Annotated in this window: 74 protein-coding genes and 1 riboswitch; of the genes, 38 read left to right on the forward strand and 36 right to left on the reverse strand. The window is 68.8% G+C overall.

What is annotated here, in order from left to right; translation table 11 throughout:
• The 13 genes from Q0654_RS05835 to Q0654_RS05895 form a co-directional block, all read left to right on the forward strand.
• The coding region (locus Q0654_RS05835) for a chemotaxis protein CheW (protein ID WP_298851475.1) at positions 1-866 on the forward strand (866 nt) is incomplete at its 5' end.
• 265 nt (positions 867-1,131) lie between these two features.
• Positions 1,132-1,407: an STAS domain-containing protein gene (locus Q0654_RS05840; protein WP_298851478.1), complete on the forward strand. Its 276-nt coding sequence runs from the start codon at positions 1,132-1,134 to the stop codon at positions 1,405-1,407.
• 22 nt (positions 1,408-1,429) lie between these two features.
• Positions 1,430-1,798, forward strand: a complete 369-nt coding sequence (locus tag Q0654_RS05845) for a response regulator (RefSeq protein ID WP_298851481.1) — start codon at positions 1,430-1,432, stop codon at positions 1,796-1,798.
• Positions 1,799-1,805: 7 nt separating this feature from the next.
• Positions 1,806-3,878: a chemotaxis protein CheA gene (locus Q0654_RS05850; protein ID WP_298851483.1), complete on the forward strand. Its 2,073-nt coding sequence runs from the start codon at positions 1,806-1,808 to the stop codon at positions 3,876-3,878.
• Positions 3,879-3,950: 72 nt separating this feature from the next.
• Positions 3,951-6,701: a methyl-accepting chemotaxis protein gene (locus Q0654_RS05855; RefSeq protein ID WP_298851485.1), complete on the forward strand. Its 2,751-nt coding sequence runs from the start codon at positions 3,951-3,953 to the stop codon at positions 6,699-6,701.
• Between the two features lie 31 nt (positions 6,702-6,732).
• Entirely contained in the window at positions 6,733-7,236 is a 504-nt protein-coding gene (locus Q0654_RS05860; RefSeq protein WP_298851487.1) for a chemotaxis protein CheW, read from the forward strand.
• A gap of 155 nt (positions 7,237-7,391) precedes the next feature.
• Positions 7,392-8,459 (forward strand): PAS domain-containing methyl-accepting chemotaxis protein, encoded by a 1,068-nt coding sequence (locus Q0654_RS05865; RefSeq protein WP_298851488.1) that lies wholly within the window; start codon positions 7,392-7,394, stop codon positions 8,457-8,459.
• A 38-nt stretch (positions 8,460-8,497) separates the two neighbouring features.
• Positions 8,498-9,598, forward strand: coding sequence for a methyl-accepting chemotaxis protein (locus Q0654_RS05870; protein ID WP_298851490.1), 1,101 nt, complete (start codon positions 8,498-8,500; stop codon positions 9,596-9,598).
• A 169-nt stretch (positions 9,599-9,767) separates the two neighbouring features.
• Entirely contained in the window at positions 9,768-9,893 is a 126-nt protein-coding gene (locus tag Q0654_RS05875) for a hypothetical protein (RefSeq protein WP_298851492.1), read from the forward strand.
• Entirely contained in the window at positions 9,894-10,865 is a 972-nt protein-coding gene (locus Q0654_RS05880) for a porin (protein WP_298851493.1), read from the forward strand. It abuts the gene before it with no gap.
• Between the two features lie 67 nt (positions 10,866-10,932).
• On the forward strand, positions 10,933-13,023 hold the full coding sequence (locus tag Q0654_RS05885) for a methyl-accepting chemotaxis protein (protein WP_298851494.1): 2,091 nt from the start codon (positions 10,933-10,935) through the stop codon (positions 13,021-13,023).
• Between the two features lie 237 nt (positions 13,024-13,260).
• Positions 13,261-13,770, forward strand: a complete 510-nt coding sequence (locus tag Q0654_RS05890; RefSeq protein ID WP_298851497.1) for a chemotaxis protein CheW — start codon at positions 13,261-13,263, stop codon at positions 13,768-13,770.
• A 38-nt stretch (positions 13,771-13,808) separates the two neighbouring features.
• Positions 13,809-16,292, forward strand: coding sequence for a methyl-accepting chemotaxis protein (locus tag Q0654_RS05895; RefSeq protein ID WP_298851500.1), 2,484 nt, complete (start codon positions 13,809-13,811; stop codon positions 16,290-16,292).
• 220 nt (positions 16,293-16,512) lie between these two features.
• On the opposite strand, the gene Q0654_RS05900 is transcribed toward Q0654_RS05895, so the two are convergent.
• Complete coding sequence (locus tag Q0654_RS05900; RefSeq protein WP_298851503.1) at positions 16,513-16,875, reverse strand: energy transducer TonB; 363 nt, start codon at positions 16,873-16,875, stop codon at positions 16,513-16,515.
• 236 nt (positions 16,876-17,111) lie between these two features.
• Here Q0654_RS05900 and Q0654_RS05905 point away from each other — a divergent pair, with 236 nt between their 5' ends.
• From Q0654_RS05905 to Q0654_RS05930, 6 genes are all read left to right on the forward strand, one after another.
• Positions 17,112-19,883 (forward strand): methyl-accepting chemotaxis protein, encoded by a 2,772-nt coding sequence (locus Q0654_RS05905; protein WP_298851506.1) that lies wholly within the window; start codon positions 17,112-17,114, stop codon positions 19,881-19,883.
• Positions 19,884-21,315: 1,432 nt separating this feature from the next.
• Positions 21,316-22,596, forward strand: coding sequence for a methyl-accepting chemotaxis protein (locus tag Q0654_RS05910; protein WP_298851620.1), 1,281 nt, complete (start codon positions 21,316-21,318; stop codon positions 22,594-22,596).
• Between the two features lie 136 nt (positions 22,597-22,732).
• Positions 22,733-23,590 carry a CheR family methyltransferase gene (locus tag Q0654_RS05915; protein WP_298851508.1) on the forward strand — a complete coding sequence of 286 codons (858 nt, stop codon included), beginning with the start codon at positions 22,733-22,735 and terminating at the stop codon, positions 23,588-23,590.
• 29 nt (positions 23,591-23,619) lie between these two features.
• On the forward strand, positions 23,620-24,186 hold the full coding sequence (gene cheD, locus Q0654_RS05920) for a chemoreceptor glutamine deamidase CheD (protein ID WP_298851622.1): 567 nt from the start codon (positions 23,620-23,622) through the stop codon (positions 24,184-24,186).
• 1 nt (position 24,187) lies between these two features.
• Positions 24,188-25,258 carry a chemotaxis response regulator protein-glutamate methylesterase gene (locus tag Q0654_RS05925; protein ID WP_298851510.1) on the forward strand — a complete coding sequence of 357 codons (1,071 nt, stop codon included), beginning with the start codon at positions 24,188-24,190 and terminating at the stop codon, positions 25,256-25,258.
• A 135-nt stretch (positions 25,259-25,393) separates the two neighbouring features.
• Positions 25,394-26,578: a methyl-accepting chemotaxis protein gene (locus Q0654_RS05930; RefSeq protein ID WP_298851514.1), complete on the forward strand. Its 1,185-nt coding sequence runs from the start codon at positions 25,394-25,396 to the stop codon at positions 26,576-26,578.
• A 119-nt stretch (positions 26,579-26,697) separates the two neighbouring features.
• Here the strand turns inward: Q0654_RS05930 and metB are convergent, their stop codons facing one another.
• Positions 26,698-27,867 carry a cystathionine gamma-synthase gene (gene metB, locus Q0654_RS05935; RefSeq protein WP_298851516.1) on the reverse strand — a complete coding sequence of 390 codons (1,170 nt, stop codon included), beginning with the start codon at positions 27,865-27,867 and terminating at the stop codon, positions 26,698-26,700.
• Positions 27,867-28,913, reverse strand: coding sequence for a homoserine O-succinyltransferase (locus Q0654_RS05940; RefSeq protein ID WP_298851517.1), 1,047 nt, complete (start codon positions 28,911-28,913; stop codon positions 27,867-27,869). Before Q0654_RS05940 ends, metB begins: the two co-directional genes overlap by 1 nt.
• Before the next feature lie 88 nt (positions 28,914-29,001).
• Positions 29,002-29,134: riboswitch (SAM riboswitch) on the reverse strand.
• 161 nt (positions 29,135-29,295) lie between these two features.
• Between Q0654_RS05940 and Q0654_RS05945 the strand changes: the two genes are divergently transcribed.
• From Q0654_RS05945 to fabB, 4 genes are all read left to right on the forward strand, one after another.
• The gene (locus Q0654_RS05945) at positions 29,296-32,097 is read left to right on the forward strand and encodes a TonB-dependent receptor (protein WP_298851518.1); all 2,802 of its coding nucleotides are present in this window, start codon (positions 29,296-29,298) and stop codon (positions 32,095-32,097) included.
• Between the two features lie 86 nt (positions 32,098-32,183).
• Positions 32,184-33,338, forward strand: coding sequence for a phytase (locus Q0654_RS05950; protein ID WP_298851519.1), 1,155 nt, complete (start codon positions 32,184-32,186; stop codon positions 33,336-33,338).
• 126 nt (positions 33,339-33,464) lie between these two features.
• Positions 33,465-33,974, forward strand: a complete 510-nt coding sequence (gene fabA / locus Q0654_RS05955; protein WP_298851520.1) for a bifunctional 3-hydroxydecanoyl-ACP dehydratase/trans-2-decenoyl-ACP isomerase — start codon at positions 33,465-33,467, stop codon at positions 33,972-33,974.
• A complete protein-coding gene (gene fabB, locus Q0654_RS05960; protein WP_298851521.1) occupies positions 33,974-35,191 on the forward strand; it encodes a beta-ketoacyl-ACP synthase I in 1,218 nt (405 codons plus the stop codon). The genes fabA and fabB overlap by 1 nt, the downstream gene beginning before the upstream one ends.
• Before the next feature lie 118 nt (positions 35,192-35,309).
• On the opposite strand, the gene Q0654_RS05965 is transcribed toward fabB, so the two are convergent.
• The 6 genes from Q0654_RS05965 to hppD all read right to left on the reverse strand — a co-directional run bounded on the left by Q0654_RS05965 (position 35,310) and on the right by hppD (position 43,541).
• The gene (locus tag Q0654_RS05965; protein ID WP_298851522.1) at positions 35,310-38,285 is read right to left on the reverse strand and encodes a TonB-dependent receptor; all 2,976 of its coding nucleotides are present in this window, start codon (positions 38,283-38,285) and stop codon (positions 35,310-35,312) included.
• 384 nt (positions 38,286-38,669) lie between these two features.
• A complete protein-coding gene (gene maiA / locus Q0654_RS05970; protein ID WP_298851523.1) occupies positions 38,670-39,332 on the reverse strand; it encodes a maleylacetoacetate isomerase in 663 nt (220 codons plus the stop codon).
• 138 nt (positions 39,333-39,470) lie between these two features.
• The gene (locus tag Q0654_RS05975; protein ID WP_298851525.1) at positions 39,471-40,463 is read right to left on the reverse strand and encodes a fumarylacetoacetate hydrolase family protein; all 993 of its coding nucleotides are present in this window, start codon (positions 40,461-40,463) and stop codon (positions 39,471-39,473) included.
• A 46-nt stretch (positions 40,464-40,509) separates the two neighbouring features.
• Entirely contained in the window at positions 40,510-41,808 is a 1,299-nt protein-coding gene (hmgA, locus tag Q0654_RS05980) for a homogentisate 1,2-dioxygenase (RefSeq protein ID WP_298851527.1), read from the reverse strand.
• Between the two features lie 31 nt (positions 41,809-41,839).
• Positions 41,840-42,256, reverse strand: a complete 417-nt coding sequence (locus Q0654_RS05985; protein ID WP_298851529.1) for a DUF559 domain-containing protein — start codon at positions 42,254-42,256, stop codon at positions 41,840-41,842.
• Positions 42,257-42,458: 202 nt separating this feature from the next.
• Positions 42,459-43,541, reverse strand: a complete 1,083-nt coding sequence (hppD, locus tag Q0654_RS05990; RefSeq protein ID WP_298851531.1) for a 4-hydroxyphenylpyruvate dioxygenase — start codon at positions 43,539-43,541, stop codon at positions 42,459-42,461.
• A gap of 160 nt (positions 43,542-43,701) precedes the next feature.
• Here hppD and Q0654_RS05995 point away from each other — a divergent pair, with 160 nt between their 5' ends.
• Positions 43,702-44,250 carry a MarR family transcriptional regulator gene (locus Q0654_RS05995; protein WP_298851533.1) on the forward strand — a complete coding sequence of 183 codons (549 nt, stop codon included), beginning with the start codon at positions 43,702-43,704 and terminating at the stop codon, positions 44,248-44,250.
• Positions 44,251-44,307: 57 nt separating this feature from the next.
• Here Q0654_RS05995 and Q0654_RS06000 read toward each other — a convergent pair whose 3' ends face one another.
• From Q0654_RS06000 to gpmI, 3 genes are read right to left on the reverse strand one after another with little or no spacing between them, the layout of a single operon-like run.
• A complete protein-coding gene (locus Q0654_RS06000; RefSeq protein WP_298851535.1) occupies positions 44,308-45,645 on the reverse strand; it encodes a S41 family peptidase in 1,338 nt (445 codons plus the stop codon).
• Between the two features lie 58 nt (positions 45,646-45,703).
• Positions 45,704-46,882, reverse strand: coding sequence for a peptidoglycan DD-metalloendopeptidase family protein (locus Q0654_RS06005; RefSeq protein ID WP_298851536.1), 1,179 nt, complete (start codon positions 46,880-46,882; stop codon positions 45,704-45,706).
• Entirely contained in the window at positions 46,879-48,381 is a 1,503-nt protein-coding gene (gene gpmI / locus Q0654_RS06010) for a 2,3-bisphosphoglycerate-independent phosphoglycerate mutase (RefSeq protein ID WP_343230123.1), read from the reverse strand. Before gpmI ends, Q0654_RS06005 begins: the two co-directional genes overlap by 4 nt.
• Before the next feature lie 168 nt (positions 48,382-48,549).
• Here gpmI and Q0654_RS06015 point away from each other — a divergent pair, with 168 nt between their 5' ends.
• Entirely contained in the window at positions 48,550-49,212 is a 663-nt protein-coding gene (locus tag Q0654_RS06015) for a hypothetical protein (RefSeq protein ID WP_298851539.1), read from the forward strand.
• Between the two features lie 36 nt (positions 49,213-49,248).
• Here the strand turns inward: Q0654_RS06015 and Q0654_RS06020 are convergent, their stop codons facing one another.
• The 5 genes from Q0654_RS06020 to folC form a co-directional block, all read right to left on the reverse strand.
• Positions 49,249-49,845, reverse strand: coding sequence for a DNA-3-methyladenine glycosylase I (locus tag Q0654_RS06020; RefSeq protein ID WP_298851541.1), 597 nt, complete (start codon positions 49,843-49,845; stop codon positions 49,249-49,251).
• Positions 49,842-50,345 carry a phosphatidylglycerophosphatase A gene (locus Q0654_RS06025; protein WP_298851544.1) on the reverse strand — a complete coding sequence of 168 codons (504 nt, stop codon included), beginning with the start codon at positions 50,343-50,345 and terminating at the stop codon, positions 49,842-49,844. Before Q0654_RS06025 ends, Q0654_RS06020 begins: the two co-directional genes overlap by 4 nt.
• 157 nt (positions 50,346-50,502) lie before the next feature.
• Positions 50,503-51,708: a methionine adenosyltransferase gene (gene metK / locus Q0654_RS06030; RefSeq protein ID WP_298851547.1), complete on the reverse strand. Its 1,206-nt coding sequence runs from the start codon at positions 51,706-51,708 to the stop codon at positions 50,503-50,505.
• Positions 51,709-51,820: 112 nt separating this feature from the next.
• Positions 51,821-52,786, reverse strand: a complete 966-nt coding sequence (gene corA, locus Q0654_RS06035; RefSeq protein ID WP_298851549.1) for a magnesium/cobalt transporter CorA — start codon at positions 52,784-52,786, stop codon at positions 51,821-51,823.
• Positions 52,783-54,039, reverse strand: a complete 1,257-nt coding sequence (gene folC / locus Q0654_RS06040) for a bifunctional tetrahydrofolate synthase/dihydrofolate synthase (RefSeq protein WP_298851551.1) — start codon at positions 54,037-54,039, stop codon at positions 52,783-52,785. Before folC ends, corA begins: the two co-directional genes overlap by 4 nt.
• Positions 54,040-54,160: 121 nt before the next feature.
• Between folC and tdh the strand changes: the two genes are divergently transcribed.
• Both tdh and Q0654_RS06050 read left to right on the forward strand, forming a co-directional pair.
• Positions 54,161-55,195: an L-threonine 3-dehydrogenase gene (tdh, locus tag Q0654_RS06045; RefSeq protein ID WP_298851553.1), complete on the forward strand. Its 1,035-nt coding sequence runs from the start codon at positions 54,161-54,163 to the stop codon at positions 55,193-55,195.
• The gene (locus tag Q0654_RS06050; protein WP_298851556.1) at positions 55,186-56,655 is read left to right on the forward strand and encodes a hypothetical protein; all 1,470 of its coding nucleotides are present in this window, start codon (positions 55,186-55,188) and stop codon (positions 56,653-56,655) included. Before tdh ends, Q0654_RS06050 begins: the two co-directional genes overlap by 10 nt.
• Here Q0654_RS06050 and Q0654_RS06055 read toward each other — a convergent pair.
• From Q0654_RS06055 to Q0654_RS06070, 4 genes are all read right to left on the reverse strand, one after another.
• Positions 56,601-57,275 carry a class GN sortase gene (locus tag Q0654_RS06055; protein WP_298851558.1) on the reverse strand — a complete coding sequence of 225 codons (675 nt, stop codon included), beginning with the start codon at positions 57,273-57,275 and terminating at the stop codon, positions 56,601-56,603. The genes Q0654_RS06050 and Q0654_RS06055 overlap by 55 nt on opposite strands.
• Positions 57,276-57,278: 3 nt before the next feature.
• On the reverse strand, positions 57,279-59,294 hold the full coding sequence (locus Q0654_RS06060) for a marine proteobacterial sortase target protein (RefSeq protein WP_298851561.1): 2,016 nt from the start codon (positions 59,292-59,294) through the stop codon (positions 57,279-57,281).
• Positions 59,295-59,399: 105 nt separating this feature from the next.
• Positions 59,400-60,173, reverse strand: a complete 774-nt coding sequence (locus tag Q0654_RS06065; protein WP_298851563.1) for an FHA domain-containing protein — start codon at positions 60,171-60,173, stop codon at positions 59,400-59,402.
• A 79-nt stretch (positions 60,174-60,252) separates the two neighbouring features.
• Positions 60,253-62,739 carry an SUMF1/EgtB/PvdO family nonheme iron enzyme gene (locus tag Q0654_RS06070; protein WP_298851565.1) on the reverse strand — a complete coding sequence of 829 codons (2,487 nt, stop codon included), beginning with the start codon at positions 62,737-62,739 and terminating at the stop codon, positions 60,253-60,255.
• Positions 62,740-62,910: 171 nt separating this feature from the next.
• On the opposite strand from Q0654_RS06070, the gene Q0654_RS06075 reads away from it, so the two are divergent.
• Positions 62,911-63,267, forward strand: coding sequence for a DUF3301 domain-containing protein (locus tag Q0654_RS06075; protein WP_298851567.1), 357 nt, complete (start codon positions 62,911-62,913; stop codon positions 63,265-63,267).
• 98 nt (positions 63,268-63,365) lie between these two features.
• On the opposite strand, the gene Q0654_RS06080 is transcribed toward Q0654_RS06075, so the two are convergent.
• From Q0654_RS06080 to petA, 5 genes are all read right to left on the reverse strand, one after another.
• Positions 63,366-63,788, reverse strand: a complete 423-nt coding sequence (locus Q0654_RS06080; RefSeq protein WP_298851569.1) for a ClpXP protease specificity-enhancing factor — start codon at positions 63,786-63,788, stop codon at positions 63,366-63,368.
• A gap of 29 nt (positions 63,789-63,817) precedes the next feature.
• Positions 63,818-64,453: a glutathione S-transferase N-terminal domain-containing protein gene (locus tag Q0654_RS06085; RefSeq protein WP_298851571.1), complete on the reverse strand. Its 636-nt coding sequence runs from the start codon at positions 64,451-64,453 to the stop codon at positions 63,818-63,820.
• 77 nt (positions 64,454-64,530) lie between these two features.
• Positions 64,531-65,262 carry a cytochrome c1 gene (locus Q0654_RS06090; protein WP_298851573.1) on the reverse strand — a complete coding sequence of 244 codons (732 nt, stop codon included), beginning with the start codon at positions 65,260-65,262 and terminating at the stop codon, positions 64,531-64,533.
• Positions 65,255-66,499 (reverse strand): cytochrome bc complex cytochrome b subunit, encoded by a 1,245-nt coding sequence (locus tag Q0654_RS06095; RefSeq protein ID WP_298851574.1) that lies wholly within the window; start codon positions 66,497-66,499, stop codon positions 65,255-65,257. The genes Q0654_RS06090 and Q0654_RS06095 overlap by 8 nt, the downstream gene beginning before the upstream one ends.
• Entirely contained in the window at positions 66,499-67,098 is a 600-nt protein-coding gene (gene petA / locus Q0654_RS06100; RefSeq protein ID WP_298851579.1) for a ubiquinol-cytochrome c reductase iron-sulfur subunit, read from the reverse strand. Before petA ends, Q0654_RS06095 begins: the two co-directional genes overlap by 1 nt.
• Before the next feature lie 169 nt (positions 67,099-67,267).
• Between petA and Q0654_RS06105 the strand changes: the two genes are divergently transcribed.
• A complete protein-coding gene (locus Q0654_RS06105; protein WP_298851582.1) occupies positions 67,268-68,392 on the forward strand; it encodes a trypsin-like peptidase domain-containing protein in 1,125 nt (374 codons plus the stop codon).
• A 67-nt stretch (positions 68,393-68,459) separates the two neighbouring features.
• Here the strand turns inward: Q0654_RS06105 and Q0654_RS06110 are convergent, their stop codons facing one another.
• A complete protein-coding gene (locus Q0654_RS06110; RefSeq protein WP_298851584.1) occupies positions 68,460-69,455 on the reverse strand; it encodes a lytic transglycosylase domain-containing protein in 996 nt (331 codons plus the stop codon).
• A gap of 125 nt (positions 69,456-69,580) precedes the next feature.
• On the opposite strand from Q0654_RS06110, the gene Q0654_RS06115 reads away from it, so the two are divergent.
• Both Q0654_RS06115 and Q0654_RS06120 read left to right on the forward strand, forming a co-directional pair.
• Positions 69,581-70,348, forward strand: a complete 768-nt coding sequence (locus Q0654_RS06115; RefSeq protein WP_298851585.1) for a sulfite exporter TauE/SafE family protein — start codon at positions 69,581-69,583, stop codon at positions 70,346-70,348.
• A gap of 23 nt (positions 70,349-70,371) precedes the next feature.
• Positions 70,372-71,250, forward strand: a complete 879-nt coding sequence (locus Q0654_RS06120) for an MBL fold metallo-hydrolase (protein ID WP_298851586.1) — start codon at positions 70,372-70,374, stop codon at positions 71,248-71,250.
• Between the two features lie 264 nt (positions 71,251-71,514).
• Here the strand turns inward: Q0654_RS06120 and Q0654_RS06125 are convergent, their stop codons facing one another.
• From Q0654_RS06125 to Q0654_RS06160, 8 genes are all read right to left on the reverse strand, one after another.
• The gene (locus Q0654_RS06125; RefSeq protein ID WP_298851587.1) at positions 71,515-72,651 is read right to left on the reverse strand and encodes a serine hydrolase domain-containing protein; all 1,137 of its coding nucleotides are present in this window, start codon (positions 72,649-72,651) and stop codon (positions 71,515-71,517) included.
• 485 nt (positions 72,652-73,136) lie between these two features.
• Complete coding sequence (locus Q0654_RS06130; protein WP_298851589.1) at positions 73,137-74,765, reverse strand: BamA/TamA family outer membrane protein; 1,629 nt, start codon at positions 74,763-74,765, stop codon at positions 73,137-73,139.
• Between the two features lie 87 nt (positions 74,766-74,852).
• Positions 74,853-75,332: an OsmC family protein gene (locus Q0654_RS06135; RefSeq protein WP_298851591.1), complete on the reverse strand. Its 480-nt coding sequence runs from the start codon at positions 75,330-75,332 to the stop codon at positions 74,853-74,855.
• A 1-nt stretch (position 75,333) separates the two neighbouring features.
• On the reverse strand, positions 75,334-75,792 hold the full coding sequence (gene trxC, locus Q0654_RS06140) for a thioredoxin TrxC (RefSeq protein WP_298851593.1): 459 nt from the start codon (positions 75,790-75,792) through the stop codon (positions 75,334-75,336).
• Positions 75,789-79,160 (reverse strand): efflux RND transporter permease subunit, encoded by a 3,372-nt coding sequence (locus tag Q0654_RS06145; RefSeq protein WP_298851595.1) that lies wholly within the window; start codon positions 79,158-79,160, stop codon positions 75,789-75,791. The genes trxC and Q0654_RS06145 overlap by 4 nt, the downstream gene beginning before the upstream one ends.
• Positions 79,153-80,229 carry an efflux RND transporter periplasmic adaptor subunit gene (locus Q0654_RS06150; protein ID WP_298851597.1) on the reverse strand — a complete coding sequence of 359 codons (1,077 nt, stop codon included), beginning with the start codon at positions 80,227-80,229 and terminating at the stop codon, positions 79,153-79,155. The genes Q0654_RS06145 and Q0654_RS06150 overlap by 8 nt, the downstream gene beginning before the upstream one ends.
• Positions 80,230-80,266: 37 nt before the next feature.
• The gene (locus Q0654_RS06155; RefSeq protein ID WP_298851599.1) at positions 80,267-80,482 is read right to left on the reverse strand and encodes a DUF2892 domain-containing protein; all 216 of its coding nucleotides are present in this window, start codon (positions 80,480-80,482) and stop codon (positions 80,267-80,269) included.
• A 90-nt stretch (positions 80,483-80,572) separates the two neighbouring features.
• Positions 80,573-81,844, reverse strand: a complete 1,272-nt coding sequence (locus Q0654_RS06160) for an FAD-dependent oxidoreductase (protein ID WP_298851601.1) — start codon at positions 81,842-81,844, stop codon at positions 80,573-80,575.
• A gap of 181 nt (positions 81,845-82,025) precedes the next feature.
• Here Q0654_RS06160 and Q0654_RS06165 point away from each other — a divergent pair, with 181 nt between their 5' ends.
• Together Q0654_RS06165 and Q0654_RS06170 are read left to right on the forward strand one after the other, a co-directional pair.
• Entirely contained in the window at positions 82,026-82,415 is a 390-nt protein-coding gene (locus tag Q0654_RS06165; protein ID WP_298851603.1) for a rhodanese-like domain-containing protein, read from the forward strand.
• Positions 82,416-82,649: 234 nt separating this feature from the next.
• A complete protein-coding gene (locus Q0654_RS06170) occupies positions 82,650-82,967 on the forward strand; it encodes a metalloregulator ArsR/SmtB family transcription factor (protein ID WP_298851605.1) in 318 nt (105 codons plus the stop codon).
• Positions 82,968-83,028: 61 nt separating this feature from the next.
• Here Q0654_RS06170 and Q0654_RS06175 read toward each other — a convergent pair whose 3' ends face one another.
• Entirely contained in the window at positions 83,029-83,427 is a 399-nt protein-coding gene (locus Q0654_RS06175; protein WP_298851607.1) for a hypothetical protein, read from the reverse strand.
• A gap of 298 nt (positions 83,428-83,725) precedes the next feature.
• On the opposite strand from Q0654_RS06175, the gene Q0654_RS06180 reads away from it, so the two are divergent.
• From Q0654_RS06180 to Q0654_RS06200, 5 genes are all read left to right on the forward strand, one after another.
• Positions 83,726-84,562: a hypothetical protein gene (locus Q0654_RS06180; protein ID WP_298851610.1), complete on the forward strand. Its 837-nt coding sequence runs from the start codon at positions 83,726-83,728 to the stop codon at positions 84,560-84,562.
• An 89-nt stretch (positions 84,563-84,651) separates the two neighbouring features.
• A complete protein-coding gene (locus Q0654_RS06185; protein WP_298851612.1) occupies positions 84,652-88,032 on the forward strand; it encodes a hypothetical protein in 3,381 nt (1,126 codons plus the stop codon).
• 186 nt (positions 88,033-88,218) lie between these two features.
• Positions 88,219-89,118 (forward strand): ABC transporter ATP-binding protein, encoded by a 900-nt coding sequence (locus Q0654_RS06190; protein WP_298851614.1) that lies wholly within the window; start codon positions 88,219-88,221, stop codon positions 89,116-89,118.
• Complete coding sequence (locus tag Q0654_RS06195) at positions 89,115-89,897, forward strand: ABC transporter permease (RefSeq protein WP_298851616.1); 783 nt, start codon at positions 89,115-89,117, stop codon at positions 89,895-89,897. The genes Q0654_RS06190 and Q0654_RS06195 overlap by 4 nt, the downstream gene beginning before the upstream one ends.
• 4 nt (positions 89,898-89,901) lie before the next feature.
• Positions 89,902-91,710, forward strand: coding sequence for an amidohydrolase family protein (locus tag Q0654_RS06200; RefSeq protein WP_298851618.1), 1,809 nt, complete (start codon positions 89,902-89,904; stop codon positions 91,708-91,710).
• Positions 91,711-92,038: the final 328 nt, after the last annotated feature.

Here is a 92,038-nt window from a genome sequence, read left to right on the forward strand (position 1 = left end):
CCGTGTTCGAGCAGGCCCATGCCGAGGCCAAGGCCGCCGGCGTGTTCGACCAGGCTGCCGCAGCGCCCACCCTCGCAGCACCGCTGGGCGATCCGCTCGACGAACTCGAAGCCGTGTTCGAGCAGGCCCATGCCGAAGCCAAGGCCGCCGGCGTATTCAAGCAGACCGATCCCGCTGCCAACGCGGGCGTCGGACCGGACAAGCGCGAGCTGGATGAACTCGAAGCCGCCTTCGACGCCGCCGCCGAGGCCGCGCGGATCGCCCGTCAGGCGGCCGTGGCGGCAGCGCCACCGCTGCCCAGCCATGTGCCCATGCCGGGCCCCGCTGAAGTGCCGCCGCAGCACGGTCTGCTCAAGCCGCAGCTGGCCCGGCGCAGCGAAGCGGTGCGCCGCCGGATCGCCGAACGACGCGCAGCGGACGCGCCCAGCCTGCCACCGGTTCCGGTCGAAAAATTCCACCGCTGGCTGCGCTTCCAGATGGGCGGCCAGAGCTATGCGGTGGAGCTGCTGAAGGTGCAGGAGGTGCAGCGCGTGCCCGACATCCTGCCGGTGCGCGGCGCGGCAGCGCACGTGATGGGCGTGATGAACCTGCGCGGTCAGATCATCGCGGTGATCGACCTTGGCGCCTGCATCGGCCTCAGCCGCGAACCGCTGACCGAAGCCTCGCGGGTGATCGTGCTGGAAACCGAAGAGGAAACCGTCGGCCTGCTGGTCAGCGCGGTGGCCGAAGTGATGTCGCTGTCCGAGCGCGCCGTCGAGAACCCCGTCAGCTCGATTCCCGCCCTGCCCAAGGAAGCCCTGATCGGCATCGCCCGCCAGGGTGGACACATGAGCGTGCTGCTGGATGCGACGGTTTTTTTGCGGTGAAGCTGGGATTGGGGATTCGGGATTCGGGATTCGCTAGAGCAAGCGCCCGCGAGGCTCAGGGCAGCCCGGAATCAACATCCCCGGCAGGCGGCAAGGCATCAGTTCGCGAGGCCTGCTTCAACGAATCCCGAATCCCGACTCCCGAATCCCGGATCAAACACGCGCCGCAATCCCGTCACACGCCGCCCGGCACGCCGCTTGCCTAAGCATCGCCACCGGCTTCCGCGGCTCGCGGCAGGCCACGTCACGAGGTTCCAGGCGCCCCATGAGCACCCTGCAGATTCCAGAAGACCTAGGCATCGAGGCCGCCGAGCCGCTGCTGGAGCAGCTGCGCGGCCAGCTCAAGGGCAAGAAGCCGCTGAAGCTGGACGGCAGCAAGGTGAGCCGGCTGCACGCAGCTTCGCTGCAGGTGCTGGCAGCGCTGGTGCTGCAGCGCCGCGGCGCAGGGCTGGAAACCCACATCGAAAACCCTTCGGACGAGTTCAAGGCGGCGGCCCGCATCTGCGGCCTCGGCGGCCTGTTCGGCTGGTCCTCCCCTTGAAGACGCAGACGGAGTACGCGCAATGAGTGGTGCACGCATATTGGCCGTGGACGATTCCGCCTCGATGCGGCAGATGGTGGCCTTCGCGCTGCGTTCCGCCGGCTGGGAGGTCGAAGAGGCCGAAGACGGCGTGGTGGCCCTGGAGAAGGCCAAGGGCGCGAAGTTCAACTGCGTGGTGGCCGACGTCAACATGCCGAACATGGACGGCATTACCCTGATCCGCCACCTGCGCCAGCTGCCCGACTACAAGTTCACCCCGCTGCTCATGCTGACCACCGAGGCCGGCATGGACAAGAAGCAGGAAGGCAAGGCCGCCGGCGCCACCGGCTGGATCGTCAAGCCCTTCGACCCCGACCAGCTGATTGCCACCATCCGCAAAGTGATGGGGTGAGGCCGCCATGCCCATCGACATGAAGCAGTTCCAGGGCGTCTTCTTCGCTGAAAGCCGCGAAGGCCTGGATGCCATGGAGTCCGGACTGCTCAGCCTGGAGTCGGCGGGCAACGATCCGGACACCATCAACACCATCTTCCGCGCCGCGCATTCGATCAAGGGCGGCGCCGCCACCTTCGGCTTCTCGGCGATCACCGGCACCACCCACCTGCTGGAAACGCTGCTGGACCAGGTCCGCGGCGGCAAGCGCAGCGTCACCCCGGAACTGTCCGATGCCCTGCTGGCATCGGTGGACATCCTGCGCGAGCTGCTGGTGGCCGCCGAGACCGGAGACCCCGACGACACCACACCCTGCGCCGAGCTCAACCAGCGCCTGTCGGCGCTGCTGGAGTCCGGCCAGGCCGCACCTGCCGCAGCCGCCGCCGCTGGCGGAGTGAAGACGGCAGCGCCCGCCAGCAGCGGCTGGCGCGTGCACTTCGCGCCGCACCCCAATCTGTTCATCACCGGCAACGATCCGCTGCGCATCCTGCGCGAGCTGGATCGCCTCGGCGACATGCAGGTCGAATGCGACACCTCGGCGCTGCCGGCTCTCGACGCGCTGGAGCCCGCGACCTCGCACCTGCGCTGGACGCTCACCCTGCCCGCCAGCGTGAAGCAGGCAGCGATCGCCGATGCCTTCGCCTGGGTTGAGGACGAGTGCGACCTCAGCATCGAAGCGATCACCGCGGCAGCCCCTGCCGTGGAAGCGCCGTCGCCAGCCGTCGCCGCGCAGCCTGCGGCCAGCGCGGACGTCCTGCCGGTGCCGGCGAAGAGCGCCGAGATCGTGCCGATGCCGGCCGCCGGCGAGCGCAAGGACATCGCCAAGCCGGGCGCGGGGGCCGCCAAGGCGGAGCGCGGCGCGGCCGAAGTCGACAGCTCGATCCGCGTCAACATCTCCAAGGTCGATGCGCTGATCAACCTGGTCGGCGAGCTGGTCATCACCCAGGCCATGCTTCGCCAGCAGTCGCACGGGCTGGATCCGACCCAGCACGAGAAGCTGCTGAACGGCCTCGCCCTGCTCGACCGCAACACCCGCGACCTGCAGGAAGCGGTGATGAGCGTGCGCATGCTGCCGGTCGAGTTCGTGTTCTCGCGCTTCCCGCGCATGGTCCGCGACCTGGCGGCGCGACTGAACAAGAAGGTCAACCTGCGCACCGCCGGCGAAGGCACCGAGCTCGACAAGGGCGTGATCGAACGCATCGTCGACCCGCTGGTGCATCTGGTGCGCAACTCCGTCGACCACGGCCTCGAAACGCCCGAGGAGCGCGAGGCCGCCGGCAAGGATCCGGTCGGCACGGTCGAGCTGGAGGCCTCCCACCAGGGTGGCCACATCGTCATCGAGATCACCGACGACGGCCGCGGCCTGAACCGCGAACGCATCCTGCGCAAGGCCATGGAGCGCGGGCTCAACGCCCACGAGGGCATGCCGGACTCCGAAGTCTGGCAGCTGATCTTCCATCCCGGCCTGTCCACCGCCGAGCAGATCACCGACGTCTCCGGCCGCGGCGTCGGCATGGACGTGGTCAAGTCCAACATCGCCGAGCTCGGCGGCGAGATTGACATCGAGAGCTATCCGGGCGAAGGCACGCGGGTCACCATCCGCCTGCCGCTGACCCTGGCCATCCTCGACGGCATGACCGTTGCGGTCGGCGGCGAAACCTTCGTGCTGCCGCTGGGCTATGTCATCGAGGCCATGCAGCCCGACCTGCAGGAGATCCGCAGCGTTCACGGCAGCGGCAAGGTGCTGAAGGTGCGCGGCGACTACCTGCCGCTGGTCAACCTCGCCGAGTTCTACCGCCTGGGCGATGCGCGCCTCGACGAGAACAGCCTGGTCGTGGTCGTCGAAGGCGGCGGCCGCAAGCTGGCCCTGGTCGTCGATGAGCTGCTCGGCCAGCAGCAGGTGGTGGTGAAGAACCTGGAGGCGAACTACCGCCGCATTCCCGCCGTATCCGGGGCGACCATCCTCGGCGACGGCAGGGTCGCACTCATTGTCGATGTCGGCGGCCTGGTACGGGCGCTGGCCAGCAGCGCCGCGGCCTGAGGCCCGGCGCATCCATCGAATCAGCGACACACGGCCCCCGCGTCGGCCGGCGTGATCGCGCCGGGAGGACTCATGCCGTCGACGGCCAAGCAACGCGCCACCGCCCTGTTGGAGACCCTGCAAAGCGCGGCGGGCAAAAGCCTGCATGCCCTGCGAGAGGGGCGTCTGGTGCAGCGTGCGTTGGAGCTCACGCGGACTTCGCTGGGCCTGCGCCTTGCGCTCGCCGTGGCGATCGGCGTGCTGCTGATCCTCGGATCCACGACCCTGATCGTCGGCTGGCGCGCAGCCAGTGCGCTCACCCAACGCTCGATCGATGAGCTCGACACCTCGCTGGATGTCGGCGAGCGCCTGCTCGCGACCTACGACAACACCCTGCGCGACAGCGCGCTCCGCATGTACGACACCTTCCTCGCCTTTCTGCCGGAAGACGACGTCACCCGCGTCAACGAAGAACTGCATGCGGCCGGCGAATCCGAGCTGCCCGCGCTCTACATGGGTGACACCCTGCTCAACGGCAACGATGACCCGGTCGACCGCTTCGAACTGGCCACCAACGGGATCGGCATGATCTTCCAGCGGCATGAGGACCGGTTCGTCCGCATCAGCACCAACCTGCGCGACGACTCCGCCTTCCGCGCGATCGGCAGCAGCATTCCGCTGGATCACCCCGCGCACGCCGCGCTCAGCGCGGGCGAGAACTGGAGCGGCCAGGTCGAACTGTTCGACAGCAATTACATCGCCTACTACAGCCCGATCAGCTACTTCGACCCCTCCACCGGCGCCAGCGACGAGATCGTGGCCGCGTTCGCGGTGGCGCTGGACTATGCGGCCACGCTGGATGCCCTGAAGGAATCGCTGCGCTCGACCCAGCTCGGCACCGACGGCTACTTCATGGCCATCAACATCCGCGAGGGCAGCAGCTTTGGCGACATCGAGCTGCATCCCGAGGTCGAAGGCCAGAACATCTCCGAGCTCGAGGATCCGGCACTGAAGGAGGCCCTCGAAACGCTGGCCAATGGCAGTCCGGACGAGGAGTACTCGCTGGAGCTCAAGTCGCGCAGCGGCGAAGTCGTGCAGATGATCGCCAAGGTCCGCGACTTCCCGGCCTTCGGATGGCGGCTGATCGCCCTTGAATCCCGCTCGGCCGCGCTCAGCGCCGCCATGGGCCTGCTCGGCCTGATGGCCGTGCTCGCCGTGTTCGCCCTCGCCTTCCTGATCTTCGGTCTGCGCTGGATCGCCCGCCACCTCGTCACCGAACCGCTGGGCGAAGCGGTGCAGGCGGTGGAAGCGGTGGCCGCCGGCAATCTCGACGTCTCCCTGCGCACCGATCGCGCCGACGAGGTCGGCCGCCTGTACGGCGCGATGACCCGCATGAGCGCGCAGATCAAGCAGCGCATGCAGGCCGAACGCGAGATCGCCGAAGCCAATCTGGGCATCCGCCTGGCGCTGGACCAGGCCAGCGTCGGCGCGCTGATCGCCGACACCGGCGGCAGCATCACCTACGCCAACCCGGTCGCGCTGCGCCTGCTGCGCCAGCGCGCCGATGCAATCCGCCTGCACTCGCCGGGCTTCGATCCCGACGCCCTGCTCGGCAGCCCGCTGGGCCAGTTCTCCGATGGCCGTGTCGACGTCGGCGCGCTTGCCCTCGACCTGCGCGAGCCGCAGCGCGTCGAGCTGGGCTTCGGCGAAGTCGTTCTGGACCTCAGCCTGTCACCGGTACGCGACGAGGCAGGGCGCGCCATCGGCCTGGTGGCCGAGTGGCAGGACCGCACCGTGGAGCGGCAGATCGAGCGCGAGGTCTCCAGCGTGGTGGCCGCCGCTGCCGCGGGAGACCTCGCGATCCGCATGGACCGCAGCGGCAAGACCGGCTTCTTCGCCCTGCTCGCCGACAACCTCAACGACCTGATCGAGCGCGTCAACCAGGGCATCCGCGAGATCCGCAGCGTGCTCGGCGCACTGGCCCAAGGTGACCTGTCGCGCACCATCGACGTGCGCATGGACGGCGTGTTCGGCGAGATGAAGTCCGACACCAATGCGACGATCCAGCGCCTGCGCGAGATCGTCGGCCAGATCCAGGCCGCCGCCGACAGCATCAACACCGCCGCGGGTGAAATCAGCGCCGGCAACCTTGACCTGTCCTCGCGCACCGAACAGCAGGCGGCTTCGCTGGAGCAGACCGCGTCCTCGATGACCGAGCTGACCGCCACCGTCCAGCAGAACGCCGAGAGCGCCCGCCAGGCCGACGTGCTCGCCGCCGGTGCGGCCGAGGTCGCGGTCAAGGGCGGCGAGGTGGTGGACGGCGTGGTGCGGGTGATGGGTGAGATCAGCACCGCCTCGAAGCAGATCGGCGACATCATCGGCACCGTCGACAGCATCGCCTTCCAGACCAATATCCTCGCACTGAACGCAGCGGTCGAGGCCGCGCGCGCGGGTGAGGCTGGCCGCGGCTTCGCCGTCGTCGCCAGCGAAGTGCGCGCACTCGCGCAGCGCTCGGCGGAGGCCGCCAAGGAGATCAAGCAGCTGGTCGGCAATTCGATGGACAAGGTCGGCGCGGGCTCGAAGCTGGTCAACGAGGCCGGCGCGACCATGCAGCAGATCGTGCACTCGGTGAAGCAGGTGACCGACCTGATCGCCGAGATCTCGGCCGCCTCGGGCGAGCAGTCCAGCGGCATCGAAAAGGTCAACCACACGGTCGGTCAGCTCGACGAGATGACCCAGCAGAATGCGGCCCTGGTCGAAGAAGCGATGGCCTCGGCGAACGCGCTGGAAGAACAGGCGCGCGACCTGGTCGACGCTGCCGCCGCGTTCCGCCTGCCCGGCTGAGACAACGCCAGAACCTACGGAGAACCCCAGCATGAGCAGCGAAATCGCCAAGGCCACCGCAGCCGCCACCGACGCCCATGCCGGCATCGGCGACGAGTACCTCACCTTCAGCCTCGGCGACGAGGAGTACGCCGTCGACATCCTCAAGGTGCAGGAGATCCGCGGCTACGAGAACGTCACCCGCCTGCCCGACTCGCCGGCCTTCATCAAGGGCGTGATCAACCTGCGCGGCGTGATCGTGCCGATCGTCGACCTGCGCCTGAAGTTCGAGCTGGGCCAGGCGAAGTACGACGAACTGACGGTGATGATCATCCTGAACCTCGGCTCGCGCGTGGTCGGCATCGTCGTCGACAGCGTGTCCGACGTGGTCCGCCTGCCGGCCGAGCGGATCAAGCCCTCGCCGGACCTCGGCGGCGCGGTCGACACCCGCTACCTGCGCGGCGTGGCCACCGTGGGCGAGCGCATGCTGCTGCTGCTCGACATCGAGCCGATGATGCTGGGGCGCGACATGTCGCTGACCGACGCGGCAGCCTGAGCGGTTGCTCCAGCGCGCACGCGCTGGGCTGCGGCTTGAAGGCCCCCGGTGATTCGCCGGGCGTGCCTCTTGCCTGTCGTGAGCAACGCGTCAAGAGTCCCGCGCAGGCGCTGACTCGCTGACGCCGGAAACGTTCACGTCAGGAGTCACACACGATGCGCACCAATCTTCCCGTCACCGGCCGCGAGGTCGAGCTCGCCGACGGCGAGATCATCGTTTCCCACACCGACACCAAGGGCAAGATCGTTTCGGTCAACCGCAGCTTCGTGCGCATCAGTGGCTTCACCGAGGCGGAGCTGATCGGCCAGCCGCACAGTATCGTCCGTCATCCGGACATGCCGGAAGCCGCTTTCGCTGACTTCTGGCGCACGCTCAAGGCCGGCCGCCCCTGGGTGGGCATGGTCAAGAACCGCTGCAAGAACGGCGACCACTACTGGGTTGAAGCCCACGCCACGCCGCTGTTCGAGGGTGACGCGGTCACTGGCTACATGTCAGTACGCAAGAAGGCCAGCCGCAGCCAGATCGCAGAGGCCGAGCGCGCGTATGCGGCGATCCGCGGCGGCGGCGCGGGCGCACCCCAGGTGGTGCACGGACAGCTGCAGCACCCGAGCCTGCTGCGCCAGCTCAACCCGCTGTGGCTGTTGAACCTGCGCGCCCGCTTCTTCCTGGCTGCAGCCGGCGTGATCGCGCTCGGCCTCGCGCTGATCCTGCTCGGCGAACACGCTGCACGCTGGTGGCTGCTCGGTGGTGCCAGCGCGTTCGCGCTGTACAGCGCCTGGTGGCTGAGCCAGGACATCAGCGGGCGCCTGCAGATCGCCGTGGCGGCCTTCCGCCACATCGCCGCCGGCGACTACGACAGCCCCCTGCCCGTCAACCGCGACGACAGCATCGGCAAGGTGCTGATGGGCCTGCAGTCGATGCAGGTGCGGCTAGGCTTCGAGACCCAGGAAGCGAAGATGAAGGCTGCCGAATCGGCGCGCATCCTCGCTGCACTCGACACAGCCGACACCAACATCATGCTGGCCAACGCCGACCACGACATCATCTACGCCAATGCCGCGCTGAAGCGGATGTTCGCCGAAGCCGAGGCCGATATCCGCAGCGCGCTGCCGCAGTTCCGGGCTGCCGAAGTGGTCGGCGCCAACATCGACATCTTCCATCGCGAGCCCGCGCACCAGCGACGCATGATCGAGGCGATGAGGCGCCCCACCGCACCCGCCTGAACATCGGCAGCCGCAAGCTCGACCTGGTGGCGACGCCGGTGTTCGCACCCGATGGCAGCCGCGCCGGCACCGTCACCGAATGGCGTGACCGCACCGCCGAGCTGCTGATCGAGGAGAACGTCGCGGAAGTCGTGGCGGCCGCGGCGCGCGGCGACTTCAGCCAGCGCATCGCGCTGGAGGGCAAGACCGGTTTCGTGCGCCGCCTTGCCGAGTCGATCGACAGCCTGATGGACGGCACCGCCGAAAGCCTCGACGCCGTGCGTCGCGTGCTGCAGGCCCTGGCCGCCGGCGACCTGAGCCAGCGCATCGAGGTCGAGCTGTCGGGCCTGTTCGACGAGATGAAGCAGGCCACCAACAGCACGGTGGATGCGCTGAGCGGCATCGTCCGCGAGATCCAGGGCTCGGTCGACACCATCCACACCGCCGCCGGCGAAATCTCATCCGGCAATGCCGACCTGTCGATTCGCACAGAGCAGCAGGCCGCCTCGCTGGAGGAGACCGCGGCGAGCATGGAGGAGCTCACCTCCACCGTGCGCGCCACCGCCGAGAACGCGCAGTCCGCGAACAAACTCGCGCAGACCGCCAGCACCACCGCCGACAGCGGCGGCCAGGTGGTGGGCCGGCTGGTCGCGACCATGGGCGAAATCGACCAGCAGTCGCGCAAGATCGAGGACATCATCGGCGTCATCGACGGCATCGCCTTCCAGACCAACATCCTCGCCCTGAATGCCGCGGTCGAGGCCGCCCGCGCCGGCGAGCAGGGCCGCGGCTTCGCCGTGGTCGCCGGCGAGGTGCGAACACTGGCGCAGCGCTCGGCCACCGCCGCGCGCGAGATCAAGGCGCTGATCGGCGACTCGGTGGCGAAGTCGCGCAACGGTGCGGCGCTGGCCGGCGAGGCCGGCGGCCGCATGCAGGAGGTGCTGGTCGCAGTGCGCCGGGTGACCGAGCTGATGGCCGAGATCTCCACGGCGGCGATCGAGCAGTCCAGCGGCATCGAGCAGGTCAACCAGACTGTCACCCAGCTGGACGAAGGCACGCAGCAGAACGCGGCACTGGTCGAAGAAGCCTCGGCGGCGGCACGTTCGATGGAAGAACAGGCGACGCAGCTGCGCGCCTCGGTGGCGCGCTTCCGGCTGTAGGGCCGGGATTCGGGATTCGGGAACAGCGTCGAGACACGGTGCGCGCGCTGCAAGCACGCACTGGGGCCGCGCTGGCCCTAGCATCAAGCGTCAGACCTTGGTCGTAGCGCGCGGCGCGGCTCTTGCACATGCCGTTGACACCCAATCCTTCCCGACGGGTATGCGCCACATGAAGACTCTCGCGCCCCTGATCACGCTCGCGCTGGCCGCGGGCGTTTTTGTTGGCAACGCCCACGCCCAGGCCCTGCCGGCCGACTGGAGCTTGAGCCCCACGCTGAGCGCCAACTACGACTGATTGCGGGTCAACGAGGACGCGCGCGCCTTTCCCGACGAGCGCGATTTCCGCCGCGCGCGCATCGGCATCACGCTGAAAGGCGGCGAGCGCTGGCAGCTGCGCGGCGAGCACGATGTCGAGGAGCGCACCGCGCCTGAATTGAGTTTCCAGTGGTTCCTCGGCGGCGGTCGCCACCTGCGCTTCGGCCAGTTCAAGCACCCTTTCCTGCTCGATGACGTCATCAACGAGCGGCAGACGCCGCTGATGGAGCAGTCCCTGGCCACCGCCTATGCAGTCAGCCGCCGGCTGGGCGTGGCCTACGGCCAGTCGAACGAGCGGCACAGCTTCGACATCTCGCTGTTCGACAAGCGCCTCGACGGCCGCTTCGAGGGCACGGGCCTGGCAACGCGCTACACGCGCGTGCTGCGCAGGACCAGCGAGGGCGTGTTCCATCTGGGCGGCTCGCTGGCGATTGACAGCCCGCGCAATGACAGCACGCGCTGGAGCACGCGCCCGGAATCCGGCATCGCCAGCCGCTCGCTGGTCGACACCGGCACGTTTGCCGGCGTCGACCAGAACCAGCGCCTGGCCGCCGAAGCGCTCTGGCTGCACGGTCCCTGGTCGGCGCAGGCCGAGCACGCCATCGGACGCAGTACGCGCTCGGGCGCCGCTGATTTCAGCTCGAACGCCAGCTATGCCCTGCTCAGCTGGTCGCCGACGGGACACGCGCGCAGCTACAAGTCGGGAGTGGTCGGCTCACCCAAGGCCGGCGAAGGCGAGATGCCGTGGGAGCTGTTCCTGCGCTTCAGCCGGATCGACCTCGACGACACGCCGGTGCTGGGCGGCGCGCAGCGCGACTGGACGCTCGGCGCAACCTGGTACGTGCACCCCAATGTGCGCCTGCTCGCCAACTACACCGCGGTCAGCAGCAAGCGCCGTGGCTTGGCCGACGACCCGGATCTGTTCCAGTTCCGCATCCAGCTGAGCTACTGAAACGCTCCGCTGCGCCACGTTCGACACAGCAAGCCCGTTGTTTCCGCACCTGCAGCGAGGAGCCCCAATGAACTGGTTCTACAATCTCACGATCGGTCGCAAGCTGGCGATCGCTTTCGCCGTGCTGACCGCGCTCGCCCTGCTGATCGGCGGTTTCGCCATCAAGGAGCTGAGGGATGAGAGCGCGCTGATCGGCGACCTGACCGAACGCTCGCTACCCGCGCGCACGGCCCTGCTCGAGCTGCGCGGCATCCTGGGTGAGTACCGCACCTTCGAAGTGGCCCAGCTCGGCTATCAGGGCCAGGCTGCGGAACTGGCCGACTACCGCAAGCGGACCGATGGCTTGCGCAACGACTTCGGCAGCACCCTGACGCGCTACGAGGGCCTCATCCGTAGCGAAGGCGAACGCGCCCTATTCGACAAGGTCAAGACCGCAGGCGCGGCCTATTTCGGCGCCGGCGCCAAGATCGCCGCTGCCATTGACGCCGACGACTTCGACACCGCCCGCGGCGTCTCCAGCGACGAGGCCCGCCCCCTGCGCCACGCGCTGATGGACGAGATCAAGGCCTTGATCGATGAAACCAGCCGCCTGCTGGACGAGCAGGTTGCTGCCGCCGATGCTGCCTCCGATCGGGCGATGCTCCAACTGAGCCTGGGCATGGTCGCGGCGGCACTCTTCGCTGCGCTGTTTGGCTGGAGCATTACCCGGTCGATCACTGTCCCCCTGAAGCTGGCCACGCGCGCCGCCGATGGCATCGCCCGCGGACGACTGGACCAGACCATCCGCGCCGAGTCCAAGGACGAGTCCGGCCAGCTGTTGGCCTCGATGGCGGAGATGCAGCAGCAGCTGAATGCCGTGCGCGAGGCCCAGCGTGTGCTGGCCGAGCAGCACGCTGCCGGCATGCTCGATCAACGCATCGACGCGAGCCGCTTCGCCGGTGACTTCGCACGCATGGCGGAGGAGGTCAACGCGGTGGTCGATGGGCACGTGCGCGCGCAGCGGCGCATGGCGGAGGTCATGGGCTTCTATGCCGAAGGCGACTTCAACCACGACATGGATCGACTGCCCGGCCAGCAGGCCGCCATTTCGCAGGCCATGGATACGGTCAAGACCCGGCTTGGCGAGATCAATGCGGCCATCACCGAACTCGCGGGGTCCGCAGCACGCGGAGAGTTCAAGACGCGCGGCGACGCCGCCCATTTCCAGCATGATTTCCGCCGCATGGTGGAAGGCCTGAACACTCTGATGTCCACCGCGGACACCCAACTCACCGGCATTTCGGTGCTGCTGCGCGCGCTGGCCGACGGCGACCTCACGCAGCGCATGCGCGGCGAGGCCCAGGGCGTGTTCGCGCAGATCCGGGACGATGCCAACCGCATGGTCGAGCAGCTGCGCAGCATCATCGGCGAGATCTCCGCCTCCTCGGAAACCGTTCGCTCCGCCGCCGGCGAAATCGCCGCCGGCAACGCCGACCTGTCCTCGCGCACCGAGCAGCAGGCGGCGGCGCTGGAAGAGACCGCGGCGAGCATGGAAGAGCTCACCTCCACCGTCCGCGGCAACGCCGAGAACGCGCGCAGCGCGAACCAGCTCGCGATCGGCGCCGGCGACGTCGCCGAGCGCGGCGGCCACGTCGTGCGTCAGGTGGTCGAGACCATGGGCCAGATCAACGCGCAGTCGCGCAAGATCGAGGACATCATCGGGGTCATCGACGGCATCGCCTTCCAGACCAATATCCTGGCGCTCAACGCCGCGGTCGAAGCCGCGCGCGCCGGGGAACAGGGCCGCGGCTTCGCGGTGGTCGCCGGCGAAGTACGCACCCTGGCGCAGCGCTCGGCCGCCGCCGCCCGCGAGATCAAGGGCCTGATCTCGGAGACCGTGCAGAAGGTCGGCTCGGGCAGCCAGCTGGTCGATTCCGCCGGCGCCACCATGGCGGAGATCCTGGCCTCGGTGAAGCGCGTCACCGACATCATGGGCGAGATCAGCGCCGCCTCGGCCGAGCAGACCTCGGGCATCGAACAGGTCAGCGCCACCGTCACCCACATGGACGAAGCCACCCAGCAGAACGCAGCGCTCGTCGAAGAAGCCACCGCCGCCGCGCGCGCGCTCGAAGACCAGGCCGGCCGGCTGGCGCAGAACGTGGCGCGGTTCAGGCTTTGACAGCCGGGATTCGGGATTGGGGATTGGGGATTCGTAACAGCGGCGCGCGGCGAAGTTCAGGCCGCCGCCCTGTTTCAACCTGTTCGACGCAGAGGATCGAGGCGCTCGCAGAGCACCCGCGACGACCTGCTCTCACGAATCCCGAATCCCCAATCCCGAATCCCCGCTACACAGGCACAAGCCTTGCCTCAGCACCGGGCAACCGCCGCCAATCCGTCACCGCCGCCCGGAGCCGCCATGTCCTTCGCCCTGTCCACCAAGCGCTCGTCTTCGGCGCGGGCCGCCGAGGCCGCCAACGAGGCGCGGCATGAATTCCTCACCTTCCGTCTGGGCTCGCAGGAGTTCGGAGTCGACATCCTCAAGGTGCAGGAGATCCGCGGCTACGAGAACGTCACCCGCATCCCCGACACCCCGGACTACCTGAAAGGCGTGATCAACTTGCGCGGCGCGGTGGTGCCGGTGGTCGACATGCGGCTCAAATTCCGGCTGCCCGCCGAGTACGACGCCTTCACCGTGATGATCGTGCTGAACATGGCCAGCGCCGTGGTCGGCATCGTGGTCGACAGCGTCTCCGACGTCAGCGCCTTCACCTCCGCCCAGCTGAAGCCCGCGCCCGAGCTCGGCAAGACCGTCGACGCCCGCTTCCTGACCGGCATCGGCATGGACGGCGAGCGCATGGTGCTGCTGCTCGACATCGACGAAATGCTGAAGGCCGAAGCCATGAGCCTGGTGGCCGCCGCCGGCTGATCGTTCCGGCCACCCTACTCCGAGGCGAGGTGCGTTCGATGAGCCGCAGTATCCAGGCCCGCTCCACCCTGATTCTCGGAGCGCTGGCCACGCTCAGCTTCGCGGTGGCCACGGTACTGATCCAGGACAAGGCCGGCGATGCCCAGGCGCTGGCCGCCAGCCGCGAACTGGCGGCGATCGCCGAGGCCCAGGCCGGCCGCGTGCAGCGGCTGGCCGAAGCCCCGCTGGCGATGAGCCGCGCACTGGCCGCATCGGCGCGCGCTGAGATGGCCACGGGCACACCCGAGCGGGCGCGCATCATCGAGGTCGTCCGCCAGTACACGCTGCAGGACACCGCATCGCTGGGCTACTGGATCGAGTTCGAGCCCAACGCCTTCGACGGTCGCGACGCCGAGTTCGCCACCGGCAGCGCGACCGCCAGTACGGACAGCGGGCGGGTGTCCATCTATTGGGTGCGCGGCGACGACGGCACGGTGTCGCTGGAAAGTACGGCCGGGCCCGAAGAAGACCCGGATCTGGCCGACGAGGATTATTACGCCGCAGCGCGCACGCGCGGCGCCGAAATGATGTTCGAACCCTATCCCTACGAAGTGTTCGGACGCGAAGTGCTGATGACCAGCCTGATGGTGCCGATCCTCGTCGATGGCCAGCACCGCGGCGTCGCCGGCGCCGATGTCACGCTCGACGGCATGCAGCGCGCACTGGGCGAAGTGCGGCCCTTCGGCAGCGGCGTGCTGCGCCTGTTCTCGCCAACGGGCAAAGTGATGGCAGCTCCCGAGACCGGGCTGCTCGGCACGGAATGGCCGCAGCCGGCGCTGCGCGACGGGCTCGCGCGGCTCGGTAGCGGCGAGCGCCTGCTGATCGAGGCGGATGACACCGCGATCGGCGGACCCGCCATGCAGGTCTTCCTGCCCTTTCGCGTGGGCGCCGGCAGCGACGTCTTCGTACTCCAGGTGTCGGCACCGGTCGAGGTGGTGATGGCCAGCGTCGGCGAGGTGCGCAACCGGATCCTGCTGATCGGCCTGTTGAGCGTGCTGGTCCTGGTAGCGGCAGTCGCCCTGATCATCCGGCGCCTCGTCGGCCTGCCGCTCGCGTCCGCGGTGCAATCGGTGGAGCGCATTGCCGCCGGCGATTTCGACGTCCACATCGAGGCGACCAAGGACGACGAGGTCGGTCGCCTCGGCAAGGCGCTGGTGCAGATGCGCGACCTCATGCGCGCCTTCATGCACGAGCAGACCGAACTCTCGCGCCGGCACGCCGAGGGCGAGCTCAGCCTGCGCGTCGACGCGAGCCGCTACCGCGGGGCCTTTGGTGGAATGGCTGCCGGCGTCAACCGCCTGGTGGACCAGCACATCGCGACCAGCAGCCAGATCATCGATGTCGTGCAGGCGTATGCACGTGGCGATCTGAGCCCCACCCTGCCCGAGCTCGCGGGCGAAATGCGCCGCTACAGCGAGGCTGTGGACGGTGTGCGCGGCAAGCTCGCTGCGATCCGCGACGAAATTCTGCGACTCTCCCGCGGCGCCGCCGCCGGCGAGTTCCACCTGCGCGGTGACGCGGCCCGCTTCGAGCACGCCTTCCGCGAGATGGTCGACGCGCTGAATGCGCTGATGGCGAACGCCGATGCGGGACTCAGCCGCACCTGCGATGCGCTGGGTGCGATTGCCCAGGGCGACCTGCGACGGAGGTTGGAGGGCGAAGCCTCGGGGCGTTTCGCCGAGCTGCAGGCATCGACCAATGCCACCGCCGAGGCCCTGCGCGGCATCCTTGGCGAAATCCACTCGGCGGTGGAGGCGATCAACCGTGCAGCCAGCGAGATCGCTGCCGGCAACGCCGACCTGTCCTCGCGCACCGAGCAGCAGGCAGCTGCCCTTGAGGAAACAGCGGCGAGCATGGAGGAGCTCACCTCCACCGTCCGCGGCAACGCCGAGAACGCGCGCTCCGCGAACCAGCTCGCCATCGGCGCCGGCGACGTCGCCGAGCGCGGCGGCAATGTCGTGCGCCAGGTCGTCGACACCATGGGCCAGATCAACGCGCAGTCGCGCAAGATCGAGGACATCATCGGGGTCATCGACGGCATCGCCTTCCAGACCAATATCCTCGCGCTGAACGCCGCGGTCGAAGCCGCCCGCGCCGGCGAGCAGGGCCGCGGCTTCGCGGTGGTCGCCGGCGAAGTGCGGACCCTGGCGCAGCGCTCGGCGGCCGCCGCCCGCGAGATCAAGGGCTTGATCTCGGAAACCGTGCAGAAGGTCGGCTCGGGCAGCCAGCTGGTCGACTCCGCCGGCGCCACCATGGCCGAGATCCTGGCCTCGGTGAAGCGTGTCACCGACATCATGGGCGAGATCTCGGCCGCATCGGCCGAGCAGACCGCTGGCATCGAACAGGTAACCGCCACCGTGACCCACATGGACGAGGCCACCCAGCAGAACGCAGCCCTCGTCGAGGAAGCCACCGCCGCCGCCCGCGCACTGGAAGACCAGGCCGGCCGGCTGGCGCAGAACGTGGCGAGATTCAGGCTTTGACAGCCGGGATTCGGGAGTCGGGATTCGGGATTCGAAAAAGCGGTGCGCGGCGATGTTCAGACCGCCGCCCCGCTTCAGCCTGTCCGGAGCAGAGGCTCGGAGCGCTCGCGGCACGCCCGCGAGGGCCTGCTCTTACGAATCCCGAATCCCGAATCCCAAATCCCGCTGAAACAGAAAGCCGCCCCGGGGGCGGCTCTCTGTTTCAGCACATGCCGGCTCCTCAGAGCTTGAACTCGATCTTGCGCTTGACCCGCGCTTCGACCGCGGTGCCGCCTTCGGTGGCGGGGTTGAAGGTCCAGCGCCGTACGGCAGCCACCGCCTCGCGCTCGAACACGCGGGCCGGCTCGGCCTTCAGCACGTTGACCGCGCTGACCTTGCCTTCGGCGTCAACGACGATCTCGACTTCGACATAGCCCTCGGTGCCGCGGCGGGCGGCGTCGGCTGGGTAGTTGGGCGGGTCGGTCTTGAGCGGCGTGGGCGGGCCAGCCACGGCAAGAGCGGGCAGGGCCACACTCGCCAGTGCAGCAAACGGCAGAGCCAGGAACAGAGTGCGTGCCAGTGGTGAGAAACCAGAGGGGCGCATGGGCGTCTCCAAAGCGATCGGTGGGGAAGGAATGCGCGGTTCGGGCGCGGCGCTCGCGAAACTGCGAACGCCGTGCTGGTTGCAATGCCCGTACCGGCGGATCACCGACGGAATCTCGACATCCGGGTGCATAGGCGCCGACCGACCGTCGCCGACATCGGCACATCGTTTGCACCGGGTGAAGGCGACGCCTGTCCGCCGTTCGCGCGGCCCCTTTGTCTGACCGAGCCATCCCCATGACGCCACTCGAACTGCTGCAAGTCGCCACTGCGCCCTCGGCCCGCTTTATGGATCGCCTGCGCCTGAACTCGAAGCTGATGTTGATTGCTGCGGTCTTTGTGGCCGTCTCGATCGTGCTGGCGATCCTTTTGGTCCAGAACATCAACCGCGATGTCAACCACCTGCAGCAGGTGCAGACAGGCGAAGCCCTGTTTCCGCGGGCGATTTCATTGATCCGTAACGTCTCCGGCCATGCCGCCGCTGCACGAAGGGGGCTGGGCGGTGATGCGCAGTCGCTGAGCGAGGCCTCGCGACTGCGTCAGGAGATCAGCGATCAGGTCGCCGCCCTGGTGCGCGACTCTGCGGCACTGCCGGAAGAGCCTCGGCTCACCGCCGCACTGGAAGCCATGCAACAGGCCGCTGCCGAAGCTACCCAGGAATCGGACGACATCAACACCATCGTTCAGCGCGACATGGCGCTGATCGAAAAGGTACGCGGCACGTTCGCCGCCCTAAGTATCGCCAGCGATTTGTTCCTCGACAACGACGAGGCGACGCTGCTGATGGGCGAAATCGTGACCGAGCACACCCCGGCGCTGCTGGATCGCTCACTGAGGATCCGCGCCTTGGGCAACCTGGTGATCGACGGCGGGGCCGTCTGGGTAGAGGACCGCATTGACCTGACCAGCTCGGATCGCGAAATCAAGACGGCGCTCGCCAATCTTGCCGGCGCCGTGAACAATCTCGGTGGGGACTTCGCTGCGGTCAAAACCAGCCTTGAGGGCCTCCAGTCCTCCTTTGAAGCGCTCAGCACCGCGATGAAGGAGGGGCTGCTTGATGCGGAAGAGATCGAGATGGAGACCACCGAGCTTCTCAGCCTGGGGCAGGCGGCCGACGCATCGGTTTACGCAATGCTGGATCTCGTCGAACCGCTGCTGAAGGCGCGCATCGAGTCGCGCCTGTCGGCGCTGACCACCGAACGCACCCTGGTCATCGGCGCCATCGTGATCGCCCTGCTGCTCGCTGGCTATCTGTTCCTGGGCTTCACCCAAAGCGTGGGCCGCGCGGTGCGCGAGATCGCGGCCTCGGCCAATGACCTCGCAAACGGCGTGTTCCGCGAGCGGGTGAACGTGCGATCGAACGATGAGATGCGACAGATCGCCAACGCGATGGAGTCGGTGAGCACCGCCGTGCGCCGCTTTGCCGGCGCCCAGACCGAGATGGCCGATCAGCATGCTGCCGGTCTGATCAGCCACCGCATCGATGCGGGTACCTTCCAGGGCGAGTACCGCACGTTGGCGGAAGGCACCAATGAACTTGTGGCGGGGCATATCCAGGTACAAATGCAGGCAGTCGACCTGATGGGCCGCTACGGCATCGGCGACCTCTCGACCGACATGCCCGAGCTGCCCGGCGAAAAGAAGCGCATCACCGACGCGATGCGCACCACCAAGACCAATCTCGCCGCGATCAGCGCCGAGATCCAGCGTCTGGTCGGTGCGGCCAATGCCGGCGACTTCAGCGCCCGCGGCGATGCGAACCAGTTCCAGCATGAGTTCCGCCGCATGATCGAAGGCTTGAACAGCCTGATGTCGGTCAGCGACGCCGGTCTGCGCGACGTCGGGCGGGTGCTGGAAGCCCTCGCCCGCGGCGACCTGACCGAAACCGTCAGCGCCGAGTACCGCGGCCAGTTCGACGCGCTGAAGCAGGCCGCCAACAGCACGGTCAAGTCGCTGGGCGAACTGATCGGCCAGGTCAAGCAGGCGACCGACAGCATCAACACCGCGGCGCGCGAGATCGCCGCCGGCAACAGCGACCTGTCGGCGCGCACCGAGCAGCAGGCGGCCTCGCTGGAGGAAACCGCCAGCAGCATGGAAGAGCTGACCTCGACCGTGCGCCAGAACGCCGAGAACGCGAGGTCCGCCAACCAGCTGGCGATCGGCGCCGGCGAAGTCGCCGAGAAGGGCGGCACGGTGGTCGGCGAAGTGGTTACGACCATGGGCGAGATCGACGCGGCCTCGCGGAAGATCGTCGACATCATCAGCGTGATCGACGGCATCGCCTTCCAGACCAACATCCTCGCGCTGAACGCGGCGGTCGAAGCCGCCCGCGCCGGCGAGCAGGGCCGCGGCTTCGCAGTGGTCGCGAGCGAAGTGCGCTCGCTGGCCCAGCGCTCGGCCGGTGCGGCCAAGGAGATCAAGACCCTGATCGGCGACACCGTGGACAAGATCGCTGCAGGCAGCAGCCTGGTCGACTCGGCCGGCAAGACCATGGCCGAAGTGGTGACCTCGGTGAAGCGCGTCACCGACATCATGGGCGAAATCTCGGCCGCTTCGGCCGAGCAGTCCAGCGGCATCGAGCAGGTCAATGCCACGGTCACCCAGATGGATGAAGTGACCCAGCAGAACGCAGCCCTGGTCGAGGAAGCCTCGGCCTCGGCGCGTGCGCTGGAAGACCAGGCGGCGGCGCTGGCCGAGTCGGTCTCGCGCTTCCGCCTCAGCGCTGCGCAGGCGGGCGCACGCGCCGCCGCGCCGCTGCGCGCGCCGGGCGCGTCGCCCAGCGCTGCCGCCAGTGAGCCGGCGGCAAAGGCCGATGGCCAGGCCGCGGGCAAGCCGGGCAACACGCCCTCGCCATCGGCGAACAAGCCCGCGACAAAGCCCGCAGCGAGTGCACCCAAGGCGGGCACGGCGCGCGCCGCCAGCACCCTGCGACCGGTGCCGAAGGCCGTGCCGCGCGGCGCACCGGCCGCCGCGCCCTCCGGCGATGACATGGAGTGGACCGAATTCTGAGCGGCGGCAGGCATCGCGAGATCACACCAGGACGGGCGCTTCGGCGTCCGTTCTGCGTTGGAACCGGCGTTTGCCCGGGGCGATTCCGGCGCAAGGTCGCGGCATGCAACTTGCTCTGCGCCTGCGCGCATCGCGCCGGGCGGCATTCAAAGCTTTTCGCACAGCGCGCAGCGCAGACGGCGTTCGACGGTCGCCAAGTCCGGTCGGGACGCTCACCCGGCGACTGCCTAACGGGCCAACCCCAGCGATGCAGGACGCGTCGCACCAGAGACCTGACTGCCGCTGCGCCGGGAGCGCGCGCGACACTCGCAACTGCCGAGAAGCTCACCGCGTGAAACCCCTCAACCCTATCGTCTACCACGCCGTACGCCCGGCAGCCCGCCTGATTGACCGGCTCGGATTCAGGCACAAGCTCATGCTGATTGGCAGCGTCTTCGTTGCCGTCGTGCTCGCGCTTTCAATGCTGCTGGTGCCCGCGCTGCGCGAGGACATCGCCTTCGTCGATTCGGAACTGCAGGGTGCAGCTGCGCAACCCATCGTGCTGCAGATGCTGCAGGCACTGGAGCGACATCAGCGCGGCGACTTCGCCGGCGCCTCGGAGCAGTGGCGTACGGCCTCGCTCGCGAACCAGACCTGGCTCAACGGCAGCGGGCAGCCGCTGGGGATGGACGCCAACTGGAGCACCGCCAAAGCAGCGCTGGACCCCCTGATGGCCGGCGCTTCCGCAGCGGAGGCCGAACAGTACCGCGCCGCTGCGCAGGAGATCGTGCGCTACTCGGAGGCCATTGCCGACCGCTCCAATCTGACGCTGGACCCAGTCCTCGACACCTACATGCTGATGTACGCCAGCGTCACCCTGCTTCCGCAGATCCGCTCCGAGCTGGTCCACCTCGCCACCGTCGAGGGTGCGGATGCCGATACCGAGCGCGCGGTTTCGGCTCGGCTGGTGCAGCTGTACTCGCTGCGTCTGGACGCAGGCATGCAGGCGGTGCTTGAGGGCGGCGCAGCCGAGCGCGCCGACCTCGGCGCAGCCTATCAAGGGCTCCGTGCAGCGCTCCGGACCACCGGGGCAAATCCACTCACGACACAGCGTGCGACTGCGGCGGTCGCCCCGCTTGACGCCAGCCATCGTGCCGCGCATGCCCTGCTCGAAGCGGAGCTCACTGCACGCCTCGCCGGATACCGTCGCAACCTCTGGATCACCGTGCTGTCGATCGCCGCAGGCGTCAGCCTGACGATGTACTTCTTCTTCGGGTTCACGCGCTCGCTCTCCGCCACGCTTCGCGGGCTGTCGCGGGCGTCCGGCGAGCTGGGGCGCGGGCAGTTTCCTGAGCGCATTGATCTGCAGTCCCGCGACGAGCTGCAGGGGATCGCCAACGAGCTGACCAAGGTCACGGGCGTCCTGAACCGGTTTGCTGTCGAACAGCAGCGCATGTTCGAACAGCACCAGCTCGGCAATGTGAGCCATCGCATCGACGATCTGCAGTTCGAAGGCGCGTATCGGACTATCGCGAAGGGCGTCAACGATCTTGTCGCTTCACACATCGCGGTCAAGCGTCGCATCGTCGAAGTGGCGAGCGCCTACGCCAGCGGAGACTTCCGCGAGTCGATGGACCGCCTGCCGGGTGAAGAAGAGGAAATCTCGATCACCATGGATTCGGTTCGCGACAGCCTCAAGCTGATCGAGCGCGAGATCACACGCCTCGGTGATGCCGCCGCGCGAGGCGAACTGGACGCACGCGGTAAGGAAGAACTGTTCCGCTTTGGCTTTCGCAGCATGGTCGAGGGCCTCAACCGTCTGATGTCGACCACGGCTGCGGGCGTCGAGGCCGTCACGCACCTGCTCGCCGGCGTCGCTGAAGGTGACCTGAGAGTCAGTATGGCGGGCAATTTCCAGGGGCGCTTCGCGGAGCTGCAGCGGGTCGGCAATGCCAGCGTCCAGCAGCTCCGTGACATCGTTGAGCAGATCCAGGCCGGTGCCGGCCGCGTGCGCGGCGGTGCCGACGAAATCGCCGCGGGCAACGCCGATCTCTCCGCGCGCACCGAGCAGCAGGCCGCGGCGCTGGAGGAGACCGCCGCGAGCATGGAGGAACTGACATCCACGGTACGCGGCAATGCGGAGAACGCCCGCTCTGCCAACCAGCTTGCGATCAACGCCGGCGACGTCGCCGAACGCGGCGGCCAGGTGGTACGTCAGGTCGTCGACACGATGGGCCAGATCAACCAGCAGTCGCGCAGGATCGAGGACATCATCGGCGTCATCGACGGCATCGCTTTCCAGACCAATATCCTGGCGCTCAACGCCGCCGTGGAGGCCGCGCGCGCCGGAGAGCAGGGCCGCGGCTTCGCCGTGGTTGCCGGCGAGGTGCGCACGCTGGCACAGCGCTCGGCTGCCGCCGCCCGCGAGATCAAGGGCCTGATCTCCGAAACTGTCGAGCGCGTCGGCACGGGCAGCCAATTGGTGGATTCCGCCGGCTCCACCATGGCCGAGATCGTCGCCTCGGTGAAGCGGGTGACGGACATCATGGCCGAGATCTCCGCGGCATCCGCCGAGCAGAGCGCCGGCATCGAGCAGGTCAGCGCCACGGTCACGCATATGGATGAAGCCACTCAGCAGAACGCAGCCCTGGTTGAAGAGGCCACCGCGGCGGCAGGCGTACTGCTGGAACAGGCGGATACCTTGAACCGGAGCGTGGCGCGCTTCCGTCTGTGAGTGGTCCTCCCTGGCGCGCTCCATCCGAGGGCGCTGGGAGCGGCGTAATCCCGCCGTTGCAGTTCGGCACGCGGCTTGCTGCACGGCTTCCGCGCCTCGCCATCCCGCGGCGGCGCGCAAGCCGATCCGAGGTCCGATGAGCAGCGAGCACACCCAGGGCCAGCGCGAGTTCGAGTTCGCCGAACGCGACTTCCGCCGCGTCTGCAGCCTGATCCATGCCCGCGCCGGCATCGCGCTGGCCGACAGCAAGCGCGACATGGTGTACAGCCGGCTCTCGCGGCGCCTGCGCGCGCTGGGCATGGAGAGCTTCGGCGACTACCTCGATTGGCTGGAACGCGAAGGCGGCGACGAGTGGCAGAGCTTCGTCAATGCGCTGACCACCAACCTCACCAGCTTCTTCCGCGAGGAGCACCACTTCGAGCACCTGCGCGAGCACCTGCCGCAGATGAAGCGCAGCGGCGGCAAGGTGCGGATCTGGTGCTCGGCGGCCTCGACCGGCGAGGAGCCCTACTCGATCGCCATCGCCGCCTGCGAAGCGTTCGGCACGCTGACGCCGCCGGTCGAGATCATCGCTACCGACATCGACACCCAGGTGCTGCTGACCGCCGAGCGCGGCGTGTATCCGCTGGAGCGCCTGGAGCGCATGGCCGAGATCCGCAAGAAGACCTTCTTCCAGCGCGGCGTCGGCGCCAACGCCGGCAAGGTCCGGGTGAATCCCGCGCTCAAGAAGCTGCTGAGCTTTTCCTCGCTCAACCTGCTGGACGCGCGCTATCCGCTGTCCGGCACCTTCGCGGCGATTTTCTGCCGCAACGTGATGATCTATTTCGACAAGCCGACGCAGCGGGCGATCCTCTCGCGGATGAAGCCGCTGCTGGAGCCGAGCGGCTTCTTCTATGCCGGCCACAGCGAGAGCTTCTTCCACGCTGCGGACCTCTTCAAGAATCTGGGCCGCACGATCTATGTGCCTGTAGCCGGCGCCGGAGCATCCGCATGAACGCGGGCACGCGCCAGGTCAAGGGCCCCATGCCCTACTACGACGTGCAGCTGCAGATGGACGCGCTGAAGCTGATGCCGGCCGACTACGTGGTGACCGCCAAGGACATCGCGCTGTCGACCGTGCTGGGCAGCTGCGTCGCCGCCTGCATGCGCGATCCGGTGCTGCGCATCGGCGGCATGAACCACTTCATGCTGCCCGACGGCGGCGACTCCGACGACACCTCGGCGCGCTACGGCAGCTATGCGATGGAGCTGCTGATCAACGAGCTGCTGAAGGCCGGCGCGCGCCGCGAGCGTCTGGAGGCCAAGGTGTTCGGCGGCGGCAACGTGCTGAAGAGCTTCACCGTGAATCCGGTCGGTACCCGCAACGCCGAGTTCGTCATCGCCTATCTGAAGGCCGAGCGCATCCCGGTGGTGGCCCAGGATCTGGGCAGCATCCACCCGCGCAAGGTCTGGTACATCCCTGCGACCGGCAAGGTGCTGGTGCGGCGCCTGCCGCATGCGCACGACACTGCGATCGCCTCCGAGGAAATCGCCTACCGCAACCAGCTGAAGCAGCAGCCGAGGGCTGGTGGCGTGGAGCTGTTCGACTGACATGGCCATTCGAGTACTGATCGTCGATGACTCCGCCCTGGTCCGCCAGGTGCTGACCCGTGTGCTGGGCGAAGACCCCGACATCGAAGTGGTCGGTGCGGCCCAGGATCCCTTCATCGCCCGCGAGATGATCAAGCAGCTCAATCCCGACGTGCTCACGCTCGACGTCGAGATGCCGCGGATGGATGGCTTGACCTTCCTCGAGAACCTGATGCGGCTGCGGCCGATGCCGGTGGTGATGGTGTCCTCGCTGACCGAGTCCGGCGCCGAAGTCACGCTGGATGCCTTGAGCCTTGGTGCTGTCGACTTCGTGACGAAACCGAAACTCGAAGTCGCCAAAGGTTTGACGGAATACGCCGGCGAGCTGGCCGCGAAAGTGAAGTCGGCCGCTCGCGCCAAGGTGCAGGCCCGCAGCGCCCCTGCGCGCGGCGCCGAGCGCCCGAAAGCGCGCGGTGCCGCCGGCTTCCGCACCACCGATCGACTGATCGCGATCGGTGCCTCCGCCGGCGGCACCGAAGCGATCCGCGTGGTGTTGGAGATGATGCCGCCGGACGCGCCGGGCATCGTCATCACCCAGCACATCCCGGCCGAGTTCAGCCGCGCCTTTGCGCAGCGCATGAACCGCTGCTCGCCGATGGCCGTCTGCGAGGCCGAGGACGGCCAGCAGGTCGTGCCCGGCTATGCCTACATCGCCCCCGGCGGCTACCACCTGCGCGTTGAGCGCAGCGGCGCGCGCTGGCTGTGCCGGATCGGCGACGACGCCCCGGTCAGCCGCCACAAGCCCAGCGTCGACGTACTGTTCCGCTCGGTTGCCCAGGCTGCCGGCCGCAACGCGGTCGCCGCCATCCTCACCGGCATGGGCAATGACGGTGCCGCCGGCATGCTGGAGATGCACCGGCTCGGCATCGCCACCGTGGCGCAGGACGAAGCCACTTCGGTGGTCTGGGGCATGCCCGGAGCAGCCGTGAAGCTGGGCGGCGTGGACGAGATCCTGCCGCTGAACCGGATCGCCGGCCGCCTGCTGGAGCTGGCCGCCGACGAAGCAAAGCGCGGCCCGCGCGACAGTGCCTGAGCGGCCGCTCGGGCGCGTCTGGAACGCGCATTGCAGCAGTGCTGGACATAGGCCTCCGCGAACGAGGTCCAGACGCATCGCTCAAGCCCGGCCGGACAGCGGCCGATAGAAGCACGAGTCCAAGGGAACACCGCAATGCAGACCGGCATCCTGATCCGAATCGCTCCCCCGCTGCTGCTCAGCATCGCGCACGTGGTCGCGCAGTTCATCGAATGGCCGCTGGCTTTCGAGCTGGCGCTGATGACGACGATGTTCCTGGCCTGGGGCGCGTTCGGCTGGTGGTTCTCGCGCAACGCCTTCGCGCTGTCGCCCGATGAGTCGCGCCTGCTGCGTGAGCAGGAGCAGCTGCTTGGCGAGCTGCGCGAGTTCGTCAGTCGCGAGGTCGGCGGCAGCCAGCAGGAAATCCAGCGCACCCGTGCCCTGCTGAGCCAGTCGATCGGCAAGCTGGCCGACAGCTTCCAGACCATGAACGCAACAGCACGCCACCAGACCCAGACGCTGGCCAAGATCGTCGACCGCAGCGGCGAGTCCAACGCCATCGACGTGCGCCGCTTCGCCCAGGAAGCCAGCCGCCACATGGGCGACCTGACCTCGGCGCTGGAGCAGGTCAGCGAGCAGAGCTCGGCCACGGTCAACCACATCGATGCGATGACCCAGCACCTCGAAGGCATCTTCTCGCTGCTGGAGGACGTCAAGTCGATCGCCGACCAGACCAACCTGCTGGCCCTGAATGCCGCGATTGAAGCCGCCCGCGCCGGCGAAGCTGGCCGCGGCTTCGCCGTGGTCGCCGACGAGGTGCGCAGCCTGTCCGAGCGCTCGACCAGCTTCAACGAGCAGATCCGCAAGCTGGCGAACAGCTCGAAGGACGCGGTGCACAAGGTGCGCGACACCGTCTCCAACATGGCGACCCGCGACCAGAGCCGCTCGGCCCAGGCCAAGAACGAGGCGGCCAAGCTGTTCTCGCAGGTCGAAGCGATCAACGACAGCCTCGCCGCCGGCATCAACGAAGTCGCCAGCAGCGCGCGGGTGATCGACCAGTCGGTCTCGGAAGCCGTGCGCTCGCTGCAGTTCGAGGACATCGTCACCCAGGCCCTGGGCGCAGCCGAGCGTCATCTGGAGCGGCTGGAGGCGATCAACCGCGATGCGACCGGCCTGCAGCAGCTGCTGTCTTCCAGCGCCGGCGCCAGCAGCCACCGCAAGCTCGAAGCGCTGAACGACCTGCACCGCCGCCTGCGCGAGCTGCGCGACAACTGGCAGCCGATGCCGCACAAGCCGGTCTCGCAGACCGACATGGGCACCGGCGGCGTCGATCTGTTTTAGGGTGGCCCTGGCCCACCATAGGCTCGACCCTCGCGTCACTGCGTCGCCCCATCGGGTGGGCCCTGGCCCACCGTGAGGACCGCGCCCGCCTCACCGCATCGACGCCCGCCCTGCTGGTCCTACGCCGCCTGCGCGCGCTCGGCACGCTTCAGGGCCGCAGCGATATCGGCGACCAGATCGGCCGCCGCCTCGATCCCCACCGACAGACGCAGCAGGCCATCGCCGATGCCGGCCACCGCGCGCGCGTCCGCGCTCATCGCCGCATGGGTCATGGTCGCCGGGTGCGCGATCAGGCTCTCCACGCCGCCCAGCGATTCGGCCAGGGTGAAGCACTGCAGCCCCTCCAGGAAGGCGCGCACCGCTGCTTCGCCTCCGTCCAACTCGAACGAGATCATCGCGCCGCCGTTCTTCTGCTGACGCAGGGCCAGCGCGTGACCGGGATGGCTGGCGAGACCCGGGTAGTGCACGGCCTTCACCGACGGATGCGAATCCAGCAGCTCGGCCAGCGCCTGCGCGTTCTCGACGTGGCAGCGCAGGCGCGGCTCCAGCGTGCGCAGGCCGCGCAGGGTGAGAAAACTGTCGAAGGGGCTGCCGGTCAGGCCCAGGCAGTTGGCCCACCAGGTCAGCTGCTGGTGCAGCTCGGGCGTGGCCGCAACGATCGCGCCGCCGACGACGTCGCTGTGGCCGTTGATGTACTTGGTGGTCGAGTGCAGCACCAGATCGGCGCCGAACTCGATCGGCCGCTGGATCGCCGGCGAGAGGAAGGTGTTGTCGACCAGGGCCAGTGCGCCGGCGCGGTGCGCGGCTTCGATGACGAAGCGCAGGTCGGTGATGCGCAGCAGCGGATTGCTGGGGGTTTCGATCCACACCAGCTTGGGCGGCGTCGACAGGGCCTCGGCCAGCTGGCGCGGACAGGTCAGATCAGCCACCACCAGCTCGAAGTGGCCCTTCCTGGCCAGCGCGTTGAACAGGCGCCAGCTGCCGCCGTAGCAGTCGTGCGGCACCACCAGCCGATCGCCCGGTTCCAGCAGGGCCAGGGCCAGCGTGATTGCGGCCATGCCGCTGGCGGTCACCACGCCGCCGGCGCCGCCTTCGAGTTCCGCCAGCGCTTCGCCCAGCAGGTCGCGGGTCGGATTGCCGCTGCGGGTGTAGTCGTACTCGCGCTTCTCGTTGAAGCCGGCGAAGCTGAAGTTGGTCGACAGCACCAGCGGCGGCACCACGGCGCCGAAAGCCGGGTCGCGATCGATGCCGGCGCGCGCGGCGACGGTGGCAGGGGCGTGGCGGCTCATCAGTACACCTCGTTGGCGTGTAGGGCGGACAGGGCGCGCGCGATCAGCGCACCCACGCGGTCGGTTTCTTTCAGGAAGGCGTCGTGGCCGTACAGCGAGTCGATGCACTCGAACTGCGCGGGCGCGCCGATGGCGGTAGCGAAGGCTTGCAGATCCTCGGGCGGCGCCAGCCAGTCGCCAGTGACGGCGAGCAGATGGGTGGGCACGCGGATCTGCGCGGCATCGATCGCATGCAGATCGATCGACTCGGACAAGCGCAGGAAGGCGGTCGCGCTCCAGCGTTCGGCATAGCGACTGCCGCAGCTGGCGAGATAGGCCTCGGAGGCGCTGCGCGCGCGTCCGTTGCTGAGTTCGGTCGGCGCATCGAAACGCTGGGCGAATTCAGCCGGACTGCGGTAGCTCAGCATCGCGAACTGGCGCGCCAGCGACAGACCGAGCTGGTCGGCGCACTGCAGCTGCCCCAGCGCCACCACCTGCCGCTGCAGGGCGCGGAAGGCAGCGGCGAACGGATGCGGGCGCGGCCCCGCCGACAGGCAGATTAGTCGCTCAAGCCGCTGCGGACAGCGCGCCGCGAAGGCCTGCCCCACCATGCCGCCATAGGAGGCGCCGACGAAGGCGTGCAGGCGGCGGACGCCCAGCAGATCAAGCGCCTGCGCGATCGCAGCCGCCTGATCCTCGCTGCTGATCGGCGCATCGATGTCGCCCTCGGCGCCCAGCCAGTCGCAGGCGATCAGGCAGTGGCGCTGCGGATCGAGCGCGGGATGCGCATCGATGAGCTCCTGCCACCAGCCGGGCTGGGCATCGATCTGGTTCGCGCAGACGTGCCGATGCGCGCTGATGCCGCCTGCCACCCATACGGCCGGCAGCTGCGGATCGCCGCTCCACTCCACATGCAGGCGCACGCGGCGCGGCCCGGCATGGCGCATCTCCAGATCGAGCTCGAAGCTGTGCTGTCCGCCCACGGGCAGACGTGAATTCAGTTCAAGCCCGCAACAGTCGGGCTCGCTGTGCGCAGGTGCGCAGGCTTCGGCAGAGGCAAGGGACATGGCGCGCTCCGGGTGGACGGTGATCCATCAAGACCGGAGGCAGGGTCGGAAGCGATTCATGGCGGCGGGTGCGAAACCCTGCACGACATGCCCATCTTCCGGCTGCGCGCGTCGGTGGGGACGCGCGCCTGCCGCAGGATTTGGCACCTGCTGGGCGCGTGGCGCGCCTGCAGGTTGCCCCGGCTTCAAAGGGCCTGTCCCTCTGCCGGTCTTGATGGCTGGCCAGCAGTCTGCCGTCGCCTCCGGGCACTGTCAATCCTTTCATCGCGATATAGCGATGAATATTCCGGTGCGGACTTTCGCCGCGTGCGGGCCGTCATACCCCTGCAATGCGGCGCCCCGAAAGTGCGCGGCTTGTTAAACAGCCGCTGAAGGCCTCGCCATGCGCACGCCCTGTCTGTCCCCTGCCCTGCTGGCCTGCGCGATCGCGCTGGGCTTGTCCGTGAACGCCAGCGTGCTGCATGCGCAGCCCGCCGAGGCGGTGCAGCTCGAAGCCAGCACCGCCAGCGGGCTGTCGGGCCGCGTGCGCGAAGCGGCACGCAACTACTTTCTCGAGGGCGTGCGCGTGCAGGTCGATGGGCGTGTGGTCTCGACGGACCGCGAGGGCCGTTTCCGTCTGGAGGGTCTCGCGCCCGGCAGCTACACGGTGCGCGTGGACTTCGTCGGCTACGCGCCGCAGAGCTTCGAGGTCGAGCTGGCCGAGGGCCGCGGCGTCGCTGCCGAAGTGCGTCTGAGCAGCACCACTGCCGAGACCAGCCTCAACCAGATCGAAGTGCGCGCCACCCGCGAAAGCCAGGCCCTGGCGCTGAACCTGCAGCGCAGTTCGGAGAACTACAAGAACGTGGTGTCAGCCGACCTGCTGGGCCGCTTCCCGGACGCCAACCTCGCGGAATCGACACAGCGCATTCCCGGCGTGTCGATCGAGCGCGACCAGGGCGAAGGCCGCTACGTCAACGTGCGCGGCGCCCCGCTGGAGTTCACCAGCGTCTCGGTGGACGGCGTGCCGCTGTCGGCGCCGAACGCCGCGCGGCGCACGGTCGAGCTCGACACGATTCCGGCCGACGTGATCTCGGCGCTGGAAGTCACCAAGGCGCTGACGCCGGATATGGACGGCGACGCGATCGCCGGCCAGATCAACATCGTCACCCAGAGCGCGCTCGACCGCGACGGCACCACCCTGCGGGCCTCCGCCGCCACCGGCCGCTACGAGCTGGGCGACGGCGACAACGACCGCGCCAATATCACGGTCGGCACGCGCTTCGGCGAGGCCGGCAACGTCGGCCTGCTGCTGGCGGCCTCGGGCAGCCGCGCCGGTCGCTTCACCGACAATGTGGAGACGGCCTTCTTCCGCGCGGACGACGGCCGCATCCTGCCGGAACTCACCGAGATCAAGGACTACGAGGGCCAGCGCACCCGCACCGGCCTGACCGCCCGCTTCGACGCGCGGATCAACGAGGACCACCTGCTGTACGCCATCGGCACCGCCTCGAAGTACCGGGACAAGGAGTACCGCAACACCTTCCTGATCGAGTACGAGCGCCACGATGCGGGCAGCAGCGACACCGGCGGCGTCGCCGGCCGCGCCACCTTCGACAAGGAGCTTCGCGAGCGCATCCAGGAACAGCGCATCCGCACGCTGAACCTCGGCGGCGAGCACTACCTCGGTGACAACCGCATCGACTGGCAGGCCAGCCGCAGCCAGGGCAAGTTCGACATCCCGGCGCGCCAGCAGTGGATCTTCCGTTCGACCCTGCGGCCGCCGCTGCGCTACGACTACAGCGACCCGGATTTCCCGGTGTGGACGATCCTCAACGCCGACGGAAGCACCCGTCAGCAGGGCATCAACCTCGCCGAGAACCTCTATGGCTTCCGTCGCTACAACCAGCGCTTCGAAGATGCCGAAGAGAACGAAACCGGCCTCAAGCTCGACCTGCAGCGCGAGCAGGGCTGGCTGGGCGAGAGCGGTGAGCTGAAGTTCGGCGCGCGCGCGCGACTGCGCGACAAGCAGAGCAACGACGACCGCAACCGCAACGCGGTCGCCGCCGGAACGCCGGCCTATGCCGACCTGCTGTGTCCGCGCGTGTCCAACAACTTCGGTCGCTTCGAATTCGGCCGCGTGCTCTGCAACGACATCTTCGAGCGCTTCGGCAGCACCGTGCAGAACGCCAACCTGCTGCCGCTGGTGGTGGACTCGACGGTCAACGACTACAGCGCGGATGAGGACATCTACGCCACCTATGCCCGCCTCGACGCGCGCTGGAATGCGCTGAGCCTGGTCGGCGGCCTGCGCTTCGAGCGCACCGAGACCTCCGGCCGGGCTTTCCTCTACGACCTCGACGCCGACGAAGCGGTGCTGCAGGAAGTGGGTCGCGACTACAACAAGCTGCTGCCCAGCCTGCACGTCCGCTACGAGCTGGACGCCGACTCGATCCTGCGCGCGTCCTACTCGACGGGCCTGAGCCGGCCGAACTACACCAACACCGTGCCGCGCTTCGTCATCAGCGACGACGACCGCGAGGCCGAGGCCGGCAATCCGGACCTGAAGGCCACCTACTCGCAGAACCTCGATGTCTCATTCGAGCGCTACCTGCGTCCGCTGGGTCTGCTGTCGGTGGCCGCCTTCCACAAACGTCTCGACGACCCGATCTTCGTGGTCAACTCGCTGCTCGGTAGTGGCGACGACGCGCTGCGCCTGACCCGCGCCGAGAACGGCACGTCCGGCAGCATCACCGGCCTGGAACTCGCTTGGCAGCAGACCTTCGACCGACTGCCATCGCCCTTCGACGGCCTCGGCGTGTACGCCAACTACACCTATGCCGATTCCGAGGCCGAACTGCCCTTTGGCATCGGCAAGACCGAGCTGCCGGGCACCTCGCGCGACAACGTCAACCTCGCGGTGTTCTACGAGAAGTACGGCTTCAACGCGCGGCTGGCCTACAACCTGCGCTCGAAGTTCATCCAGGAGTTCGACGTCTCCGACCGCGACTTCAACGTGTTCTGGGACGAGCGCGCCCTGCTCGACTTCTCGGCCAGCTACCAGGTGGGCAGCGGCTGGCAGGTGTTCGGCGAGGTCAACAACATCACCGATTCGAAACAGCGCCGCTTCCAGGGCCAGCGCAACCGCGTGCTTGAGCTGGAGCAGTTCGGACGCTTCTGGCTGGTCGGCCTGCGCTACGAGTATTGATCGCCACGCGATCCCTGTGGGCCCCGGTCTGTGCCGGGGCCCTTTCTTTCCGGCGGCCTTCGGGCTCGCCCGCTGCGAGGTGCCGCATGTCCGCCAAATCCACTGTCCCCGTTTGCCTGTTTGCGCTGTCCCTGCTCGCCTGCAGCCCATCGCCACCTGCGGAGGCCCCCGAGGCAGCCGCGCGCACCGCGGTGGCCAGCGAAAAAGAGCCGGATGAACAGGACGAACCGGATCCGCTGCTCGCTGAACAGTCTCTGCCCCACACCACTGTCGACGAAGCCTTCCTGACTCCGTTGACGCCCGAGGACAACGTCGACTCGCCGGCCAGCTGGACGGCCCCCGACGGCGTGGTCTGGCTGATCGCCACCGCCAAGAGCACGCATCGCCTGATGGTCTACCGCGGCGACAGCGGCGCGCTGCTGCGTACGGTTGGCGAGCAGGGCGCGGCGCTGGGCCAGTTCGATCGCCCGAACGGCGTGTTCGTCATCGACGACCTGGTGCTCGCCGTCGAGCGCGACAACCGCCGCATACAGGTGCTGCGCCTGCCGGGGTTCACCCCGCTCGGCAGCTTTGGCGAAGGCGAACTGCGCCAGCCCTATGGGCTGTGGCTGCGCCGCAGCGATGGCGGCTACGAGGTCCTGGTCAGCGATGCCTACATGGATGCCGCCGATGAGGACGCGGTGCCGCCGCTGGCCGAACTCGACCGCCGCTTCCAGCGCTACCAGCTCGCGTTGGCCGGCGATGCACTGCAGGCCCGACATCTCGGCAGCTTCGGTGCCACCGAAGCGGCCGGCGCCATCCGCATTCCCGAATCGCTATGGGGCGACGAAGCCCACGACCGCCTGCTGATCGCCGAAGAGGATCAGGCCGACGGCACGCGCATCAAGCCCTATCGACTGTCCGACCTTGGCTATGCCGGGAGCGACCTCGGCGCCGGCCTGTTCCGCGCCCAGGCCGAGGGCATCGCGCTGTACGCCTGCGACGACGGCAGCGGCTGGTGGATCGCCACCGACCAGTTCAAGGACCGCTCGCTGTTCCATGTGTTCGAGCGCGCCAGCCTGGCCCACCTGGGCAGCTTCGCCGGACGCACGGTGGCCAATACCGACGGCGTCTGGCTCGACCAGGGCGCGAGCACGCGCTTTCCGGAGGGCGTCTTCTATGCGGTGCATGACGACCAGGGCGTCGGCGCCTTCGACTGGCGCGACATCGCCACAGCACTGCAGCTGGGCCGCTGCCCCTGAGCGGCCGCCCCGCCTGCACCAGCCGCTCGCCGGCACGGACCGACGAAAGTCAGTGAACACTTGTTCCGGTTTCAAGGATAATGCCCGGCCTGCCGCACCCTGCGGCCTATCCGGGACCCGGAACACATGTTCGACTCTTTCGACCGCGACCAGCTGATCGCCTCGGGCGAAGGCCGCCTGTTCGAAGGCAGCCAGGCGCGCCTGCCGCTGCCGCCCATGCTGATGTTCGACCGCATCACCCGGATCACCGACGAAGGTGGCGCTCATGGCCAGGGCGAGATCGAGGCCGAGCTCGACATCCGTCCGGACCTCTGGTTCTTCGCCTGCCATTTCCGCGACGACCCTGTGATGCCGGGCTGCCTGGGCCTGGACGCGATGTGGCAGCTGGCCGGCTTCTACCTGACCTGGCAGGGTCTGCCCGGCCGCGGTCGCGCGCTGGGCGTAGGCGAGGTGCGCTTCTCCGGCCAGGTGCTGCCGACCGCCAGCCTGGTGCGCTACCAGATCGACGTGAAGCGGGTGATCCGCCGCAAGCTGAACATGATCGTGGCCGATGCCCGCATGTCGGTCGACGGCCGCGAGATCTACACGGCCAGCGACCTGCGCGTCGGCCTGTTCACCGACACCTCGGGCTTCTGATGTCTCCGCGCCGCGTAGTCATCACCGGGGCCGGCATCGTCAGCTGCCTGGGCAATGATCTGGCGACGGTCAGCGCGAACCTGCGCGCGGGCCGCTCGGGCATCCGCCGCTGCGAGGAGTTCGTCGACGCCGGCCTGCGCAGCCAGATCGCGGGCGTGCCGGAAATCGATCTCGATGCCCGCATCGACCGCCGCGACCGCCGCTTCATGGGCGATGCCGCGGCCTACGCCAGCGTCGCTCTCGACGACGCCATCGCCATGGCCGGGCTCGCGCCCAGCCAGATCAGCCACCCGCGCACCGGCCTGGTCATGGGCTCGGGCGGCGGTTCGCCGGCGCACCAGATCGAAGCCGCCGACACGCTGCGCAGCAAGGGCGTACGCCGGGTCGGGCCTTACCAGGTCACCCGCACCATGGCGTCCACCGTCTCAGCCTGTCTGGCGACGCGCTTCAAGGTGCGCGGCATCAACTACTCGATCAGCTCGGCCTGCGCGACCTCGGCGCACTGCATCGGCGCCGCCGCCCAGCAGATCGCCTGGGGCCTGCAGGACGTGATGTTCGCCGGTGGCGGCGAAGAGAACTCCTGGGGCATGGCCAGTCTGTTCGACGGCATGGGCGCGTTGTCCACCAAACGCAATGAGACGCCTGAAGCCGCCTCGCGCGCCTATGACGCCGACCGCGACGGCTTCGTCATCGCCGGCGGCGGCGGCGCGCTGGTGCTGGAAGCGCTTGAACACGCGCAGGCCCGCGGCGCGCGCATCCTCGCCGAGATCGTCGGCTATGGCGCGACCTCGGACGGCGCCGACATGGTGGCGCCCTCGGGTGAAGGCGCAGTCGCCTGCATGCGCCAGGCCATCGCCGGTCTGGAGCAGCCCATCGACTACATCAACACCCACGGCACCTCGACGCCGCTGGGAGACCTCACCGAGCTGCGGGCGCTTCGCGAAGTGTTCGGCGACTCCATGCCGCCGTTCTCGTCGACCAAGTCGCTGTCCGGCCATTCGCTGGGCGCCGCCGGCGTGCACGAGGCGATCTACTGCCTCGCCATGCTCGAAGGCGGCTTCATGGCCGGCTCGGCCAATGTGGACACGCCGGACGAAGGCGTGGGCAAGGCGCCGCTGCTGCGCGCGAGCCGCGAGGCCTCGCTGCGGACGGTGCTGTCGAACAGCTTCGGCTTTGGCGGCACCAATGCCTGCCTGGTGCTGCAGCGCATGCCCTGAGCTGCTGGGAATCAGCGAAGAGGCAAAAGAAAACCCCGGGCAAGCCCGGGGTTTTCCGTATGCAGCCAAGTCTGTTCGGAGAGCCCGCCCGGCTCATGGACCGGGCGGGCCGCCTTGATCAGAACTTGTAGGTGAAGCCGGCGTACATGTAGCGACCCACGTTGTCGTAGTACGCGGTGCCCAGATCCGAGCCGAAGTAGTTCAGCGGCGGATCCTTGTCGAACACGTTGTCTGCACCCACGTAGGCCGACAGGCCGGACTCGCCGAAGGCGTAGCTCAGCTGCAGGTTGTGGTAGACCCAGCTGCCATTCTTGATGGGGCTGGTCTGGCCCGGGTTGCTGTTGTAGCTGTCCGGACGCACGCGCAGGTTGCCGTCGACGTAGTTCATGTCCCACGACGCCGACCAGTTGCCATGGGCGTACTTGGTCTGGAAGTTGGCGCGCCAGCGCGGGTTGGTGACGAAGGTGACGTACTCGATGTACTCGGTCGGGAAGTCCTGGAAGGCCCACTCGCGCGACTGGATCATGCGGGTACCGACGAAGCGCAGGCTGGTGTCGCCACCCAGCAGGGCGAAGCGGTAGTCCATTTCCAGGTCGACGCCGGTGCGGCGCGACTTCGCCAGGTTCTCGTTGATCGCCACCCAGTTGGTGATGCTGTACTCGGGGAACTGGCGACCCTGCGCGTCGGTGAAGCCGCCGACCGGCGCACGCGTGATGGCCTGGCAGAACACGTTGTTCTGCACGCCGCCCGGGGAGTCGGCGCAGCGGGTGGCGTTGATCTGCGCGGTCACCGCGCCGATCGCGTCATCCAGGGTCACGCGCCAGTAGTCGACCGACATGCCGAAGCCTTCGAAGAACTCGGGCTGCCAGACGAAGCCGATGGAGATCGTCTCGGCTTCTTCCGGCTTCAGGTTCGGGTTGCCGCCGCTGACGCCCGGACGGTTGGCCGAGTAGGTGTCGACCCAGCCCACCGGCACGCCCAGCGCGGTGCAGTTGGCCTGGCGCAGGGCCTGGTTAGCCGCAGTGGCCGGACGGTTGGGGTTGGTGCTCTGGTAGTTGCAGGGGTCGTTGATGGTGGCGAAGTTCTGCGACTGCGGGTTGAACAGCTCGCCGATGCTGGGCACGCGCACGGCCTGGGCCGTGGTGGTGCGCATGCGCAGCGTGCTGAAGATCTGCCAGTCGATGCCGACGTTCCAGGTGTTGGTCGAGCCCGCGGTGTTGTAGTCCGAGTAGCGGGCGGCGAGATCGATCGCGAGGCGCTCGACGCCGGGCAGGTCGGCCAGCACGGGAATGCTGGTTTCCGCGAACACTTCTTCCACGTCGTAGCTGCCGCCACGGCTGGGAATCGCGTTCAGGAAGGTCAGGCCGAGCGCCGCCAGCGGATCGGTGTTCTCGCGGCTCTGCTCCTTGCGGTACTCGACACCGCCGGCGATACCGACGCTGCCCGCGGGCAGATCGAACAGGGCGCTGTTGGCCACCGAGGCCGACAGCACGGTCTGCTTGAGCTTGGAGGTGTTCAGCGAATTGGTGTTGAACCAGGCTGCCGCCGCGGGGTTGACCGCACCGTCGCCGAACACGCTGAAGGGCACGCAGCCGTTGCGCGCGAAGCTCGAGTAGACCGTGTTGGTGTGCGGGTTGATCGCGGTCGGGTCGATGCTGGTGCGGCAGACCAGGGCGCCGGTGGAGTCACGCACCACGTCCATGCCCGCGTGCCAACGCTCGTTGATGCGGTTGTTGACGTTCAGGCGATCGATGCTCGACTGACCGTAGGTCACCGAGGTGTCGTAACTCCAGCCGTCGCCGAAGAAGCCTTCGACGCCCACCACGAAACGCGCCATCTGACGGGTGACATCCTCGCCGCGGCGGCCGGCGTCGACGTTGAAGCGGCTGATCTGCAGCTGGGTCAGGTTGTTCGCATCCATCAGCGCGCCCAGCGCCGGCGTCACGAAGGCGTTGTTGCGCAGGATGCGGATCGGCTGGTCGAAGGAAGGCTGGCCGAAGAACTGGGACTGGGTGCGGCTGTACTTGCCTTCGAAGATCAGGCGATGGTCTTCGCTCATGTCGAAGTTCATCAGCGTGTTGACGCTGAGGCGGTCGAAGGCCGGCTGCAGGTCAGCCACGCCGTTCAGGTCGACGAAGTCGCAGTCCACGCAGGAGGTCGCGCTGATCACGCGGCCGTCATAGCGCTGGCGGCGGAAGCTGCCGTCCGGGTTGAAGGTGTAGCGGTTGGTCGGATTCGCCGGGTTGAATGCGCCGATGGTGAAGGTGCCGGCAGTCGAGATCGAGTGGTTGCCGCCCGGACGGGCCGGCACGTTCTGCGGGTTGGACTCGCTGGGCGGACGCGAGGGGTCGAAGTTCGGGTTGGGCACGCTGACCCAGAACTCGCGACCAATCTCACGATTGCCGCGGCCGAAGCGGTCCTGCTTGCTGTACTCGATCGAGACCACCGCATTGCCGCGGCCCTCGCCGAAGTTGGCGCCGGCGGTGAAGCTGCCGAACGAACGCGAGAAATCGCCCTCGCTGGCTTCGCCGGTCTGGGCGCGCACTTCGTAGCCTTCGAACGAGCGCTTCAGGATGAAGTTGACGACACCGGCGATGGCGTCGGCGCCGTACACAGCCGAAGCGCCACCGGTGATGATTTCAACACGCTCGATCAGCTCGACCGGAATCGTGTTGGTGTCGACGGCGGTGGAGCCCGGCGAACCGCCCACGTGGCGACGGCCGTTGACCAGCACCAGGGTGCGCGCAGTGCCCATGCCGCGCAGATCGAGCAGGCCGAGGCCGGCGGTACCGATGAAGCGGGTGGAGTTGCCGAGCGTGTAGTTGGGCGCCAGCTGCGGCAGGCGGGTCATCAGGTCACCGATGGTGACGGCGCCGGTCGCGCGGATTTCTTCCGAGCTCAGCGAGGTGACCGGCGAGGGCGTGATGAAACCTTCACGGGCGATACGCGAACCGGTGACGGTGATCTGGTCCAGAACCTTCTCTTCGTCACCGCTGTTGCGGTTCTGGGCGGACGCAACGCCGACACCGGCCAGCATGGCGCTGGTGACGGCGGTGGCGAGCAGGCTGCGGCGGGCTGTGCTGTTGACGTACATGGGCTTCCCCTTGGGTTTCGTGTAAGCGTCGCTGTGCAAGCGAGCCCGGGGAGTTTAACGGAACCGCAACAATGACTCCCTGCCAATAGTCACTGCCGGGCCGCCACCCAGAGTGATTTACGTCACACTTTTGTCTTCCGGCGCAGCGCCATGAAGTCACCGACGGGGCGACAAGGTCGTGTCGACGCTCGCTTGCGGTGCACTGACGTCCGTGATGGAAGCATCGCGCAACGAGCCGATGCCCGTTGCCAGAGCGAGGGCGCGCAGACGTACCCCACACAGCCGCACGCAGCCTTGCGACGTCAAAGCGTGCTCAAGCCTGGGAAGTGTGGACGCCTGTAGTTGCCCGGCGTACCCGTCGCTCGACGCGGAGCTCAGAGGCTCTCAGGCCACCGGCGCATCCGGCTGGCGCTCCGGCGCCGCCTGCTGGAAGGCCGGCAGGGCGAGGCAGTGGCTTTCGATGCGCAGCAGGGTCGGATAGGGCGTCAGATCCATCTGCAGCCGCCGCGCGTTGTACAGCTGCGGCACCAGGCAGCAGTCGGCGATGCTGGGCATCTCGCCCTCGCAGTACTCGCCGGTCGAAGGGTTGTCGAACACCAGGGCCTCAAAGGCAGCCAAGCCTTCGGCGATCCAGTGGCGGGACCAGGCCTCGCGCCGCGCTTGATCGACATCGAGTTCGCGCTCCAGGTACTGCTGCACGCGCAGGTTGGCCAGCGGATGCACGTCGCAGGCGATCAGTTGGGCCAGCGCGCGCACGCGCGCACGGTCACGCGCCATGGCGGGCAGCAGGGGCACCGCAGGGAAGCTTTCGTCCAGGTATTCGATGATCGCCAGCGACTGCCGGATCGCACGCTCGCCGTCGAGCAGGACCGGCACCAGCGCCTGCGGATTGATCTCGCGGAACTCGGGCGCGCGCTGTTCACCGCCGTTGTTCAGCAGGTGGACCGGCTTCTGCGCATAGGCCAGGCCCTTAAGGTGCAGGGCGATGCGGACGCGATAGGCGGCGCTGGAGCGCCAGTAGCTGTACAGGCTCAGCATCTCGCTCATCGCGCCTCTCCCTGATCCGATGTGATCGATGTCACGGAAATCTACGCGCCTCGGCACGGGCGAATCAACACACCACCTCTTGCGCGGCCACCGCCGGCAGGGAGTGCGCGGCGGCGGCCGTGTCGCAGGCGCGGGCGCTCAGCCCTGCTGCATGACCTGGTCGATGGCACCGAAGATCGAGCGTCCGTCGCGGTCGAGCATCTCGATGCGCACGCGGTCGCCAAACTTCATGAAGGGCGTACTGGGCTTGCCGTCGCGGATGATCTCCAGCATGCGCTTCTCGGCCAGGCACGAGGCACCCTTGCCCTCGTCCTCGTTGGCCACGGTGCCCGAGCCGACGAGGCTGCCGGCCACCAGCGGGCGGGTCTTGGCGGCATGCGCGATCAGCTGGGCGAAGCTGAACTGCATGTCGACGCCGGCTTCGGGCGCGCCGAACCACTCGCCGTTGATGTGGCTGAGCAGCGGCAGGTGGACCTTGCTGTCCCGCCAGGCCTCGCCCAGTTCGTCCGGAGTGACGAACACCGGCGACAAGGTCGAGCGCGGCTTCGACTGCAGGAAGCCGAAGCCCTTGGCCAGTTCATCCGGAATCAGGTTGCGCAAGGAAACGTCGTTGATCAGCCCGACCAGCTGGATGTGGCCGGCCGCGGCCTCGGCCGACACGCCCATCGGCACGTCGTCGGTGACCACCACCACCTCGGCCTCGAGGTCGATGCCGAAGGCCTCATCCGGCACGCGCACCGGGTCGTTCGGGCCGTAGAAGCCGGCGCCGACCGCGTGGTACATCAGCGGATCGACGTAGAAGCTCTCGGGCACGGTGGCGCCGCGCGCGCGGCGCACGCGCTCGACGTGCGGCAGGTAGGCCGAGCCATCGACGAACTCATAGGCGCGCGGCAGCGGCGCCGCCAGCGCGGCGGTGTCGAAGGCGAACACGGCCTGGCCTTCGACGCTGTCGGCGCCGGACTGCAGCTGCTCGTACACGGCGTTCAGGCGCGGCGCGGTCACGCTCCAGTCCTCCAGCGCGCGCTGCAGGGTCGACGCGATCTGCGGCACGCGCACCGCACGGCTCAGCTCGCGGTTGACGACGATGAGGCTGCCGTCGCGGCCGCCTTCCTTGAGGCTTGCAAGTTTCATTGCGTGTCCTTGGTGCTTGGCGGCCGGAATCCGCAGGCCGTAGGGATCAGGGCTTGGCAGGGTCGAAGTTCGCGGTGAGGCCGGCCCAGCAGTCGGGGTAGTCACGCTGGCGATGCGCCGCCTCGACCGCCTGCTTGGTCGGCCGGATCACCCGCGGTGCCTCGAACATGAAGGCCATGGTATCGGTGATCACATCGGGCTTGGACAGGTCGGCCTTCGAGGCCTTCTCGAAGGTAGCCGCATCGGGGCCGTGGCCGGTCATGCAGTTGTGCAGGGAGGCCCCGCCCGGCACGAAGCCCTCGACCTTGGCGTCGTAGGCGCCGTGCACCAGGCCCATGAATTCGCTGGCGACGTTGCGATGGAACCAGGGCGGACGGAAGGTGTCCTGCGCCACCAGCCAGCGCGGCGGGAAGATCACGAAGTCGAGGTTGCTCACGCCTTCCGCCTCGCCCGGCGAATGCAGCACGAGAAAGATCGACGGGTCCGGATGGTCGTAGCTGATCGAGCCGATGGTGTTGAAGCGGCGCAGGTCGTAGCGGTAGGGCGCGTAGTTGCCGTGCCAGGCAACCACGTCCAGCGGGCTGTGGCCGATCGGCGCCCGCCACAGCTGGCCCTGGAACTTGGCGATCAGCTCGAAGCTGCCCTCGCGCTGCTCATAGCGCGCCACCGGCGTTTCGAAATCGCGTGGGTTGGCCAGGCCGTTGCTGCCGATCACGCCGAGGTCCGGAAGTTTCAGCAGGGCGCCGAAGTTCTCGCAGACATAGCCCCGTGCTTCGCCATCGGGAAGGCTGAGCGTGAAGCGCACCCCGCGCGGCAGCACCGCGATCTGCTGCGGCTCGACGTCGACCCGGCCGAGCTCGGTGTCGATGCACAGCCGACCCAGCTGCGGAACGACCAGCAGCTCGCTGTCGGCGCTGTAGAAGTAGCGGTCGACCATGTCGCGGTTGGCGGCGTACAGGTGCACGGCCATGCCTGAAGCATCCGGCCCACCGTTGCCGCCCATCGTGAACAGGCCATCGACGAAATCGGTGGGTTGCGTCGGCAGTGGCAGCGGGCTCCAGCGGTACTGCTCGGGGCTGGCCGCGATCGCGTCGAAGCGATTGTGGAAGCGCGGCTGCGCGTAGGGCTCGAAGCGGCCATGCAGGGCGGCCGGGCGGATGCGGTACATCCAGGTCCGCCGATTGGCGTGGCGCGGCGCGGTGAAAGCCGTGCCTGAGATCTGCTCGGCGTAGAGGCCGTAGGGACAGCGCTGCGGCGAGTTGCGGCCGACCGGCAGCGCCCCGGGCAGGGCTTCGGTGGCGAAGTCGTTGGCGAAGCCGGTGAGGTAGGGCGTGGCGGGCGTCATGGCTGCGGTGTGCGGTCCTTTGGGGCTTGCGTCATGGCTGCGATTCTCGCGAGAGCCCCTCTCCCCGTGGGAGAGGGGTTGGGGAGAGCGTCCGGTCGTGCAGCGCGCTCCAGATCCGCGCCAGCACGTCTTCGGCTTGGGTCAGCACATCGTCGTTCCAGAAGCGCAGCAGCCGGAAGCCCGCGCGCTCAAGAAATCTGTTGCGTTCCGCGTCAATCTGCGGCGAATGCTGCGAGCCATCGAGTTCAACCACCAGCAACTGCGCCAAACAGACGAAGTCGACGACATAGGGCGGAAGCGGGTGCTGCCTGCGGAACTTGAAGCCGCCAAAGCGTCCGGCGCGCAGGTGGTACCAGAGCGCCTGTTCCGCATCGGTCATGGTCTGGCGCAGGCAACGGGCCTTGTCGAGTGTTTCGGTCGGCAGCGGTGGAATGATGCGTTCGGCCATACCGGACCCTCTCCCCAACCCCTCTCCCACGGGGAGAGGGGCTCAAATCAAGAGCTGCACGTCGACGCACGCATCTGAAGGCCGCCAACGCAGCGAGGTTTCAAAAGAACCCGACTCGCACTTGGCACAGGAGCGCCCTTGCACTGCCGAATCCGGAGCAGCGAGCATCGCCCCACCAATCCCGAATCCCCAATCCCGGCTCTCAGAGAAACCCGCGCTTCATCTGATCCCGCTCGATGCTCTCGAACAGGGCCTGGAAGTTGCCCTCGCCGAAACCTTCGTTGCCCTTGCGCTGGATGATCTCGAAGAAGATCGGGCCGATCGCGTTCTGGGTGAAGATCTGCAGCAGCTTGCGCTGCTTGGTTTCCAGGTCGGCGTCGATCAGGATCTTGTTCTTCGCCAGGCGCGGCACGTCTTCGCCGTGGTTCGGCACGCGCTGGTCGATGACATCGAAATAGGTGTCCGGCGTGTCGAGGAATTCGACGCCGGCGCCGCGCATGGCCTCGACCGTTTCATAGATGTCGTCGGTGAAGCAGGCGATGTGCTGGATGCCCTCGCCGTGGTACTGGTCGAGGTATTCGTTGATCTGGCTCTTCGGATCCGACGACTCGTTGAGCGGAATGCGCACGACGCCGTCCGGCGCGGTCATGGCCTTGGACACCAGGCCGGTCTTGCTGCCCTTGATGTCGAAGTAGCGGATCTCGCGGAAATTGAACAGGCGCTCGTAGTAGTCCGACCACTTCTCCATGTTGCCGAAGTAGAGGTTGTGGGTCAGGTGATCGATGAAGGTCAGCCCGAAGCCGGTCGGATGGACATCCGCGCCCTCGATGGCGACATAGTCGGCGGCATAGGCATCGCCCTCACTGGGCACGAGGTAGAGCATGCAGTCACCGATGCCCTTGACCACCGGCGCCTCGATCGCGCGGCTCATCGGCTTGTGGGCGACCCGTTCGCCGCCGTTGGCGATCACTTGTCGCTCAACTTCGGCCACCGGCTTCGTGAAGCGGATGCCGAAGCCGCAGGCGCTGGGGCCATGCTGGGCAGCGAAATCGGCGGCGAAGCTGTCCGGGTCCTCGTTGACCAGGAAGTTGACCCCGCCCTGCCGATAGACCGTAATCGCGCGGCTTCGGTGCTTCAGCACGGGCGCGAAACCCATCGTGCGGAACAGCGCGTGCAGATCGACGCTGCCCGCCGGGGCGGCGAACTCGACGAACTCGAAGCCGTTGATCCCCATCGGGTTTTCAAAGGTTGTGACCTGCATGCCGAGGTTCGGCTGGGCGTTCATGCTGGGCTCCTCCAGGGGCTGCGCGTGCGGCGTTCGCTCGCGGCGGTGGCAAGGGCTCGGTGTCGCCGCCTGGCGGGCACCGGAAGTCGCTCGCGGCTGGTCGCCGCGGGGTAGGCGTTTTATAGTTTCAGATGAAACCATTTGCAAGGTGCAGTGCAGGATGAGCCCTTCCCAATCCGCCGCGGCAAGCGCGCCCGGCCTCGAAGCAGCCCCCGCCTCGGCCGAACTGGTGCTGGAGTCCTTCCTGCCCTATCGGCTGTCGGTGCTGTCGAACCGGGTCAGCCAGGCGATCGCACGGATCTATGCCGAGCGCTTCGATCTCTCGGTCACCGAGTGGCGGCTGATGGCAGTGCTGGGCCGTTATCCCGGGCTGACCGCGGGCGAGCTGGTCGAGCGCACGGCCATGGACAAGGTCGCGGTCAGCCGCGCGGTGGCGGGGCTGATGGCCTCGGGCCGGGTCGAGCGCGGCAGCGACGAGCGCGATCGCCGGCGCGTGCCGCTGGAGCTCAGCGCGGCCGGCCGTGCGGTCTACGCGCAGGTCGCGCCGCTGGCGCTGGAGTACGAGCGCGCCCTGCTGTCGGGCCTCGATGCCGCCGAATACGCGCAGTTCGACGCCCTGCTCGGGCGTCTGCTGGAGGCCACCGCAGGCGCCGAGGATTCACTGCGCTCGGCGGCGCTGCGGGCAACCGATGCCGCTCGGCGCGAATGAGCCCATCAGCGCGTCAGTGACGGGGCGACGCGGCTCCAGACCCCAGCGCTGCAGCCTTCAGCCGCGCTCGCGGAACACCGCCAGCCCGCGCAGCAGGTTCAGGGCTTCATTGACGGCATAGTCCGCCTGGGCCTTGGCCTGGTCCGCTTCGGCGGCCTCGCTCTCGGCCTGCAGGTGGCCAGGCAGGTCGGCCTCGCGCAGCTGCGGCGAGGTCTGGGCGCCGACGCGCAGCTCCGCGTTCTCCGGCAGCTCGATATCGGGCACGATGCCGGTGGCCTGGATCGAGGTGCCGTTGGGCGTGTAGTAGCGCGCCGTGGTCAGCTTGATCGAGTCGCCATTGTCCAGCGGCAGCACGGTCTGCACCGAGCCCTTGCCGAAGCTGGTGCTGCCCATGATCAAGGCGCGGCGGTGATCGCGCAGAGCGCCGGCCACGACTTCGGCGGCGCTGGCGCTGCCGCTGTCGATCAGCACCACGATCGGCGCGCCGTCGAGCAGGTCGCCGCGCTTGGCGGCGTACTCGGCGCTGGCGCGCGGCACCCGGCCGCGGGTGCTGACGATCACGCCCTCGTCGAGGAACAGGTCGGCGACTTCGATGCCCGCGTTCAGCAGGCCACCCGGGTTGCGCCGCAGGTCCAGCACCAGGCCCTTGAGGCCGTCGCCGGCCGCTTTCAGGGCTTCGAGCTTGCGCTGCACCTCGCCCGCCGTGTCGGCCTGGAAGGCGGCGATGCGGATGTAGGCGAACTGCGTGTCCAGGGCCTCGCCGCGCGCGCTGGCGACGCGGATGATCTCGCGGGTCAGGCTGAGCTTGAGCGGCTCGCTCTCGCCCTCGCGCACCACCGTCAGCACGATCGAGGTGCCCGGCTCGCCGCGCATGGCTTCGACGGCGGCATCGACGCTGTCGGCGCTGATCGGCGCGCCATCCAACTCGATGATGATGTCGCCGGGGCGGATGCCGGCACGCGCGGCGGGTGTGTCGTCCATCGGCGCGATCACCACCAGGCTGCGATCGGGCCGCTGCAGGATCTCCAGGCCCAAGCCGCCGTAGGCGCCGGTCGCGGTCTCGTTCATCGACTGCGTGGCGCGCGCATCGAGGTAGGCGCTGTGCGGGTCGAGGTCGGTGAGCAGGCCGCGGATCGCCGACTGCATCAGCTGCTGGTCATCGACGTTGTCGACATAGGCCTGCTGCACCGCGCGGAACACCGAGACGAAGCGCCGCACTTCGTCCAGGCTGACCCGCTCGCTGGCAGGCTCGGCGGCAGGCGCCTCGGCGCTCGGCGCTTCGATCGGCGGAGGCGCAGGGGCGTCCTGGGCCAGCGCCGGAACGGCGGCAAGGCACAGCGGCAGGGACAGGGACAGGGCGACAAGCGTGCGGTGCAGGCGGGGAAGGCTGTTCATGCGCTGCAGTATAGGAGACGCGCGCGCGCCCGCAGTGGCTGTCGCCGCCCGCAGCCGATCAGCGCCGCACCCAGACGCGCGGATCCAGCGGCTGGCTCTGGCGACGCAGCTCGAAGTACACGGCCGCCCTGCCCTGCCCGCCCGAGCTGCCGGCCTGGGCGATCGGCTCACCGGCCTTGACCCAGTCACCGACTTCGCCGAGCAGGCCGTCGTTGTGGGCGTACAGGCTGAGGAAGCCCTCGCCGTGGTCGAGGATCAGCAGCAGGCCGTAGCCATTCATCCAGTCCGAGAACGCGACCCGCCCGGGGGCCACGGCGCGCACCGTCTCGCCGGCGGCCGCCTCCAGCAGCCAGCCCTCACTGCGCCGACCGTCCGGCAGCGTGCCTGCAAAGCCGGTCAGCACCCGCCCCGGCACCGGTGCGGCGAGCTGGCCGCGGCGCTGGGCGAAGGGCTGGGCGCCGTCGAGCTGGTCGGGGATGTCGGCGAAGATGTCGCGCAGCGATTCGATCAGATCCAGCAGGGCGCGCTCGTCGCGCCGCAGCGCGCTGATCCGCTCGGCCTGCGCCTTCTGCTGCCCAGCCAGCACCTCGAGCAGGCCGGCGCGGTCGGCCCGCTGCGATTCCAGCGCCGCCAGCGCCGCCAGCTCGCGCTCGAGCGCGGCGTCGAGCGCAGCCCGTTGGGCATCGACCTGGGCGGTGACCCGCGCCAGATCCGCCAGTTCATCGAGCAGGCGACGGATGCGCCGGACCTGGCCGGCCTGCACGTAGCGGTGGTAGGAGAGCGCCCGGCTGGCGTCGCGCAGGCGGTCCTGCGACAGCAGCAGGCGCAGCGGGGCGTGACCGCCCTGCACATGGGCCGCGCGCATCAGGGCGCCCAGCGCTTCCCGCTGCCGCTCCAGCCCGGCGGCGACGGTCTGCCGCTCGGTCTCCAGCGCCTCGAAGCGCTGGCGCTGGGCGGCCACCTCGGCCTCCAGGCCGGCCTGCGCTTTCAGCTGCTCGGCGATGGCCTGGTCGACCTCGCGGATCTGCGCCGAGGCGGCATCGCGCTCGGCGGCCAGTCGCGCCTGCACCGCGGCCACCTCGCGCAGTTCCGCGCGCACGGCGTCCAGTCGCGCCTGCGCGGCGCGCTCGGCCTCGGGGTCGCCGGGCTGCGCCTGCGCCGTACCGGCGCCTGACAGGGCCAGGAGCGCGCCTGCGCAGAGCAGGGCCAGCACGAGGCCGGCGAAGCGCTGGATCACACGAACTCGACCAGCGATTGACCCGTCATCTCGGCCGGCTTGGGCAGGCCGAGCAGGTGCAGCAGGGTCGGCGCGACATCACGCAGGGCGCCGCCGTCTCTCAGTCGCGCGGCTCGCCCAAGATAGACCAGCGGCACCGGGCCGACCGTATGCGCGGTGTGCGGCTGGCCGGTGTCGACGTCGCGCATCTTCTCGAGGTTGCCGTGGTCGGCGGTGAGGATCAGCTCGCCGCCGACCTCGCGCAGGGCCGCGGTGATCTCACCGATCGCGGTGTCCACCGCCTCGACCGCCCTGATCGCGGCTTCCAGCACGCCGGTGTGGCCGACCATGTCGGGGTTGGCGATGTTGCAGACGATAACGTCGTGCCGCTGGGCGCGGATGTCTTCGACCAGGGCGGCAGTGACTTCGGGGCAGCTCATCTCGGGCTTCAGGTCATAGGTGGCGACTTTGGGCGAGGGGATCAGCACGCGCGACTCGCCGGGCTGCTCGGCCTCGACCCCGCCGCTGAAGAAGAAGGTGACGTGGGCGTACTTCTCGGTCTCGGCGATGCGCAGCTGGCTGAGGCCATGCGCGGCCAGCACCTGCGGCAGGGTGTTGTGCAGGGTCTCGGGCGGATAGGCCAAGGTGGCCGGCAGCCTGGCGTCGTACTCGGTCAGGCAGACGAAACTCGCCAGCTGCGGACGCCGCGCGACGAAGCCCTCGAAGCCCGGCTGCACGAAGGCCGCGCACAGCTCGCGCGCGCGGTCGGCGCGGAAGTTCATGAACACCACCGCATCGCCGTCGGCCATGGGCGCCGCGCCCTCGATCACCGTCGGCAGCACGAACTCGTCGTTCTCGTCGCGCGCATAGGCCGCGTCCAGCGCCGCCACGCCGGTGGCCGCGCGATGCCCGGCCGTGGCCTCGACGATCGCCGAGTAGGCGCGCTCGACGCGATCCCAGCGCTTGTCGCGGTCCATCGCGTAGTAGCGGCCGCTGACCGAGCCGATGCGGTAGCCCAGCGCGGCGCAGCGCGCATCGAGCTTTTCGAGGCTCGGCCGTGCCGAGCGCGGCGGCGTGTCGCGACCGTCCAGAAACGCATGCACGGCGAGCCGCGATATGCCCTGCCGTTTGGCCAGATCGAGGAAAGCGTGGATGTGGTCCTCGTGGCTGTGCACGCCGCCCGGCGACAGCAGGCCGAACACGTGCAGGGTGCCGCCACTGGCCTTGACCGCGGCGCAGGCACCGATGAGGCCGGGGTTCTCGAAGAACTCGCCGGTCTCGATGGCGTGGTCGATGCGGGTCAGGTCCTGGTAAACGATGCGGCCGGCGCCGAGGTTCATGTGGCCGACCTCCGAGTTGCCCATCTGCCCGTCCGGCAGGCCGACGTGCTTGCCCGAGGTTTCGACCAGGGTGTGCGGGCAGCGCGCCAGCAGGGCATGCCAGTGCGGGGCCTTGGCCTGGGCGATGGCGTTGTCCTCGCGCTCCTCGCGATGGCCCCAGCCATCGAGGATCAGCAGCATGACGGGCTTGGGTCGGGACACGGTCGGACTCCGGGACAGACAGGCAAGACCGGCATTCTAGCCAAGCGGCTGTTCCGCCACCGCCGCGTGTAAACCCTTTGCGACGGACCGGCATCCGCTTGCTTGCCGCCACCGCAGAGCGTGGCCCAACCGCAGGGAGCAGCACCGATGCGCAAGACTCTTCTTCCCCTCCTCGTCCTGATCGCCTTCGCCGGCAGCGCCGCCGCCGAGCGCCTCGCCAGCATCGACAAGGTCAACGGCTCGATCCGCACCGAGCAGGGCCAGGCCTACGACAGCCTCGAAACCGTCAACGGCAGCATCACGCTGGCGGCGCAGGTGCAGGCGGAGAGCGTCGAAACGGTCAACGGCAGCATCAGCCTGAACGAGGGCGCCCGCGCCGAGAGCGTGGAGACCGTCAACGGCTCGATCAGCTTCGGCGCCTCGTCGCAGGCCGGCTCGGCCGAGACCGTCAACGGCAGCATCCGTCTCGATCGCGGCGCCGCCGTGCAGCGCGACGTCGAGACCGTCAACGGCGCGATCCGCCTCGAAGCCGCGACCATCGGCGGCGATGTCGAGACCGTCAACGGCGACATCACCCTGCTCGACGGCAGCCGCATCGCCGGCGGCATCACCATCGAGAAGCCCAGCACCGGCTGGTTCAACTGGGGCGGCAATACCCGCCTGCCGAAGATCGTGATCGGCCCGAACTCGGAAGTCGTTGGCGCCATGGTGTTCAAGCGCGAGGTCGAGCTGTTCGTGCACGAGAGCGCGCGCATCGGTCGCGTCGAAGGCGCGGAGGCCAAGCGCTACAGCGGCAGCGAACTGCCCTGAACCGGTACGCGTCCGGGCCAGGGAGGGCCCGGGGCTTCAGCGGAAGGCGCAGCCTTCGACGTGATCGTTGACCAGCCCCATCGCCTGCATGAAGGCATAGCAGGTGGTGGGGCCGACGAACTTGAAGCCGCGCTTCCGCAGATCCTTTGACAGGGCTTTCGAACTCGGCGTCTGCGCCAGCGCACGCAGGCTGTCCCAGTCATGGCGCGGCGGCCGCTCGGAGGCCGGCGGCTGGAAGCCCCAGACGTAGTCCGCGAAGCTGCCGAACTCGCGCTGGATCTCCAGCACCCGCGTCGCATTGTGAATGGCCGCCTCGATCTTGCCGCGATGGCGGACGATGCCGGCATCGCCCAGCAGACGTTCAATGTCGTTGCCATCGAAGCGCGCCACCCGCTGTGGGTCGAAGCCGGCGAAGGCCGCGCGGAAGTTCTCGCGCTTGCGCAGGATGGTCAGCCAGCTCAGGCCCGACTGGAAGCCTTCGAGGCAGAGCTTCTCGAACAGGCGCAGGTCATCGCGGACCGGCCGCCCCCATTCATGGTCGTGGTAGTGCGCGTAGTCGGGCAGGTTCTGCTGCCAGGCGCAGCGCACCAGACCGTCGTCACCGCGCAGCAGACCCGCAGGCAGATCGTTCATCCGGGCAACACTCCGAAACGGGCGTCGAGCAGCACCAGCGCCTGCAGGGCAAGGAAGGCGTACGCACCCGCCAGCAGGTCATCGAACATCGCGCCGAAACCACCGTGCAGCCGTCGATCGGCCCAGCGCACCGGCCACGGCTTCCATACGTCGAACAGGCGGAACAGGGCGAAGCCCAGCAGCATCCACATCCAGCCGGCAGGGGCCAGGAACAACGCGATCCACTGGCCCACCCACTCGTCGGCCACCACCACGCCGGGGTCGTCGGTGTGGATCGTGCGGATCACCCACTCGGCCGCGAGCACGCCCAAGGCGAAGAACGCCAGGGTGATCGCGAGATACCAGGCGGCCGGCAGCTCGCGCAGCCACAGCCAGGGGATCAGTGCAGCGGCACTGCCGACCGTGCCCGGCGCCACAGGTGAGTAGCCGGAGCCAAAGCCGCTGGCGATCCAGCCGTGGGGATGGGCGAGCAGTCGAAGCGGAGGTCGATTGCGTTTCATGGGCGGGGAGTATGCCTTCGCTGGCGGACACAGCAGCGACCACTCGCGTTGATCCGCTCGCTCCGCCGCGAACCTGGTGCGCGCTGGCGCCAATCGCTCACAAACGACAGGGGCGCCCGAAGGCGCCCCCGTGTGCAACCCGCTGGGCTTCGCGGCCTTACTTGAGGCCGGAATCCGCGCGCAGGGCCTCGGCGCGGTCGGTCTTCTCCCAGGAGAAGGCCGTGGCCTTGACCGTCTTGCCGGCCGCATCGACATAGCTGACCTCATGCGCCTTGCGGCCGAAGTGGCCGTAGGACGCGGTCTGCTGGTAGATCGGGTGCACCAGGTCGAGCATCTGGATGATGCCGTAGGGGCGCAGGTCGAAGTGCTTGCGGATCAGCTTCTCGATCTTGTCGTCGGCGATCTTGCCGGTGCCGAAGGTGGTGACCGAAATCGAGGTCGGCTCGGCGACGCCGATGGCATAGCTCACCTGCACCTCGCAGCGATCGGCGAGGCCGGCGGCCACGACGTTCTTGGCGACATAACGGGCGGCATAGGCCGCCGAACGGTCGACCTTGGACGGATCCTTGCCCGAGAACGCACCGCCACCGTGGCGCGCCCAGCCGCCGTAGGTGTCGACGATGATCTTGCGGCCGGTCAGGCCGCAGTCGCCCACCGGGCCACCGATCACGAACTTGCCGGTCGGGTTGATGTGGAACTTGGTGCCGCGGTGCAGCAGCTTCTCCGGCAGCACCGGCTTGATGATGTGCTCACGCACGGCCTCGACCAGATCCTTCTGCTTGATGCTGGGATCGTGCTGGGTCGACAGCACCACGGCGTCGATGGCGACGGCCTTGCCGTTCTCGTAGCGCAGGGTGACCTGGCTCTTGGCATCCGGACGCAGCCAGCCGAGCTTGCCCTTCTTGCGCGCCTTGGCCTGCTGCTCGACCAGACGGTGCGAGTAGTGGATGGCCGCGGGCATGAAGTCCTTGGTCTCATTGGTGGCGTAGCCGAACATCAGGCCCTGGTCGCCCGCGCCCTGCTCTTCCGGCTTCTTGCGGTCGACGCCCTGGTTGATGTCGGGCGACTGCTTGCCGATCAGGTTCAGCACGCCGCAGGTGGCGCCGTCGAAGCCGACGTCGCTGCTGTTGTAGCCGATGTCCAGGATCACCTTGCGGGTGAGCGCTTCGAGGTCGATCCAGGCTTCGGTGGTGATCTCGCCGGCGACGATGGCGACGCCCGTCTTGACCATGGTCTCGCAGGCCACGCGGGCGCGCTTGTCCTTGGCCAGGATCGCGTCCAGCACGGCGTCGGAGATCTGGTCGGCGACCTTGTCCGGATGGCCTTCGGACACCGACTCGGAGGTGAAGAGGTAGCTGCTCATCGGCGCTCTATCCTTGTATTCGGATGGATGGATGGGTGAAGCGGGCGCGCATGATACACGCCGACCCCGGGGATTGCATGACGCGCGTTGTCAAGCCTTCAGGCGCGAAGCCTTACAGCCAGCGGACTTTCTTGAGCTTGCGGTACAGCAGCAGGCAGACCGTCAGGGTAAACCCCATCACCCCGAGGTAGCCGAAGCGGCTCGCGAGTTCAGGCATGGCTTCGAAGTTCATGCCGTACCAGCCGGTCACCAGGGTCGGTACGGCGAGCAAGGCCGCCCAGCCGGCGAGCCGCTTCACCACTTCGCCCTGGGCGACGGTGACCAGAGCCAGGTTCACGCTCATCGCCGCGGTCAGCATCTCGCGCAGGGTGTCGGTGGCGTCGTTGATGCGCCGGGCGTGGTCGAGCACGTCGCGGAAGTACACCCGCGTGTCGGCATGGATCAGGTTGGGATAGAGCCGCACCAGCGGGGCCAGCACGTCCTGCAGCGGCGCCACCGCCAGCCGCAGGCGGGTCAGCTCACGCTTCAGCTGGTACAGGCGCTGCACCGTGTCGCGCTTGAAGTCCTCCTCGAAGATGTCGTGCTCCAGCGTGTCCAGGCCCGCGCGGAAGTCATCGACGATCGGGAAGTAGTGGTCGACGATCTGGTCGAGCACGGCGTACAGGCCGAAGCTGGGCCCGGCGGCGAGGTATTCCGGATCGCGCTCGCAGCGCGCCCGGGCCGGCGCGTAGGACAGTGAGGGGCCGTGGCGGACGGTGATGAGGAAGCGCTCGCCGAGGAACAGGTGGGTCTCGCCGAATTCGACCTCCTCGCCCGGCATCTGCGCGGTGTGGACGGCGATGAAGAGGCTGTTGCCGTACTGCTCGACCTTGGGCCGCTGGTGCGCCTTGTGGGCGTCCTCGATGGCCAGCTCATGGAGGTCGAACTCCTCCTGCAGCTTTTCCAGCAGGGCGGCATCGGGCTCGACCAGGCCCATCCAGATGAAACCCTCGTGGGTACCGAGCACATCGGAGACGCGCTCGAAGTCGATGGCCTCGCGACGACCGTCGGGCAGGTAGTGGGTGCAGTGCACGATCATGCGGGCAGGCGTCCGAGTTGGCGCAGGGCGGCGAAGGCTTCGCCGACGGTGTGGAAGGAGCCGAACACCAGCACGCGCATGTCCGGGCTGGCCTCGGCGAGTGCCGCGCGCAGGGCGGCGTCGACATCGATGTGCGGATGCAGGCGTGCATCGGGTGCCGCGGCCTTCATGCGTGCGGCCAGGGCCGCGGCGCTCTGGCTGCGCCCGGCGACTTCGAGCCCAGCGAGATGCCAGTGCGCGATCGCATGCCGCAACGGCGCCACCACGCCATCGATGTCCTTGTCGGCGAGTGCTGCGAACACCGCGACGGTCGGCTTCGGATGCGCGTCGAGCCATTGGGCCAGCTGCCGCGCGGCCTGCGGGTTGTGGCCGACGTCGAGCACGATCTCCGGCGCGCCCGCGATGCGCTGCAGGCGCGCGCGCGGCGCGGCGTTCGCAATCCCCGCTGCGATCGCGGCCTCGGGCAGGCCGAGCAGGCGCAGCGCGCGCGTCGCCAGCGCGGCGTTGTCGAGCTGCGCAGGGGCGCTCAGCCGCGGATAGGGCAGCCGCAGCGCGCCCTGTGCATCGCGGTAGCTCAAGCTCTCTGCATTGGCTTCGACATCGAAATCGAGACCGCGACGCTCCAGCCGCGCGCCGATCTGCTGCGCGTGCTGGAGCACGCTGACCGGAGGCTCGCGCTCGCCGATCAATGCAGGTCGGCCGCTGCGGAACACGCCGGCCTTCTCGCGGCCGATGTGCTCGCGAGTCGGGCCGAGCCAGTCCATGTGGTCGAGATCGACCGTGGTCAGCAGGGCGATATCGGCATCGACCAGATTGACCGCATCGAGTCGCCCGCCCAGGCCCACTTCCAGCACCGCGACATCCAGCGCCGCGCGGGTGAACAGCCACAGCGCCGCCAGCGTGCCGAACTCGAAGAAGGTCAACGGGATCACGGTTCGCGCGGCCTCGACCGCCTCGAAGGCGGCGATCAATGCGGCATCACTGACCTCGCGACCGTCGATGCGGATGCGCTCGTGGTAGCGCTCGATATGCGGCGAGGTGTAGGCGCCGCAGCGCAGGCCGGCGGCCAGGCAGGCCGCCTCCAGCATGGCGACCGTCGAGCCCTTGCCATTGGTGCCGGCGACGGTCAGCACGCGCGCGGCCGGTTGCAGCACGCCCAGGGCTTCGGCGACCGGGCGCACGCGCTCCAGGCCCATCTCGATGTTCTTCGGGTGCAGGCGCAGCTGGTGGTCCAGCCAGGCGGTGACGTCCATGCGGCAGCGTGTGGAAGGATTGGCTGAACGCGCAGCATAGCCGCCGACGGCGCCGCCACGCCGCGCTTCTATAATCCGCGACCTGCGCAGCCTGCCGCTGCCCCCACCCGAGGATGCCCCGATGTCGATGATGATGAAGGCCCTGGTCAAGCGCGAAGCCGGCAAGGGCATCTGGATGGAGGAGGTGCCGATGCCGCAGATCGGCCCCAACGAGGTCCTGGTCAAGCTGGAGAAGACCGCGATCTGCGGCACCGACCTGCACATCTACAAGTGGGACGAGTGGAGCCAGCGCACGATCAAGCCCGGCCTCGTGATCGGCCATGAGTTCGTCGGCCGTATCGCCGAGCTGGGCAGCGCGGTCACCGGCTACACGGTCGGCCAGCGCGTCTCCGCCGAGGGGCACATCGTCTGCGGCGTCTGCCGCAACTGCCGCGCCGGCCGCCAGCACCTGTGCCCGCACACCGTCGGCATCGGCGTGAACCGCCACGGCGCCTTCGCCGAGTACATCGCGGTACCGGCCAGCAACCTGTGGCCGATCCACGACCAGATCCCCAGCGAGCTGGCGGCCTTCTTCGACCCCTACGGCAACGCCGCGCACTGCGCGCTGGAGTTCGACGTGATCGGCGAGGACGTGCTGATCACCGGCGCCGGCCCGATCGGCATCATCGCCGCCGGCATCTGCAAGCACATCGGCGCGCGCAACGTGGTGGTGACCGACGTCAACGACTACCGCCTGAAGCTGGCCGCGGACATGGGTGCCACCCGCGTGGTCAACGTCGCCAAGACCTCGCTGAAGGAGGTCATGTCCGACCTGCACATGGAAGGCTTCGATGTCGGCCTTGAGATGAGCGGCAACGCCCACGCCTTCAATGACATGCTCGACTGCATGTACCACGGCGGCAAGATCGCTCTGCTGGGTATCCTTCCGAAAGGCGCGGGCATCGACTGGGACCGCATCATCTTCAAGGGCCTGACCGTGCAGGGCATCTACGGCCGCAAGATGTACGAGACCTGGTACAAGATGACGCAGATGGTGCTCACCGGCTTCCCGCTGCAGAAGGTGCTGACCCACCAGATCCACATCGACGACTTCCAGCGCGGCTTCGAGCTGATGGAAGCCGGCACCTGCGGCAAGGTGGTCTGCAGTTGGAGCTGATCCGCGGCGCCTTTCGCGGCGGCCTCGTGGCAGGCATGGCGCTGGCGTCCCTCGCGGTCGCCCGCGCCGACGACTTCGTCGATCCCTTCCTCGGCGCCGATGCCGACATCGAGCTCGCGGCACCGGCTGAGCCCTCGCCTGCGCGCGTCGAGGAAGAGACCGAAGCCGAGCCCGAGCTGGCCAGCGCCGAGCTGCTGCCACCGGCCCTGCTGGCCGGCCCGGATTACCGCGTCGAAGCGCGCGCGCAGCTGCACGGCTTCCAGGCGCACTTCGTTTTGCATACCGACTACGGCGAACTGACCGCCGAGAGCGTCGAGATCCTCGCGCTGCGCGTGCACGAGATGGAAGCGCTCAAGGTGCTGCATGCCGAGTCGGTCACCGCCGCGCTGGCAAAGTCCGGCGCGGAAGCGGTGATGGCGCCACTGCGCGCGGTTGCCAATGTGATCCAGCGACCGGGCGAAGCGATCACCGGCCTGCCCAAGGGAGTCTGGCGCTACTTCAGCGAGCGGGTGACGCGCATCGGCCAGCGCGCCAAGCGTCTGGGCGCGCGCGCCGACCAGCGGATCAGCCACGACGGCTCGCCCTTCGATGCCGCCGATGCGCCGATGGCGGCGAGCCGCCGCGCCCGCGAGAAACAGGACGACAGCTGGTTCGGCGACGTCGGCGACGAGGTCGTGCGCCTGGCCAAGAGCGAGGCGGGCTACGGCCGCGCGCGCCGCGAGCTGGCAGCGCGACTCGGTATCGATCCCTTCACCGGCAACCCGCTGATCCGCGAGCGCCTCGACAAACTGGCCTGGGCAGCCACCGCCGGCAAGCTCGGCGTGGGCCAGGCCATGGGCCTGCTCGATCCGGTGACCAGCGAGGTGCTCGGCACCAGCAGCGAGGTCAACCGGCTGGTGCTGGAGCTGCCGCCGGAAGACCTGCGCCGCCGCAATGACGAGCGCCTGATGGGCCTCGGCGCCGACGAGGCGCTGCGCTACACCTTCCTGCAGTTCGGACGCTACTCGCCGACCCTGCAAACGGCGCTGGTCGAATGGCTGGAACGGCTGCAGCCCAAGTCCGGCGTCGACGCCCTGCTGGAGATCGCGCTGATGGCGCAGAACGAAGTCGAGGCGCGCTTCATGGTCAATGCACTGGCGATGATCCATGCGCATCTCGGCGATCGTGCCATCGGCGGGCACCTGGTCGGCGTGGGCGCCCTGCTCGCCTATGACAGTCCCGACGGCGAGCGGGTGTTTCCGCTGCCGGTGGATCTGCTGTCGTGGACGCCGGACACCGCGCGCTGGTTCGCCCAGCCCGGGCTCTGGGATCACCGCAACCGCAGCCTGCTGGTCGGCGGTGCGGCCAGCATGAAGGCCCAGCGCGCGCTCAGCCGCGATGGCTGGAACCTGTTCCTGCATCTGCGCTACGAGGGTGCGCCCGAGTACGCGCCTGGCTGGGGCACGCTGCCGCCAGGCTGAGCGAGGGCTTCCTGCTCCAGCGGCAGGAAGCGCAGCACCAGCCGCAGCGGCCCGCCGGCTTCCGCCGCATCAAAGGGCCAGCAGGTGACCAGCAGCAGTTGATCCTCGCCCGCCTCGGGCGCCAATGCGTGCTCGCGCACGTCGAGGATGTGGCGCTCCTGCAGGCGGTAGCGGCGCCTGCCCTGCACGCCCTCCAGTTCGAGCGTCGCCCCCGCGGCCAGGTTGCGCAGCCACGCGAAATGGGTGTCGCGATGGGCGCTGATCACCACGGTGCCCTGCCCGCCCGGCGCGGCGGAGGCCGGATTCCAGCCGGGCCCGAAGGCCAGCACGCGGCCGCTGTCGCCGGCCAACACCACCTGTTCCGCGCCGACATCCGCGCGGCGCAACAGCGCGACCGCGCGGGTATCGGCCCAGCCCCAGGGCGGCTGCGCTTCGCCCGTCGTGCGCGCCGCATGCCAGCTCCGCGCCAGCAGCCACTGCGCCAGCTCGGCCTTGGCGGGAATCCACAGGGCCTGCACCAGCAGCAGGCCGCTGGCCAACAGCAGGCTCGGCGCGAACAGGTGATGGCGGACGGCGCGAAGCGCTGTCTTCGCTGTCGGCGCAGCAATCGAACCGTGCATGTCTCAGCCCTGCGCCAGCAGTCGACGCTGGCCGGGCCTGCCTTCGCGCTGCCAGACCAGCAGCGCCAGGGCGATCGCGCCCAGCAGCAGGGCCAGCCGCAGACTGCGCTCGAAGCCGGTGGCGCCGGCGGCGAAGTCGACCGATCCCGCCGGCGCGGCGTTGGCGAACTGCAGCGAGGCGAGATCCGCGGCCTCGGGCCGGCGCGGCGTACGGTCGACGGCGACGAAACTGGTGTAGGGGCTGGCAAGACCATGCTCCAGCGCGAGAGTGAGCACGGCCGTGCGCACCTCGTCGGCGCTCGCGCCCTGGCGCAGACTGTCCTCCAGCTCGGCGATGCGGGCCGCCGCCCACAGCCGCGCCACGCCCTCGGTCGAGGCCAGGCGGGGCTCACCCAGCTTCACCTCGGCGCGCCAGGACAGATCCGGCGCGGTGCCTTCGAGCGCAGCCTGCGCGCCGCCCTTCGGCAGCCGCAGCAGCACCTGCAGTGGCTCGCCGAGATACAGATCGGGCAGCTGCGCCGGATAGGCCTCGGCACCCTCGGGCCATGCCGCCTTCAGGTCGCGCAGGGCGGGCTGGCCGAGCTTGGCCAGCAGTTGGTCTGTGACGTCTGCGACGTCCTCGATGCGGCGGATCGTCACCTGCGCGCCGCGACCGACTTCAGCCATGCGCCGCAGGATGTGCGCGTTGGGCGCGCTGCCGATGCCGACCGCGAACAGCCGCGCCTCGCCGCGACCGTGCTCGATGTGGTTGAGCAGTTGCGCCTCGTTGCTGATCGCGCCGTCGGTGATCAGCACCACCTGGCGCAGGTGGCTGGGCGTGGCCGGCATGGCGAAGGCCTCGATCAGCGGCGCCAGCATCTCGGTGCCGCCGTCTGCGTTCAGGGCCTGAACGAAGCTGCGGGCGTGCGCGATATTGGCGGCACGGGCTTCGACCGGCTGCGGAAAAACGCTGTCGAAGCGGTGATCGAAGCGGATCACGTTGAAGCGATCCGAGGCACGCAGCCCGGTCAGCGCGCGGTCCACCGCCGCCTTGGCCTGCTGCATCGAGGCGCCGTGCATCGAGCCGGAGTTGTCGACGACCAGGATCAGCTCGCGCGGCACCGGCGCCACCGGTCGGGTCGGCGGAATCAGGGTCAGGAAGGCATAGCGGGCATCGGCGCGGTCCTCGACGAACAGCGCCTGCTGGGGCTGCGCGCTGGGCTGCGGCGCCCAGCGCAGCTCGAAGTCGCGGTCGCTGTCGACCCGGGTATCGCCGAGTTCGATGCGGTGACGCTCGCCCTCACGACGCACGGCGATGGCATGGCTGGGGCTGTCGATGCTGGCCAGCGGCAGGCCGGCATCGAGATCGACGCCGAGGCTGAACGTCGGCGCTGCGGCCGAGCCCAACGCGATGCCCTGTGCGGGCACTTCGGCAGCCTGCGGGCGATCCAGCGCGGCGTCCGCCTCGCTGCGGCCGCCGTGGTAGGGCGGCACGAAGGTCAGTGGCAGGCCCAGGCTGAAGCGGCCGTCCTGCCAGCGCACCTTCTGCCAGTAGCCGATCTCGATCTCGACGGTCTCGCCGGGGCCGATATTGGCGACGCGGGTCTGGAACAGGTTCGGGCGCTCGCGCTCGACCAGACTGGCGGTGCGGCCTTCGCTGGCCGCGGCGGCATAGGTGGCCGCGGCCTGCTGTTTTTCCTGGACCTCACCCTCGATCAGGCGCTCGCCGACCTGCATGCGCAGGCGGCCGACCGCGGCGTCGTCCGGCAGCGGCAGGCGGTAGCGGCCCTCCATCCACTCGCCGCTGGCGTTGCTGAAGCGCTGGCGCACCCGCACTTCGGCCATCAGACCGCGTACGCGCAGGTCGACGTGGGTCTCCAGGGCGAAAGAGGACTGCCAGTCCTCAGCACCCTGCGCGCGCAGTGCCAGGCCATCGGCCGGGGCGAGGCCATCGGCCTGGGCGACGCTGCTGGCGAGCAGCAGGACGACGCCGAAGGTGCGCGCGACGGCAACGAGGGGAGCGAAGCGTGGGGTCTGCATGACGGCCTCCTTGGGTGGGCCGTTCCATTGCAGGACACCGCGACGTCAACGCGCGGCCACCGAAGGCGCGCGCGCTGACCGCTTGGGGCGAAACGCGGGCAGCGCTTACTTCAGCAGGAAAGCCGCCGCGACCGCAGCGGCCACCACCAAGGTGACCGCCACGAAGATCAGGCCGGTGCGACCGCCGCCCGTGCTCTCCACCGGTGCCGGAGCAGTGGCCTTCTGGATCTCCTGTCCAGGCACCACCAGCATGAAGCGGATCGCATCCAGCCGGAGTTCGTCGCCGTTCTTCAGCAGACCGGTCTGCACGCGCTGGCCGTTGATGAAGGTGCCGTTGGAGGAGCCGAGATCCTCGACCAGCACGCCGTCGGTGGTGGGTTTGACCTGGGCATGGCGCCGGGAGATTTCCTCGCTGGGGATCGAGATGTCGCACTCGTGGTGGCGACCGATCACCTGGGCCGACGCGACTGCGTAGGTCTTGCCAAAGGCCGCACCGGAAACACCACGCAGCAGGTACTTGGGCAGCGCCGCGCGGACGCGAGTGGCGCCGGAATCGTCCACCTGGGCGGGTCGCGGCGCGGGCGCCGAGGACACACGTTCGACCGCAACCAGACGCGCCTGCACCGGGCCCAAGGCCAGCGAATCGCCCGGGCGCAGGAGCTGCCCTGCTTCGATGGGCTGACCGTTGATGCTGAGGCCTTTGGCGCCCTCGGCGGCGACCAGGCTGACGCGCTCGCCGTCCAGCTCCAGCGCGCACAGCTCGGGCGGCATGCCGGCGACGTCGAGCCGCACGAAGGCATCCGGCGCGGCGCCGATGCGATTGCTGCCGGGGCTGAGCAGGACGGCACCGTGTTCACCGTTGGGGAATATGAGCTTCATCGCGACTCTCGCAGAAGGACCGGCAGGCGGTTGCCTGTGCCGGGATGCAGCGGGTCCGGGACAGGCCGGGACCCTTGGATCAGTCGTGGGCGGGGATTTCACGCACGACGCGGAAGCCGATGGTAGTGAAGCCGGGCTCAGCTGCAAAGCCGCGCGGCGCGGCGTCGGCCGCGCTGCTGAACCAGCTGCCGCCCGCCGCAAGACGCTGCCGGCAGTTGCCGCCCTCGCAGTCGCTCAGCCACTCGCCGAGATTGCCCCACAGGCCCAGCAGGCCGGAAGTCTCGCCCGCCGCCTCGACTGGGGCCGTATGGGCGTGGCCGTCGTCGCAGGCCGAGGCCTCGCGCGCATTCCAGGCGCGGGCGGCCGACTGGTCGCGGAAATTCGCGCGGCACTCGCCGGGCGCGTTGCCCGCGACCGCGCGCCACTCGGCCAGCGTGGGCAGCCGGTAGCGCTGCCCGGAGACCTCGGACAGCCACTCGGCGTAGTGCTGGGCCATGGCGAAGTTGACGCAGGCGACCGGGTGGCGTGCGCCCTGCGCGAAATCCGGACTGCGCCAGTCGCGCTTGCGCGAGCTGCGCAGCACCGACTCACGATCGCGGCAGGCCGGCATGTGGGCGCCGAAGCGGCGCTGGCCGGCGGCGGTCCAGTAGGCCTCGAACTGTTCGACGCTGACTTCGCTGCGGGCCCAGGCCAACCCTCCCGCAATCTGCAGCTCCGGCCCACGGGCATCACCATCCAGCGGATCCCGGAAGCGATAGCCCGGCTTGCCCTGGCGCTCCGCCTCGCTGGCGCCGCTGCGTGCCGCCGCTGAATCGGGCAGCAGGCGCAGGGCATCGGCGAAGTGACTGCGGGCCTCGGCCGATCGCCAAGCGGCGAGGGCGTGCTGGCCGGAGACCAGCAGGCGGTCATGCTCCAGTCGCCGCAGCTCGTTGGCCCGCGCCAACGCCGGCGCGCCCGCCGGGTGGGCCGCCGCGACGCGCTCGACGCAGGCCAGCGCCTGCAGGCGGCTGTCGAGCGTCTCGACCTCGGCCGCCTGGCGCAGGCAGAGTTCGCCGAGGTCGGCGATGCCGGCGCGCGCCGCGCTGTTGTCAGACTCGATGCGCAGGGCCTGCAGGTAGCGATCGAGGGCGTTGCGGCCCGGCGGCTGGATCAGCCGCCCCGCCTCGACATTGGTGCGCGCGTACTGCAGCAGGCGCTCCAGCGGGTCCTCCACGGTCGGCAAGGCCTGCAGATCGAGCGCCACAGGCGAGGCCGGAGACCAGTCGGTGCTCGGGTCCGGCGCCTGGAAGCCAGGGGCAGGCGCGGGTGCCGAGCGCTCGGGCGCCGTTCCGGCGGGGGCGGACGCTGGCGAGGGCTCCGCCCTCTGCGGCGCGGTTGCGACGGATGTGGCTTCGGCTGGCGCGCCGGCGGACAGCAGCCACCAGGCGAGGCCGGCCAGCACTGGCAGGGCCAGCGCTGCCGCCAGGACGAGCGGCATGCGCGACGGCGGCGCCGGAGTCGCCGGTTCCGGCAAGGCGCGGGGAACGCTGGTGGGCGGCAGGCTTTCGGCCTCCAGGCGCTTGCTCGGAGCGGTGGTCCGCTCAGTCGACATGCGCACAGGTTGAGCCATCGTGCCTGCGCCAGCGACCCTGGCTGGAGCTGGGGCCGGTGTCGGCTGCAGCACGGGCGCTGGCGGGGTGTTTGCGCGCGCCGGCGGCTGAGGTTCGCGCGCCGGCTCCTTGCGTTCGCGTGCCGTCACGCCCGGGGAAGCGGGGTTGGCAGGCAACACGCCTGCTGCCGCGCCGGCGCCGGCAGGCACTGCTGCCGCCGCTTCCGTCGGCGCAACGGGCGCGGGCACCGGGATCGGGGCGGCATCCACCGATACCGCCGCCTGCGCGCCGGGAGCGGTCGCCGACTTCGCGGTCGCACCCGTCCGGGGAGATCCACCGGTGCTGCGACCCTGCAGGCGATCAAGGCACTCCAGCACCCGCCCGGGCGTGAGCAGCTCCGCCTGTCCGAGCAGGTCCAGCAGCGGCTGCCAGCGACTGAGGTAGTCCGGAAACTGCGGAAGCCTCTCGCGGGGAACATGCCCGGTGAGGGCTTCATGGAACAGGCGGAGCAAGGCGCGCGCCGGTTCACCGGCCTCGGCGGGCTCCTGCGCGGGGCGAAGGCGGGTGAGCACGGGACGGCCCTGCGCATCGCTGTGCACCGAGCGCGGATCCAGGCAGGCGGGCAGCGCACTGCGCCCCTCCAGGAACTGCAGCACCAGGGCCAGCCGCCGGAGCAGCGCCAACGCCTGATCGAGGTCCATACCCGCAGCGAGCTGCTGTCGCAGGCTGGGGCCGGCCGGAGCAGCGAGCGCCGCGTAGGTGCGCCCATCCGGTGCTTCGCCCACGTCCAGCACCGTCGCCAGCCCCGGATGGCGCAAGCCCGCCAGGGCGCGGATCGCCGCTCTCGCCTCGGCCGCGGGGGCCTCCCACAGCTGCAGCAGCACCGGCGCATCGGCGACGATCTGGCGCGCGCGCAGCCAGTGCACGCCCGCACCCGTCTCGCCCTCCGACTCGATTCGGTATCCCTCGATATCCACTGAAGCCCCGCCCCCTTGACATGGCGTCGTCGAACGCCCGCCATCTTACATTTCGTTGCAAAAACCCGGCGTGCCCGGGTTGGCAGTCACGGCACCGCCGAAGGCAGGCCGTGCGACTCGCGCCTTGCGGCGTGTGGGCCGCGCCCACACACTGCTGCGATGGATACAACCTTGCTAGTCCTGGTGGTGTTGGGCCCGGTGCTGTACTTCTGGGCGCGCGCCCGCGATGCCAGCGAAGTCGCGCGTCGACATGGGCTGGAGGCCTGCGAACGCGCCGGCGTGCAGCTGCTGGACCATTCGGTGGCGCTGGTGAAGCTGGGCATGAAGCGCGGTGAGGATGGACGGCTCGGCCTGGTTCGCCAGTATCGATTCGACTATTCGCGGGAGGGCAGTGACCGCTCCAGCGGCGCGCTCGCCCTGCACGGCCTGAGGCTGCTCTGGATCACCGCGCCTGAGCCCCTGCCGCCACCCAGCGTGCCTGATCCGATACCGCGGCTCGGCACGCGCGGCTTTGGAAACTGGGGCTGATCCCAGCACGCGCCTCACGCCCGTCCCGGGCAACAACCGCAGTGCAGCCGCGCGTCTGCCGGCCGTCAAGGCAGGGATGGAAGACGCTCGCGCTGGCCTTACTTGATCACCCGCAGATGGGAGCGACGCGGCGGCTCGTCTCCGCCGGACAGCGGAGGCTCTTCCGCCTTGGCTTCCGCCTCGACCGGGTCGGCAGGCAGGCTCGCTTCGATGTCGTCGGCGGGCAACATCATGCCCTGGCCGTTTTCCTGCGCGTAGATCGCCTCCACGGCCACCAGCGGGATCGAGAGCGCGTGGCTGGCGCCCGAGAAACGGGCCTGGAAACGGATCCGATCATCGCCCAGATCCAGCGCATCGACCGCTCGCATGGCGATGTTCAGCACCACCTTGCCGTCCTTGATTGCGAACGCAGGCACCTGTACCCCGGGTTGGCGCGCATCGACCAGCAGGTAGGGCGTCAGCCCGTTGTCGGTGATCCAGTCGTACATCGCCCGCAGCAGGTAGGGGCGGTTGGAGCTCATTCGCGGCGGCGAGGGTGGCGCGGATCGGGTCATGCGGGCAGGTCGCGGTAGTGGCGCTCCTCCGCCATCAGGCTGCGGCCGAAGATGGGACTGCGGAAGATGCGCTGGGCGTAATCCTCGATCGGCTTGGCGTCGCGTGCCAGGTCGATGCCGGCGGCAGGCAGGCGCCACAGGATCGGGGCCAGCGCGCAGTCGGCAAGGGAGAGTTCGGTGTTGAGGAAGAAGCGTGACGCCTTGAACAGGGGCAGGGAGGCTTGCACAAGCTCACGCATGCGCTTGCGCGCGGCTTCGGACTCCGCCTTGCTGCCGGTTCCAATCGCTTCCAGCTCCGGCACCCACTCTTGCTCCAGACGCAGCATCGCGAGCCGAAGGCGGGCCCGGGACAGCGGGTCGATCGGCATCAGCGGTGGATGCGGATAGCGCTCGTCTATGTACTCGCTCAGCACGGAGGCGGAGTACAGGACGAGGTCGCGGTCGGCGAGCGTCGGGAGGCTGAGGGTGGGGTTAAGGTCCAGCAGGTCCTCGGGCGGATGCTGCGGGTCCACCGGCACCAGTTCGTAGCTCACCCCCTTGGCGGCCAGAACCAGACGTATCCGATGGCAGGTCGCGCAGTCGCGCGCCGAAAACAGGGTCAGCGCATTGCGCAGACGCGAACTCGAAGCCATTCCGTATCCCCCTTCCCACGCAGATCAGGGTTCGGCCGGTGCCCTGGGGCACCGGCCGCCGTACGGTCAGCTCAGCGTCAGTGGACGTCCCGCCAGTACTCGGTCTTGAGCAGCCAGGCGAGGAAAGTGAAGACCGTGAGGAAGAGGATAACCCACACGCCATACGCTTCGCGCTTCAGCGCCGCCGGCTCGCCCACATAGGTGAGGAAGGCGCTGATATCGCGGATGGTGCGGTCGAATTCCTCGGGGCTCTGGGCGCCGGCCGGGGCCAGCTCCATGCGCTCGATCGCACCATGCTCGTCGTAGACGGCCCGCTGCATGCCCTGCAGCTTCCACAGCACGTTCGGCATCGAGGCGCCGACCAGGACGGTGTTGTTCCAGCCGGCCGGGCGGGTCTCGTCGACGTAGAAGGACTTCAGGAAGGTGTAGGTCCAGTCCGGGCCGCCCGACTTGGCGCGGGCCACCAGGGAAAGATCGGGCGGCGCCTTGCCGAACCACGCCTCGCCATCGGCCGGGTCCATCGCCGAGTTCATGTGCTCGCCGAACTTGGCGCCTGTGAAATTCAGGTAGGACATCACCTGCTCTTCGCTGAGGCCGAGATCCTTGGCGGTGCGCGAGTAGCGCTGGTAGCCCAGCGAGTGGCAGCCGGCGCAGTAGTTCATGAACAGGGCGGCACCGCGCTGCAGCGAGGCGCGGTCGCCGATGTTGACGTGGCTCTCGATCAGCGGCGCGCCGCCGGCGGCCTGGGAGACGCCGGCCGCGGCCAGCAGCACGGCGCCGAGCGCCAGCGAGTAGAGACGCTTAATCATGGGTGGTCACCCGTTCCGGCACCGGCTTGTGGGAGTCCCAGCGGGTCCACAGCGGCATCAAGAGGAAGAACGCGAAGTAGTAGATCGTGAAGATGCGCGCCATCAGGGTCTGCATCTCGCTGCCCGACTGCAGGCCGAGCCAGGCGAGGCTGACGAAGGCCACCACGAAGATGCCGATCAGCAGCTTCGACAGCGGGCCGCGGTAGCGGACCGAACGCACCGGGCTGCGATCCAGCCAGGGCAGCAGGAACAGGATCATCACCGCGCCGCCCATGATCATCACGCCGGCCAGCTTGTCAGGCACGGCGCGCAACATCGCGTAGTAGGGGGTGAAGTACCACACCGGCTTGATGTGGTCGGGCGTGACCATCGGGTTCGCCGGGACGAAGTTGTCGTACTCCAGGAACAGGTCGCCGAAGGTCGGCGCGAAGAACACGATGAAGGCGGCAATGGTCAGGAAGAAGCCCGCGCCAAACAGGTCCTTGACCGTGTAGTAGGGGTGGAAGGGAATGCCGTCGAGCGGCTTGCCGTCCGCGCCCTTCTTCTTCTTGATGTCGACGCCGTCGGGGTTGTTCGAACCGACTTCGTGCAGCGCCCCCAGGTGCAGCACCACCAGCAGCAGCAGGACCAGCGGCAGCGCGATCACGTGCAGCGCGAAGAAGCGGTTGAGCGTGGCGTCGGAGACCAGGAAGTCGCCGCGGATCCATTCGGTGAGCTCGGTACCGATCACCGGCACCGCGCCGAACAGATTGATGATCACCTGCGCGCCGTGATAGCTCATCTGGCCCCAGGGCAGGACGTAGCCCAGGAAGGCTTCGGCCATCAGCACCAGGAAGATCGCGACGCCGATCACCCAGACCAGCTCGCGCGGCTTCTGCGAACTGCCGTAGACCAGGCCGCGGAACATGTGCAGGTAGACGACGACGAAGAACAGCGAGGCGCCGGTCGAGTGCATGTAGCGGATCAGCCAGCCCCACTCGACGTCGCGCATGATGTACTCGACCGAGGCGAAGGCCTCGGCGGCGGACGGCTTGTAGTTCATCGTCAGCCAGATGCCGGTGACGATCTGGTTGACCAGCACCAGCATGGCCAGCGAGCCGAAGTAGTACCAGACGTTGAAGTTCTTCGGCGCGTAGTACTCGCCGACGTGCTTGTTGTAGGCGCCCTTCAGGCCCGGGGCGCGCTCGTCGACCCACTGGGTGACGTTCTCGACGGTGCGGTTGATCAGGTTGGACATCACGCGGCTCCCTTGGGATCCAGGCCGATGATCAGCGTGTTGTCGTCGACGAAGTGGTAAGGCGGCACGCGCAGGTTGGTCGGCGCCGGGACACCTTCGAAGACGCGGCCGGCGAGGTCGAAGCGCGAGTTGTGGCAGGGGCAGTAGAAGCCACCCTTCCAGTCGGCGTCGAAGGGCTCGGCCTGGACTTCCGGGCGGAACAGCGGCACGCAGCCCAGATGCGTGCACAGGCCGACCAGCACGAGATACTCGGGCTTGACCGAACGGTGCGGGTTCTTGGCGTAGCCGGGCTGCTGGTCGACCACGTCGGAGTTCGGATCGCGCAGGCGCGCGTCCAGCGAGGGCAGCACCTGGATCTGCTCGGGCGTGCGCCGGATCACGAACACCGGCTGGCCGCGCCAGGTCAGCGTCAGGCGCTGACCGGGTTCGAGCTTGGCGATGTTCTCGGTGACCGGGGCTCCCGCCAGCTCGGCGCGGGCGCTCGGCTGCCAGGAAGCGATGAAGGGCACGGCAGCCGCGATCGCTCCAGCGCCACCCACCACGGCGGTGGTGGCGGTCAGGAAGCGGCGGCGGCCTGGGTTGACGCCTTGGTTAGCCATACGGCTCTCCGCACTTGCGCAAGGGGAAATCGGTGACAAGGCCTGTCCGGCTGGCCTTGCAAAGCGGCGTAGTGTAGCGGATGGCTGAACCCAGCGACAACGCGCCAAGCCTGCGCCGATGGCCCATGCAGGGCACAATGCGCGCCGTCCCGTCCGCCTGCGATGCCCGATGCCGCGCCTGCCACGACCGCTGTCCTTCCTGCTGCAGAGCGCGGTCGCCGGCCTGGCGCTGGCCTTCGTGGTGATCCACTTCGCCCCCGGGCTGGCCGAACGCCTGCGCGGTGAGCCTTCGCCCGCAACCGAAGGCGCGCCGCGCAGCTATGCCAAGGCGGTGCGCAGCGCCTCGCCGGCCGTGGTCAGCCTGTATGCGAACCGCATCGTCACCGAGCGCGTGCTGCTGCGGCCCGATCCCACCACGCAGCGCTTCTCGGGGCTCGCGGTCGGCCCCACCGTGCGCCGCCGCGAGCCCATCCTGGGTTCCGGCGTGATCGTCAGCGAGGACGGCTATGTCCTCACCAATCACCACGTCATCTCCGGCGCCGAGCAGATCCGCATCGCCCTCTGGGATGGACGGGTGACTGATGCCCGGGTGGTCGGCAGCGACGCCGAAACCGATCTGGCGGTGCTCAAGGTCGAGGGCAGCGGGCTGCCGGCGCTGCCGCTGGACCCGAGCGTTGCGCTCGAGGTCGGCGACGTGGTGCTGGCGATCGGCAACGCGCTGGGCCTCAGCCAGACCGTAACCCAGGGCATCGTCTCCGGGCTGGGGCGCACGCCGCTGAACCAGATGCTCTCGGAGGAGTTCATCCAGACCGACGCGGCGATCAATGAAGGCAACAGCGGCGGCGCCCTGGTCAATGCGCAGGGCCAGCTGATCGGCATCAACACCTTCGTGCTCGGTCGTCGCAATGGCGCGGAAGGCATCGGCTTCGCGATTCCGATGGGCATCGCTGCGGATGTGTTCGCGCAGATCCGCGAAACGGGGGTCGTCGTGCGCGGCTGGATGGGGGCCGAGTACGGCGATGCGCCGGTGCTGCCGGGCAGCCTCGACGCGATGGGTCCGCGCGGCGTCGCGCTCACCGAGGTCTACATGGGCGGGCCGGCGCAGGCGGCTGGCCTGCGCGCCGGCGATGTGCTGCTCAGCTTCGACGGCGAAACCATCGGCGACCAGTCCAGCCTGCGCCTGCGCGAGGCCAGCAAGGCGCCGGGCAGCACGGTCGAGGTTTCCGGCCTGCGCGCGGGCGTGCCCTTTGTCGCCCAGCTGCAGCTGATCCAGCGTCCGGCCCAGGCGCGCTGAGCCCGCACGATTCGCGCCCTGCAGGTCGCTGCGCGCGGCGGTGCGGATTCACGGCACCGCCCGCGGTTCAACCCTGCGAGACCGGCCGCGCCGCAGCGGCCAGCTGGGTGCGGTAGCGCTCCAGCAGGATACCGACGCGCTCCACGAACACCTGGGTTTCGGCATAGGGCGGAACGCCACTGAAGCGGTCGACTGCGCCCTCGCCTGCGTTGTAGCCCGCCGCCGCCAGGCGGAAATCGCCGTCGAAGCGCTTCAGCAGCCAGGCCAGATAGGCCGTGCCGCCGTGGATGTTGTCGCGCGCCGAGAATGGATCGGTGACGCCGAAGCGCTCCGCCGTGGCCGGCATCAGCTGCATCAGCCCCTGCGCGCCCTTGTTCGACAGCGCATTGAGGTTGAAGGCCGATTCGGCGTGGATGACCGCGCGCACGAAGGCCTCCTCGACGCCGTGCAGGGCGGCGGCGGCGCGCACCTCTTCCACGTAGGCAGTGAGGTTCAAGCCGACACTGTTGAAGTCGACGCTGCTGCTCACCGCACAGGCGTAGCAGGTCTCCATGTAGCTGAAGAGCACCTCGGCGCGCTGGCCGGCCGGCCGACGGTTGGTGTAGTGGACCACCCCGTCGCGCTCATAGCGGTAGACCGCACCGCGCGAGACCCTCGCACCGCTCTGCTGAGCGTCTTTCGGCGCGGCGATTTCGGCACCATCGCTGCGGGTGCGGAACTCGACGCGGCGTTCCGGCGCGGCCACCACGGTCCCCACTGCCGGCTGCGAAGGCGTGGATGCATCGCTGGGCGCCGCCGGCGCCGAGTCGGGTGTCGCCGGCGCCGCGACCAGTGGCGACTGTCGCTGCGGGGAAGGAGCGGCGACCTGCGGGGAAGGAGCGGCGACCTGCCCGGAATTCTGGGTACTGGGCACATGCAGCCGCTTGCAGTCGCGATAGCCCGCCGCATCCGATGTGAACACGGTTTCACCCTGCTCGCCCACGCAGCGGAACAGGGTCGATGCGGCGGCCTCCGGACTCAGGAAGGGTCCGGCAAGCAACAGCAGGGTGAGGATTCGGCTCATGTGAGCAGTGTCCGCGAGGTTGGGGGTGCTGCCAAGTCGGGCATCAGCGACCGCGGACTCCGGCCGCGGTTCCTTTAATTTAGCGTTTTCTAATATAATGCCTGCCTGTTCTCGGGAGGCTTCGCATGCTGCTCGCCCTGCTCGGCGCCCTCGCCATCGGCCTCTCGCTCGGCCTGATGGGCTCGGGCGGCTCGATTCTCACGGTCCCGATCCTCGTCTACCTCGTCGGGCAGCCGGAGAAACTCGCCATCGCCGGCTCGCTGGCCATCGTCGGCGGTATCGCCCTGGCCGGCGCGCTGCCGTGGACACTCAAGCGCCAGGTCGATCTGCGCAGCCTGCTCTGGTTCGGCCTGCCGGGCATGGCCGGCACATGGCTCGGTGCCTGGGCCTCGCAGTGGTTTTCCGGTGCCGCCCAGCTTGCCCTGTTTGCGGTGGTGATGCTGCTGGCGGCGGTAATGATGTTCCGCAGCCCTGCGTCCGCTTCGACCCCCGACGCGCGGGCGCCTCGCGGTCGGCTGGCCATCGTCGGCGACGGCCTCGCGGTTGGCGCGATCACCGGCCTCGTCGGTGTCGGCGGCGGCTTCCTGATCGTGCCGGCGCTGGTGCTGCTGGGCCGCCTCTCCATGCAGAAGGCCATCGGCACCAGCCTGTGGATCATCGCCATGAAGTCCTTCACCGGCTTCATCGGCTACCTGCCGGTGCTTGAGAAGCAGGGCCTGCAGCTCGACTGGCGCCTGATCGGCCTGTTCATCGCCATCGGCGCAGCCGGCACCCTGGTCGGCATGCAGCTGGCCAGCCGGCTGCCGCAGCAGACCCTGAAGCGCGCCTTCGCCGTGTTCCTGGTGCTGATGGGCGTCTACATCGTCCTGCGCACCGCACCCCAACTGTTCTGATTCCATCGCCCACCGGAGGCCCCATGAATCCGCACGTCCAGCCCTTCTTCGACGACGACAGCTGCACCTGGACCTACCTGGTCCGCGATCCGGCCAGCGCTGCGGCGGCGGTGATCGACCCGGTGCTCGACTTCGATCCCAAGTCCGGAAACACCGCCACCCGCTCGGCGCAGAAGGTGCTGGATGCGGTGCGCGAGGGCGGGCTGCGCCTCGAATGGATCCTCGAAACCCACGCCCATGCCGATCATCTGTCGGCCGGCCACTGGCTGCGCGCACAGTGTCCCGGTGCAAAGCTGGCGATTGGCGAGGGCATCCGCCACGTACAGGCCACCTTCCGCGAGATCTTCAACCTGGGCGAACACTTCCCCGTCGACGGTTCGCAGTTCGACCGGCTACTCGCCGACGGCGAGCGCTTCGCGATGGGCGGACTCGAAGTCGAGGTGATCGCCACGCCCGGCCACACCAATGACAGCGTCAGCTACCGCATCGGCGATGCGGTGTTCGTCGGCGATACCCTGTTCATGCCCGACGGCGGCAGCGCCCGCTGCGACTTTCCCGGCGGCAGCGCGGAACGCCTGTATCGCTCGATCCAGCGCCTGTTCGGCCTGCCGGACGACACTCGCGTGTTCGTCTGCCACGACTACTCGCCCGGCGGCCGCCGACCGGCCTGCGAAACCAGCGTGGGCGCCGAGCGCGAAGCCAATATCCACGTCGGCGCAGGCCGCAGCGAGGCGGAGTTCGTGGCCATGCGCGAAGCCCGCGACGCCACCCTGCCGATGCCGCGCCTGATCCTGCCCGCCGTGCAGGTCAACATCCGCGCGGGGCAGCTGCCGGAACCCGAGGACAACGGCGTGCGTTACCTCAAGTTGCCGCTGGACCGGTTTCCGGGGGTGCCGGCTTGAAGCAGGGATTCGGGATTGGGGATTCGGGATTGGCGTGAAGCGTGTTGTAAGCCTTGGACTTGCGCTCCGCACTTGGGAGAGCGCTGAGGTGCTGCAGTGGGGACTCGGCGCGGTTCGCTTTGCACTAAGGCTTCAACCTGCATCGGAAACATCGAAGGCGAGTTGCCGGCTCTGACGTCGCCACATCGAGCCCCGCCCAACGCCTGCGCAGACTGCTATCCCGACTTAGCATGACGCTGCGCGCGCCCCGTAAGTCAGGGCGCCTCACGGCGTCGGCACCGGCCGACCATGCACCTCGGCCCAGAAGGCCGTGCTGATCCGCCCGATCGCCGGACTTTCGGCGTTCAGCAGCAGGGCAAGGCCGATCTGATGCGTGGGCGACCAGGCGATCTCGGCCACGTACCCCTTGACCCAGCCGCTGTGGTAGTTGAGCGGCGCCTCGCCGATCCGGTAGACGCGCCAGCCAAGTCCGTAGTGCGCCTCGTCGAGCAGCTGGCCCCAGAGCCGCCGCTTCAGCTCGCGCGGCGTGCGCACTCGCGGCGTGGTCACCGTCGCGACCACGGACGGCGACAGTGCTTCCGGCTGGCCGCCCATCTGTGCCAGCAGCCACTGGCCGAGATCGCGGGCGCTGGCGTTGATGCCGGCCGCCGGGGCGAGCTGGTAGTAGCCGGGCTTGAGGTCCGCTTCCACCCAGCGCCCGGCCTCGCGCCGGTGCGGGCGCGCATGGTTGGGTTCGGCGATCAGCGCATCGAGACCGAAGCTGGCGCGCTGCATGCCGAGCGGTCGGAACAGGCGCCGCTCGACCAGTTCGGCATAGCCCGCTCCACCCGCCCGGGCGAGGATCGGCTCGACCTGGGCGAAAGCGATGTTCTGGTAGCTGTAGCAGCTGCGCGGCGCGCAGATCGCATCGAGATCGCGGAAGCGCGGCAGGATCCGCTCCAGCGCCAGCCCGTCGTCGATCAGATTGTCGTAGGCATTCGGCACCAGCCCGGTCGACTGACCCAGCAGGTCCTCCACGCGCAGGCGCTGGCTCAGCTCGGCGCGCTTGAAGCGCAGCTCCGGCAGCTGCTGCGCCAGCGAGTCAGCAAGGTCGAGCCGGCCCTCCTGCGCCAGCTGCACTGCCAGCGGGCCGGCGAAGGTCTTGGAGACCGAGGCCAGCCGGAACACGGTGTCGGCATCCACCGGCTGCTTGCCATCGACCGCACGCAGACCATGGCCCTGCACCCGCAGCACGCGACCCTGCGCGATCACCGCGTAGGCGCCACCGGGAATGTCCTGCTCGGCCAGGATCTCGCGGAACTGCCGATCGAAGGCCTCCAGATCAGGCAGGGCCGCCGCCGCGACCTGTGCGGCCAGCAGCGCAAGGACCAGCACGAAAAAACGCTGCAGCGGCTGGACCATGGCTTCGGCTCGGAACGATCGGGGCTGCGAGCCTAGAGCATGCGCGTGGGCGCCGGCTGAACCGCAGCGCATGCATGGAGGGCGACAGCTTCGCCCCGCGGGCGGCTCAAGGCCGGAGAGACTCTTCCGCGCGCCACGTTCAATGGCTGTCCCCGCGCGGTAGCAGCGATGGAGCGGGACCTTCGAGCGGTGCGATTCCCTTTTGCCGCCAACCCACCGATGCACGCCCAGGCCTCATCCAGCCCTCGGACGAAGCGCGCTATACGCCAAGCCAAGCCCATAGGGTGGGCCCTGGCCCACCGTAAACGCCGCACCGGCGGTGCCCAGCGTTTACATGCGCGAACCTGCCGGAAAAGAGGGCTCGACGAACCGGAGCCAGCGCTCACGTCTTGGTGGGCCAGGGCCCACCCTATACGGCGGGGACTGCGACCTCGCCGCGATTCCCGATTCCCGATTCCCGATTCCCGATTCCCGATTCCCAGCCCTCAGAACGCCCGCCGCGCCTCCAGCACCAGCTCGACGTTCTCCAGCCGCGGATCGCTGTCGATGGGCACCGCGAGGTCGATGTGGATCACCCGCGCGAAGGCGCTGCGCGTATTGGACAGGCGCAGACCGACGCCGACGTTGGCCAGGCGCCCCGGGTTCGGTCGATCCAGCGGATCGCTGCCCCAGACCCGGCCGACGTCGGCGAACACTGCGCCGCCGACGCGGAACAGGCGCCAGGGGTACCAGTCGGTGAAGTAGCGCTGCTCGACGCTCAAGCGGGCATAGCTCTCGCCGCCGGCCCAGCGCAGCGGATAGCCGCGCAGGCCGGTGTCGCCGCCGAGGTAGATGCGGTTGTCGAGGTCGAGCTTGTGTCCGTACTGCGCTTCTAGCTCGGCGAAGAACAATCGTCTGGGCCCGGTCTGGCGGTAGTAGCGCAGGTCGCCAGCGACGCTCAGATTGCGGGTTTCGCCGTCTTCCTCGCGCAGCTCGAACTGGCTGGCGAAGCGCAGCAGGTCGCCGCCGCCGAAACGCCAGCCGCGGCTGGCCTCACCCTCCAGCCACCAGGCATCGCGATCGCCACCCAGCGCCTCGGCCGCACGCCCCAGACGCGCGCTGAAGCGGGTGCCGAGCAGGGCGTCCTCGCTGATGTCGATCTGGTCGTAGTTGCGCAGCACTTCCCACTGGTCGCGGATGTACTCCATGCCCACCCAGGGCCCGGTGAGGTGACGGTCTTCGGGCACCGGCCCAAGCAGCGCGGGATCGCGCGCGGGCAGGAACTCGCGCTGCTGGTCGCGCAGGCCGACGCTCCAGCGCAGCACCCTGCCCTCGCGCAGGCCGGCCGAGCGTCCCCACCAGACATCCAGATCGCGGTTGCGCTGGCGGTACTCCGAAACCTCCTCGCCGAGCTCGTAGAAACTCTCGACCAGGGTCAGGTGATCGACGCGCAGGCCCCACGCCTCGCGGACATCCAGCGCGTAGAACGGCTGCTCGACGCCCAGCAGATAGCCGCGGCCGTCGCTGTTGTCCTCGAACGCGACATCGATACCGCGCCAGCGGCCCAACTCGTGCTCGTTGCGGTAGCGCAGGGCGGTGCTGTTGCGATCGGCATCGCCGCGCCGCGACAGTCTAAGCAGGGCGCCGCGACCCGCCAGATTGCTTTCTTCCAGATCAATGCCAAAGCTCGACTCGCCGCCGCGCCGGCTGCCGGCGATGCCCGGATTCAGGGACCAGACATCGCGGGTTTCGACTTCGACCGCGACCCGGCCATCGACGCAGGCCACGGGGCGCAGCTCGGCCTCGCGCAGGTACTCGGTGGCGCGCAGCAGGCGCGCAGACTCCTGCAGCAAGCGGTGTTGGTAGGGCTGACCCTCTTCGATCAACAGCGGCTTGCGCAGGGTCGATTCGCGGGTCAGGCGATGCAGCCGGTTGGCGGCGCGGAACAGGGCCTTGTTCTCTTCCGGCAGCTCGGTGTCGAACACATTGCGGCGCAGGAAGCGCAGCTCACCAATGACCGCGCCAGAGGCTTCAAGGGCCGCGGGATCGAGGCTGCGGTCGGCAGGGCATTCAGCCGCCCACGCGACCGCGGGCGCACAGGCGAGAAGAAGCAGGCAGAGCGAGCGTGGAACCATCAGCGGGCGCATCCGTGGTCGGGGGCGAAAACGGGTGTCGTCGTCGCCCCAATCCTGACAGATTCAATCGCGCCTGAGCCGCCGCGTTCAGCTTTCCGCCGCCGGCAGTCCCGGCCCATGCAGCAGCGCACCGGTGACGTCGACCACGCTGACGTCGACCTCGACCCCGGAGCGCACGCTCTCGGTAACCACGCAGAACTGCTCGAACTGCTGGAGGATGCGCTCCAGCTGCTGGTAGCTGCCGGCCATCTCGGGCAGCTCGATCTGCGCATCGACCTTCGCCACGCGCATGCGGCCGGCCTCGTTGCGGCCCATCGTGGCGATCGCCTTCACCTTCAGCGGGCCTGGATCGTTCTTGTACTTGCGCAGGGCGAACAGCAGGCTCGCGCCCATGCAGTTGGCGACCGCCGCGACCAGCATGCGTGAGGGGTTCGGGCCGCTGCCACCGCCCAGCGGCTCGGGTTCGTCGGTCATGAGGTCGGGAATCCCCGTGCCTTCGAAGCGCACGCGGAAGACGTAGTCCTGTTCCTGCTCGATGGTGATGCTGAAGCTCTGGGTTTCGCTCATCTCATTGCCCCTGGGCGTACTGCATGAAGGCGCTGCGCGCGAACTGGACGATGCCCGCCGCAGGCAGTGCGCCCGACTGGCGCGCGACCTCGGTGCCGTGATGGAACAGCACGAGCGTGGGAATGCTGCGGATGCCGAACTGCTGACCCAGGCCCGGATGCGCCTCGGTATCGACCTTGGCCAGATGGAACTGCGGCTCCAGTTGCTGCGCGGCCTGGGCGAAGGCCGGCGCCATCAGCCGGCAGGGCCCGCACCAGGGCGCCCAGAAGTCGACCAGCACCGGCAGCTGGGCGCGGCCGGCATGGGCTTCGAAGCTTTCGCCGGTGAGGTCGAAGGGCCTACCGGTGAAGATCGCGCCGCCGCAGCGGCCACAGTTGGGCCCATCGTACAGCCGCGCCTGCGGCACACGATTCAGACCATGGCAGTGCGGGCAGGCGAGGATGATGCTGTCGTCACTCATGCGGCGCGTCCTTCCTGGAACTTCAACAGGCTGTAGTAGAGCAAGGGGATCACCACCAGGGTCAGCACGGTGGACACGAGGATGCCGAAGATCAGCGCGATGGCAAGCCCGTTGAAGATCGGATCATCGAGGATGAAGAAGGCACCCGCCATCGCCGCCAGCGCGGTCAGCGCGATCGGCTGGGCACGCACCGCGCAGGCTTCGATCACGGCCTCGTCGAGCGGCCGGCCGTGGGCGATCTCATGGTTGATGAAGTCCACCAGCAGGATCGAGTTGCGCACGATGATGCCGGCCAAGGCGATCATGCCGATCATGCTGGTGGCGGTGAACTGCGCGCCCAGCAGGGCATGGCCCGGCATCACGCCGATCACGGTCAAGGGGATCGGCGCCATGATCACCAGCGGCACGGCATAGCTGCGGAATTGCGCCACCACCAGCAGGTAGATCAGCAGCATGCCGGCGGCATAGGCGATGCCCATGTCGCGGAAGGTCTCGAAGGTGATCTGCCATTCGCCGTCCCACTTGAGGCTGAAGCCGGCGGTGCTCTCGGGCGCGGAGAAGAATCGCTGCTCGATCGGCCAGGGCAGGTCAGCCGCTTCGTTCAAGCTCGAAACCACCGAGAACATGCCGTACAGCGGGCTGTCGAGCGCACCGGCCTCGTCGGCCATCACATAGACCACGGGCAGCAGGTCCTTGTGATAGATCGCCGACTCCCAGCCGGTGCGCTCGACCCGCACGACTTCCGACAGCGGCAGCAGGCGGCCGTCGGCGCTGCGGATGCGCAGCGCCAGCAGGGCCTCAAGACGCGCCTGCTCGCCGGCCGGCAGGCGCAGCCGCACCGGCACCGGATACTTCGATGCGCCGTCGCGCAGGAAGGTGGCATCGACGCCGCTCACGCCTGCACTCAAAGCCTGCGCGATCTGCGCCTGGCTGATGCCGAGCCTTGCTGCGCGCTCGCGGTCCACCACCAGCACCTCGCGCGAAGCCTCGGCCTCGACCGTGGTGTCGATGTCGACGAGGCCCTCGGTGCCGCGGAAGACCTCGGCCACCTTCAGGGCGATGGCGCGCGCGCCGGCGGCATCCGGCCCGTAGACCTCGGCGACCAGGGGCGACATCACCGGCGGGCCGGGCGGCACTTCGACCACCTTCAGCGCCGCGCCATAGCGCTGGGCGATCTGCTGCAGGGCCGGGCGCACCGCGCGCGCGATGTCGTGACTCTTGCGGCTGCGCTCGGACTTGTCGACCAGATTGACCTGCAGGTCGCCGACGTTGGCGCCCTCGCGCAGGTAGTACTGGCGCACCAGTCCGTTGAAGTTGACCGGCGCCGAGGTGCCGGCATAGCCCTGCATGTCGGCGACTTCCGGCACCTGGGCCAGGATCAGGGCCAGCTCCTGCAGCAGCGCGTTGGTGCGCTCGACCGTGCTGCCCTCGGGCAGGTCGACCACCACCTGGAACTCCGACTTGTTGTCGAAGGGCAGCATCTTCAGCACCACCAGCTGCACCACGGCAAGACCGGCCGACAGCACCACCGCGCCGACGATGCCGGCGAACAGCCACAGGCGCCGGCGCGCGCCGCGCTCGCGATGCAGGAAGGGCCGCAGCAGGCGCTCGAACAGGCCGTGCAGACGTGCGGCGATGCCGCTGCCGTGACCGTCGCCGATCGCCTTCGCGCCAGTACCTGCATAGGGTGGGCCCTGGCCCACCATGGCCTGGGCCCTGCCCCGCCCTTCATCCGTCGCACCACTCGACCCCGACAAATTCGAGGCATCGGAAGGTTCAAGTTCCGGTGGGCCAGGGCCCACCCTATGGGCCGCCTCATGTCGCGACAGCAGCTTCAGCGACAGCCAGGGCGTGACGATCAGGGCCACGGCCAGCGACAGCAGCATGCCGACCGAGGCATTGATCGGGATCGGCCGCATGTAGGGGCCCATCAGCCCGCTGACGAAGGCCATCGGCAGCAGCGCTGCGATCACCGTGAAGGTGGCAAGTATCGTCGGGCTGCCGACCTCGTCCACCGCCGGCGGGATCGCCTCCAGCAGGGACTTGCCGCCGCGCGCCATGTGGCGGTGGATGTTCTCGACCACCACGACGGCGTCGTCGACGAGGATGCCGATCGAGAAGATCAGGGCGAACAGCGAGACCCGGTTGATGGTGAAGCCCATCGCCCAGCTGGCGAACAGGGTCAGCGCCAGCGTGATGATCACCGCGGTACCGACCACCACCGCCTCGCGCCAGCCCAGCGCGAACAGCACCAGCAGCACCACCGCCATCGTCGCGAAGATCAGCTTCTGGATCAGCTGGATCGCCTTGTCGTTGGCGGTCTTGCCGTAGTCGCGGGTGATGTCGACCTGCACGCCTTCGGGGATCAGGCTGCCGCGCAGCTCGCCAATGCGCCGACCGATCGCGCGGGTGATGTCCGAGGCATTGGCGCCGGGCTTCTTGGCGATGGCGATCGTCACCGCCGGGTGCATGGCCAAGAGCTGGCCCTGCTCGGGCCTGGCATGCCAGACATAGCTCACCGGCAGGTCGGCACCGCGACGGATCTCGGCGACGTCCGACAGGTACAGCGGCCGGCCTTCACGCAGGCCGATGACCAGTTCGGCGACCTGCTGCGCATCGGCCAGGTAGGTGCCGGCGGTGACCGGGATCTGCCGGCCGTCCTCAACGCGCTCGCCAGCCTGCATCACCACGTTGCTGGCCTGCAGGGCGCCGGCAAGGTCGTTCATGTCGATGCCGTAGCTGGCGAGTCGCTGGGCGTCGAGCTCGACCACCACCGCGCGCTCGGGCGCGCCGATGGTGTAGACATCGCGGGTGCCGGGCACGCGCTTCAGTTCCGTCTCCAGCGTGTGCGCGACCTCGGCGACTTCCACGCCGCCGCGGGCGGGGTCGTCGGTCCACACGGTCAGGCTCATCACCGGCACGTCATCAATGCCCATCGGCCGCACCAGCGGCTGGCCGACGCCGAGATTCGGCGGCGCCCAGTCGGCGTTCGAATAGACCTGGTTGTACAGGCGCAGGATGGCATCGGCGCGCGGCACGCCGACCGTGTATTCGACGGTGATCACCGCCACGCCGGGCCGGCTGATCGAGTAGACGTGCTTGACGCCCTCGATCTCCGACAACACCTGCTCCAGCGGATAGCTGACCAGGTTCTCGACGTCCTCGGCCGGCGCGCCCGGGAAGGGCACGAACACATTGGCCATGGTCACGTCGATCTGCGGCTCTTCCTCGCGCGGAGTGATCAGCACCGCGATCAGGCCGAGCAGCAGGCCAGCAATCGCCAGGATCGGCGTCAGCGGATTGTTCTGGAAGGCCGCGGCGAGGCGTCCGGAGATGCCCATGCGCGGCATGGCCTGCGACTCAGCCATCGCTGCGCTCCCGACGCTGCTGCTCCAGCCACAGGCCGGCGGCCACCGGATCAGCGGCGACTTGCTCGCCCGCGCTCAAACCGGACAGCACCTCAATGCGATCGCCGATGCGGTGGCCGAGGCGCAGCTGGCGCAGGGCAAGCCCGGCCTCGCCGACCACGTAGGCCGCGGTCACCTCGCTGCGCTTGACCAGACTCGTCACCGGCAACAGCAGGCGCGCGTCCTCACCCACCACGAAAGCGACCTTGGCGGCCATGCCGGGCGACAGGCCGGTGTCGGCTTCGGGCAGATCCACGCGAACGCTGAAGCTGTGGGTCGCCGGATCCGCGTAGGGAAACACGGTGACCTTCTCGGCCTCGACGCGACGGCCGCCGTCCAGCAACAGGAAGGCGCGGCCATTGCCGCGGATGGCCTCGACATCCGACTGCGGCACCCGCACCTGCAAACGCAGGCGGTCCAGCGACAGGCCGGCGATCAGCGTCTGCCCGGGGCGCACGGTTTCGCCGACTTCGACGAAGCGCTGGGTGACGATGCCCGAGTAGGGCGCACGCACCGCGGTGTAGTCGACCTGCTCGCTGGCCGCCTTCACCGCCGCCTGCGCGGATTCGAGCTGGGCGCGGGTGGCGTCGCGACGCGCGGTGGCCTGGTCGAGCTGGGCCCGCGAGACCAGGCGGCGCTCATAGATCTCCGACACGCGCTTGAACTCGGCCTCGGCCTCGCTGGCCGCCGCCTGCGCCGCGGCCAGCGCGGCCCGTGCCTGACGCTGCGCCGACTGCTGCTCGACGTCGGTGAAGCGCACCACCACATCACCCGCCTTGACGTAATCGTTGACATCGAAGGGCAGCTCCAGCACGCGCCCGCCGGTCTGTGCCGAGAGCGTGGCCGAGTGCACGGCTTCGACCACGCCGTCCCAGACCCGTTCGCGCACGGCGCTGTCGGCTGCGACCGAGATCAGTTCGATATCGGGCGTGGCAGAGCTGCGCGGCGCAAGCGGCGCCTCGCTGCCACAGGCGGACAGCGACAGGGCTGCCGCGAGGGCAAGCGCGATGGGAAGCGGAGTCGGACGCATGGCGGATTCCATCAGCGGCGAAGGAGCGAACAGTGCTTCAACGGGTAGCCTGACCGAAGGCGCAGCCGGGCTTGAGGCCGAGTTTGCCCATGACGATGGCAGCGGGACAGAAGCCGGTGAAGGCGGACTGCAGCAGGTTGAGGCCGACGAAGGTGGTCAGCAGCAGCCACCAGGGCGAGACGAAGTGGGTGAGCAGCACGCTGATCAGGATCAGGGTGCCGGCGAAGGCGAGCATGGCGCGGTCGATGTTCATGGCTTGGACTCCGGGATTCGGGATTGGAGATTTGTTGGGAGCGGGTTTGGCGAGGCTCATGGGGGCGCTCCGGGCCCATGTCTTCAACAGCTACTTCAGGCGTTCGATGCCCAGCGCTTTGAGCACATACTTTTCGTAGACGGGTTCGGTGTTGCCGGACTTCATCTTCGACAGGAAGTACTTCTCGAAGGCGATCTTGGCGACGTGCACCCAACGCCCGGCCTTGGCCCAGGTGACGTTGCGCGGCGGGATCTGCGGCAGGGCCACGAAGGCCGCGCCGGTGTCGCCCATGTCGGCCAGGCAGATCGCGTTCCAGGTGGCCACCGCCTCGGGCGCCTTGCCCTCGAGGTCGGCGCGGATGTTCTCGACGATGGCGGTGACCATCGACTCGATCATGAATCCGGTCTTGGGCGCGCCGGTCGGCACCGGCGTCTGCTCCACCGGCGGGATCGCCACGCAGACGCCGGCCGAGTAGATGTTCGGGAAAGCGGGGTTGCGCTGGTGGCGGTCGATCTGCACGAAGCCGCGCGGGTTGCACAGCGGCTTGACCGCGCGCACCGCATCGACGCCGGTGAAGGCCGGCAGCACCATCGAGTACTTGAAGGGCAGCGTGTGCTCGCGCGCCTTCTCGCCGGCCTCGTTCATCTCGTGAACGAGCATCTCGCCCGCACGCACCTCGGCGATCTTCGCGTTGACGATCCATTTGATGTGGCGCTGGCGGAACTCGCTCTCCAGCAGGCCCTTGCTGTCGCCGACGCCGCCCAGGCCCATGTGGCCGACATAGGGCTCGCTGCTGACGTAGGTGATCGGCACGCGGTCGCGGAGCTTCCTTTTGCGCAGATCGGCGTCGAGGATCATCGCGAACTCGTAGGCCGGTCCAAAGCAGCTCGCGCCCTGCGCCGCACCGATGACGATCGGGCCGGGGTCCTTGACGAAGTCCTGGTAGGCCTCCCAGGCCAAGAGCGCATGCGGCGTGGTGCAGATCGAATGCGTGTGGCCGCCGTGCGGGCCCAAGCCCGGAATCTCGTCGAAGGCAAGCCGCGGGCCGGTGGTGATCACCAGGTAGTCGTAGGCGAGCCGGCGTCCGTCGCCGAGCACCACCGTGTTCTCGCCCGGAACGATCTCGGCCGCGCCGCAGCTCTCGAAGCCGATCGACTTCTTCGCCAGATAGGGCCCGATCTCGATCTGGATGTCCGAAGGCTTGCGCCAACCGACCGCCACCCACGGGTTTGAGGGCGTGAACGAGAAGCGCGGGCTGTCGCCCACCACGGTGATCTCGTGCGCCTTGCCCAGCCCCGCACGCAGCTCGTAGGCCACGCTGATGCCGCCGATGCCGCCGCCCACCACGAGGATCCTGGCCATGTTTTGAGCCCTCCCGAACCGGCGTCTGAGTGGGAGCGCGTCTCCGCCGGTGGGGCGCGATCCTGAAGCTCGGCCACTGCTGCCCGAGGAGCTTGGGCGCACGTGCAGCAGCTAGACTTGACCGACGCCAATTTAGAGGTTTCTAATATTAGCGTCAACTGATATTCGACAGGAGCCGTTCATGTCCAAGTCCCCCACCGAGCTGGTTGCCGAAGCCCGCGCCCGCATCACCGAAGTCAGCGTCGAAGCACTCGCTTCCGAAGCCCCCGGCAGCTACGTGCTGATCGATGTGCGCGAGCCGGGCGAATTCGCCACCGCCCACATCGCCGGCGCGATCCCGATCCCGCGCGGGGTGCTCGAATTCCAGGTCGAGGCCAACCCCGCCATCGCCTGCGTCACCGAAACTGCGCTGGCCGTGCGCGAGCAGCCGATCGTCCTGTACTGCCGCACCGGCGGGCGCTCGGCCCTGGCCGCGGAAAGCCTGCAGAAACTCGGCTTCACCCGCGTGCGCTCCCTGGCCGGCGGCATCACTGCCTGGACCGCGGCAGGCAAGCCGGTGACGCAGCACTGAAGAGCCGGGATTCGGGATTTGGGATTCGGGATTCGTGAGAGCCGGTCATCTGCGGTGCGGTGAGCTAAAGGCCGCGCTACGGCTGGGGCTCCACAGGAGCACGCAGACGCCCTACTCTCACGCGCCGACAGATCCGCCTGTCTGGAGCTGCGCGTCAGACCCTCCGGCGTGAGGCGAGCAGAGGCATCGCTCGCGAATCCCGAATCCCCAATCCCCAATCCCCGCTCTCAAGCCATGCCCCCACTCGCCCCCACCGATGCCGAGGAAATGCGTGCCCATGCGCACGATGCCGCGCGCCTGCTCAAGGCCATGGCCAATGACCGGCGGCTCATGATCCTGTGCATGCTGGTCGGCGGCGAGCAGGCGGTGTCGGACATCAATGCCGGCATGGAGCTCTCGCAGTCCGCGCTCTCCCAGCACCTCGCAGTGCTCCGGGAAGAGGGCCTTGTGCAGACGCGGCGCTCGGCACAGACGATCTACTACTCGCTCACGCCCGGCCCGGTGCAGGACATCATCGGCGTGCTGCACCGGATCTACTGCGGCGAGGGCTGAACAGCGCGACGATCGGACCTTGGCCTTGCCGGTGCGCGGCAGGGCAGCGCCTGCTGCGCACTCAGCGCGAGCTGAAGGTCTTGAAGCCCCGCGGTCGCCGCCACCAGAGCAGCAGGGCCAGCGGCAGTAAAGCCAGGGGCAGGCCGTGCAGCAGCTTCAACCAGCCCGGCCGCGCCGCGAGCACGCGCTCCGCCGCGAGGCTGCGGGACTCGATCAGCGGCGCCGTGTCGCCGAGTTCCGCTTCCGCGAAGCCTGCGAAACTCTCGCCGAGCCCTGCGATCGAGCCCGCCGCTTCTCCAAGCAGCAGCCAGGTGTAGGCGAGTGGCGCCTGCAGCCGCAGCGCCTCCGGCACCACCGGGCCGAGCATCCGGGAGTGCGCGACCCCACCCCAGAACGCGCAGTTGACCAATACGCAGACGACCAGCGCCAGCACGGCAGGAACGTACATCGGCAGACGCATCGACTTTCTCCCAGGCAGATGGATTCGAAGCGGTGCCGCGCGCACATGCCGGGAGGCCGAGCCGGACCCCGACGCGAGTTCGAACACCGTCGCATACCGACTGTGCGCCCCGGCATTCAACTTTCCGGGCCACGCCCGTGCATCCTGCCCCTGATCCGAAACAGGCGGCAAGCCGCTCGACCCGCCGGAGCCGGTGGAAGAACTGGAACGGGTCTTGCACTCCGCGCGAGCCGCGGGCGCTTGAAGCCCGGTCCGGGCTTGCTACACTCGCGGAACTTTCACGCCGTGGGGAGACGGAGTGGGTTCCTTTGCGAAGATCTTCGCGCTTGCCGCGGCAGGCGTCCTGTGCGCGTGCGCTGGCGCACCGAAGCAAGCACCTGAAGCTGCGACCAGTGCGGCCAGCACCACGGTACCGCCGTACACGCTTGAGCGCTTCCGCGACGAGCACAAGCTGCCCGATGGCACGCAGCGCATCGTGCTGGATAATCCCTACGGCGACATCCAGCTCCGCCAGACCTCCGGCGCGGCGGTCGCGATCGAGGGCGTGGAGCAGCGCATCGGCGAACAGCCGCGCACCGCCCGCATCGAATGGCATGAGGAGGGTGCGGAAGCCGCCGTTCGCGTGCGCTATCCCGGCATCGACCCCGATGCGCCTGCGGACCGACGGCGTGGACGCGTCGATCTGTATGCCTTCGTGCCGGCGGGCGTGCCGGTCTCGCTGCGCAGCGATTTCGGCGAGATCGTCGTCCGCCGTATCGACAACCCCGTGCAGGCGCGCAGCCGCAGCGGCCGCATCACCGTCGCCACCCACGGCCTGATCGAAGCCGAGAGCGTCGACGGCGAGCTCCGCATCTACCCGATGTCGGCGCGTGCCACCGGCACCCATCGCCTGCGCACCGCCGGCGGCATCGTCGTCGATGTGCACCTGCAGGAACCTCTGCAGGTCGAGGCGCGTGCTCCACGCGGCGTGCGCGCCGACTTCCCGCTGGACCGCCTGCGCCAGGATGAGGACGGCCAATGGCAGGCGTCGTTCCAGCGGGGCGACCCGGCCTCGCCAGCGCTGCGACGCTTCGACATCGAGAGCAGCGGCGGGGAGGTACTGCTGCAGTCGATCGGCGACGGCGCCGACCGGTGAACGTCGTGGTACCGAGTCATCGATCCAACACACCGTTTCCGTCGGTCCGAACCGACACCACCCAGACCGGGCTCCCCGGGAGGATCTCCATGAAGCTTGCGAAGAGTTTGCTGACCGCGGCCATTGCCAGCGGCCTCGCCCTGTCGGCCCCGGCCTACGTCAGCGCTGCGCCAGTCGCGCAGAAGGGCGATGCGCCGAGCGAATCCACCAATCCGCTGCATGAATCCGCGCAGACCGAGTTCCTCGGCGTCGTCCAGCCCGAGATCCTGAGCGTCGACGTGCGCAATGATCCGGTGGGCCTGGAGTGGCTGCCCGGCGACCCGATCCGTGAGATTCCGCGTCGGCACTGGGATGATCCGGCGGTACTTGCGGCCCAGCAGCGCGAGCCGGTGAATCCGCCGCAGGCCGACCCGCTGGTGGCGCTGCAGCAGGCCCTGGACGGACTCGCCCCGCAGCGCGGCGCGGGCTTCGGTACGCCGCTGCAGAACTTCGAAGGCGCGCCCGGAACCACCCTGCCGCCCGATCCGACCGGCGACATCGGCACCACCCAGTACGTGCAGGCGGTCAACGCCTCCGGCGGCTCGCGTATCCGCGTCTACAACAAGGAAACCGGCGAGCTGCAGGCCAACTTCATCCTGGCCACCACCCTGACCGGCACCTCGCCCTGCAACAACGGCCTGGGCGACCCGATCGTGCTGTTCGACCCCATTGCCCAGCGCTGGGTGATCACCGAGTTCTCGCCGCAGGCCGGTCGCGCACTGTGCGTCTATGTCAGCGCCAACGACGACGCCGCCAACACCGCGGCGAACAACTGGTACCGCTACACCTTCGTGATGCCGGCCTTCCCCGACTATCCGAAGTACGGCGTGTGGACCGACGCCTACTACGCCACCGCCAACGAGGGCGGCACCTCGGGCGCGCGCCCGATCTACGCCTTCGAGCGCGAGAAAATGCTGCTGGGCCAGGCGGCGCGCTTCGTACGTGTCACCGTTCCGAACCTGTCCGGATTCGGCTTCCAGCTGTCCACGCCGGCCCACTTCGTCGGCGACCAGCTGCCGCCGACGAACGCGCCCGGCATCATCATGCGCCACCGCGACGACGAGGCGCACAACGCCGGCTCGAACAATCCGAGCAATGACTTCCTGGAGCTCTGGCAGCTCAGCATGGACTGGGCACCGCCGACGCCGGCCGGCACCCTCACGCCCGTGCACCAGATCGCGATCTCCGAGTTCAGCTCGCGCCTCAACGGCCTGACCGCCTTCCAGGCCTTTGCGCAGCCCAGCGGCCAGCGCCTCGACCCGCTGCGCGAGCCGATCATGAACGTGCTGATGTACCGCAACTTCGGCACCTACGAGTCGATCGTCGGCAACCTCACCACCAATACCCTGGTCGACCCGCAGATCCGCGGCGCCATCCGCTGGTTCGAGCTGCGCCGCACGGCGGGCACCGCGGCCACCGCTTGGGCCCTGCATGACGAGGGCACCTTCGCGCCGACCGACGCCGGCGGCAACATCGACCGCTGGATGGCCGGCAGCGGCATCGACAGCGCCGGCAACATCGCGCTGGCCTACAGTGTGGTCCGCCAGGCCGGAACGCCGGCCGGTATCTTCCCGGGCCTGCGCTATACGGGCCGACTGGCGACCGATCCGCCGGGCGTGATGAGCACCGGTGAGTTCCCGATCGTCACCGGCGAACGTTCGCAGGGCAACGAGCGCTGGGGTGATTACCACCAGATGGGCATCGACCCGGTCGACGGCTGCACCTTCTGGTTCACCGGCGAGTACATGGGCCCGGCCGGCACCACCAACAATACCCGCATCGCCAGCTTCCGCCACGATGCCTGCGGCGAGCCGGGTTTCACCCTCAATTCCAGCCTGCGCCAGGCGGAAGTCTGTGCGGCAGAGCCGCCGGTCGCGCTGCCGGCCGCCACGCTGACGGTCGGCCAGATCTCAGGCTTCACCGATCCGGTCGCGCTGGCTTTCAACCCGGCGCTGCCGACCGGCATCAGCGGCGTGATCGGCACCAGCCCGGTGACCCCGCCCGGCAGCTCCAGCCTGGCGCTGACGCTCAATGCCGGCGTCGCCGCCGGTCTGAACACGGTGACGGTCGAAGGCACCTCGGGCAGCCTCGTCCGCGATGTCGATATCGAGTTGAATGTGGCCACCCAGCTGCCCGGCGTGGCAGCACCCGCCCTGCCGGCCAACGGCGCGACCAATGTGGTACTGCAGCCCACGCTCAGCTGGAGCGCAGGCACCCAGGCCAGCAGCTACACGGTCGAAGTCGCCACCGACATGGCGTTCTCCAACATCGTCTTCACCGGCAACGTCAGCAACGGCACGAACATCGCCGTGACCTCGGCACTGGCCTCCAACACCACCCACTACTGGCGGGTGCGGCCGGCCAACGTCTGCGGCGCCGGCACCAACTCGACGGTGTTCAGCTTCCGCACGCAGCCAGCGCCGGGCGATTGCGCAGAGGGCACTATCGCCACGGACGTGTTCACGGAGAACTTCACAGCTGGCGCAGGTGGCTTCACCGTCGGCGGCACCGGCGCGCAGACCTGGGCGCTGTCGACCGTTCGGCCGAGCCCGGCCTCGGGCGGCAACGCCATGCTGGCAGTCGATATCGCCACGGTCTCCGATCAACAGCTGACCTCGCCGGCGATCAATCTGCCGACTGGCCAACAGCCGCTGACGCTGCAGTTCCAGAACTGGCGCAACATCGAGAACAACGGCACCACGGGCTGCTATGACGGCGGACTGCTGGAGATCTCGGTCGATGGTGGCGCCTTCACCCAGCTCGCCGGCGCGGCGCTGCTGAATGACCCGTATCGCGGGCCGATCAGCGCCAGCTTCGGCAACCCGCTGGCTGGCCGCAACGCCTGGTGCGAACCCAACCCCGGGCGCCCCTATGGCAATACCCTGGTCGATCTGAGCCCCTATGCGGGCAACAGCGTGCGCCTGCGCTGGCGCCTGGGCACCGACGACTCCGCGGCCCGTGAAGGCTGGTACGTCGACGACGTCAAGGTGCAGTCCTGCGTCAGCGGCGATCCGGCCGATCTGGCGATGACCATGGTTGGTCCGGCGAGCGCGGTGGTGGGCGGTACCGCCAGCTTTGCGATGGAGGTCGAGAACCTCAGCACCGGCAACGCGAGTTCGGTCAACGTGGTCGTGGCACTGGATCCGGCTTTCGCCGTGCAGACGGCCACCGGCACCGGCTGGACCTGCAGCACGGGCACGCCCCAGCAGGCCACCTGCACCCGCGCCTCGCTGGCGGGTGAAGCCACCGCGCCGGTGATTACCGTCACTGCCAACGTCAACGCTGCAGCCGTACCGGGTGCGACGACCTCCAGCGCCACGGTGTCGGCCGGCAATCCGGATCCCGACGGCACCAACAACAGCGACAGCGCCACGGTGACGGTGCTGGGCGTTGCGGTGTTCAAGGACGGCTTCGAGACCATCACGCCGTAACCCAGCCCTGCATGCGGCTCTCACGGGCCCGATGCGCAGCCGCGCATCGGGCCCGTTTCTTTTGGGGCCACAGCAGGTGTGGATGACGAATGTCATGCCAAACGGCTGACAGGCTCCACTGATGGCTATGCCGCCGGATCCGGAAGCTGAGCTGCACGCGGCACCCGCCGTATCCGGAGCCCTGTCATGTCGACGCCTGTCATCCACCCGATCGCCCGACTCACTGGCGCCCGCAAGCGTTACGGCGCCATCACCGCCCTCGACGGCATCGACCTGGAGCTGCGGCGCGGCGAGCTGCTGGCGCTGTTGGGCAGCAATGGCGCCGGCAAGAGCACGGCGCTCGGTCTGCTCACCGGGCGTCTGGCTGCGGACGCCGGCGAGGTCAGCCTGTTCGGCGCCGACCCGCGAGAGGCCTCGGCCCGCCGCCGCATCGGCGTGATGCTGCAGGAGGCGCGCCTGCCCGAGACCCTGCGCGTGCGCGAGCTCGTGCATCTGTTCGCCAGCTACTACCCGGCACCGCGTGCGGTCGACGAAACGCTCGCGCTGGCAGGCCTGACCGAACTCGCCCCGCGTCGCTATGCCGCGCTCTCCGGCGGCCAGCAGCGCCGCGTGCAGTTCGCGCTCGCGATCTGCGGCGCGCCCGAGCTGGTGTTCGTCGACGAGCCCACCACGGGACTCGATGTCGAAGCCCGTCGCGGCTTCTGGCAGGTGATCCATGCCCTGCGCGAGGCCGGCACTTCGATCGTGCTGACCACGCACTACTTGGAAGAGGCCGATGCGCTGGCCGAGCGCGTCGTGCTGATCGAGCGCGGTCGCATGATCGCCGAGGACACGCCTTCCGGCCTCAAGTCCCGCGCACAAGGCGCGCGCCTCCGCTGCGTGACCCGGCTCTCGGCTGCCGAGCTCGCCGCGCTGCCGGAAGTGCAGTCGATCGAGCCCGAGGGCAGCCGCGTGTCGATCCGCTGCAGCGACAGCGATGCCCTGCTGCGCCGCCTGCTGCACCTCGATCCCGCGCTGCACGGCATCGAGATCCGCCCGCTGAACCTCGAAGACGCCTTCCTCGCCCTGACCGGAGACGCCGCATGAACGCCCCCAGCCTGCATTCGAGCCTGCCGATGACAGGCGCACAGAACCTGCGCCTGTACGCGCTGGAGGCCTGGTACGAGCTGCTGCGCATGGCGCGCACGCCGGCCTTCGTCATCCCCACCCTCGCCTTTCCGGTGGCGTTCTACCTCATGTTCGCGGTGCTGATTCCGGGCCAGTGGGGCAGCTTCCAGAAGGCGACCTATCTGTTCGCCACCTATGGCGTGTTCGGGGTGATCGGACCGGCCCTGTTCGGCTTCGGCGTCGGCATGGCGATGGAGCGCGAAAGCGGCCTGCTGGAGCTGAAGCGCGTGTCGCCGATGCCGATCGCCGCCTACTTCGCCGCCAAGATCGCGATGAGCCTGATCGCTGCGCTCTGCGTGGTGCTGCTGCTCAGCGCCGCGGCGATGGGCCTGGGCGATGTGCGCATGGCTTTCGGCGACTGGACCCTGCTGCTGGGCGCCTTGATGCTCGGCGCCCTGCCCTTCTGCGCGCTGGGCCTGCTGATCGGCAGCCTGGTCAAGGGCCAGGCGGCGGTGGGCATCGTCAACCTGATCTACCTGCCGATGTCGGTGCTGTCGGGCCTGTGGATGCCGCTGTTTGCCTTTCCCGAGATCATCCAGAAGCTGGCGGTAGTCTGGCCGGCCTGGCACCTCGCGCAGCTGGCGCTGGGCATCAGCGGCCAGATCGAAGGCGTCAACGTGCTGCTGCACAGCGCGGTGCTGATCGGCTTCACCGTGTTCTTCCTGGCGCTGGCCGCGCTGCGGCTCAAGGGGCGCTGAGGCCATGGCGCGCCTCTCCACTCCCGCATTGATCGCCGCGCTGAGCGGCGTTGCATTGATCGCACTGATCGCGCTGAGCGAAGGACCCAAGTCTCCTGCGAAACCACCCGCGCACGATGCCGGCCCCGCAGCCTTCCTGATCCGCGGCGCGCGCGTGTTCGACGGCGACAGGCTCTGGCCGCGAGCCGATGTCGCCGTGCGCGACGGCCGCATCGAAGCGATCGCCGAATCGCTGTCCGCTGGTGGACTGACGGTGGTGGAAGCCAGCGGCCAGACTCTGATGCCTGGCTTCATCGACGCCCATGTCCACGCCTACGGCGAGGCCCGCCGCGAAGCCCTGCGTTTCGGCACCACCACCGTGCTCGACATGTTCGGCGATCCGGCGCTGCTGCAGAGCGCGCGTGCCGAGCGCGAGTCGCTGGCCACCAGCGAGCATGCCGACCTCTGGGGCGCGGGCCTGCTGGCCACGGCACAGGGCGGTCACGGCACCCAGTTCGGCGTCGCCGTGCCGACCGTGGACACGCCAGAAGCCGCGCAAGCCTGGGTGGCCGCGCGCCGCGCCGAGGGCTCGGACTTCATCAAGCTGGTGCGCGAGGATCTGTCGGCCTATCGCGATACCGAGCGCATGCCAACGCTGGACGCCGCGCGCTCGCAGGCGGTGATCACCGCGGCCAAGGCGCAGGGCCTGCGCGCGCTGGCGCATGTGTCAACGGTGGCCAATGCCATCGAGGTACTGGAACAGGGCGCGGATGGCCTCGTGCATGTGCCGCACGATGCCGGCAACGACGCGGCATTCGTCGAAGCTGTGCGCACGCGCGGCGCCTTCGTCACGCCGACGCTGTCGGTGATCGCGGCGTTCTCGGGTGTGGACAACGACTTGGCGAACCATCCGCGCCTCGCCGAACGCCTGTCGGCCAGCCAGCGCGAGCAGCTGCGCGGACGCCCCAGCTTCGGGCCGCTGGCAAGGCAGCTGATCGACCGCGCGAAAGCCCGCGTCGCCGCCCTGCATGCCGCCCGCGTGCCGCTGCTGGCCGGCACCGATGCGCCGAATCCAGGCACGGCGTTCGGCGTCTCGATGCACGGCGAGCTGGCCCTGCTGGTCGAAGCGGGCCTGAGCCCGCTCGAGGCCCTGCGCGCAGCGACCTCCGTGCCGGCGCAGCGCTTCGGCCTGACCGACCGCGGCCGCATCGCGCCGGGCCTGCGCGCCGATCTGGTGCTAGTGGAGGGTGACCCGAGCGCGGACATCCGCGCCACCCGCGAACTCGTCAGCGTGTGGAAGAACGGCCGCCGCGTCGACGCGCGCCCGCCGGCCGCGTCCGACGCGAAGCTGGCGCCCGGCACGCTCGCGGACTTCGACGCCGACGCCCTGCCGTCGAGCTGGATGGCGGCCTCGGACCAGATGCGCGGCGGTCGCTCGACGGCACGTATCGCGCGCATCGTAGACGGTGCAGCTGAGAGTGCCGGTGCGTTGCGCGTCGAGGTCGAGCTCGCTTCGCAAGGCGTCGGTGGCCAGCCCGCCTGGGCCGGCGTGTTCTTCAGCCCGGGCGCCGCGCCGATGACCCCGGTTGACGCGAGCGCGGTGTCAGCCCTGCATCTACAGATGCGCAGCGCCGCGCCCCTGCAGCTGCTGCTGTTCTCCGGCGACGGCGCGCCCGTGGTGGTGCCGATCGCCGCGAGCGCCGAATGGCGCAACGTCGAAATCGATCTCGCCACGCAGCCGGGTCTCGATCGCTCGCGCCTGCGCGGCATCAGCCTCAGCGCGACCAGCACAGGCCCACAGCGCTTCGACATCGACCTGATCGAAGTCCGATAGGTGAAAAAGCCGCTCGAGCGCTAAGCCGTTCGCATAGGGTGGGCCCTGGCCCACCATGAGCCGAACCCACGCGATGCCGCTCGCCACGGGCGGTTCGCAGCAGCCAGTTTCGGACGTCGTATGGATGCACACAGGGGGGAGCCTCCATGCCACGGTGGGCCAGGGCCCACTCTATGGCGCCCGGCTTCCCGCTTCCCGCTTCGGCTTCCCGCTTCGGCTTCCCGCTTCGGCTTCCCGCTTCGGCTGTTGCGGGCAGGAGCCCGCGCTCTTTCCCGGGGCCCCTGGGGAGCGGCGGGAGGCCGTGGATCAGCCCGCAGGGGCGGCCGCA

This window comes from uncultured Aquimonas sp., from assembly GCF_937888285.1.
Taxonomy (GTDB): Bacteria; Pseudomonadota; Gammaproteobacteria; order Xanthomonadales; family Xanthomonadaceae; genus Aquimonas.

Coding starts and splice junctions, on each gene's coding strand:
- Q0654_RS06170 (WP_298851605.1), top strand. CDS start 82,650: ATGCCCCCACTCGCCCCCACCGATGCCGAGGAAATGCGTGCCCATGCG.
- folC (WP_298851551.1), bottom strand. CDS start 54,039: ATGGACGTCACCGCCTGGCTGGACCACCAGCTGCGCCTGCACCCGAAG.
- Q0654_RS05985 (WP_298851529.1), bottom strand. CDS start 42,256: ATGGCCGAACGCATCATTCCACCGCTGCCGACCGAAACACTCGACAAG.
- Q0654_RS06105 (WP_298851582.1), top strand. CDS start 67,268: ATGCCGCGCCTGCCACGACCGCTGTCCTTCCTGCTGCAGAGCGCGGTC.
- Q0654_RS05840 (WP_298851478.1), top strand. CDS start 1,132: ATGAGCACCCTGCAGATTCCAGAAGACCTAGGCATCGAGGCCGCCGAG.
- fabB (WP_298851521.1), top strand. CDS start 33,974: ATGTCTCCGCGCCGCGTAGTCATCACCGGGGCCGGCATCGTCAGCTGC.
- Q0654_RS05895 (WP_298851500.1), top strand. CDS start 13,809: ATGAGCCGCAGTATCCAGGCCCGCTCCACCCTGATTCTCGGAGCGCTG.
- Q0654_RS06165 (WP_298851603.1), top strand. CDS start 82,026: ATGTCCAAGTCCCCCACCGAGCTGGTTGCCGAAGCCCGCGCCCGCATC.
- Q0654_RS05975 (WP_298851525.1), bottom strand. CDS start 40,463: ATGAAACTTGCAAGCCTCAAGGAAGGCGGCCGCGACGGCAGCCTCATC.
- Q0654_RS06065 (WP_298851563.1), bottom strand. CDS start 60,173: ATGAAGCTCATATTCCCCAACGGTGAACACGGTGCCGTCCTGCTCAGC.
- Q0654_RS06160 (WP_298851601.1), bottom strand. CDS start 81,844: ATGGCCAGGATCCTCGTGGTGGGCGGCGGCATCGGCGGCATCAGCGTG.
- Q0654_RS06190 (WP_298851614.1), top strand. CDS start 88,219: ATGTCGACGCCTGTCATCCACCCGATCGCCCGACTCACTGGCGCCCGC.
- Q0654_RS06025 (WP_298851544.1), bottom strand. CDS start 50,345: ATGAAACGCAATCGACCTCCGCTTCGACTGCTCGCCCATCCCCACGGC.
- cheD (WP_298851622.1), top strand. CDS start 23,620: ATGCCCTACTACGACGTGCAGCTGCAGATGGACGCGCTGAAGCTGATG.
- Q0654_RS06060 (WP_298851561.1), bottom strand. CDS start 59,294: ATGCAGACCCCACGCTTCGCTCCCCTCGTTGCCGTCGCGCGCACCTTC.
- Q0654_RS05860 (WP_298851487.1), top strand. CDS start 6,733: ATGAGCAGCGAAATCGCCAAGGCCACCGCAGCCGCCACCGACGCCCAT.
- petA (WP_298851579.1), bottom strand. CDS start 67,098: ATGGCTAACCAAGGCGTCAACCCAGGCCGCCGCCGCTTCCTGACCGCC.
- Q0654_RS06185 (WP_298851612.1), top strand. CDS start 84,652: ATGAAGCTTGCGAAGAGTTTGCTGACCGCGGCCATTGCCAGCGGCCTC.
- Q0654_RS05875 (WP_298851492.1), top strand. CDS start 9,768: ATGAAGACTCTCGCGCCCCTGATCACGCTCGCGCTGGCCGCGGGCGTT.
- Q0654_RS06095 (WP_298851574.1), bottom strand. CDS start 66,499: ATGTCCAACCTGATCAACCGCACCGTCGAGAACGTCACCCAGTGGGTC.
- Q0654_RS06000 (WP_298851535.1), bottom strand. CDS start 45,645: ATGAACAGCCTTCCCCGCCTGCACCGCACGCTTGTCGCCCTGTCCCTG.
- Q0654_RS05845 (WP_298851481.1), top strand. CDS start 1,430: ATGAGTGGTGCACGCATATTGGCCGTGGACGATTCCGCCTCGATGCGG.
- Q0654_RS05930 (WP_298851514.1), top strand. CDS start 25,394: ATGCAGACCGGCATCCTGATCCGAATCGCTCCCCCGCTGCTGCTCAGC.
- Q0654_RS06055 (WP_298851558.1), bottom strand. CDS start 57,275: ATGCACGGTTCGATTGCTGCGCCGACAGCGAAGACAGCGCTTCGCGCC.
- Q0654_RS06120 (WP_298851586.1), top strand. CDS start 70,372: ATGAATCCGCACGTCCAGCCCTTCTTCGACGACGACAGCTGCACCTGG.
- Q0654_RS06080 (WP_298851569.1), bottom strand. CDS start 63,788: ATGAGCTCCAACCGCCCCTACCTGCTGCGGGCGATGTACGACTGGATC.
- Q0654_RS05945 (WP_298851518.1), top strand. CDS start 29,296: ATGCGCACGCCCTGTCTGTCCCCTGCCCTGCTGGCCTGCGCGATCGCG.
- Q0654_RS05865 (WP_298851488.1), top strand. CDS start 7,392: ATGCGCACCAATCTTCCCGTCACCGGCCGCGAGGTCGAGCTCGCCGAC.
- Q0654_RS06150 (WP_298851597.1), bottom strand. CDS start 80,229: ATGCGTCCGACTCCGCTTCCCATCGCGCTTGCCCTCGCGGCAGCCCTG.
- Q0654_RS06115 (WP_298851585.1), top strand. CDS start 69,581: ATGCTGCTCGCCCTGCTCGGCGCCCTCGCCATCGGCCTCTCGCTCGGC.
- Q0654_RS06020 (WP_298851541.1), bottom strand. CDS start 49,845: ATGAACGATCTGCCTGCGGGTCTGCTGCGCGGTGACGACGGTCTGGTG.
- Q0654_RS05890 (WP_298851497.1), top strand. CDS start 13,261: ATGTCCTTCGCCCTGTCCACCAAGCGCTCGTCTTCGGCGCGGGCCGCC.
- Q0654_RS05915 (WP_298851508.1), top strand. CDS start 22,733: ATGAGCAGCGAGCACACCCAGGGCCAGCGCGAGTTCGAGTTCGCCGAA.
- Q0654_RS05850 (WP_298851483.1), top strand. CDS start 1,806: ATGCCCATCGACATGAAGCAGTTCCAGGGCGTCTTCTTCGCTGAAAGC.
- Q0654_RS06130 (WP_298851589.1), bottom strand. CDS start 74,765: ATGGTTCCACGCTCGCTCTGCCTGCTTCTTCTCGCCTGTGCGCCCGCG.
- Q0654_RS06135 (WP_298851591.1), bottom strand. CDS start 75,332: ATGAGCGAAACCCAGAGCTTCAGCATCACCATCGAGCAGGAACAGGAC.
- metB (WP_298851516.1), bottom strand. CDS start 27,867: ATGAGCCGCCACGCCCCTGCCACCGTCGCCGCGCGCGCCGGCATCGAT.
- Q0654_RS06125 (WP_298851587.1), bottom strand. CDS start 72,651: ATGGTCCAGCCGCTGCAGCGTTTTTTCGTGCTGGTCCTTGCGCTGCTG.
- Q0654_RS05885 (WP_298851494.1), top strand. CDS start 10,933: ATGAACTGGTTCTACAATCTCACGATCGGTCGCAAGCTGGCGATCGCT.
- Q0654_RS05950 (WP_298851519.1), top strand. CDS start 32,184: ATGTCCGCCAAATCCACTGTCCCCGTTTGCCTGTTTGCGCTGTCCCTG.
- Q0654_RS06090 (WP_298851573.1), bottom strand. CDS start 65,262: ATGATTAAGCGTCTCTACTCGCTGGCGCTCGGCGCCGTGCTGCTGGCC.
- Q0654_RS06175 (WP_298851607.1), bottom strand. CDS start 83,427: ATGCGTCTGCCGATGTACGTTCCTGCCGTGCTGGCGCTGGTCGTCTGC.
- fabA (WP_298851520.1), top strand. CDS start 33,465: ATGTTCGACTCTTTCGACCGCGACCAGCTGATCGCCTCGGGCGAAGGC.
- Q0654_RS05855 (WP_298851485.1), top strand. CDS start 3,951: ATGCCGTCGACGGCCAAGCAACGCGCCACCGCCCTGTTGGAGACCCTG.
- maiA (WP_298851523.1), bottom strand. CDS start 39,332: ATGAGCGAGATGCTGAGCCTGTACAGCTACTGGCGCTCCAGCGCCGCC.
- metK (WP_298851547.1), bottom strand. CDS start 51,708: ATGAGCAGCTACCTCTTCACCTCCGAGTCGGTGTCCGAAGGCCATCCG.
- Q0654_RS05940 (WP_298851517.1), bottom strand. CDS start 28,913: ATGTCCCTTGCCTCTGCCGAAGCCTGCGCACCTGCGCACAGCGAGCCC.
- Q0654_RS05905 (WP_298851506.1), top strand. CDS start 17,112: ATGACGCCACTCGAACTGCTGCAAGTCGCCACTGCGCCCTCGGCCCGC.
- hmgA (WP_298851527.1), bottom strand. CDS start 41,808: ATGACGCCCGCCACGCCCTACCTCACCGGCTTCGCCAACGACTTCGCC.
- Q0654_RS06200 (WP_298851618.1), top strand. CDS start 89,902: ATGGCGCGCCTCTCCACTCCCGCATTGATCGCCGCGCTGAGCGGCGTT.
- Q0654_RS06085 (WP_298851571.1), bottom strand. CDS start 64,453: ATGGCTTCGAGTTCGCGTCTGCGCAATGCGCTGACCCTGTTTTCGGCG.
- Q0654_RS06195 (WP_298851616.1), top strand. CDS start 89,115: ATGAACGCCCCCAGCCTGCATTCGAGCCTGCCGATGACAGGCGCACAG.
- Q0654_RS06110 (WP_298851584.1), bottom strand. CDS start 69,455: ATGAGCCGAATCCTCACCCTGCTGTTGCTTGCCGGACCCTTCCTGAGT.
- Q0654_RS06145 (WP_298851595.1), bottom strand. CDS start 79,160: ATGGCTGAGTCGCAGGCCATGCCGCGCATGGGCATCTCCGGACGCCTC.
- corA (WP_298851549.1), bottom strand. CDS start 52,786: ATGATCGTGCACTGCACCCACTACCTGCCCGACGGTCGTCGCGAGGCC.
- Q0654_RS06015 (WP_298851539.1), top strand. CDS start 48,550: ATGCGCAAGACTCTTCTTCCCCTCCTCGTCCTGATCGCCTTCGCCGGC.
- Q0654_RS05900 (WP_298851503.1), bottom strand. CDS start 16,875: ATGCGCCCCTCTGGTTTCTCACCACTGGCACGCACTCTGTTCCTGGCT.
- tdh (WP_298851553.1), top strand. CDS start 54,161: ATGTCGATGATGATGAAGGCCCTGGTCAAGCGCGAAGCCGGCAAGGGC.
- Q0654_RS05925 (WP_298851510.1), top strand. CDS start 24,188: ATGGCCATTCGAGTACTGATCGTCGATGACTCCGCCCTGGTCCGCCAG.
- Q0654_RS05995 (WP_298851533.1), top strand. CDS start 43,702: ATGAGCCCTTCCCAATCCGCCGCGGCAAGCGCGCCCGGCCTCGAAGCA.
- Q0654_RS06155 (WP_298851599.1), bottom strand. CDS start 80,482: ATGAACATCGACCGCGCCATGCTCGCCTTCGCCGGCACCCTGATCCTG.
- Q0654_RS05910 (WP_298851620.1), top strand. CDS start 21,316: ATGTTCGAACAGCACCAGCTCGGCAATGTGAGCCATCGCATCGACGAT.
- gpmI (WP_343230123.1), bottom strand. CDS start 48,381: ATGCTGCTGATCCTCGATGGCTGGGGCCATCGCGAGGAGCGCGAGGAC.
- trxC (WP_298851593.1), bottom strand. CDS start 75,792: ATGAGTGACGACAGCATCATCCTCGCCTGCCCGCACTGCCATGGTCTG.
- hppD (WP_298851531.1), bottom strand. CDS start 43,541: ATGAACGCCCAGCCGAACCTCGGCATGCAGGTCACAACCTTTGAAAAC.
- Q0654_RS05965 (WP_298851522.1), bottom strand. CDS start 38,285: ATGTACGTCAACAGCACAGCCCGCCGCAGCCTGCTCGCCACCGCCGTC.